Source organism: Persicobacter psychrovividus, assembly GCF_036492425.1.
Lineage (GTDB): Bacteria > Bacteroidota > Bacteroidia > Cytophagales > Cyclobacteriaceae > Persicobacter > Persicobacter psychrovividus.
Genome location: NZ_AP025293.1, coordinates 807,399 through 922,741, shown reverse-complemented (window position 1 = coordinate 922,741; position 115,343 = coordinate 807,399). Strand labels below are relative to the sequence as shown.

Here is a 115,343-nt window from a genome sequence, read left to right as displayed (position 1 = left end):
CTCAATATAATAGCCTTCAGTACGGCTTCCCAACAGCTCATTACCGATATCAAAAATCTGATCGGTACCCGTCAGCCAGCCGTGAGTATACAAACCAAAAAGGGTGAAATTCCCAATGTTATGTGCCCCTACCAAGGTAACCAAACCGAGTTGCGCATCGAGTTTATCCCCATTTTCAAAGGTATAGCCACGAGACACATCGCCATAATAACCCGCCAGGGAAATTAAACTGCGGTCCTCATGCCCATAAGACAGCTTCCCATTAAAAGCCATCCCTTCGGGCCACTCTGTCCAGGAAGTATAGCGGCCATCACGAATCCATGTTCCAGAGGTAAACTGACTGCCGTCCATCCCTTTGGTAACCCCAAACTGGTATTCAGAATCGGCGATTGGGCTACCGTAAATCAGGAATCCCTGCTCGAGCCACTGCGAAGGGATAATGGTACGCTCCACTTCAGGTCGATTCACAGAATAGAAACCGATAGGCTCTTCATTCACATTTACCCAACCCAGACTCAGCGGGTAATTACCTACCCTTAAATTAAAACTATGGTGAAAAAGGAAATCCAGGGAAGCCTCCAGATTATACTCGAAGTGGTCTTTTCCCTGAAAAAAACCATCCTGCAAATATTCTATCTGCAACTCACTCATAAAGATGATTTTATCGGAAAAACGATACCCAAAGTATGTCCCCAAACGATATAGATTTGTATAATACTGCTCAATCTCTTTATCTCCTTTGTTGGGAATATCAAACTGATACCCCACCGCGTTCATCTCCCCAAAACCACTGATGGTAAAGCGGCGATCGGCGGTAAAAATTTTAGAGGAAGCATTGGCAAAGCCCGACTGCTTGATGTATTTCAGCTCAGAAATCACACTGTTATTCCCTTCAACGGCAAGGGTGTCCGAAACGGATTGCGCAAAAACAGGCGCACAAAGAAGCATCAATGCTCCTAAGATAAAATTTTTCATATTTTACTGCTACTTGATATAAACTAAAGGTGTGCTTGTGCACAAAAAAACCGATGGTTATATCAAGCGAGCGGTGGCGGGGTCAGCGGAGAGGTGGATAATCCCTGATAAATGGACAAATAAAAGATAATGTCCTCGGTAGAGAGCATGCGTCCATTAAAATCAGGCACGGCGACCTTTTGCATGTACAGGGCCTTTACCACACTAACGTGCTGCTTTTCATCCTGCCCTTCTGGGGCATCATCGAACGTCCAGTCTGCATTAATGGAGGTGAGAAGCAATTCCAAAAAGGACTCAATCTCATTGTCCATACTGGCACTTCCACGCCCGAGCAAAGTATCATCAACATTCACACTGTTGTTCAGCAAAACCATCACCATAACGATGGTGAGGCCCTGTTGTGCGATATGTCTTAGGTATGATAGCATGGACTACAAATTTGGTATAAATAATTATAAATGTCAAATGAAAAAAAGCCACCCTGAGGTGGCTCTAAACATCTATCAATACAATTACTAATTGTCTAATTAATAAGGAGACACTGTTGGAACGATATAATACTTTCCGTCAGCAGGAAGGTTTACAGGCTCATCGTCCTCATCTCCACCAGCAGGGGAAACTTCCAGTTCACCTTCAATTTGGAATGCTTTCATGTCGCCAAGGTCAAGAAACTCTCCACCCAAAGTGATCGGCATTTCAACTTCGTCGTCTTTAGGGGTTTTCCCTCCAATCACAAGTATACCAGCGTATTGTCCTTCTTCAATCTGGCTCTCAATATTTATAGAAGAAGGAATCACTTCCCCTAACAGCTCGCCAAGTTCACCTGATTCAGTAACTTCAAATACTGATGATGACTGACTTACAAATGCTGATTCAAATGCACGTTGTGTAGCATCACGGTCCCAAGGAGTTACCTCGTCATTATCGCTACACGACATTAAACCTGCTACTAAAACCATTAAAATTGCGAAAAACTTGTTCATGTTGTTATTAATTTTTGTTACCACATTGTTTTCAATGATAGTAGTGTTGAAGCTCTAACTAAACCACATCTGATATTTTTCGCAATCCACATCCGCAGTGGTGAGGGAGAAAATAACATGAAGGCCAAAAACTGCCTTGAGCAGCTTGCAAGGCTGATTATTAACAAAAGAACGGGCGAAAATTAATGATAAAAAACTAAAATATAGACTGTTATGGAGCATTCAGTAATCGTTTTGGGATATAAAAAAGCCCCAAACCAAGAGGTCTGGGGCAGTAATATTGGTGACTCAATCGCTTAAATGCTTTTGATCGCTTTGGTGATGTCCTCGGCAGAAGCGCGATTTCTGTAATTTGGATCGAACTGGCGATAAACCACTTTACCGTCCTGCCCAACAACGAAGGTTGCTGGCACTGGCAGCAGGGCTTTATCGGCCGCATTCTTTTCTGCAATGTCAATACTTAACATCTTATCTACTTTCTCCTGATAGCCGTCGGTGACTTCAAAACCGACCTTATAATCGTTCACAACCTGTTGCGCCTCTCCAACAATCGGAAAAGAAGCCTCTACTTTGTTTGCGATTTTCTGCACTTCAGAACGCTTCTCTGGCGAAACGACCAATACCTGACCACCTGCTTCGGTGATCATGGCGATATTATTCTGCAACGACTTCAGTTCCCGATTACAAACCGGACACCAGTAACCACGATAGAAAACCACCGCTACAGGGCCTTGTTTCAGCATTGAATTCAAAGAAACCTGCTTGCCATGCTGATCCACCCCCGAAATGTCTGGTGCGGCATCGCCAACCTGTAAGCCCTCACCCAAGGTTCCTGATTTCACACCGTATTTGGTAAAATCCTGCTTTGACTGGGCATATACAGTCGAAGAAAATAGGGTGATCAGTAATAATAAAATGAAATTTTTCATGGTAGTTCTGTCTGTTTGGATTTTTATAATGACCAAACCTAAAGAATATCAGAGAAGAAAAATGTCATGATAAAGACCAAAGCCCTGAACTATTGCTGCCCGACGGGTGCTTTGGGAATGACCTCGGCTTCTTGCTCGGGAATGCGGATTTTCTGTGCAAAATAAAGCGAGACCAAGCTTAATACCGCCGCGGCGATGAATGGAATTTGCCAGTCAATCAACCATAGCGCGCCACCCACCACGGGAATCACCACTGCCGTCAGGTGGTTAATCGTAAAGGCCATACCCATTGATGGGGCAATGTCCTGCGGGTCGGCCGTCTTTTGAAAGAACGTTTTAATGGCAATGGAAAAATTAAAGAAGATATGATCAAAAATATAAAGCCCAGCCACAATCCATCTGTTTTCCAGAAAAGCATAAGCCAGAAAGATGATGAACAGCGAAGCGTATTCCATTGAAAGGATTTTTCGCTCCCCAAACTTGTTGATTCCTTTGGCAATTAAAGGATTGAAGAAATAGGCGATAATGTTATTGAGCACAAACAGCACAGTGATTTCCTGAATACTGAAATCGTACTTTTTTACCAGCAGAAAAACCGCAAAAACCACAAAAATTTGTCGGCGGGCACCACTGAGTAAATTCAACACATAAAAAAGCCAGTACTTTTTCCTAAGAATCATTTTTTTATGCTGCGCAGGAAGGGAGTTGTCAACGGGATTTTTCAACAGCGCCCAAATGGCAATGCCCACTGCGGCCAAACCAATAATTAAATACTGATTCTTGAAGGTCAGAAAGCTGGCGGTAATAAAAATCCCCAGCCCGACAGCAATATTGGAAATGGCAGAAATTGACCGAATACGCGCAAATACCACAGGCGCCTGAAGGCGGTCGAAATACTGCAAGGTCAGGGACTGGTTGGTGGTTTCAAAATAATGAAAGCCTACTGACATGATCAGTGTGGTTGCCGCCAGCCCAAAATAGGAAGGGAAAAAACCCGTCAGCAACACGCCAAGTCCAAGGGTAAGAATCGAGTAAGCAGAAAGGCGGTGTTCCTTAAAAATCAACAGCAGGTACACCACCAAAAGGCTCAGAAAGCCTGGAATTTCGCGAACAGACTGAATAAAGCCAACATTAAAACCGTTCAGCCCTATTTCATCTACAGCAAAATTATTAAAAAGCGTTCTCCATCCCTGAAAGGCAATGGCCGAGGCAATCGAGAGTAGCAATAAATACCGGTACATCGGTACTTTGCGAATAGCGTCAATCTGAAATTTATTCATAGTATTTGAAGATCAGCGACAAAATTACTCATTTTGCCGTATTTATTCACGATATCAGCAGGTTTCATCAAGGAATTTTCAACATATCGACCCATCGACTGCGAAAATCTCAATGTCGTCTGTAAACCTGTATGAGTGGTACGCCCCCGTAAATCCGACCTGATTTTTTTATTTCGTCAATCTGAGATCACTTTTCATTATTTTTTCAGAAGGGTTTCGCATATAAATAGCAGGGATTATTTACGGGTTGCGTCGCTAAGCTGTCGAATATTTTTGTGCCTATCGGTACGGACGTTGCATGCAACTTCCCTACGGCGGTAGAAATCATGTTTTTAATTGGAATGATGGCGTATTTTCAACAGGCCACTTCAAAACTTTAAAAAAGAGTGCCCTTAGCTACCATCACAACAATAAACCTTCGATATTTACCTCAAACAATAGAATCACATGGAAAATATCGTAAACGTTGCTGTTCAGGTACTGCCTTCAGCAAAAGACATCCACCCTTATACCTTGGTAGATGCCGGCATTGAAGCCATTCAAAATTCAGGCTTGACCTATGAGGTTTGTCCTTTTGAGACCGTTATCGAAGGGCCTTATGATGAAGTAATGGCATTGGTAAAGCAAGTGCAACAAGCTTGTTATGCGGCAGGAGCCGAGCAAATCATCACTAACATCAAAATTCAGACCCGCAGATCGGCTGATGTATCGATTGAGGATAAAATTGGCAAATACCGTAAATAGGATATTTGCTTCAGCGGGCTTGCTGAAATGACAGGAAGCCTGCTTCATAATATCAGTATATGATATTTAAAAATTAAAATCTCAATACTTCATATTCATAAGCATCGAATAAACAAACAAAAAATAGAGATATCTTAACACTAAGAAGGCAACTTAGTTATCCCAACAGAACCTAACTGGGAGCTCAAATGATAAAAATAACTACTGTCCGAATTGCCTTTTCTCTATTGCTGATCACCCTCATTACCCATTGTTTATCAGCACAATCCTGCCTGATTGAAATTCACAGGGAAGACAATATCAAAAACAAGCTTCTCGGTTCCACTTACAGCTCCAACTCATTTGCCATCACCAATTTGTCGGCTGATAACCAAAACATCAGCAGTGTGCGCATCGACCTCTCCACCGCATTGGTTCAAGGGATGGTTTTCGACCCTGCAGGAAAAGCAGGAGACCTTGTTGCCAAAGATTTCACCAACGACGACCCTGCAAACCAAGCGGGAGTTCAGGATGCCTCCTTTGCAAATGGCAGCGATGAAGACGGCTACCTTGTCATGACGGTCAATTACAATAATTTTGAACCCCAGGAAAGCAGTTTCTTTTCTGTGGATGTCGATCCACGAAGCATTAAAGGTTTGCCTGCCCCCGGCCCGAACGATACCGGAAGTGTTTCAGGCATGGAACTTATCGGGGCTACCGTTACGGTTATGTATAGCGACGGCAGCAGCCAGATGGCTAAGTTGGCAGCGCGCAAAAACACCCTTGCAGGTGCATGGGCAAAGTTACCGATAAGCCCCCAGCAGGCTGTTACCATTGGACTTAACAACGACCCGAGCAGTCCGGTAACCCGTTTCAGCAGTGCACAAACCATCAGTATCGCCGGCACTCCCAATGCAAAATATGAACTGACCATTTTACAGGGAGGCCAATATCAGCCTGCCAATACCAATCTTCCTTTCGCTGCTTACGAAGCCAATACGATCATTGCCGTGAACCAATTTTTCGGCACCCTTAGCAATGGAAACGTCGCCATTGAGGTCGATCTATTTCCTGAGAACGATAACGAAGGCTTCTTTTTCATCATGGCGACACTTGTGGATCAGGACGGACAGCCCCTGAAGAGCTCAAACCCTCTCATCGTTAAAATTGATGAAAATGTGGAGGATGACGATCAGGATGGCGACGGCATTACCGATGATATCGACACCTGCCCAGACGCTCCCAACCCAGACCAGCAAATCCCGATATGGTATGTAGACAAGGACAATGATGGCTATGGAGTGGACGACCCTGCCACCAACCTGCAGGATTGCATCGCCCCAGTTGGCTATGTGGCGCGGGCTGGAGATTGCGATGATCAGCAGGTGAATATCAATCCTGAACAGTTGGAAATTGCCGACAATATCGACAATAATTGTGATGGACAGGTGGACGAAGGTTTTCCCGACACGGATAACGATGGCATTATTGACGAACTTGACAATTGTCCCGATCAGCCCAACCCCGACCAAATACTGACCACCTACTATTTGGACAATGATGAGGACGGCTTCGGAAATACTGACGACTTTATTACCTCTTGCACTCCTTTGGAGGGCTATGTGGAATTGGCTGGAGACTGTAATGACAACGATGAGACCATCTTTCCGCAGGCACCTGAAAAGGCGGATAATATCGACAATAATTGCGATGGACAGATTGATGAAGGTTTTCCCGATACGGATAACGATGGCATTATTGATGCCCTGGACAATTGTCCGGAAACCCCCAATCCCGATCAGCAATTTATCACCTTTTTTGCGGATCAGGATAAAGATGGTTTCGGTGACCCCAACAACACAATACAGGATTGCCTCAAACCGTTGGGTTTTGTAGAAAATAGTGATGACTGTGATGATAGCGACCCCAATACCTTCCCTTTTGCCGAGGAACTTCCTGACGGGAAAGACAATAATTGTGATGGGCAGATTGATGAAGGTTTCAGCAATGATATGGACAACGACGGCATCAGCGATGAGCTCGATAACTGCCCAACTGTGCCGAACCCCGATCAAATCATTCCTGTCTGGTATGCTGATGCCGATAATGATGGCTTTGGAGATCCAAATGAAGCCGTGGCAGATTGCCAGCAGCCCACGGGTTTTGTTGCCAACAATCAAGACTGTGACGACCAAAATCCGCAGATTAACCCGAATGCGACGGAAATTGCAGACAACATTGACAATAATTGTGATGGGCAGATTGATGAAGGCATGACCATTGACGGCGACAACGACGGCATCAGCGATGAGCTCGATAACTGCCCAACTGTACCAAACCCCGATCAAATTATTCCTGTATGGTATGCCGATGCCGATAATGATGGCTTTGGAGATCCAAATGAAGCCGTGGCAGATTGCCAGCAGCCCACGGGTTTTGTCGACAACAATCAGGACTGTGACGACCAAAATCCGCAGATTAACCCGAATGCGACGGAAATTGCCGACAACATTGACAATAACTGTGATGGGCGAATTGATGAGGGTGTGGTTAACATCAACCCAACAATTACTGCAATAAAATTAATTGAAGATGATCGGGTTACGGAAGTAAAAATCCTTAACACCACCGACACCCTCACCCTTGATTCCTTTATCAATGATTTTCTGAAATTTGAAAGTGCGCAAACCGACAGCGTCAGCATTGAGGTGGATGGTGAAGTTCTGACGGTCGTAGCAGCGAACGAACTGATCAGGCTCTCCGATATTATCTTTGAAGACAAGTCGAATTATGTCATAGAATTCACCCCATTTTCATTCAATGGCCAACAGCAAGTTATTGGCCTGGAGCGCACGATTAATTTGTTCATCGGGCCGGGTGCCGGAGCACCAAACACACCACTATCGGGCGGAACAAACAGCCAGCTTCCGCCATTCACATTTGAGGCAGATGGGCAGCAGTGGAACTTAAAGGTACTCAAAGAGGGGCAGTTGCTGATCGCCAATACGCTTGGTCAGCTTATCCTTCAGACGAAAGCCACCGCAGGCATGCGCTATGAGTTGAGTGCTTTACAGCAACAAACCATTATTGTTAAATGGACGCACCTGAGCCAACAATATCAGAAAACGGTCAGAAAAGTGGAGTAAGCACTACCATTGATTACATGAACCCATGCAAGTAGGTGAGCAGGTCGGCTTCTTCCGACAGGTTCAGCTTCTTGCGCAAGCGGTGTCGGGCCACTTTTACACTGTTCAGGGAAATACCCAAAGTGGTGGCGATATCCTTGGAGGAAAGGTCCAGTCGATAGAGGTAACAGAGGCGAAGATTGTAGTCTGTAAGGTCGGGGTGTTGGCTTTTCAGGTTATGCACAAAATCCTGATGCACCTCGGCAAAAAGGGCGTTAAAGGTCTTCCAGTCCTGCTCCATCTCCAGGCTGGCATCAATTTTATGCAACACGCCTTTAATGTCAGTCGCTTTAGACTGATCTTTTTTCACCATGACCTCCAAATCTGATTTCACCCGTTTGAGCAGCTCATTTTTAGCGATGGTATTCAGCGTATGGGCCGTTAATTCCCGTTCCCGAAAATACAGCCTTTCAGAAAATTGCGCTTTCAATAATTCATGATTTTCGCGCTCGGCTTTCTCCAAAGCACTGTTTTGCGACTGAAGGCGCTCCTTCTGTGCCTGTAAAGCGCGGGTGCGTTCCGCCACTTTGGAATTAAGCACCGTTTGCTGATGTTGCCAGTTTTTCTCTTTGATCCGCCACGCCAAAGCAATCATCATCATGATGCCCAAAAGAACCAGCACTTTAAAATAGATGGTTTCGTAGTAGCGCGGTTCAAGGTCGATATTAAGGGTTCTGCTGCCGACCATCTGATCGGGTGCATTGATCAAATAAGCCTGCAGGTGAAACTCATGCGCTCCCGAAGGGTAATCGGTGAACGTTACCCGCCGCTGCTGACCGATGTCCACCCACTGATCTTTGGACTCCCCCACCCGATACCGAAAACCAATGTTTCGGGTATTTCCATAATCGAGGCAGGCAAAGTTTACTGTAAATGAATTTTCACCCGCCGACAAACGAACCTCATCATTCTTCTCCCCTTCCTGAATAAATACGGCACGATTTTCCGGCACATTCTCTATCAATTCAAATTTTGTGAAGCGCACAGGTGCTGCAGGGCTGTCCAATTCTACCGCATCAGGGTTGAAAAACACCAGCCCTTCGGTATTTCCGAAGGTTATCGTACCATCTTCCAAACAAACGCCCGCACCATAATTAAAATTCCCGAGGCTCAGGTCATGAGGGATATTAAAAAAACGGACTTGCTGATTGCGAGGATCAAAACAGTGAATCCCCACATTGGAGGACATCCATACCTGCTGATCTTGCCCCGCCACCATTGAAAAAATTTGCAAATTACGCAGCGACTCCACCGGCTCGAACTTCTCGGTAGAACGATCGAAACGGAAAACCCCTCCGCCAAAAGTTCCTACCCAAATATTCAAATGATCATCTTCAAGAATACTCATCACGCCAAGGGTACGTTCCATTTGTACTGAAATCGGGTAATTATAAAATCGCTGTTCTTTTTTGGAAAACCTGCTCAGGCCACCAAAAGAACCCACCCATAAATCCCCGCGAACGTCCTGCATCAGCGCACGGACATCATTATCGCCCAGGCTCTTGTCATCATTTTCCTGGTGCGTATATTTTTCCGTCCGTCGGCCATCTAAAGACCGAAAGAATAAGCCTTTGGAGGTTCCCATCCACATGCCATCGCCCGACAAATCCGCCTTCAGCGCCCATACATTATGTTCAATAAGAAGGTGCGAATAGTTTTGTGGCTTGTTTCGTTGCCCGTTCCACAGGTAGGCACCTTTCCCATAACTTCCCACCCATATATTCCCCTGCTGATCTCTTTCAAGGGAGAGAATATGCCTTGAAAAGTCGGGCAGTTGCTGATTGGAAATATTACCGCTGAGGGTGTTATAGACATTCAGCCCCCCGCCATCAGTGCCCAAAAGCCATTGGTCTCCCATTTTCAGCACCGACCGAACACTACTGTGCGTCAGTCCTTTGGAAAAATGAAGGCCATAGGTTACCTGCTTAAATGGCTGATAAGGATCGTGCATAAATATGCCTTTACCGTAAACACCAAGCCAAATCCGCCCCTGATTATCAGCATAAATAGCCGTAATGGTTGAATAACGGATGGGCGTTTCGGTGGCGTCAATGGTATGGATGGCGGCTTTTTCCGATTTCAAATCCAGAAATTGCAAACCCTGATTTTCAGTCCCAATCCATAAGCCCTGCTGGTGGTCGGTGGCAAGGCTCACCACCTGATTGGCATTCAGGCCGTTTTCTGTAGTGTAATGCGCCACGACCTCATGAGTCTTTTCAGCCAGTTTCCAAAGGCCTCCGCTATAAGTTCCGATCCACAGATTATTCTGCTGATCTACGGCAAAAGTTCTGATAATTTGTGACTGATCGAAAGTACTGACAGGTTCAAAGTGTGGGCGATTTCCGGCTTTACAAAAAAGGCCGCTATTGGTTCCAAGCCAAATGTTACCTGCATGGTCTTCTATTAAACTATTACAAACAACGCCTGGCAGGTAAGTCTTAAAAACCCCTTGTTCCCTCACCCATAAGCCTTGATCTGATGTCCCCACCCATAAATTATTTGCCTGATCTAAACACAAAGCACGGACATCCGCCCGTTCGAGTACATCGCCGCCCATGGCTTCGAAGCGGTTGTTTTCCGGCTGATAAGAATTCAGTCCCGCAAGTGTGCCTACCCAGATTACTCCATTGTCTTCTTCCACCATCGCCCGCACACCATGAAAAACCAAGGCATGAGGATCGCCCTGCTGCGGACGAAAAGGCGTGAAATTAGCGCCATCAAATTTATTTAAACCTTCTTCGGTACCCATCCACATAAAACCCTGCCGATTCTGCAGAATACAAAAAACATCGTTTTGGGAAAGCCCCTCCCCCTTTCCCCATCGGATCAGATTCTTTTGGTCGCTCTGAGCAAATGAACAGCCAAAATTGAACGTCCAAAAGCATACAAAAAAGCATACAAAAACAGGGAATTGCCGAGAGAAGAAAAATGCCATAGGGAACTGTCAGCTAAGTGGTGGTTGAGATATTGTAAAAATATTACTTATTATAATTAAGATATGAAAAAATAATTCAACCACCCAATGTACCCCTAAAAAATAGCCCTATTTGGCTATGAAGAGCGAAATAAAAGTCTGTGTACCCCCTATTGTTACACGTCAGAAAAGGCGTACCCCCTATTGTACCATCAATAAATTAGGGCATTCAGGGCGAAACTCCTACTTTCAAGTATAGACAATAGTTCATTACTGAATGAAGGGTCAAACACACATTACCACATTACACACATTTTATTGGGGGAGTGAGCAAACTCCCCAAAATTTTTCTTTTTCAACTGCACAAATGCCGCCGAGCAGACATCTGTTTTGGTGATTTATTACTTTATTGTAATTGGTTGAAAAATTTATACTATGGCTACTGTAAAGTTAAATATGGGCAAGATTGACCGGATCGTCCGGGGAATTATTGCCACCATTATGATATTCTTGTACCTGGGCAATATCATTACAGGGAATTTGGGCACACTGCTGTTGGTAGGCGCCGGTTTGTTGGTCGCGAACAGCTTGAGCGGAAAATGCTATTTCTATAGCCTGATGGGCTGGAATAGTTGCCAGACCACAGAAACTGCGGCGCCAAGAAAGGATGTATTGAAACAAAAAAAACCCTAACAGGTCGTTAGGGTCTCACACACTTACTTAAATTACCACATGAATTGCATGACAAATGTGTTCATGCAAAATTTCATACCCTTAATATAGTACAATTATATTAATTTAATTCACCTTTAAGGTAAAAATAACAAGTAAGTCCCCTATTTTTTCCATTCAACTTGTAGTTTAGGCTTTTCGATAGGTTGTTACCGTATTTTCCACCGACTATCGAGAGCAATGGACAGTCTCTAAATTCAGCGGTCAAGCAATTGAACAACCGCTGTCTTTATCTCTCATTTAGCCATTATTTAGGTTCGTTGATTGATATCCCACAGAAAAATTAAACGCCTAAAATTAAGGTTGAGGTAACAAAATATTCAACCGCTCAGTGCGCACTTTATCATTACCGATGATTAAAAAATCACTTTCTGTTTGATGGAGGCAGCATCCAGGAAAAGTGTGTGCTCTTTACAGGTTGTCGCATTAATCAAAAAAAACAGCCCGAAGGCTGCTTTTCAATTTATCGTTATTTTTTTATTGTGATCAGGAGAAATCATCCATATTGATGTTCAAAGGATTTAAAAGAAACTCCCAGCCATTCAGGTTCGGCTGATAGTTTGTATAAGGGTGCTCAACTTCAAAATAGGAAGCGACTTCCTCATAATCCCCTGAGAAGTCCGGATCTACTAAACCATCATCGAAAAATTTCTTCACCTGCGGTAAGGCATCCTTCATGTTCAGATCTGTGGCAAGACCAATGAGGCCAGAATTCAGGTAACCATCGCATAGTTGGGAATCATCCTTGGCATCGTAAAGCTTGTTAAGCAAGCGCAATACCCAGGCCTCCACTTCAGTTCTTTCAATATGCCCGTGGAAAACCTGAAAAGCAACCATCGGAATCATGAAGCTTTTGACCATTCCACCGATACCAGGCGTCATCAGAAACTCCTCCAACTTTTCGAGGTCCAATCCCTTGCAAAGTGCGGCATAACGTTTAACAAAATGCGGCAAGGCATCACCAAAATAGAAGTAGATGAAATCATAATCCTGCATCGCGATCAGCGGGAAATATGGCCAAACGCCTTCATATCGCAAATCAGTCAGCATGGTAATTGCCCGTGCGACCATATCTTGCTCGTCAATTTTTTGAAAATGCTCAAACCTCACAAAACCATCCTCTATAAGGCGTATCAGGTCTTGAATCAGTAATTCCCGATCCAGTGCCATCACTGCTTTCCACTCCTGCTCATCCATTTCCTCGAGGCGATAAAACTGCTTCATCTGTTCTGGGAAATTGAAAGTAGGTTCCTGATCTGTTTGTGGCCAACGCTCAAAATGGTGGTGCACATGTGGAAACGACGGGTGCTCATGATCATGGGCAGGAGTTGCTTCGCCTAAAAGTCGGGCGATTTCCATGGTGGTGGGCTCGTCAGGCAAAATTCGGTGCATATCCTCATAAAGTTGCTCCAAACGTTGCGTTTGTTCGGTCAGGAAGAAATACTGCGCGACGGTCATGTAGTAGCCAGCCACTTCCTGAATATGGAATTTATCGCGATCAGGGTACAAAGCATCAAGCTCCAGTTTTTCACCCAGCAAATAGGTTACATCCTCATAAAAATCCTCCGCAAAGTCGCCATTTACCAACGCTACACGTCCAAAAAGATAATCAGGGAAGCGATCGAACAGCAGCTCATTGACCTCCTTTGCCTTTTCCATCTCGCCCTGCATATTATAAGCACTTGCAAGGTAGTTGTAAGATTGCGGATAGGCAGGGTGTGCCTTTATAAATTTTCTAAGCTTATTGATTACCCGATCCAGTTTCTTAATGCCGTTCAGGGAGTTCATTTCAGCATAAAGCGCTTCAAGCTGTTCTGAAATGGCATCAGGCATTTCAAAAAGCGATATTGGGTCAAAGGTTATTTTCTCAGAGCTAATCATATTGTATCAATCATTTTAACAAAGATACCAACAATAATGAACGAAAAAAAGGAGGCTCGAACAGCCTCCTCTTAATAATTCAATAAAATCAGTCGTGCCTGAGTTTTTCAGGCTTTCCAATTATTTTTTCTGTTGTAAGTACATATTCCCCAGCAAAGCGCGGTTTACCTCCACATTCATGTTTTCGTTATGTGGTGTAAAATCGAGTGACAGGTGATTTGTCCCCTTCTTCAACTGCACTTCAATAATGTTGGTCTGCCCTACACTTGCCCATTCGTCGGTTCCGCGCTGCGCCATCACAATTGGCGAAATCTCCTGCCCATTGATGGATAGCGTACGGGTGGCACATTTATTATCAGTGTTCCAAGGGCCTGAGCCATTGGCGTAATCAAACCAGATAAAATATTTCCCTGCCTGAGGTGCCTTAACAGCCCATTTAAGGTGTGTATTTCGCTTTTTCGTCAGGTCGATCATCTGTGGTAATGCCTTGCTGATTGCCTGCTTTCTATCACGGGCATAGCTGCGCATTTTGTAAACTGTCAGCTGTTTTTCATTGCTCAACACAGGTTCCGACAAGAAAGATGCAAAGCCCTTGCTGTCAATCGCCCGCACGGTGTATTCTTTCATATGCTGATCAGTCGCCACTGAAGTTTCGGTGGTTTTTCCCTGAGATTTTCCGTCAATGAACACCTCGTAGGATTTCGCTCCCTTCACAGGAGCCCATGAAAATTTACCTGCTTTGATCTGCGCATCAGGCTTTGGTAAATGGTAATGATTTTCCACCACGTTAATTTGCTGCTTAGGCAGTGCGTTGTTGGCCATCACGATTTCTACCGTATGGTTTCCTGTGCCACTCAAATCAATATCGTGGGCTTCCGAAGGCTTGCCATCAACTTTAAATGATTTGATCTGATTGCCATAACCACTGATGGAAATATCAAAAGACATTTTGCGAAGTTTGAAGTTTTTCAGCTTCATGTTATTGGCAAAAGACTGCGGGATGAACGGGTGGAACATCAGCTTCCCTTCAGGAGAAACCTGCATACCGAACAACAATTTATAAACCATACCCAGGTTACCTGCCACAGACCAAAGCTGACGGTCGGAATTGAGGGTGGTAATAAAGTCTCCGTCATTGGCAACCATATTCTCTTTGTTGGTCAGGAATAAAGCTGCAGCACGGTAAATATCTGCCAAACCATGTTCTACGGCCTGTTCATTACCCGCTTTAGCGGCGGCAAGGTTCCAGAACGACTGCACAAAAGGCCAGATACCATCATTGTGGTAAGGGGTCATGTCAGGAATTTGTGGATAAACACATGGCACGCCGTAAACCACCTGAGGGGTATTGGCAATGACATCCTGCGCGCGTTGCCCATCAGCAATACCGAACAATACGGTGAAAGCCTCGCCGAGAGCTTCAGATTTTTCTGAGGCAATTCGGTGGCGTCTTCCGTAAAGGTACTGACCGTAATATTTCTGATTTTCCAGCCAGAAATGCTTATTAATCGCATCTTTCAGCACTTTGGCATCTTTGGTGAAAGTCGCTTGATCGTCCGTTTTTTTCAACACCCCTGCCATGTCAGCAAGAATCTGATAGGCACGATAATGCGCCGCATTTGTCCCGAGGTTCAAAGAGTGGTAAATATCCACATTGTCCATCCATCGAGGGTAGGTTTGCACCCTCCAGTCGAGGAAGGAAGACTCCCCACGCATGAGGTTTGTGTTTTTATCAAGAATGATATGGCGGTCATCTTCTACCGAATTCTTGATCACATTGTAGGCATAATTCAGCCACTGCTGATCGCCAGAAACCGCATAAATTTCCCAGGCTGCCATCGACCATACCACACGGTCGGATGACACTGGCCAAGCACCACCAGAACCTGTATCCTGAATAATACGGCCACGTTTCACTTTCTTTCTGAGGGAAGTTTTGGCACGTTCTACATCGGCCATTCCCATTCCCAAAGTAATGGCATAGCTGACGTCACGCGTCCAGACACCATCCCATTTGGCGCCTGTTCTGAAGGTACCGTCTGGCTCAGAAAGCAACACTGTTTCCTCCAAAGCCATATCGTAAAGGCTTTTCAGGATTGGTAATTCCGTTTCGAGTTGCGGGTAATTAGAAATATCTTTAGACAGTTTCCATTCCGTTTTTACATAGCGGTCTGGGTGACGGAAATTCATCGTCAGGTCAATCGTATAAATATGGTCACCATCAGGGTCTTTCATTTCAAACCCTCTGTTCCCGAGGTTCACATAATCGTCGTTCAAAGGGAAAGAGTTTCCAGCAATGAATACCCCTTTAAAATCTTCTTTGTAAATCTTCTCTCCCTGAGCATCAACATAGTATCCCTGCTTTGCAAAAGCATCGAATACGGGCTTCATGTTCAACTGATAAGTTACTTTGGTATCTGGCTCCAGCTTTTCCTTCACACCAGCATCTTTGGCAGTATACAGCTGACCAAAGGTGATCATGGGGGCGTCAAAATGGCCATTGGCATCAGGGCGAACAACCACTTGATGAAATTGTCCGTAAGGAAGCTCGTCATTTTTCAGATTGATACTGAAACGCACATTGACCGTACGCATATAGTTTTCATTCTGCGGACTGAGATAGTCCGTGGTCATTTGGTCAGTTCCAACAACTTTGGCGGTGTACTTTCCCTGTGTTACTTTAGTAGGGTAAACCGAAAAGGTGTCGTTAGAATAAATCGCCTGATCTTGGGGGGCTTTACTGTTACAGGCCATCATGGCAAAAAACAGCAATCCGATCGCACATTTTTTCATAACTATAATTGTGTATATTACTTTTCTGCTTTCAAATCTTTATTTCCTGAAAAGATAATAAAATTGTAAAATTGAACGTCAATTACCATCCCTAATTAACGATTAGTTTAATCGTAATCGGTTGCATAAAAAAATCCTCCCAGAATTTACTGAGAGGATTTAATGGAAAATAAATATTTATACCTCTGTTTATTGATCAATAATAATAAACTGAGCACGGCGGTTTTTAGCTCGGCCATCGTCCGTATCGTTGGTGGCAATTGGCTGGGTGTAGCTCATTCCCTTAATACGAATATTGCCGCGTGGCACGCCCGCTTCCACGAGCCTGTCGCGGGCAGCAAGTGCGCGCTCTGTCCCCACAAATTTATTGATGTCTTCATCGCCTATGGTACAGGTATGGCCGAGAATCAGAATTTTTGTATTCGGGTACTTCGCCATAATTTCTGCTATACGCTGGAGCTTTTTATCAGAATCTTCGGTCAGGTCAAACTTCCCGAGTGCAAAGCGTAGTTTTGTATTTTCAATCTCATTGCGCAAATCTTCCTCCATACGCTCCTGATTAACATCCACAATACTTGGTGGCTGCTCCTGCTCCTGTACCTTCATCTTTCTTGAAGGAATGGTGCTTGGCTTCACATGCTGAAGGGTTGCTGGTGCAACATACGGTGCTTTGTCTGCTCCAAGGGCGCGCTGTGCCCGCATATGTCCGAAATGGAAAGAAGCCCCAAACTCAATAGCGTTGTTAGCGCCCAATTGTCCACCGACCTTGCTTCCTGTAGGAATATCATAAGAAATACCGAGTGAAAGGTTCTGGAAATAAACCTGCATCGCAATCACCATGGCCTGGTCAAATCGATAGTAACTCGACAGGGCAACACTTGGCTGGTGGATCATATCAGGTTCATAGGCGAGCTTCAAACCTGCCTCATAGGTATTGGAGTTGGTCTGAATTACCGCACGACCCATAGGACGAAGTGCGAGATGGTCAAATTTGGCGACCTTCACTTCTCCTGAAAGGACATAAGACTGTGTGCCAGAGGTGCGTTCATCCTGAATGAAATTCCTGGAATTTACGGCATCATACATGGCCACGCCAAAAGTACCGTTAATACGTCCCGCATCATCAAACCACATCCAGTTCATTCCTACATTAATATTGAACTGATCATTTTTTGTAAAGTCAAGATTCTCCCCCAAATCTGCCGAAGGGTCAAAATTACCCATAATCCACTGCGCATCGGTGGTTAGGCGGGTCCAGTCAATTCGCAGGAAAGAGTAGCTTCCCTGCATTCCAACACCGATTTGGTGATTACGGGCAATAGGCAAATTATAGTTGAACCCTGCCATGGCCTGGGTATTGGTAAAAGCGCCAGCGGTACCACTTCGGAAATCAGACACCGAACCTGAAACCGCACCAAAACGTCGCTTGTGCTTGCTATCGTATAATGGATGTGAATAACCTGCCATGGTGTTTTTCAGTCCGAAGCCACTACCGAGGGTCGTGTTTCGGTAATGAATCAACAGTCGGTCGAAATTCTCCTGACCTACTGCCGCAGGGTTGGTGTAATACGGCACATAGTCGTGTTGAGAAAGGAATGTATTCTGAGCCTTCAGATCCCCTAAAACAAAAAAGGAAAATAGCAGAAGGGCAAATTTTATAAAATGAGTCTTCATGGTCAAGATTGTTTTTAGCGGATAAGAGAGATATTACCTAATTTTTTGCCGTCAAGCTCTATCGGGCTGCCGTCAGACAGTTTCCCAGACACCTGCCAAACATAATTTCCTTGTGGTTGCTCCGTTCCCTGATACTTACCATCCCAGCCAATCTCCGTCGCCTGACCAACATCGGTGGTTTCAAAGACAATCACTCCTCGGGCATTATAAACCCGAAGATGAATTTCCGCAACGCCTCGACCCCGAAGTCGGAACACGTCATTGGAGCCATCTCCGTTAGGCGTGAAAACTGTAGGCACAAACAAGCCTCCAGGCCCTTCAACCGTCAGGATGCCATCTTCAAGCGTGATATCGTAATTGTCCAAAATCAGGGCATCACCATTGGCACTCACTTCAATAGGGTAAGTTCCTGGTTCCGTATTTGGTGTTACTGAAGTGGTATAATCAGCAGTAATGTTGTCATTATTCTTTATTCCTTCAATGTCACCATCAAGCGTTGGAACTTCCATTCCCTGCGTCATTTGTTTATCATTTGCCGTCAGTAAAAGCGGCGCAGGAGTAACTTCAAGCTCCCCACCATTATAGACAATTTCATAGTTTGCAGCGCTGCCTCCACTGATATTGATCGGGTAAAGCCCTACCGAAGCCGTTTCATCAACTGCTGTGGAAATCTGTATTGCTGGCTGAATAACGCTTTCGTCCTCGCCATTCACAAATCCTGAGATCGTGTAATCCAGTACTGGATTCGGGTCGCCATAGATCTTGGTTTTATTATTGGCCTGTACCGTAAGAGCGGCTTTGGTAACCGTTACCTTGGTAGTTGTGGTTACTGTAAACTCACCATCATTCAGCGAGATTGTCATGATTGTTTCACCGACATTCAGCAGATTCAAGGTCAGGAACTCGCCACTCAAACTTCCATCTGCAATTCCTGCAGGGGAGAAAGACACCGAATAGCTCAGCACGCTGCCATCAGCAGGGCCGTCAGGGTCGATAATATAAGCCTTCAAATCTATCAGGCTCATCACCTGACCATAAACACCAACAATAGGCGCTGGTGCAGGCACCACTACAACCGGCGATTTATTTACTCGGTTTACATTAATGATAATATCTGTCTCAGGCCCAGAAAGCCCCGCATCATTACCTGAAATCAACGTGCCTTTGAGGGTTACTTTTCCAGTACCGACAAAGTCTGCATCTGGCACAAAGTAAAAACCATTTGCCGCCTGGGCTTTGGTTACAAAATTATTGACTTGCACCTCTGTTCCTGAAGGGTCGTAAAGTTTTCCGTTTTCAATCGCCACGACCTGATAGCCTGCCACCTGCTGATCATCCGATGCCTGAGGCATCACCTGAAACACGGGTGACTGCCCATCCTGATCGGTTTCTACAGGATTCGGTGTAACATTCGCCTCGAGATTAATCTTGGCATCTACCAACACGCCTGCCGTAGAAGAAATGTTGTTCAGTGTCAGGTCTGCGGGGTTGCCATGCGTATCTACAATCCCTCCACCATTCAGAACAAGATCTATCACTTGTACCGCCGTCATTTCCTCATCGTTCACCATAACGGTGTATTCAAAGGTGAGTACATTGGTGCCGTTTCCTGATTTATATTCCGCAGCAATATTGCCTGTTTCCAATAGTAAATTCAGTAATGGCGTACCAGAAACCGTCATTACCTGGTCGAAGCTGACAGTGAAACTCATTGTTTCTCCAAGCAAATAAGTTTTGGCAGCAGGAACATCCACCAATGTTACCATTGGGCTCTGATCGTCATCGATAATATTGACTACCGTACTTTCATGACTGCCCAATGTTGCGTTGCTTATTTCAGCAAGGGTCAGCACGGCCGAGCGATCACCATCTACCATTTGGTTATCGATAGGTAAAAAGCTGATCGTTACTTCTGTACTACCGGCAGGAATCACCATTTCGGTGCCTGCTACTGGCGTAAGGGTATAATCCGTTGCGGGAGCATCACCAGAAAGCTGTATCTTGAAACGGGTTGCCTGAGTTGATGCCGCTGAAAGCATCACCTTGACATCAACCGCTGCACCAGCATTTTCTGCCACAGACAAATTGGCTCTTTCCATGCTGATTTGCGGTGGCACAAATTCTTTTACATTGATGATAATTTCTGTATCCGGACCGGATAATCCGCTATCGTTACCGGCAATTAAAGTCCCCTGAATGGTTACTTTTCCTGAACCGAAAAATCCACTGTCAGGCATAAAATATAAACCATTTGCTGCCTGAGCTCGGGAAATATAAGTTCCCGCCGCCACTTCAGCGCCAGAAGCTAAGAACAGTTTACCACTTGCCACTCCTTTCACCTTGTAACCTTTGGTCTGGGCGTCGTCACTGGCCTGAGGACCAACGATAAATACAGGAGATTGAACATCCTCATCGGCTTCCACAGGGTTCGGTGTTACGGCAGCTGTCAAATTAATTTTCGCATCGATTTTCACTCCTGCTGTCGACGGCACATTGTTGAGCGTCAGGTCAGCATCGTTACCAAAAGCATCCTGAAGGCTTCCGCCATTCAATACCAGATCGATCAGGCTCAGGCCGTTCAAATCTTCATCATTTACCTGAACAGTATATGCAAAGGTAATTGCGGAAGTACCCGTACCCGACTGATAGGCTGCGGCTACATTGCCCGATTCTACCGCCAGATTAAGTAATGGACTCCCTGTTACGGTGATGTCTTTATCAAAATTAAGCGTAAAGGTGAGTGTTTCCCCAAGCAAATAGGTTTTTGAGGCAGGAACATCTACCGAGACAATTTCTGGACGCTGATCATCATCGATGATCGTTACGACAGTATTGTCCTCTGTGCTTAAATTAGCATTCAACACCTCGGTTAAGGTCAGGATCGCTGTACGATTGCCGTCCACTTTATTATTATCCGTTGGTGTAAATTGAATGGTCGTTTCTTTTGCCCCAATAGGGATCACCACCTCTATCCCTTCCTTTGGCACGAGGGTATAATCTGAAGTTGGAGCCGTTCCGCTGGTCTGAATTTTAAACTTTGTTTCTTTACCGGAGATCACCGATAAAACGACCTTCACCTCAATGGGTGCTCCAGCATTTTCCTGAACCGACATATTGGCATTTTCCATGCTGAGCGTAGGCACTACTGACTGATCAATGATCGAAAACTCCGAACTTGAAGGGCTTCCAACGGCGCCATTGGTTACCGAGGTAATCGTGGTAATGACCGTTTCATTTGGTTCAAAGACATCGTCAGAAATAGCGTTATAAGTTACCGTTGCAGTTAACTCACCTGCGGGAATGGTAACACTGCTGGCACTGACTGAATAATCAACATCTTTTGTCGCCGTACCTGTAAACCCTAAATTTACCGTTACCGATTGATCTGCAGGCGTGGCAAGGGTAATCGTAGATATGGCCTGTCCGCCATCTTCGTTAATGGCCAAAGGCGCAGTAACAATGCTTGCCTGCGCTAAAATTGCAGGAACGATTGTCAGGGTATAAGGAGCTGACACCGCTGAAATGTTACCGGCTAAATCTTCTGCGGTATAGGTAATCTCATGAACACCTTCGGTCATTCCGGATGGCGTAAATAAAAAGGAAGTTTGAGGAACAGGAATTGTCAGTGCGCCAATATCACCGTTAATACTGCTTGAAAAGCGAACAATACTATTGGTTTCTGAACTCCCGACCAGTCTACCATTTTTATTGGAGGTAATATGGTCTCCCAAGTCGCCAGTATCATCAGCAGGGTCGTTGTTTAAAACTGCTGCGATCGGTGCTGAAGGTGCTTGACGGTCAATAACCATATTGGTAACACCTACAGATGCCACCGGACCATTTCCGGCAATATCAACGGCAAGTGCTTTGAGGGTATAGTTACCTTCCGGAAGACCTGCCACATCAAAAGCATAATTTCCTGTGGTGAATTTAACTGGCCCTACGGTACGGTTTTCCTCACCACTGATTTCAATGGTTACATAGGATGGATTCTCCGTCGTTCCGATGATTTTAACCGTTTGCGCATTCGTTACCATATCGGAATCACTACGGCCGGTATCAGTATCCGCAGACAACACAGGGTTGCTTGGTACTGCGGGTGGTGTTGAGTCTATGGTAAATGAAATTGCCTGAGTTGGGTTGGAGGTATTTCCTGCCGGGTCGGTCGCCGTAGCAGTAATACTGTAGGTGGCATCAGCTTCGCCATTAAAATCCAGCGTTACCACATATTTTCCTGCCGCATCTACTACTGCGCTACCTGTTATAGACACGCCGCCATTTACTGCAGTAAGCGTAACCGTGCTGCCCTGCTCTGCGGTCCCTTCAAATCTTACCGTTTTTTTGCTTGTTATATTATCTCCTTGATCCCCGGTATCGTCATCGGCCACCAACTGAGGCTGCGATGGAACAGGAGGAGGAGTGGTATCTATTTTAAAATTAAAAGTTGGTGAAGCGGAAGAAACGTTCCCGGCTTTATCGGTAAGGGAGGCAGTTACACTATAATTACCATCTGCAAGCTGACTTCCTACCTGTACAAGGTAATCATCCAATCCACTGACAGATTCTGTTCTTTTATCAAGAGTTACTGTTGACACCGTAGCCCCGCCCTTCGTAAACACGAAGGTCATTAGACCAGAAGCCTCTCCAGAAGTTTCAAAGTAAGGCTGTGTTATAGCGGTAACACTACCGATATCATTCCCTGAAGCGTCCTGCATCACAATAGCCGTTGGATCAACAGGTGCTGTAGTGTCAATATTGATGGTTTCTTTTATCGACCGAACACTTTCATTACCAGCACCATCCGAAACCGTACAGAAAACCTCAAAAGAACCATCACCAAGTTCCCCCCCGATAATATCGCCTAAATTGACTGCATAGTAATCTTTTACAGGGACCTCCGCAAAGGTTTTTGTTTGTCCTCCCGGCAGCGGTTTATAACTCACTTTAATATAGAAAAAAGTACCTATTTCGGTGACGCCTCTAAACTCCATTTTAGGTTTAGCCACATTGGAGAAATTATCGTCAGGATTGAAGCCCGTGTTCGAATCCTGCGCCAGCGCTACCGTCCACGGGTCTGGTTGTACGGTATCGACAAATAAATCATAGGTCTGAGAATTACCAATGACGTTATCTCCATTATCATATACGGTAAGCTTTAACTCATAAGAACCGTCAGGCAAAGGATCTCCGGGATTCCCCCCCAAAGGATAAAGCTTAAATGTTTCATCGACCATAGCACTGGTGAGTGGGAAATTGTCCAATTCTGTTCCGTCGATAAAAATAGCACCCTTAACGGCAGCAGCCAGGCTGGTCTTTACCTTCACCTCTGGTTGATTAACATTGGTCGCACCGCTATCGTTGCCCGTTTCGTGGGCATCAATAAGTTCAATGTTTGCCGCCGTACTGGAAGCAATAATCAAGAAATCAGCAAAGATACGGTTGTACAGCAGGGTGTCCATCGCTGCGTGCTCTTCACTAAGATTGGTAGGCCCAAAGTTGCTATACTGTAAAGGCTTGTTATAGGCTTTGTCAGAAGCTAAAGAAGTTGAAGTTGCAGAAGTTATTACGTTCAGCATCAAGAACAGCATCAGGATCTGGATAGGTAGTTTATCCTTCATTTGAGTCAATATTGGTTGATGTTTTGTTTTCTGATAAAAGGCAAAAGCTAAGAAAGGCGAACCCTTCCCCACTCCCAAAATCTATATTTTTTCCAAATTTAATCTAATGCCTTTTCAAATTATACTATATATCCACCAAAAAAGACGACTTTTAAAACAATAAGCCTCCATAAATTACCCGCATTCAACCTGCATTTGGTACATAAAAACATTATTTCATCTATCATATTTAAAATATAACAAATTCAATCCACCCTGAAAACACCCCCATAAAAGACTAATACAGTGGCTATTAACCTAAAAGACGGAGGATTAACAAAAAAGCTATACACGTCGGGTTACCGCCAATAATGTAAATAAAAGTTAATTTTTTATTAAAAACTTACATCATACCCTGCCTTACAAAACGGTTACCATTCACTATTCAAACATACGAATTGCGGTTTTCAGAATTTTTAGGTTCTGCACCAATAAGGTAACGATCGTTTTAGGTACAATTCATTACAGCCCCCCCTTCCTTGAACCCATTTTACAAATTACGATGACGCTCTTACATAAACACCCCTCGGTAAGCACTTCAACCTTCGCAATATTTTTTGACTTCCGCCCCTGTAATAATTGCCCACTGAAGCTTAACCCAATAGAATAATAAAACAATCATTAATAAAGCAAATCACAGCAAAGCCTGAATAACAACACCTCCCACAGCTCCCAATACACCAACAACTTACCACCCTATCTCCTGCTTCAAACCAACCAGCTAAACCACTAAATAATTTAAAGGAAACACTGCTTGTCTGTCAAATTTCAAGTCTGTTATTTGTATGTAATAAATTAGAATTACTAAATTGCGAAATATCGCAGCCCCAAAGGCTGCCTAAACTTATTGACAAAAAAATATCAAGGTATAAAATGGGAAGAGCATTTGAATTCCGGAAGGCGAGAAAAATGAAGCGTTGGGCACATATGTCCAAGACTTTCACTAAAATCGGTCGTGAGATCACTATCGCAGTAAAAGAAAGTGGCCCGGATCCAGACAGCAACTCTCGCCTTAGAGCAATTCTCCAAAACGCAAAAGCGGAGAATATGCCAAAAGACAATATCGAGCGCGCTATTAAAAAAGCTTCCTCAAAAGATACCTCTGACTATAAAGAGGCTTTATTTGAAGGCTATGCGCCTCATGGTATCGCTATCCTTATCGAGACTGCTACAGATAACAATAAAAGAACGGTGGCCAACATTCGTTCTTATTTCAATAAATGCAACGGTAGCCTGGGAACGTCAGGTTCTGTAGAATTTATGTTTGACCACACTTGTAACTTCCGCCTGAAAAATCCGGGAGATATCGATGTGGAGGAATTAGAACTTGAATTGATTGACTTTGGCGCCGAAGAAGTATTTGTGGACGGCGATGAAGATGACATTATGGTATATGGCGAATTCGCCAGCTACGGTGGTCTTCAGAAAGAACTTGAAGCACGTGGCATGGAAATTCTTTCTTCAGGATTCGAACGTATCCCACAGGTAACCAAGGAACTTAGCGAAGAAGACGCTGCCGATGTGGAAAAATTATTGGCGAAAATTGAAGAAGACGACGACGTTTTGAACGTTTTCCATTCTATGGCTTAATATAGTCCGATTTTCAGAAAAAGGCATTGCTAAAAACAGCAATGCCTTTTTTTTGGCCAAAAAACACCAAAGTGAAACAAGCTTTTAATAGGTACTTATTGTACTTTTATCACTTAAAGCCCCAACTCATTAATAATTTGATAGCATATTGGTGATTTAACCAAAAGAAAACGTACCTTTGCACTCCAATACCGGGTTGCGGGTACAAATCTTGAAATTTTTAGGCAGGATTATTGCAGCAGCCCCTACAATAATATAAAACAATATATGCAGAATTTTCAAGAAACAGGGCTTCGGAATGAACTTTTGGATGCCATCACGGAAATGGGTTTCGAAACACCTTCTCCGATTCAATCCAAAACCATTCCTCATATCCTGTCAACGGATCAGGATTTAGTAGCCTTGGCGCAGACCGGAACGGGTAAAACTGCGGCTTTTGGATTGCCAATTCTTCACCGAATTGATCCAAAATCGAAAAATGCTCAGTTATTGATTCTTTCTCCTACTCGCGAACTATGTATTCAGATCGCTACGGAAATGGAACGATTCCTGAAGTATATGGGAGACGTTAAAGTAGTTTCAGTTTATGGTGGTGCACCAATCGACTCTCAAATCAGAGCGATCAAACGTGGAGCTCAAGTTATCGTTGGTACGCCTGGACGTACAATTGACTTACTTAACCGACGTGTTCTCAACTTCTCTAATATCAACTGGTTGGTATTGGATGAGGCTGATGAAATGCTGAACATGGGTTTCAAGGAAGACTTGAACACCATCCTTTCTTCTACATCTGACGAACGTCAGACATTGTTGTTCTCTGCAACAATGCCGAAAGAGATCCAAAACATCGCAGACAACTACATGACCAACCCATTGACTATCAAAATGGGAAAAAGAAATGTAGCTTCAGATGACGTAAAGCACTTTTATTATTTGGTTCACGGAAGTGACCGCTATGAGACTATCAAGCGTGTTGCGGATATGAACCCAGATATTTACGGGATTATCTTCTCAAGAACTCGTGCAGAGGCTAAAGACATTGCAGAAAAATTGCAAGCTGACGGCTACAACGCAGATGCTCTTCATGGAGAACTATCTCAAGGACAGCGTGATCAGGTAATGAACCGCTTCCGTAACAAACAACTTAAATTGTTGGTTGCAACCGATGTTGCTGCCCGTGGGTTGGATGTTAATGAATTGACACACGTTATTAACTATAATCTTCCTGATGATAGCGAAGTATATGTACACCGTTCTGGTCGTACAGGTCGCGCAGGAAACAAGGGGATTTCAGTAGCGATCGTTTCAAACCGTGATGTGAACCGTATCAAAGATATCGAGCGTTTCATTGGTAAGAAATTCGAAAAGCAATTGGTTCCTGGTGGTGATGAAGTTTGTAAAGCCCGTCTTTTCAGCTTAATGTCACGTGTTGAAAATGTAGACATCAACGAAGAACAAATCGCTCCTTTCATGGAAGAAATCACAGCACAATTTGCTGAGATGAGCCGTGAAGAGTTGATCAAACACTTTGTTTCTGTTGAATTCAACCAAATCCTTTCTTATTACAAAAACGCCCGTGACCTGAACATTCAGGAGCGCAAGCAACGCGATCGTCGTGATAAGGAAAACAGCAAGTTTACGCGTTTCTACATCAACTTAGGTGAAGAAAACGAAGGCTTCAATAAATTAAAAATGATCGGTATGATCAATGACAACTTGCCGAAACGCAAAGTTGAAATTGGTAAAATCGACATCCTTCAGAAATTCTCTTTCTTTGAAGTAGATTCCAATTACGAAAACGACGTTTTGGATGCCTTCAGCAACCTTAACTTCGGCGAAAGCAAAGTATTGGTAGAGAAGAAAAAAGGCAAAGAACGCAGTGGTGGTTTCAAAGGAAACCGTCGTGGCGGCAGTGGCGGAGGATTCCGTGGCAATCGTCGTAGTGGCGGTGGCGGAGGAGGCTCTTACCCACGCAATGGCGAAGGCAGAAAACCAAGATATAGAGGATAGAGATTATCCAACATAAAATATTCTACAAAAGTCACACTTTCACAGGTGTGACTTTTTTGTTTTTAGTACATCGGGCAAAATAATAGTTACAACATAAGGGCTGCGGCATAAGTCATAAAAACAAATGGACCCCTACTATGAACATACACGACATCATTCTAAAAGCAGAAGAGCAATTATATTTTGAAGGATTTAAAAAGGTCGGTGCTTTTAAAGAATGTGATTATAAAATGTACCTCGCCCACTATATCATCAATGAAATTGAACGATATGATGACAAAGATCATTTACGCATTTGGACCAACAGCCGAATTAAAGACAATGGCAAAGACCCGCTGGATATTGTTATTGCTGATATAAAACAGGATAGGATTATTGCAGTGATCAACGTCAAGACCTGGTTCAAAGAATTGGACTGGATAGAAAGGATCTATCATTTGTGTAAAGACGGTGACCCTTCGATTCAAAGGTATTTCATCTCCTACCACTCCCCCGATCATAAATTACGGGTGCAGACTTTTAAAGAAAGCATGCAAATGAAATATCCCCAATTGCACTTTCTTCCACGAGCCTTCAAAGAAGACATTTTTTACAATCATCAGGTCGCTGAATTTTACAGAAAAAAATTCAGCACCAAATAAAACACCTACCGTTAACAACTCCACCCAGCATGAAAAACAATCTTATTTTGCAGGTCATCCTTGGTGAAGACACCAACTTTTCCTTTGAACACCGAGGGGTCAATGGGCTATTTATTTTTGGCTTGTTCATTGCTGTTTCCATGACCGTCGTGAACTTCACCTTCGGCCAACCCCTGATCGTCAAATTGCTCTATCTTACCCTCACCTTGGGCATTGGACTGATTTATTACTTTTCAAGGGTGAGAAAAAAATATGATGTGCCCCTGCTATTTTTCATATTGATCACCTATACCGTGCTAAGTGTGATCTGGTTCAGCACAGGAGGAGTTACCGGGTCCTCCGCCTTTGGAATGGTCTTTATTTTTATCAGTTTTCTGCATTTCATCCCCGAAACTTACAGGAACATTTTCATGAAACTGGTCATTATTAATTTTATTCTGTTATGGACATTACAGGAGCTTTACCCGCACTGGCTTCACCCCATTAGTGATGCAGAAAAAAAAATCAGAGTGATGATCAGCTTCGTTACAGGCTTTACTTTTTCAGGCATGACCTCCATACTTTTCAAGGCCCAAAGCAAAAAACGGGAAGAGCAGCTTTTCAATAAGAAAAATCAACTCGAACGGTACCAAAGTCAAATTCAAAACCTCGTAGATTCCGTTGGGGAAGAATTCTATATGTTTTCACGCGATGCCAATAACCAGCTGACCTTTAGCAGTAATAGTCCATCGCATATATTTGGTGAAGAGGTCAATATATTCAATGTTCAGCAATTTCTCGATCAGCATGTATTCCCCTTTTCCATTGTGGAGAACAATCAGAAAAGACATGTTTACGATGTGGCTATCCGTCGTGATGATAAAAAATTGCAGTGGGTAAGAATTACTGAATTTCAGATTTTTCAGCACGGACAATTGATCGGCATTGATGCCATTGTGCAGGATATTACAAAGCGCAAGCAACTCAACTCTCAACTTAACTCTGCCCTGAACAGAGAAAAACAGCTCGGGAAATTGAAATCACAGTTTACCGCCATGGTGAGTCACCAGTTTAAAACACCAATGACCATCATTAAAAGTACCACCCAATTACTCCAAACAATGGAAGAGGGTGAAATGACGATTTCAGAAAGTACCAAACAATGGCGACTCAGCAAATACGATCGGGTCTATTCAGCCATTGACTCTTTGACCGACATGGTGAACAGTATTTTGGTCTTTAATAAAAGTGAGGCAGGGAAAATTGCCTTCAACCCCGAAAACACCGACTTGATTCCCCTACTCCAGGAACTTATCGAAGAGTATGAAACGGTGGATCCGGAGCACCGAAAGATTTCAGTCACTACCAATGTTATTGGTGAAGTCAATTGGACCTTTGACCGTAATTTGATGAAACAGGTATTCTCTAACTTATTGTCAAATGCCCTGAAATATTCGGCCAATGCACCTGCGCCCCTCGTGAAGATTGAAAAAGACGAACAGTTGCGCATCAGTATCCGAGATTTTGGTATCGGTATTCCCGAAGAACAAAGAGGCAATCTTTTCCAGCCATTCTTCAGGGCAAATAATACCCATCAAATCAAAGGGACTGGGGTTGGTTTGGCTTTGGTACATGAGCTGATTAAGATCCATAATGGCAAAATACGCGTCTCTTTTCATAAAAATGAAGGGACAGAATTCATCATTATTCTGCCGAATGACCAGCAAAAGTCTGCACGTGATGAGTCGCCCACGACGCTGATCGAAATTGCTTAATTCACATCATCATACTTGTTTTTCGACTACATTTTGAGGATAAGCAAATATTAACCGCAAAATTATTTTAAAATGACATTAAGTCACGAAATCAACCAACAGTCGTTGTATTTATCACCAAATCACGGATGAAGGCGTTAATTTTTAACAAAATGTCAAAATTCGAGTGATTCATAACAAATCACGCTAATTTTTCGCCCAAAAGCCGAAATATCAACAGATTCGGAGAAGAGCTAAAATATCATTATACGATAATAAAAATATCTAAAAACACATGATCATAAAATAAAATAATCAAATATTTAAAATACTATTATGTTAATGCATTTCTAATATTATGATAATAAACACGAAACAAGTCCGTATCTATAATTATTGAAGTAACAGAACAGCCCTGATGACCTACTGAGGAAATATTTTTTTCAAGGCAACATTTTTTCTAAACTCAGATTAAAAATATCCTTGACTTTACCAAAAAACACCTCTGAGAGTCAATTAAAGGCCATTTATAGACTAATCTCAGCCATAAAAACCCATCCCATTTTTTACTATATATTAATCGGGTATTCAAATAGCGAAAATTAAGGCATTTTATTTGTAACATCTTTCAAAGACAACTACTAACGACGCAAAGAAAATGCAAAAAGGTTTACAACTGATGCTGGCGTTAATGTTCATGGTATTGACTTCATCCATGACTTACGCTCAAACAATTCTGAAAGGTAAAATCCTTGAAGATGGAACACATGACCCAGTTATTGGGGCGAACGTTTTATTAGATCACACCACACAGGGAACGATCACCTCTATCGACGGTTCGTTTACTTTGAAAACTGACAAAACAGGCCCTCAAACCGTGGACGTCTCTTTTGTTGGTATGGAAACACAACAAATCCCAGTAACGCTTAATGGAACAACTCAAGATTTGGGTACAATCCTCCTCAAAGGTGATGCCGTAGGTCTTCAGGAAGTTCAGGTTTTTGCATCGGTGGCCACTGATCGTAAAACTCCCGTTGCCGTAGCGACGATTAAGGCAAAAGCTTTACAGGAGAAATTGGGTACGCAGGAATTTCCTGAAGTGCTGAAATCTACTCCTGGTGTTTATGCAACCAAACAAGGTGGTGGATTCGGTGACTCCCGTATCTCTTTGCGTGGTTTTGGTTCAGAAAACATTGCCGTTTTGATTAACGGTATGCCTGTGAACGACATGGAAAATGGTCGAGTTTACTGGTCGAACTGGGCAGGTCTTTCAGACGTAACCCGCAGCATGCAGGTACAGCGCGGTCTGGGTGCTTCTAAATTGGCCATTCCATCTATGGGGGGTACAATTAACATTTTAACTCAGGCAACAGACGCCAAACAAGGTGGTAGCTTTTTTGTGGGAGTAGGTAATGATGGTTTCTCTAAGGAATCTGTAACACTTTCAACAGGTCAAATGGATAACGGCTGGGCAGTGTCTTTCTCTGGCGCGCATACCAAAGGTAACGGTTATGTTGATGCGACTCAATTCGAGGGTTGGTCATACTTCCTGAACGTTTCTAAGCAGTGGACTCCAAACCACATGATGTCTTTCAACGTATTCGGCGCAAGCCAAGAGCACGGGCAGCGTTCTACTCGTCTGAGCCTTGAAGATATTTATAATAATGGCCGTCGTTACAATGCTGACTGGGGTGTTTACAATGGTCATGTATTGAACTCTAAATCGAACTCTTACTCGAAACCAGTATTCTCTTTGAATGATTACTGGACGATCAACGATAAATTGCAGTTATCAACCGTATTGTATGCTTCATTCGGCCGTGGTGGCGGAGTTGCAGGTTACGGTAAAGATGCTTACTTCAATAACTACCGTTTGCCAAACTCACACATCGATTTTGATGCTTTGGCACAAGAAAACAATGATGCTGCTGATGGCAAGCCTGCTGGCGAATCTACAACCATCATGGCCAATGCCATCAACTCACACAACTGGTACGGTGGTGTTTCTACATTGACTGCTAATCTGTCTCCTGCTTTGACCCTGACTTCAGGGGTAGATTTGAGAGCTTACACAGGATTCCACACCAAAGAAGTTACTGATCTGATGGGTGGTGATTATATGATTGACCGCAATTTTGATGTCAATGACCCTAATAAAATCGCTCGTGTAGGTGATGAAGTAGGTTTCAAAAACGACTCTCACGTACTATGGCAATCATTGTTCTCTCAGTTGGAATACTCTAAGGATAATCTTTCTGCTTTCGTTTCTGGCTACGGATCGAACATCATGTACAAGCGTAAAGATTACTTCAACTATACTGAAGGAAACCAAGAAACAGACTATGTTTCATTCCAGACTTACGGAATTAAAGGTGGGGTAAACTATAACTTCAATGCACACCATAATGTGTTTGTAAACGCAGGTTACTTGCAACGCCCTCCATTCATGAACGCTGTTTTCATGAACTACAAAAACGATATTAACAAAGGTGCTGTAAACGAAAAAATCATCACTATTGAAGGTGGTTACGGTTACCGTTCAGCAAAATTTGCAGGTAATGCAAATGCTTATATCACCAAATGGCAAGATAAAGCCATGACACGTACTTTGTTCGGTGAAGCACAAGACGGTGGTGACCTGTTCGCCAATATTACGGGCTTGTCAGCACTTCACGAAGGAGTTGAGTTTGACTTTGAATACCGTCCATCGAAATTATTGACCATCAAAGGTTCTGGTTCGATCAACAACTGGTACTGGATTGATGACGTGAACGCCACGTTCTACGACCAAAACCAACAACCTGTTGGTGGTGAAAAAGCCTTGTCTGTAAAAGACCTTAAAGTAGGTAATGCTGCACAAACTACGGGTGCTTTGGGTGTACGTTACGAAGTGTTGCCTAAACTGAGAATCGGTTTGGAAGGCACCTACTTTGGCAACATCTACGCCGACTACGATCCTTCAAAACGTGATTTTGATGCTGAACACCCAGAAACTGCTGACCGTGAGCAATCATGGAAAATGCCGAACTACTTCTTGTTGGACTTCAATGTGAACTACGGGTTCAAAATCGGTAAATTTGACGCCACTATCTTCGGTAACCTGAACAATATCTTGGATACCGATTACATCGCTGATGCACGTGACGGAAACGACCACAACTGGCAAAGTGCTTTGGCATACCCTACGGTAGGTCGCACCTGGTCATTGGGTATGAAAGTTAAATTTTAATCACAAGATTGATCTCAAGGGGGAGCCTGCGCTTCCCCATAAAAATACAGAAAGATGAAAAATTCTTATATCTATTTCCTATTCGCTTTGGTTTTGGGAGCATCTGCTTGTAACCCAATGAAAGACATTCATGATGAATTGGATCAGAAACTGACTCAAAACGATGATTGGTATCGTTTTATCAGTGGAAAAACTTTGGTGGCAGATGCTGAATACACAAAAGACGCCCCTTACACTTTGGCCGATGCCGATTATGCGTTATCGTCAAAAGAAAGCATCAAAAAATATAAAAACTTCGGTAAAGACAGCCTTTCTTTCGAGGAGAATGTAACGGAGGTTTTAGGAAATAAATACATGGCCAAAGCCGGTGAAACAATGTTCGTGACCTATAACACTTACATCGACCACCATAAAAGTGCTGACACCACCATGGTTACTTTTGATGTGACCAACACCAAATGGTTGGCCGTTCCAAGTTTCAACTTCGCACCTACTGCTAAAGTTGACAAAGCGACCGCCTATACCCTAACGGCGGATGATTACGCCATGGTAGGTGAAAATCCAAAATATGGCAGCTTTACCCTGAGCCATTACAAAACAGCAGAAGAAGTTTACGCCAAACTGTACGTGGTTTTAAAAGCGCACTTCATGGTAAACATGAAAGAAGGCCAGGTATTTGAGGTAACCTACAAGACTTACAATAAACATTCAGATATTAAAGTTGAAACGCCACTTTATGTAAAAGTAACTCTTTAATCTGATTCAGTTTAAAAATATTCTAAGCGGTTGTTCTTTGAGCAACCGCTTTTTTTGCTTCATCACAAAGAATTCCCATCCATTTTTTAAAAGTTCAAATAATTAAATTGTATTGATTTTTTTTATCATTATTTTGATTTAAATTCAATCTAAAAGAATTCACCATCGCTGATAAACAACTGAAAATGAAATGAAAGCATCCCTGTATTTTTTCTTTCCCCTCATTTTTCTATCTCTGGTTGGAGCTACACAACTTTGCGAAGCGTCTTCTGCACCTAATAATACGCCTATTAAAGGCGTGCAAGCAGCCCAAACTCCCCTGAGCAAACAATACGATGCATTAAAAAAGTTAGGCTTAAGCCAAACATCAAAAAAAGTTTACTTGGATCAAGACGGCAATGTCACTTCATTGCATTTAAATGGTACAGGCCTTACCGAACTCCCTCCAGAAATCCGCTACCTCACGTCTATAGTTTACTTAGAATTATCAAACAACCAACTCACATCGCTACCTGTAGAAATTGGATATTTAACCAACCTCATGGAGTTAGATATTTCGAGGAATAAACTGATAAAAATCCCGACGACCATCGGTAATTTAAAAAAGTTGAAACACCTTGACTTAGACCAAAACAACTTGGCTTTGCTCCCTGATGAATTTGGTCATTTACCGAATCTTGAATATTTAAAAATCTCCTACAATAAATTAATCAAACTACCCAACACCATAGACGGATGGGAAAGCCTTAAAAAACTTTATATTGAGGGTAACCAGTTAATGAGGTTGCCCAACGAATTTAGTGAACTGAAACAGCTTCAAACACTGATTGCATATAACAATCAATTAGTAGAACTACCCAAGAATTTTGGAAAACTGAAGGCATTGAAGGCGATCTTAATGCATAACAACGCCTTGAGTTCCCTTCCAAAAAGCTTTTCTCAACTCGAATCCCTTGAACAACTCAATTTACATGAGAATAACATCACAGAGTTGCCCAAAGCTATCGGCGACTTGAAGAACCTTTTGAACTTAGTCCTAAATGATAATCAATTAAAAAGGCTACCCAACTCCATAGGAAATTTATCCCAATTAGTAAACTTAGAGATACAGCGCAATCAACTTAGCGAACTTCCAGAAACAATAGGTGGACTTACAAATTTAAAAGTCTTGTACCTACCCGATAACGACATTGAATACCTACCTGCATCAGTAGCCGAAATGAGAAGCCTGTATATTGTCATTCTGAACAATAATAAGATTCGGGATATAAGCCCACTCAATGGTCACTATCGGATAATTCGAGAACTGAATTTATCGAACAATAATCTTTCGGAATTACCTGCCTTTTTCGGAAAACACACCTCCTTGGAAGAATTGAACCTCTCCAAAAACAGCATCACCAAACTACCTGATTCTTTTTCCGATTTGGAAGATCTTCGGATCCTGAATTTGGAGAATAATCTAATAACCCAATTACCAGAAAATTTCGGAAATCTTGGTGCTTTGACGACCCTCAAATTACGAGAGAATAACCTCAAGATACTTCCAGAGTCCATCGGTAACTTGAGGGAATTAAAAACGCTTAATTTGGACGATAACCAATTGAACAATCTTCCTACTTCCATCGGACAACTGTCGCAACTTAAGTATCTCCGCCTGAATGACAATAACCTAACCGAACTCCCAGAGACCATCGTCAACTTATCAAGCTTGGTTGAATTGAGGGTCTCCAGAAATAAATTGACAGGATTACCTAAAGGGTTTGATAAAATTGGCAGTTCATCACTAACCGTTTATTTATCTGTCAATCCCCTTTCGCAGTTTGCTCAGGTTTTAGCTGATCAATATAGAAATATACACTTCAGCTGGCAAATCCCAAAATAGCCAAATGTATTATGAAAGCAACCCATTATTTACTTGCCTTAACAACCCTGCTCCTTGGCCTTGCCTACTCTTTCCCTTACACGGCTACCGCAGATAACGGCTCAAGGATTACCGATATCTACTCGAACATTTCATCAGCCAACAACCTGACGAAAGCGGATACGGCAAATCCCGTCAACTATCAGCTCGCGATCATTGAAGCTTTGGGTGTCAGCAAAGAAAATGAGGAGGTACTATTTGACAAAGAAGGCAATGTGATTGAACTTGACCTTTCCTGCAAAGGCTTTGATCGTCTTCCTGAGCAAATCACTCACCTCAAACACCTTAGAAAATTGAACTTAACAAGCAACAGCTTAGAAAATTTGCCTGCTTATTTTTCACACTTGAATCAACTGACAAATCTGAATCTATCCAACAACAGTTTTGAACAGTTCCCTGAACCATTGAAGCAATTAAAAGGCTTAAGATCCTTAGATTTATCCTTCAATAAGCTGAGGCAACTACCCTCCAGTGTAGGAAGCTTGGATCAATTGACCAACCTGAATTTGAAAGGAAATTTCTTTGAGGAGTTTTCGAAGGGTATCGGAAAGTTCAAAAATTTACAGTCATTGGATTTAAGGGATAATTTCCTGAACAGCCTTCCTCCAGCATTTTTCAAGCTCAAGAATCTACAAGTACTTGACCTGAGCTACAATTACATTAACACCTTACCAAAGAACATCAAAAAGTTGAAAGGCCTTGTAAGCTTTACTTACATTGGGCGGAAAGAAACCTCCATTTACCCAGAAAATACGGCTATATACCAGCAAGAATTTGTGTGGGGCGTTGACGACTTCTCTACTGAAGCTATTCCGATGGAAGAATGGGGAAGCCCAGACATCATTGATGGGAAAGAAATCAAAGAACCCTATCAGGGACTTGACGCCCTGCCCTCTTCATTTGGCGAGCTGAGTAACTTAAAACATCTAAACTTATCAAGAAACAATTTAACCACCATCCCAGCGACATTAGGGGATCTAAGTCAATTGATCTTCCTTGATTTATCGGGAAATAATATTGAAAACATCACAAATAACATTGTCGAGCTCAAAAGCATCACCGATATCAACCTATCTTACAATAGCTTGACGCACCTACCGCAGAATATTGGGGGTTTAACGAAACTCACAACACTTCTCCTGCAAGGCAATAAACTTGAGGAAATACCTGCAAGCATCTCAAGGTTAAAGAACCTCACGCAATTAAATCTGTTTTCCAACCAACTAACAGATCTTCCCGAGAACCTTTTTGATTTGGGACGAAATAAACCTGAAAAATGCCTTATCAATATCAATAACAATAAGATCACTTTGCCCAAGAAGCAACTACAAAGTAAGTATGCCAATATTGATTTTGATTTCCTATATTGATTTAGCACTAATAATTGCTTACAAAAAAACAGGAGCATTTGATGATAAACCATAACCACTAATCATAAAAACTCACGGCACCAATCCCTGCTCCTCCCACTGGTCCCCCTTCAACACATACTTCGCCCGCCGATGCCCTTCCCTGTTGAGTAACAGCACATCCATCGCCTCGGGAATGATTTCATAAACCGCCAAATGAATCTGCTCCCCCTGCTGCTTATCCTGATCATTTTCCAAGTTACTTGATGGTGCTGCATTGGCGGTGTAATCCCCCAATCGTCCCGAACTTTTGATATTGGACAAAGCCTTCTGATATTGCGATTGCTCCTCGGTGAGACGCAAAACCATGGCGCGAAATCGAATTTGCAATTGCTTTTTGGAATGATAGAACAATACGCCCACCTGCGGGTGCTCAGCCATCTGATGAACTTTCGGGCTGCGCGCATCAGTATAAAAGCACAAGCGAAAATCATCCCCCACTCCACGACAAACCACCGTCCGAAGCTCGGGCAGCTGACTTTCTTTATCAAAGGTGGACAAGACCATATAACGGAACGGATGACGCGAAACGACCTTGGATTTGATCAACTCATTTTTGGCAAGGGACAACAGGGATTCTTCGGGCATAACGTTATTTTTTTCTTAACAACGTTTTGTTGGAGGGTATAGGGCATGTAGAGGCGTTCGGAAGAACGACTGACTTTGATTCAAGCGTACCGCTTGGACCAAAATACAGATAGAATTAGTTTAAGCGGGACGCTTGAACTAATAATAATTAGACGTTAAAAATAACGTCTCTACATTTCACTTCACTCCAAACATAAATTGATGGAGGCGTTCTGCCGAACGTCTCTACACAACCATCACCCACTAACCTTCGCGGCAAGATCAAATCCCATGGCCAATAATTTATCATAGGGAATCACTTCCAGCTCATCAAAATACTGGTAATCCTCCACCATTTCCGCAAATCGATTGACAATCTGCTGACGGTAGGAAAGGTCAAAGTTCATCAGGCAGGCTTCAATCAGCAGGTCATAAAATGCCATCGTTCTTACCTCAGAAATATCCTTCAGATGACGATGACGATACACCTGCATATTATGGGCAATATTGATCAGGTCATAATCTGTCCCCTGCTGAAAAATCTCAACAAATGGCTTCAGGATCAGCACCTGAATATTTCTGCCATGCTTGTCCCTTCTTGCAGGGAAGCGTTTATGAAAGATCTCCTCCACGCCTTCCATCGCATAATTCGCCGCACCGGGGTGGTTTACAATCCAGTCAAGCTGTGCATAATAAAAATAGACCAGCCATTTGGCCTGATCCACCGCATGCAAAAAAGCATACTGCTCCACCTGCATCACTTCTTCACAAATACTGAGTGCCTCGGTTTGCGCACGTTTTTTCAAGGCCAAATCTGTCAATAAAAATTGCACATCGAAGCGATTATAAGCCTTGTATTCTGTCAGCTCCAAACTCCACTTTGCATATCCAATCGCTTCCTCAACCTTACGCAAAGAGCGATAATATTGTGCATGATGAAAATACAATCGCAACAAACGAATATTGGAAAACACAAAAGACTCATTTTTGAACAACTCTTCAAGGTCATCTATCCGAGCGCCATATTCATCAAACCGATTGTTGACATAAGCCCGCATCGCCTGAAGGTAGTACAAAATCAACCGAATAAAAGGATTATCGTACTGCGCCGCAATTTCCTCAGCCCGCGCCACACAGTCCTCACACAAGTTGAGCATATCCTTCGTTTTGTGTGTGGAAAACTTCACCTTACTGTCGAGTAGTTGCTCCATGCCTTCTATTTCCTGCAAAAGCATATACTGCTGCATTTTGGATTGCAGTAAACTGATCACCTCCTGGCATTTATCGGGAAAGCCCTGCATAGAATACATTTCCCGCAATTTCAGCAACACCTGCACTTCTGTACCCAAAAGGCTGTATTTTTCAGCTTTGGCCAGGGTTTTCCGCAAAATTTTATCTGCATTATGAAATACATTACGGTCGAGAAATCGGCTCGCCACCACCAGTTGCGCCGTTAATTCTGCCTGAATATCAAGATAGTTCACCCGCTCCTGCTTCTGCAAACTGTTGAGGATAAAAACCTCTGCCAGCTTTTGACTCAGGTTACGCTTCAGCATCAGGTACCGCTTATCTGACGGCTTGGTTTTATAAAGGATCTTGGCCGCAGTTTGGTCATCGACCTTTTCGTGGACCACCAAATCATACAGCTTCCGCATTTTGGTCCGCTTGGGCAAAGAAAGCTCCAGGTTTTTCTGACTGCCCTCCGTCAGTACATATGCATATTCTGCAATTAAATCCATTTTTTCACTGAGCTGAAATAAGTAATAATACCAAACTTAGCGCGTGTTAGCAACTAAAAATCAATGACGAGCATTTAGCATACCTCGGCATTAATGAGGGGTTATTTTAAGGAAATAACCTCGCTATTGCTGAAAAGTAATTCAAAACCAATTTCAATCATCTGAATCTGCCGTGAGGTGGTCAGCTACTCAACACGCTTTTAGGGAAAATTAGAGGAATTGATTTAATATGACAAATTAACTGCCTGATTAATCCGATATCTTGGCAAGATATAGACCACAAAATAAATTCTACCCCTTTGAAAAGTTAAAGCGTCTATATTTTCAGTCTGCCCAATGGGTAATTTACATTCCTGTAAACTATCGCAAGCCTCCCGATCGTGATCAATTATGTACCCAATTTGTTTGTCACAAGACGGAGTCTCGCGACAGGGAGTCGTGTGGATTCAAACCACTTTTTCAATGCTTGTTCTCGCGACAGGGAATCGTGTGGATTTAGACTGTTTTTTCAATGCTGTGAGCCTTGCGCGTCAGTCAAATGTAGAATTGGAGAAGGCGAATACAAAGCGACAGAAAGTGGTTTACTCACCCTTAAACTATCGCGAGAGTCTCTCTCGTGATCAATTATGTACCCAATTTGTTTGTCTCAAGACGGAGTCTCGCGACAGAGAATCGTGTGGATTTAGAATGCTTTTTCAATGATGTGAGCCTTGCGTATCAGCCAAATGTAGAATTGGAGAAGGCGAATACAAAGCGACAGAAAGTTGTTTAATCACCCTTAAACTATCGCGAGAGTCTCTCTCGTGATCAATTATGTACCCAATTTGTTTGTCACAAGACGGAGTCTCGCGACAGAGAACCGTGTGGATTTAAAATGCTTTTTCAATGATGTGAACCTTGCGTATCAGCCAAATGTTGAATTGGAGAAGGCGAATACAAAGCCACAGAAAGTTGTTTAATCACCCTTAAACTATCGCAAGCCTCCCGATCGTGATCAATTATGTACCCGATTTGTTTGTCACAAGACGGAGTCTCGCGACAGAGAACCGTGTTGATTTAAACTGCTTTTTCAATGATGTGAGCCTTGCGTATCAGCCAAATGTAGAATTGGAGAAGGCGAATACTAAGCGACAGGAAGTTGTTTAATCAGCCCTAAACTATCGCGAGAGTCTCTCTCGTGATCAATTATGTACCCAATTTGTTTGTCACAAGACGGAGTCTCGCGACAGAGAACCGTGTTGATTTAAACTGCTTTTTCAATGATGTGAGCCTTGCGTATCAGCCAAATGTAGAATTGGAGAAGGCCAATACAAAGCGACAGAAAGTTGTTTCGAGCGCTGTAAACACTGTACCGGAATTATTTTTAGTCCTATCTAAATTTATTTTACTATGTGGTAAATATTTTTTATTGAGTAAGCTAATTAATGAAAGGGATTAACATTTATTTCATTTCGCATTCTATTAATCGCTGATAATCATCACCTTCAAACCTTTATATTGCTCCCAAATACTAACGACCTCAAGCATATGGCTCAGCAATCATTACAAGAAGTACACAGCAGTGTCGTCACCGACAACAAAAAAAATACCTTCAGAAAACTCCTCAGTTTTATGGGGCCCGCTTTTGTAATCAGTGTCGGCTATATGGATCCTGGCAATTGGGCCACCGACCTTGAAGGCGGCAGCCACTTTGGGTATCAGCTGCTGTGGGTTTTACTGATGTCAAACCTGATGGCCCTACTGCTACAGATGCTCAGTGCCCGCCTTGGCGTTGTGAAACAGCGAGATCTTGCTCAGGCTTCCCGAGAAAGCTACCCACCGTTTGTGAATACTATACTGTATATATTTGCTGAAATCGCCATTGCGGCCTGCGACCTTGCCGAAGTGATTGGTATGGCCATTGGCCTGCACCTGTTGTTTGGCATTCCGATGCTTTATGGGGTTTGTCTGACCATTTTTGACACCTTCCTGTTGCTATTTCTAATGAACAGGGGCATCAAAAAAATGGAGGCATTCATCATTGGCCTGATTGCTATCATCGGAGGAGCATTTATTCTTGAAATGATCTTCTCTCACCCTCAAATCGGGGCATTGTCAAGAGGCTTCATCCCTAAAATTGTAGATACCGATGCGCTGTACATTGCCATAGGCATCATTGGCGCCACCGTAATGCCTCACAACTTATACCTGCACTCCTCACTGGTGCAAACCCGACAAATAGAAAGTACACCAAAAAGCATTCGACAAGCCCTGAAGTTCAACTTTATAGATTCAGCCATCGCATTGAACCTCGCCTTCTTTGTCAATGCCGCTTTGCTGATCCTTGCCGCTGCCGCCTTCCACAGTCGTGGATATTTTCAGGTGACAGAAATTCAGGACGCTTATCAATTACTCAGCCCATTGCTCGGCACCAAATGGGCAAGTGTCCTTTTTGCTGTTGCCCTGATTGCCGCAGGACAAAGCTCAACAATTACAGGAACTATCGCTGGGCAGATCATTATGGAAGGTCATCTGCATGTAAAAATGAAGCCATGGATTCGACGCCTGATCACCAGAGCGCTCGCCATTGTACCTGCCTTTGGCTGTATTGTGTATTTTGGTGAAAACAGTACAGGGAAATTACTGATTTTGAGTCAGGTGGTACTGAGTTTGCAGTTGGGTTTTGCCATTATTCCATTGATTCATTTCGTTTCCGACAAATACAAGATGGGGGAATTTGTCATTGGTCCATGGTTAAAGATAGGTGCATGGTTCATCGCAGCGATCATCATTGCCCTCAATATTAAACTCGTAATTGCAGAACTGATCAAGTGGATTAATCAAATGCATCCTGCTATACTGAGCGAGTTTTTCGCCATAGGCGTGGCAGCCTCGGCGGGGGTTTTACTACTTTACCTTATTGTTCATCCACTATTGCGTATCAGGCAAAAGGCCTAAAACCACAAAGAGCTGCCAGGCAAAACCCAGCAGCTCTTTATGGCACAATCTTCAACGATTAGATGAACATTGCTTTATTTTTTGATATTTGGCAATATTTAGACTCTTCGGCTCTTAAAGAACCGTCTTCAGTAACCCAACAAACGAACTCTTTAGATTCGCTTTTTCGGATATGATCAACAGTAATAACCGTACCTGAAGTCAAGATCACCTCATCTCCAGCTTTTATCTTGCTATTTCTTGTCTGACTCAAAACTTGAGTCTCGTTATTGGTTGGTGCTATCAATGACATAATTAAAAAAAAACTGACTTGTTGAAAAATAATTTTTCCACTCTCACATTGTAAGAATAGACAGATACTGTATTCAAAAATTAGTGAAAAAAATCCTAAATACCGCCTTTTCACACCAAATAATGAAGGTTTTTTATATATTTTTATATCTAAAAATTACATGAGCAACAATAGCTATATTTACATATGACTTTTATCATGTTTTAATTCATTTACATGAATTGCATCTAATCGAATATGAGAATTGTATTATTTATCTCCGTATAAAAGCTTCCATATTCGAACAAAGAAAGCAATTCCTGCCAAGGCTAAGCCCACTACAAAGCCAACCCAAATACCTACGGGCCCCATCCCAAAAGTAAATGCACAAATGTAACTCACGGGAATCCCGATGATCAGGTAACAAACAGCGGCGATCAACATGGGCACTTTCACATCAGCCATACCCCTCAAAATGCCCAGGCAAACCACCTGAAGCCCATCGAAGAGCTGAAATATTGCGGCAACGATCAGCAAAATTGCAGCCTGATTTACCACAGCCACATCAGGGGTAAAGATCAATGGCAACTGATATCTCAGTACATAAAAACCAATACAACTCAGTCCCATAAAAAACAATACCAAATGCATCGCAGAGAAAGAAGCCATTCTTAATCCGTAATCATTTTTTTCACCAATCTGATAGCTCACCCGAATTGTGGTAGCCTGTGCCACACCGTTGGAAATCATGAAGGTCATACTCCCCAAACCAAGCGCTACCTGATGCGCTGCCAGCGGCACATCACCGATCCAACCCATCATCACTGCACCGATGGCAAAAATAGACACTTCAAGCACCAGCTGAAAAGCTATCGGCAGGCCGATGGTCAGTAATTTCTTGATCTCATGCCAGGCCACATGCACCTCAGGGGTTTTGACGAAATACCCGCGATAGGCTTTAATATTTTTCAATCCATAATAAAGGAGAAAAGGCATCAGTATCCGAGCGATCAGTGTCGCTATACCCGCACCATTCAAGCCGAGCGCTGGCGCACCCCAATGCCCAAAGATCAATACCCAGTTCAACAGAATATTCAGCAAGTTACTGGCAACGGTCGCAATCATGGCCATCATCGTATTACCAAGCCCTTCACCGATTTGCTTCAGCACCATGAAGCCCATGAACGGGATCAAGGAAACAGCTAATATCCGGAAATAAGGAATGGCGAGTTCCACCACTTTTTCGGGCTGCCCCAAAAATGGCATCAGTAAACTCCCCAAATAGCATAGCATCGCCAGGAAAAGTGCGGACGCCGTGCCCAGCACCCAGGAATTTTTTATGATTCGACTGATGGCAGACCGATCACTCGCACCAATGGCATGACCAATCATGGGGGTAATGGCAAAGGAGATTCCCATCCCAAATACCAGAATAATGGTAAACACACTGTTGGCAAAAGAGGCCGAGGCCAACTCCTGCGTTCCAACACGGCCAACCATGGCGTTATCCACCAACGACACCACCACCTGCCCCGCCTGGGTCATTACCAGCGGCAGCGCCAAAGTCATTAGTCTTCTATAATATGGATAATATTTTTGCAGCATTACTTATAAAAAAGTGTTCATATAAAATAAGGGCGCAAAGATCGTAAAACCCGCTGAATAAGCACTACACATCCACAAATATATCTTTTGCTCCACAGCTACTCCACTTGCTCATCTTCCCATTCCAGCAAATCAGTATACCATTTGGCCATGGCTTGCATGGTCTCGTTAATCAGCGACTCATGCCCTTCGGTGCCCTTGAGCTTATCGTACATTTCTACTGCACCAACAAACACCAACTGCTTTGTGGTCACAAAATTTCCCCCAACATTAAAGTGGGCTTTCAGCGCTTCCAGACTTTCCAGCCCTTTTGCGGTCGGGGCGAGTTCATAGGCACGTGCCAACAGCTTTGGCTTTTGTGTACAAAGAATGAACGTTCCCAATCCCTCCTGACGAGGCTCCTCTACAACCATAAATTGAGGTAATGATAATTGACCATTTTCTGACGACATTCCTGAAGACGTTAAAGGATGATATAAAACTATTTTTGTACTTTGTAGGGCAATAATACAACTAAGCCGATATTTTTAGACTTTTTTGTATCGAATTTGAAAATGTAACCCAAATGTTGATCAAATCTACTCACAAAAAATTAGCTCAACACTATCTTCATGACTGATCCTTTAAATTTTTTATCCAAGATGAATAGATCTCAACTACGGTATTTTTTATCGTCCATCTCCTTGGCTGCGCTGCTATTTTCAAGCGGCTGTCAGCAACTGCCGAGTCATCAGAAAGCAACAACTGCCCCATTGGTAAGCCAGGTAAATCCTATGATTGGTACCGGCGGACACGGTCATACTTTCCCTGGCGCAACAACACCCCACGGTATGGTTCAGCTAAGCCCTGACACAGGCATAGAGGGCTGGGACTGGTGCTCAGGATATCACTATTCCGACAGCAGTATTATGGGTTTTTCACATACCCATCTGAGTGGTACAGGCGGTGGCGATTATGGCGATATTATGCTGATGCCCTTCACTGGAAAAAACCTTTGGGAAGCAGGAACCAAAGCACAACCTGACGCAGGTTACCGTTCACGTTTCAGTCATGAGGACGAACACGCAGAAGCTGGCTATTATGAGGTCAAGCTTAAAGACCATCACATTGATGTTGCCCTGACGGCAACAGCCCGCACGGGTTTTCACCAATACACCTTCCCTGCGGGGGCGGAAAGAAAAGTGATCCTTGATTTGGTACATGGAGTGGGCGACAACCCAAGAGCGTTAACGCTCAAGATCAATTCAGATCATCAGGTGGTAGGCTTGCGCCGTTCGCAAGGTTGGGCACAGGATCAGTATGTGTATTTTGTGCTGGAATTCAATCAGCCCTTCACCCACTTCCTGACCAACGATGGAAAAAACATTGGAGAACAAAAGCAAATTGAAGGGAAATACGCCAAAGCCATTTTTGAGTTCAGCCCTTCAGACAAACCCCTATTGGCCAAAGTAGCGCTCTCTCAGGTAAGTATTGAAGGAGCCATGAAAAACCTTTCCGCAGAAAACAACGGATGGGATTTCAATGCGGTGAAAAATCAAAGTCAGCAGCAGTGGCAGGATGCCCTTGCACGCACAACGGTAAAAGGTGGCAGTGAAGACCAAAAAAACATCTTTTATACCGCCGCTTACCACACCATGATGCACCCCAATATTGCCATGGATGTGGACGGCCAATATCGAGGCATGGACAAGAAGATCTATACCGCCAAAGATTATACCCACTACACTTTATTCTCCCTGTGGGATACCTTCCGCGCCGCGCACCCCTGGTACGCCCTTACGGAACCTTCCCGCAATACGGATTTTGTAAAATCAATGATCAGTAAATATGACCACAGCGGTGCCTTACCGATCTGGGAACTTGCCAGCAACGAAACGGGCACCATGATCGGCTACCATGCCGTACCTGTTATTGCTGATGAAATTCTGAAAGGCAATACTGCCATTGATGCTGAAAAGGCTTTTGAGGCCATGAAAGCTGCTGCCATGAAAACCGACCGCGGACTGAAATATGTACAATCGTTGGGCTATATTCCTTATGATAAAGAACCCAACTCGGTGTCGAAAACCGTGGAGTACGCCTACGATGACTGGTGTATCGCACAGGTGGCCAAAAAACTCGGAAAAATGGACGATTACCAGACCTTCACAAAACGCGCGCTGAACTATCAAAATCTTTTTGATGCCTCCACAGGTTTTATCCGTGGGCGTAACGAAGCAGGCGTTTGGGTAAAAGACTTTAACCCTATGGCCATCAGCTTACTTGGCTCTGGCGAATATACCGAAGGTAATGCATGGCATTATACCTTTTTTGCTCCACAAGACATCAATGGCCTGATCAAACTTTATGGCGGTGCCCAGAAGTTTGAAGATAAACTGGACCGGATGTGGACGCAGGAAGCGGTAAATGACAATGAACATGCCCATGACGTTACTGGCCTGATCGGGCAATATGCCCATGGCAATGAGCCCAGCCACCACGTAGCTTATCTGTACAATTTTGTCGATGCCTCATCAAAAACACAATTCTGGGTGCGTAAAATCATGGCCGAGCAATACAGCAATCAGGCAGATGGCCTTTCTGGCAACGAAGATTGCGGACAGATGTCGGCCTGGTACAATTTATCAGCCATGGGGCTTTACCCTGTAAACCCAGCCAGCGGGCGATTCATTATCGGTTCGCCAGTTTTTGAAGAAGCCAACATCAAGCTGGAAAATGGCAAGTCCTTTACCGTAGTAGCCAAGCATAACAGTGCAAAAAATGTTTACATTCAATCGGCAAAACTGAACGGCAAACCTTACCGTAGGTCGTACATCGATTACGCTACCATTACCGCAGGCGGTACACTGACTTTCGAAATGGGCGATCAGGCTGCTGACTGGTTCAATGAGGCGCCAAAAAGCGATATCGTTCATGACTATGAAGGTACTTTAACGCGCAGCAACACTTTATTTATGCCACATACCCGCTCAGATCAGCGGATTTTCGCATCGGAACTGAAAGTAGAACTGAACAGTTTTGTTGATGGGGCCACGATTTATTATACCCTTGATGGCAGTGAACCGACCATTCATTCCAAAAAGTACCAATTGCCCATTCACCTGACCGCAACAACGGTTCTGAAGGCTAAATGTGTCAAAGACCAATGGGCGGACAGCCCAGTGATGACGGCTCATTTTTCTAAAGCATTTTACCATGAAAAAGACCGACAGTTCCCGAGATTGACACTGAAAAACCCACCGACCAGCAAAACTTACAACCCTGGCCATTGGGCACTTCTGGATGGCACCTATGCCTCCGATAATTTGCGAGATGGCAAATGGAGTGGTTTTAGTGGGCATCAGCTTGAGGCTACCATTGATTTGGGGGCCGTTCAAAATGTTGGAAAAGTGAACACTAACTTTTTACTGAACACCTCCTCATGGGTGTTCCTCCCAAAAAGCTATAAGGTGCTTTATGCTGACGATGGCAAAAACTGGAAACTTGCAGGCACACAAAGCCTGCCTGTACCTTCAGCACATCAGCCGATCGGCAAACATCTTTTCAGCATAAATGTAGAACAACAGACCCGATACATCCGCGTGATTGCAGAAACCGCGGGCAAACTGCCAGAGTGGCACCCAGGTTTTGGGAATGAAAGCTGGTTGTTCGCTGATGAAATTGTGATCGAGTCTCAGGGACTGATGAAATAAAATACCGCATTCGCTTATACACCAAAAGCTCCTTTATACAAAGGAGCTTTTTTTGGTCTTCCCTTCTGTGGGAAGCAGTATATTATAGAAAACTTCTTGGGGGCTTAATCTTTGCTGAACATCAAAAATCCGTCATGCATCGCCTCCATGAAATCACTCATTTCTTGTTGCCAGTCCATATACCATATCAAGGACAATAGAACGATCAGCCAGAGGATTCCTTTATTTTTCTGTATTAACTTTAAAACCATAATATCTAAAAATAACAGTTTGATATTAGTTTTCCATTATAAAAGATGATTTTTGATACAACTATGAGCAAACTTTATTCTAACATATCCTCTCCCAGTGTTTTATAAATTAATCGGATAAGGTTATCAGCCTCTCGATTACTCAGCTCCTCGGCCTGATAAAATAGCACCTCGCCTGATTTGTCAAGAAAAATGACGGCAAACTCGTTGTCCACCTCGCCAAGATTCCAGGCAGATTTCACGATATGCGAAGGGTCAGTATAAATTTTCACCTGCTGATCTTCATATTTTCTCTCCTCCCTGCGGATACCCATCCGTACCAGGTTATTGGGGTAAAAACGGGCATCCTTCAAATTCACAATTCCATAGCTCAGGAAATTCTCCCTGTCATTGAAGCGCTCGGTTTTCATCTGCTCAATAAAGTAACTGTTGCGTTTCGGCACCTCGGGGTCAGAGTAAAACAGCAACAAATATTGCTCTCCAAAACCGGGAAGCATCACCGGGGCATCTTTGGAATCACGAATTTCTACATTTGCAACCACATCGCCTGTTTGCAATGTGGACTTTATCGGTTCATTAGGGTGGGCCGCATAAACATTTCGTGCCACCACCATCAACATCAGAATAATAAGCATTTTACCGCTTTTCAAATTAAAGTTCATATCCCCAACGTTTAAAATATTTCGACCATCTGCTGCTTACCTTATCAAGGGTATTCTGAGCATAGTTATATTGATTCTTTTTGTAACCTGAGTGCGCATCCACATATTGCTGAAATTCCGCCGACACTTTTTCGAAATCACCCAGGTCCAGCTTTTGGTAAATCTGCTCAAGCATCCCCATATTGTCCTTTTCGAGATCCTCAAAACGGATCTCCACCAGATTGCCTTCAGGAATCAGTGCTTTTTGTGCTTCATACTGATCATACATTTTGGCATAAATCGACAGGATATTTTCTTCCATTTCCTCCTTGCTGATGTCCTGAAACTTCAGCGGTTCGATCGTCGCCATAAAGAACTTGACCGTCGATTCAAAAACCGTATATGGGTTACGGGCAATATGAATAAACTTGGCATTGGGGTAAAGTTCCAGCAGCGCCTTGATGCGTGATGTATGCGGTGGATTTTTTGAAATAAACCGCTCACCATTAGTATTGATCATGGCCTTGCGCACAAGCTGATCGTACTGAATTTTCCACTCCTGATAGTCCGCAATGTCGATCCCTTTGAACAAAAGATAACGATCTGCATATTCCTGCATGTTCTGCGGGAAATACCAAAAGTTGTAAAAGCTGTGCGGACACATATTCCCCAGGGCAAATTCCTCTTCCTGCGGGAAGTTCACATTAAGCTCCACATTGTCTGTTGCCCTTTTCTTGGGCATGGCCATGTTCATAAAGCTTTTCATCAGCCATTGGCCCGAAAGTAAAGCGTTGGGAAACACCCCCTGATAGGTGGTAACGTAACCAAACTGCGGATCCTGACACATCAGGTTGTGCAAATGCGTGGTGCCGCTCCGCCAGTGGCCCAAAATAAAAACAGGAGCTTTATGAAATTTCACCGCCTCAATTTGCTCGGCATTTCGGATAGCCTCAAGTTTAGCAATAGGGCTCGTCAGGCGGCTTACCACCTTGGTTCCTGCCAACCTTGTTTTGTAATCCGAGGCAATTGACCTTCCCGCAACCACCCGTGAAAGGTTTGCCGGAGTACTTCCTGCTAATGCTGAAATTGCGGGCAATTTAAATTCGTTACTCATGTTCTTGTATCTTGATGATGTTTACAATTACATAAGTGCAATTCAAACCGTTTTACCTCATTCGACGCCTGACTTTATTACAAATTTTATTCTAATCACATCTTAAATCATTCATTCACAACACGCTCATTCATAAAAAAAGGCCAGCACCCATAAAAGCACCAGCCTAATTCATTTAATCTCCATCTAATTTCAGGTCATCAATCATCAGTGATGACCTATTTCACGGCCTCCAATAAAAGTTGATTACCTTCAAAAAGCATCAGCGAATCGCCTGTTGCCCAAAAATGATCTGCCTTATTCAGCGCATCCATCATCATTTGCTCCTGCTTCATCTGTCCCTCACAAAATTTGCGGGTTCCAGCAAGTGGTCCCATTTTAAGCTGAAGGCCATCCATGATTTCCGCCTGCCCAAAAAAGCGGTTACAGCCAGAAAACCCACTGACTTTCCCTTCCTTGAACTCAAGGGTCAGGGCGGCTGCAGAAGGCATCTGTTCCCCAGCTATTTTGGTCACTTGCCAGGCACTTCCTTCGAGCGTTTTAGCCACAGCAATCTCCTTACTGCTTCTAAGAATATACCGAAGGCTGCTACCATCAGCTGGCGGATTTGGCACCTGTTCCACCGCCACGGTTAACTGATAGGCCTTGCCTTCCTGAAAATCAAACCCCTCGATTCCACTGTAAAACAGGCTGAAGTCCGCAGTGTCTTTCTGCACAACCATACACTCCCGTTCACTGACTCCCATACACGCAACCTGAAAGGGGGCCACTTTCAAATTGATGATGTTTTCCTCCAGCGCCTCTTTACTGCTTTTACAGGAAAAACTGAACAGGGAAATCGCTAATATTAAAAGACCATTTTTAAGCATATTACATCATTTATGTTGAAGTATCATTAAATATTGAAAAGCACTATTGTACTGCGGCAGGCTCAAGCAGTCGGTCACCTGTATCCTGAACAATTTTCTTTCTGTACTCCTCCGAATACGGTTTATTCTTTGGAGAAACAGGCATCAGGCCTGAAGGGTTATATTTGAACTTCCCATTTTCCTCCACTTTAATATTTCCATCGAGGTATTTTACCCATAGGTATTTTTCAAGCTCACGCCACTGCTCAACCATTTTATTAGCATTATCCACTGAAAAGTCAGTAACAAACTCAATGGCGTCAGCAGGGTTTTCCTGATAAAGTTCTTTTGCCGCCACATCAATCGCTTTTACAGTACGAATGTATTTCGCCTCAAGCGTGGTCTGCTTTTTTCGAATATCCTTAATAATTTCATCATAACGCATATAAGCCAGGTTGGTCACCCGATTGAATACCCAAAAAGCAGCATCGTCGGAGTAGGTCAACATATCGCCATTGCCATTTGCAAAAGACGACGGTACCTGAGTCGCCGCACTGTAAATTGGGGTGTAGCAAGTCGAATAGGTATCATCAACACCGAACCATAAAATCCCTCCGAGGGCATCGGGCATCCAGTCTCGGCATTGCGCAACAAAAGAAAAACCTGTTTGCTGCGTAGAAATCGCCCGTTCATTGAAATACGTCTTCCCTTCCGATTCCCAAGTGAGCGGACGCCAACGATACGGACAGGCCGACGGCCCCGCTCCAACATCTTTGGTCATATCCATCGGCGTGCCTTCATAATGGTCACGCATTAATTCCATGGCATCTTTCACCGTCAGTTGATGATCTGGCTTGACATATAAAGGCATCCGCTTTTTTGTCAGATCTCCCATGGCATAGGCCTCATATTTTTTACCAAAAGTTGGATTTACTCGGTTGAAAATACTCCATGCCCGCGCATCACAAAAGCGCACCGCACCAAAATCAAGGGGAGCATAAGCTGCCGAAAAATCAAAATGCTTGTCTTTGCCTTCGAAGAATTTTTGCGCACGGGCAAATGACACGACATCTGATGAATAGCGGAAATTCTCCGGCTCATTAAAATTGATCTTTGTGATTCGCGCCTGATTGGCATGCGCCGAAATATAGCCGTCTGGAATACGTTGTGCCACCCAAACAGCGCCTTTTTCCACCGTTCCTTTGGAAATCATTTCAAGTACCCATACTTCATTTTTATCGGCAATGGAAAAGGACTCCCCACTCGAGTAATACCCATATTTTTCCACCAGGTCGGTCATTACCGTGATAGCTTCCTGTGCCGTTTTTGCCCGCTGAAGCGTGATATAAATCAACGAACCGTAATCCATAATCCCCTTTGGGTCACGCAAGGATTTTCTCCCCCCGAAAGTGGTTTCTGCAATGGCCAGCTGATGCTCATTCATGTTACCAGTAACATTATAAGTATGCGCCACTTGAGGAATTTCCCCCAATATTTTACCTGTGTCCCATTCCCGCACCTGAAGCATGGTTCCCGCAGGGTGATCCGCCGCAGGCCAATGGTACAGCTCCCCATATAAAACATGGGAATCGGCCGCATAGGTAATCATCGTGGAGCCATCCTTGGAAGCTCCTTTACTAATCAATAGGTTGGTGCAGGCTTCTGCACTCATCTGCCCAAAAACCAACAATACCATGGTTAGGGCAATTAAGCGTTTCTTCATCATAAACTATAATTTTCAAAAAATCCCCCAATTATAACGGGGGTGGCAATTTAACCAAACCCCCAATAAAATATAATGAAATCGAAACATCAATTTTACTTTACACGTAAAGTAATGAAAATAGAAAACAGGGATCATGAGCATTGAAAAAGAGATAAAATCAAAAAAATTCAGAAGCCAAAAGATGAAGGCCATGCTGAATGTGATTTTCACCGCCAATTGGTGGAATGCACACACGGCCGAGGAACTGAAACCCTTCGACCTGACCATTTCTCAGTTCAATGTATTGCGGATATTGCGAGGGTCAATGCCTGACAGCCTTCCTGTGCAGGAAATTAAAGCTCGGATGCTCGACAAAACCCCTAACATGACCCGCCTCCTTGGAACTTTGGAGAAAAAAGAGATGATTGAGCGGCTGCAATGCGCAGATGACCGACGCATATTTCATATCAATATTTCAGAAAAAGGCCTGAAAACCCTGGGGAAAATAGATGTAAAAATGAAACGCTCTGATCAGCGCATCAACATTACAGAAGAGGAAGCCATCTTACTCTCCGATTTATTAGACAAAGTGAGAAGCTGACAAGCGTCAAACTTATACTGACCTTTTAAACGACCTCACCCTGCCCAATCACCTGACTTTCATCCTCATGGGCAGCACCCTCATCGGCATCCAATTCCTCTCTTAACCGATAAGGCATCACCAAAGCAAAAGATGTTCCTACGCCAAGCCTACTGCTGACAAAAATTTCCCCCTGGTTCATTTCTACAAAATGCTTGACAAAAGCCAACCCAATGCCTGTTCCTTTATGGTTTTCCGCATTCTTCGCCCGAAAAAAGGGGGTAAACAGATGGCCTATTTCTTCCTGCGATATGCCTATACCACGATCACAGACATAAATCGTGTAGGACTCCTCATGAAAGAACAAAAACACCTCTACAGTCGAATCCTCATCGGAGTATTTCATGGCATTATTGATCAGGTTGCCGAATATATGTTTGAAAAGGTAGCGATCCACAGGCACGAGTTTCGGTTGCCCAATACAGGTGAAAAGCAGGGAGCGTTCAGGATAAATTTTCTTTTGCTGATCGATCACCTTGGTTACCAATTCCACCATATCTAATTCATTAATTTGTAGTCGCATCTCCCCCGCTTCAATTTTCCCAAAGTCAAGCAGACGCTCCATAATGGCCGTCAGCCCCACGACTGACTCCTGAACCTGTGATATTTTCGCAGAGCCCATCCGCATAAAATCGCGCCTTGAACCTGCTGAAGCATAGAGCTTCAGTAGCTCTGTTGCACTGTGAATGGTCGTCAGTGGTGTTCTAAACTGATGTGATACCATCGAAATAAACTCACTTTTCATTTTATTCAACTCCAGCTCTTTGGCCAAAGCTACCCGCAGCCCTTCCTCTTGTTTGCGCAGGGGTGTAATATCCTGAACAATCAGGTTGAGGGTACCCTGAATTTGCTGATGGATAATCTTGAAATATCTCTTTTTCGTGCCCAGCACCACCTCCTCTTCCTGTTGCGCTACCACTTGCCCATCCAATAATTTAACGGCTGAAAATCCCAGCACCATTTGCTTGATCTGTTCGACGGTCTGATTTGGAAAATGATAGTGAATGGAATCGCTGATATAACTGACCACCGTTTGCCCTCGCTTTTTCATTAAAGATACCAAAAAGGAATCCTGCTCCAGCGCTTGCAGCAGGTGTTGCTGAAAGACATAATTATCCGCAAGCTGTTGCCGCTTGGCATGTTCGGCCTTCCTCAGCGAAACAAGGCAGGCGGAAGTAACAATAAAAACAGTAACGAACTGCCCAAAACGTATTTCATCTACATGGTCAGGAACCACCACAGGTACCACTTCCATCGAACGTACCACACCAATAATGACCACCATCAGGAGGCTCGCAAACAAATAAGGCCACTGCCATTGATGTTTGACAACACTGAAGTTCATCACCTGAGAAACAATAAAAAGAAAAGGGAAAGTACCCTGCATGCCGCCAAGGAAAACCCATTCACTGATTCCCAAATTGATTTGAATAAAAAACAGGGCGATCAGGGCGAGTCCAAACCGCTTCAGCCGTCGATTAAAATAAAGCACCAACATTGAAAGTGGCACGTTTAGAATCATGGCATAGCGCATGGGAAAAGGCAATCCGAGGGATTCAAAAAACATTACATTGGAAGTCGAAAGAAGCAACAAAACACTGCCAATAATATTCAGCATTCGCTCTTCATAACTTACCTCTGGTGAGATGCCAAGAAGCATGGATATTTCCCGCCACAAATTTTTGGTTCTGGTCATTCGAAAAAAGTTATATCGTCTACTTTTTTACGAAATAAAACCTGCAAGTTTGTCCTTTTTTAAAGAATACTGCCCGAAGGTTGGCAAGTGCCTTAAAGTGCTTGTGGAAGGGGAAAAATAATGGGTATTGAGGAATTTTTGGGCAAAAAAATAAGGGTGATACCCCTTAAAATTCAAATACCGCAAATATAATATTTGCGGTGAGTAAATAATGTAAAAAAAAATATTGGTTACTTATTCGATAACCAACGGTTTGCTAAAATGTTAGCAGTTTCTGATGCGAAAAAATCATACATCTGAGCTTCAGAAGAAGATTCATCCATAGATCTGAATTCTTCGGCGGTATCCTCTAATTCACGGATTGTCTGGATAACTCTCATGTCCTCTGGTGTAGCATTCACCTCTCTCAAATCAAACGCTCTATTGTTCAATACTACAATCATAATAATAAAATTTAAATTAAAATATTTTTTATACGCACTAACTTTGTTCCATGACATAAAATACTGATTTCCGAAGAAATTAGTTGCATTTAGTCAATTAAAATATGATTAAATTATAATATTTGTGGGAACCCACTTGTTAGACCTTCGCTCTGCATTGATCAGAGTTGATTTTCAGAGCAAAAGGCCTGCAATGTACGGCGAATTTATATTCTACACAACACCTTTAAGTATTATTTTGGTTTCCTCGGAAAAATACCCCACCTTTTAACATGAAAAAATCTTCCACTACAAGTAAAAATCTGGCCTTAGTGCTGTTGCTGCTCATGATTTGCCTGTTTATCGGTTCCCTGTTTGCGCAACGATATTCCCCCGCATGGGCTTGGGTAAAAGCCTTCGCCGAAGCAGGGACGGTGGGTGCACTTGCCGACTGGTTTGCCGTGGTGGCATTATTCCGTTACCCTATGGGCATCCCTTTTCCGCATACGAACATCATCGAGAATAAACGCCTGACCATCGCCGAGGGGCTAAGCACTTTTGTGGTGGAAAATTTTCTTACAGAGGAAATCATCAGGCAGGAAACGGCGCAACTCAACCTGATCGACCGCCTGTACCATTGGGCACAATCTGAAAAAGAAGTTCATAAAATCAGCCAGCTCATCAGTAAAAACTTACCCCGAATTGTGGGGCAGATAGATCATGAGCTTGCCGACATTTTCCTGTATAAAAATATTGAAAAGGCGGTGCTCCATTGGGATGTTCGCCAGTTTATCACCGACCTTCTGGCCTTTCAGAAGAAGCAAAACCGACACCACCTATTGGCGCAACAGGTCATTAAACTGGTGAGTGAAAACCGACAGATGATTTTTAATCAGTTATATGAGGAGCTTGGCAAAACAACCAGCTTTCTGGAGATTATCGTGTTGGAAGCCTCAAAGAACAGGGCTCGGGATAAATTTTATAAATTTTTAGATGATATCGACAAGGATTACCATTCCATGCTGGGAGATTGGACGGATCGGCAAACGGATACCCTTTTGGAGAAATTAGGAAATGATCCCCAATGGCAATCACAAATCGACACCTACCGAAAGGAGCTGATTAACAGTGAGCAATTCCACCAAATGAGCCGAAAGCTGTGGTCAGAAAATAAGGATAAACTTATTGCCATTCTTGTTCAAAAAGAGGGGCAAATTGCGGACTATCTCAATACGATCATCAAAAATACCATCACGGAAACTTACCAGGATCAGGAACTCAAGGAAAACCTGAATCAGAAAGTTCAGGAGAGCATTTCGGACTGGGTTATTGGCCAACGGACGAAAATTTCGGGCATTATTGAAACCACCGTACGGGAGTGGAAGGACCTGTCGCCAAGACTCGAACAGGAGGTTGGTGCAGACCTTCAATACATTCGCATCAACGGTACGCTGATTGGTGGATTGATCGGCCTGTTGCTCTTTGCCATTGAGCAGCTCATCGGTTAAAACCACCTCGACCATCGTGGCATTTGCCCACAATGTTAGCCATGCCAAAACCTTCAACTATCGGCTGATATATATCCGCAGATTAAAAGGCTTTTCCAAATGAACACGCAATGATGATCAGTGCTTTTATTAATAGACTACACAATTAGATGTTTTCAGAGGCTATTTTAAGCCGCTTACCAAATCCATTTTCATAAGTCCATTAACCTGTGCGCCCTATTCAGGATCAGCTCCACAAAAGGACGTCCCCTCGGGCCTTCAAATCATAAAAAAGCCACCATGAAAAATTCGTGGTGGCTTTTTTGTTTTTAATATTTCTGCTGATCGTTTATTGCACGGCAAAGAAATCAAGATTTTCGACTCCAGCAGCCCAAAGGAGCTGTGCCTTATCTTTTTCCAGGGTAACTTCGAGCTTCAGCAACTTTTGGTTGGCTTCCAAAAGCTGACTCTCTCGGGTATTGACCAAAAACAGGGAACTTTCCCCCGCATTGAACATCTGCTGTTCACCATTAAGCATGGTAGAATAGTTAATCACCATACTCCGCTGAATGTCGAGCAATTGCGCGGTATTCACCAACTGATTATAGAGCGTAAGCACCTCCGTGTTAATTTCTTTCTCCCGATGCACCCGGTCAAAATCCACCTGCTCCATTTTAATCTTGGTCATTTTCAGCTTGGCCCGTTCCTTCCGCAGAAAAATCGGAATGCTGAAATCAAAGCCCCACTTGTAGTTATTATTGAAAACCGCATCGCCTTTACTGTTCGATAAACTGAGCTGCTCATTAATCAGGTTATAATTCACGTTCAGCTCAGGCTTTAACGACTCTACGGCCCAGCGTTTATCCAAAATCAGTTGCCGAGCTTTGGCGTCAAGCTTCACCAGATCGGGGTGAGAAATACTGGCCATTTCAATCAGTTTGGCTAAAAAAGCTTCCGACTGATAGCCCCCCATCAGGTCCTCGTAAACGGGATAAAGTGAGCCCTCAATTTGCAAGGGGTTCATTTCTGCATCCCACAAATAATTGGAAATCACCAAGGAGGCATTAACAAAACCAATTTCAGCCTCCCGCAAGGTAACACTACGATTTTGGTAGTTGATCAGTGCCTGTACCGAATCGATAGGCGCCTCTTCCCCGTTGAGTACATTCTCTCGAACGGCCTCAAAACGATCTCCTGCCAGCTCATAGATTTCTTCTGCCACCTGAAAATTACGGTAAGCCATATACCACTGCCAATAATCCTTGGCAGCAGAAAGCAACACTTTGTTGATCATCTTCAGGCGGTCGGCCTCTGCCATTTGCTGACCGATCTGCGCTTTTCGCAACGTCAGTCGTCGGGCATCCATAATGAGTCCCTTACCAATAGGCACCGAAACGCCAGCGTACATCAACCCCTGATCGGGCACATAATGTTCGGGGTTCACATTAATCCCCGAGGCACTTTCGTAACCCGCCTTAAAGTCCACCCCCACCCAGGTAGGCACAGAAATATAGCCATCAAATAACTGATAGTAATTTTTACTTTCAAAAACCTTCTGCTTCAGTTTGGCTTGCGCCTTAGGGTCAAAGCTCCCTCGGGCATATCGGATTTCCTCCTGCGCCAGGGGGCTTAAAAATTGCGCCTGCTTTACCAGCGGATGATGATCAAGAATAATCTGATAAAACTCATCCAGACTGAAAGCCTTTCCATCTTCCTCCACTCGCATGGAATCCACGGAAATATTTTGCGCCTGCAAGCTGTTAGCGCCTTCAAGCACCAAAACCATCACTAAACAGGCACAAAAAATCATTTTCCATCGCCTCATTTCTTACCTCCTTCTTTTACTGATGACGTCGCTGAAACAGGCATTTGTGGTGGGAAGCCATTAAACTGACGCCACAACTCATACCAAACAGGAACTTCATCAAGCATTGCCCAGCCATTGGCACCAGAACCAATCCTGAGGATGGAAGGCCACGGCTGATCGTTCGGGTCAGGCTTCACCAAAATACGGTATTTACCCCCCTGTGAATCTACATAATCAATCACTTCTACCACACCGCCGAAAGTACCGATAGAGGCTTCAGGCCAACCACTGAACTGCAAGGCAGGCCAGCCATCGAACTGAATACGCACTTTGGCACCTGCCCTAAGCAGGCTGACATCCATGGCTTTTACATAAAGCTCCACCGCCAGATCCGAGCTTGCAGGCAGGATCGTTACCACCGAAGAACCTTCTTTGATGGTTTCACCAATACCCGCAATAAGTGCCTTGACGATGTAACCATCCTGCGGTGCTTTAATAAAATACTGATCTTTACGAATCCGAAGGTTGGCATACTCATTTTCCATTTTCGCCAAAGAACCCTCCGATTCAAAAAGGTCGGAGCGGGTTGCTCCCAGGTCCGATTCCGCTTTCGATATCTTGTCGAGGTATTCCGCCTGAATGGCATTCACCTCTACCTTCAAACTCAGCATCTCGTTTTTGGTCGCCAGAAATTTATTCTCTTTGGCCACCATTTTTGCTGAACTTTCCTGAAGTTTAAGCTTTCGCGACTCCAGATCGGTCAGGGATTTCAGCCCCTGTTCATATAATTTCAGCTGACGGTCAAATTGCTTCTGCGCAACATCGTAATTGATCTGCTCCACTTCATACTCAATACTATCAGACTCAAACTTCAGCACCATTTGTTGCTGCTTGATTTTCACCTGCTCCAGTTTCAAAGACAAAGCACTTTTCAGGGCGGCAATTTGCTTTTCCAGTGCAATAACCTTGTTGGCCTTCGCCCCCAGACTGTTCTCCTTGGCCTCGAGCTGTTGTTTGGTTCTTGGCAGCAATTCCGGATCGAAAAATTTATCTTTAATCTCAGAGATCACCATCAGGGTATCTCCCTCGTGTACATACTGACCTTCCCGTACCCGCCACGATTCAATACGACCGGCAATAGTGGTTTGCACATTTTGCGGGCGGTTTGAAGGGTGAAAAGCCGTTACCCGACCATAACCTTTAATATTCTGCTGCCAGGGCACGAACATGATCAGAAACAGCAAAGCCAGGATCCCCACCAGCCATTTGGCCAGGATTTTTCCATATTGAGGTGTAACAAGCGTTTTCAGGGTCTGCAGTCGGTGTTCTTCCGCCTGCGAATACATTCTATTTTTTGAAACGTTCAACATTTGGTAGCGAAATTATAGGGTGACGATATCTTTGTAGATTTCCGTTTGCGACACCGAGGCGGTCGGTCCATCAAGGATCAGTTTTCCTTCCTTCAAAATCAGGATGCGTTCGCAAAGGGCATGAACTTTGGGCTTGTCAGACAAAATGATCAAAGTCCATGGGCGCTCTTTGGCCGTCAGGTAGGCCAAAATATGCTTTTGGTCGTCATTGCTTAAAGCCGACAAGTTATCGTTGAGCAATAACAACTGCGGTGCTTTAACGATACATCTGGCAATCAATATTTTCAGGGCCGTAGAAGTGGACAACCCTTGTCCGCCAGCAACAAGCGGCGTATTCAAACCAGCCTCCATCATATTGATTTCACGATCCAGGCGCACGGTTTTTACGGCGTCCATCAGATCGTGATAATCTACATTGGATTTACCGACCGAGATATTATCATAGATCGACCCTTCGAAAATTTCCGTCTCACTCAGGTTCATGGAAATATGGTCATGGAAACTCACCAAATCCACATCGCGTGAATTCAGCCCATTATAGACCATCGCGCCCTGAAAGTTATCATAGACCCCGGCAATCAGGCTCATGAGGGTGTTTTTCCCTGAATTGCTGTAACCCGTAATGGCGACGCGCTCCCCAGCCTCAATATCAAGCGTAAAATCCTTAATACCGAAGCGGCTTGTTTTTTCATAAGCATAAGAAACCTCAAGCATCTCCAGGCGCATACCAATATTATTTTTTGGCTGACGTTCCACTTTCACTCCTCCTTGTCGTTCGAGCGGGATATCCATCACGTGACCAATTTTATCAACGGCTACAAGAATATCATATACGGCATCCAAATAGGCGATAATTTTCTCTACTGAGTTGATGACCAGAACAATGATAATCTCTGAAGCCACAAACTGCCCGAGGCTAATCTGGCGATCAATCACCAACAAAGAACCGATCACTAAAACACCGCCAACAACCAGCATTTTAAAAAGGACAATAAAGCCATACTGGCCCATCAATACTCGGAAATGCTTTGCTCGGTGGGTCAAGTAAGATTCCACCGCAATATCAGTACGCTTCACGGGGTAATAGGTGGTTCCCGACATTTTGAAGGCCGTCAGCGATCGGGCAAGCTCTTCAAGCCAATACACCACCCGATATTTATCTTTGGAAGTTTTTATCGCCCACTTCATTCCGTTTTTACCTGTCTGCAATACAAACCAGCCAATGAAAAGGAAGAGGAAGATGCCAAAAAAGACAAAAAACTGATGGTAAAATGATAACAGGATCAGCCCGAAGAAAATTTGCAACAGCGCCCCCGACATATCAATCAGCAGTTTGGGTAACGACTTCTGAATGGTCAGTACGTCAAAGAAACGGTTCATCAGCTCTGGAGCATGATCTCCGCGGATGGCTTCAAGTTTAAACCTCGGTACACGCAGGGCAAAATCGTATGCCGCCTTGGCAAAAATCCGCCGCTGCAAAATCTCCACCATATAGTGTTGCATAATTTGCAGTCCGCCAGTAAGCAAAACGCCAATGAGCACGAAGGCGATCAGGAAAATGACCGTCGTAAAGAGTACGCCAGAGGAAATCAGCGAGATAATCGCTTGCGTCCCCAAGGGCAGGGTCAGCCCAATGAGTCCGATCACGATCGCATATATAAAAATATAGGCAATCTCTTTTTTCTCTACCGTCAGCAGGCGCACCAGTCTTTGGTAGGGAGTCAGGTGTTCATGGTTGTCAGAGGCATCCTCCACCGCACCTGGTGACTGATTCTTGAAAACCATTAGAAAAAGCACATCGCCTTTTTCAAATCGGGTCAGTTCGGTCAGGGCGGAAATCGGCACTTCCTCCTCTCCGCCAGAACGTACTGCAATAGCTTCTAATTTGTTCTTTTGTTGATGTAAAAGTACAGGGGTAAGTCCCCCTTCGAGCATCGCAAAGACCAGCATGGGGTTCTCCAGCTCTTTACAATAGTTTAACAAGGATTCTTCGCTTGTCTCGTTCCGAAGAACCAACAAATCATTCACTCCCATTATCTTGCTCAGATCATTACAGAAGTTGCGCACCTCTGAGTAATGAGCTGTACTCCCTGCTAAATCCAATTTCTCCACTGCTCGCTGATCGTAAGCAAGACCAGATCGTTCGGCCAGTAATTCCGCCGTACGAAAAAGTTGTAATTGATTCATAAAAAAGTTTGTCCTCGTTGATGGTTAAATTGTTTTATGGTAGCATAAATTTAAGGCAAAAAGTAGGATTATCTAAACTACCACCTAAATAAGAGTGTAAAAAACACGACAATTCCGCAGTTAAATGCGCTTATTCATCTGACTTTTATAATTCGGGGAGCTGCTTTCAACCCCATAATTCAACCCTCCCCATTTTGTTCTATTTTTATTTTAACCAAGGCCGTTTAAAATTGAACATATCCCCCTGAAAATGTGTTATTGAAGCATATATTTCAAACATATGCTGCATGACAAAAAACTACACGCCTTTTCTCCTCATCGGAATTATCCTATTATTTGCCTGCGACAGGAATCCCCGTCAAATGACATTCCAAAATAGCATGATTTCGGAAACCCCCGAAGTATCAGCCACTTACTTGGTAACCATCACTGGCCAATGGACCAAAGATAACTTCCCAGACCACTATCCGGCCCATCCTGCGTTCAGTAATTTCGTAGGCATGACCCACCCTTCGACGGTACAGCTATACCGTATGCAAAAAGAAACGCCGAATGGGCTCAGTGAATTTATTGTAAATAACGATGCCAAGAAGCTTCAGCGACATATCAAATCTTTAATTAATGCAGGAAATGCTGGCGAGCTGATTTACTCCCCCGCCCTGGATTCTGGCAACGCTTCTGTATCGTTCAACCTGACGGTAGATGAAACCAACAGCCTGGTGTCCGTCTTGGGAAGCATCTCTCCAAGCCCCGACTGGTTTGTCGGCTTACGCAATATTTCGTTGCTGAAAGATGGCTATTTTGTCTCAAACCTCACATTGAATATGAACTCCTACGATGCGGGGCTGAACGGTGGGCAGAGCTTTGGTGACGATGAAATGGAAATGCGGGAAAAAGGGCATATTGTTCCGCTGTCAGGTTTCCCTTTCAGTGCTTCTGATGAGCAGACGCCAGTATTGGCAAAAATCACCTTCACAAAAAAATGATCCTGCATCTCAATTTATCTGAGAGTATGTTGTATTGAGCTATTAAGATTAATAGATAATTCACTATTTTAGCGACTTCTATATTTTGTTCAAAAACTATGTTTGCAGTCGTTTATTATTTGATATTGATTCCTGTTTCTCTTTTACCGAACAGGTTGCAATATTTTCTTTCAGACCTTATTTATTTAATCATCCGATATATTGTTCCCTATCGCCGAAAGATTGTCCTTGACAACATCCGCCGGTCATTTCCTGAGAAAAGTGAGCAGGAGGTCAACAAAATCGCCAATCAGTTTTATGCCCATTTCTGCGACCTGATCATTGAAAGCATCGATTTGTTCACCATCACCGAAAAACAAATAAGACAACGCTTTCAGGCGGGAGACATCGAGGCACTGAACACCCTTTATGAGAAGAACAAAAGTGTGGTTTTTGCTTCAGGCCATTATAATAACTGGGAAATTGCCGCTACTGCCATTCCCCTGCTGCTCAAACACAAAGTCGATGGGCTTTACGCTCCGCTGTCGAATAAATTCCTCGATCAGAAATTCCTGAAGAGCAGGCAACATTTCGGTTTAAAAATGTTCCCGAAAAAGCAGGTCAAGGCGATGTTTGAGTCCCATAAAGGGCAACCGACCGTCAGTGGTTTTGGTGCCGACCAATGTCCACCCTATCACACTCGTCAGGCATATTTCACAAAATTCCTGAACCAAGACACGCCCGTGATGTTCGGTACCGAGAAATATGCCAAAGAATATGATCATGCCGTTTGTTATATGCACGTTCGTAAGCTCAAAAGAGGGCACTATATTTTTGATGCAGAGCTGATCTGCGAAGATGCTCAGGCGACACCTTACGGAGAGATTACCGAAAAACATACCCGAATGCTTGAAAAAGATATTTTGGCCAATCCTCAATATTGGCTCTGGACGCACAAGCGATGGAAGCTGACCAGGGAGCGGGTAGAAGAAAATGCCCGACAATACGAAGCGGAACAACAAGCCAGTTAACCGTTTTTGAATTTTTGCTGATGATTGCTGATGATTGCAACTGATGGTTCGAGAATAACCATTACGTGGCGGGGCCCTCTCAACAACACGGGTAAGGCCACCCAACTTTGGGGATTTAATGCTGCTGAACAATAATTGATGAGGCTATATTTTCCACTGACGAAATGCCACGACCTGTAAAAACACCCTGATTTTTTTAGGGTCTACAGATGATCCGTTCTGTATTCAAAGGTTGCTGCACTTATCCCCGCTCGAGAATCAACTATTGGCTCAAGGTATAAATCGTGCACACTGTATTTTTTAATCCTTGCCCACGCCTGAGGCAACACTGCCAATACCAAATCGGGTAATTCCATACCGAAATTAATTTGCAGGTAAAAAGATCAGAAAATGATAAAGATAAAAAAAGGCACCCCTCATGACGAAGGGTGCCTTTATTATATGCACTTAGCTTATTGCGGTGTATCAACCAGTGTTACGGTTGGCTCCAGCAATTGCGTTAATTGTCAATAACAATTCTTCCAAGGTCTTTTCAGACTTCTCATCGGCACCATCAAGTTTCTCACCACGCCATTTCTTCAGCAAAACAATTTGCTTGCGGTGCAGATCGTTCATGATCGATGCACGAAGGCGGTTAGAGTAGTAGTGTCCTTTACGACGGTCCTGAATTTTACGATCCAACAAGTCGGCCAAAATCGACTTTGTTTTCTCATACTCACCCGTGAATCTGTCAAGGAAAGACTTGCGGATTTTATCATCCTGCACCAAAGAAGCATAAGCTTCCATCATGCTGCGGTCGGTTGCGGCAATAGAAGTATCAACGTTGGTCAATACGTAGCGCAAGAATGGATCCGTAGAAATCGCCTTCTTGAATTTGGCATATTCCTTAGGCTCATTTTGCTTCAATTGCTCCATTGTTGTTCCCAAACCAAACCATGAGGTCATGTGGTAACGTGATTGCGACCAAGAGAATACCCATGGAATAGCACGCAAATCGTTCAACGTTTTTGCTCCTGTACGGCGCGAAGGACGAGAACCAATTTTACTGCTTTCAATCACATCAATTGGCGTTGCAGAACGGAAATAATCAATAAATCCTTCCCCATGCAACAAAGCCGTATATGGTTTCTTTGCCTCTTCAGACAAACGTGCCAACAATGGCTCCAATGGGTGCGCTAATTTTTGCTTTTTCGAGAAACGATCCATGATCGTTTTGCTCATTGTGCTTGCCAGCAACACTTCCATATTATAAGAAGCATTCACTTTGTTGGCATATTTCAACTCAATGGTTTCTCCTTGCTCTGTCAGGCGGACATGTCCATCTACAGAACCATGAGGAAGTGCATCTACAAAGTAATGCGTTGGTCCCGCACCACGAGAAATTGAACCTCCTTTACCATGGAAAAATTCGATCTGAACACCATTTTCTGCACCTACCTCAGCAAGCAAATGCTGTGCCTGGAAGATGTTCCACTGGCTGGCCAAAATACCACCATCTTTGTTCGAATCTGAGTAACCTACCATCACCATCTGCAACGGACGGTTCGCCTCGTTGAGTTTTTGATGATAAGCCAAAGAACGTTTTGTAAATGGGTGATTCAAGAAGCCCTGAAGAATTTTTGGCCCTTCCGCCAAATCTTCGATGGTTTCCAAAAGTGGCGCTACTGGCACTTCACAAACCACTTCGCCATTCACCTTACGCGTCAATCCTGCTTCACGAGCCAAGACGAATACGGTCAATAGATCGGATACCGAACGGGTCATGGAAATGATGAATGAACCGATACCCTTGTGGCCATATTTTGTAATATGGTTAGAGATTACGGTGTAAGCATCGATTACCGCACGGGCGTGTGGTCCAAGCTCAGCGTTACCTGTTGCAAACGGACGGTTGCTTTCCAATTCTTTGTTCAAGAATGCCAAACGACCTTCCTCATTTGCTGACAAATAAGCTTCAGCATCCAAACCTGCAGACTCCATCAATTCAGCCAAGGCTTTTTCATGGAATTCTGAGTTCTGACGAACATCAACACGAGCCAAGTGGAAACCGAAAATATCTACCATACGAAGTACTTCAAATACCTCCTGGTAGGCAATTCCTTTTGCCCCGTACTCTACCAATCCTTGCTGAAGGATCTCTAAATCCGCCAACAATTCTGACGCTTTTTTGTAAGACCCTTTTGACTCATGGTAAGCCACTGCGTGGCCACGCTGAAGATCAACAGGCAATTTCGCCATACACAAGTTCATGTACTGACGGAAAACTTCGCCTTGGTTACGCTCAAAATATTCTTTTCCTGCAGGGCCAACCTCAAGGATCATTTCCTGCATACGCTTGCGCATTTCCCAAGTTGCCTGCTCAAAATCCATGGCAAAACTCAGGTGCTTCAGCAACTTCACCATACGGCGACGAAGCACAACAAATGCATTCAAGCGCAATTGCTCCAAAGCATAAGCAGTAACCTCAGCAGTTACCAATGGGTGACCATCACGGTCGCCACCTACCCAGTTACCAAACTTAAGTTGTGGCCAACGGCGGTAATCCTCCAGAGAACTTGCACTAAAGCCCGATGCTTCCCATGCCTGACGCATGCGGTTGTCCATAATCGGCACTACCTCAGGGAATACATTGGTCATATAATAAAGGATATTACTCAACTCAGACTTTACATCTGGTTTTTCGCGGTAAATTTCCCCTGTTTTCCATAGGCGATACAACGCCAATTTAATTTCATTACGGATCTCCTGTTGCTCAAACTTGGAGAACATATTGTTCTCACGCTTTACCAACAAAAGATACAATTCACGGTGATGCTCAAGAACAGTATGTCTTTTCGCCTCCGTTGGGTGAGCTGTTAATACAGGCTCAACACAAATATCTGAAAGATGCTCCAAAATATCATCTTCAGTGATATTGGCGCCTTTCAGTTTTTCGAAGTTACTCGCCCACAAGCCGTTTACGCCTGCAAGAGATTCGTTCTCAATCTGACGACGATTTTGCACCGCACCGTTCACCTCTACCATATTCACTAAGTTGAAAATGATAGAATACAACTGTACGTGCTGGTTCTGGAATTTCTTTTCGTTAAATGGTGGAACATCGTTGATCCACGGAATTTGATTGGCAATCTCGGACTCTCCGTTTTCGATTAAAACCTCTTTAAGGGCTTCTAATAAAAACGAAAGGTCATCATAAGACTTTCCAAGTTTTTGTCTGACTTCATCAAGCACACTCACCGCCTTCATAAACTGAATACAAGTTATTGTTGAAAATTAGTTCTTCAAAGATAGTACAATCCATTAAGCATACCCCCCCTTAAGATCATTAAAAAAATTATCATAAAGGTGACACTCCTCATATAGATTATAGCTGAAAAGTAATAGAAAATGATTGTTTAACAAACCCCACACTGCAATCAGCTTTGATGATTAACAAGTAAACCATCTAACTATTTTACAATAGATCATCAAATCGTTGCATTACGACTCAAGTCTATCGATCAACATAATTGCCAACAAATGCCCACTATTCCAAGCATTTTCACATTAAAATCATGTTTTCCTTACCAAACGCCTCCAAAAATAGCTTGAATAATTAAAATCCCATACAATAAACCATTTATATAGGCGATAATAACAAAAAGATAACACGGCTGTTATTTCTTCAAAAAAAACAATCACATGGCGATTTCAGACAAACACACCCTATAATTTAATGTTTAAACCCTATCAATCCTCTGAAAGATAGGACAAAAACCGCGAGTGTCCGCTTGGAAAAGGCCTGCGGAATACTTGCCGCCAAAGTCAGGGGGCAAGTCATTTAAAAGGCCTGAAAAAGGAATGATTTCTGAATTTATTGCTAAAAAAATGAACAGGTGTTCAGCAAAAGGCAAAATAACCCCTTCATGCCGCGTGCATATTTTGTGCAAAAGGGCATGTAAAAATTAAAAATGAAGATGATCAAGGTTCAGTATTATGTGCGGCAGCGCATTGAGCTCTTTTATCCGCCGAAATAAGCGATGAAATACTGTGCCATTTGTGAGGCGTGCTGCAAATCCTCTTCTGATTTCATATCAGCTTGATCCATGGTTGCGCAAACGAATACTTTAAAGAGTGCATCCACGATCTGCCCTGTTTTGGCCTGAATATCCTCCATATCCTCCATACCATCGATACTATAAACAATCGTTTTCAGCTTATTATTCGCCAGCAGGATCATGGTATTCCCAAAAGTAAAGGCGGTATCAGGGTTTGAAATGGGAAACAATGCGCAAATTGCCATCTTCCGCATCTGCTCATATAGAGCGATCAAATGCACTTCAAAATCCCGTGCACCAAACAACAATTGCCTGATGTTCAATTCAACCGTTTCCAGTATCACCTGACCATTATCTCCAAAGGAGCGCAACAGCTGCTCCCGCAATAAACTGAGGGCATCATTCATTCCTCCCTCCAGCATATCCAAGCTATTGTATTCCTGGCATCCCATGATTATTCTCTCCCCGCTTGTCATCGTTAAAACGACCCTATTAAATTATTAAATTTCTAAAGCACTCAAAAAAAACAACTCCTTGATTGCTATCTTCGCAAAGCACTAAAACTATATTGCAAACAGCAGACCAAAAATGGAATTTGGTGCTAATTTTGATGATAAAGAGAATAATTAAATTCAATGGCTTTCCTTTTCCCTCCGTGCGTAAAAATCCCTCTGAGAGGCTGTACGCGCGTGTTGTAAAACGAGAAGCCCGATAAGCATCATTTTTACTTTATTTAATATCACAAAATTAGTCTTTTGAAAAACCTACTCAAAGTTTGCACCCTGTGCCTGTTGTTGGTCATTGGAAGTATCAGCAGCACTTTTGCCTGGAGCAAGCAAGGGCACATGGTCATTGCCTCCCTGTGCTGGCAACAACTATCCCCTTCCACTCAAAAAAAAGTATCCATCATTCTGAACCATCACCCCAACCATGCAGAATGGAAAAAATGGTTCGACCAATATGGTGCAGGCATACCTGAAGATGAATTTATGTTCATGTGCGCCTCCAAGTGGCCTGATGATATCAAGATGAAAAATTTCCCCTACCAAGGGACCACCAACAGTTTTTGGCACTACACCAATGGCCGTGTGGATTTCATTCATGGTCATGATGCCCATTACCGTCCTAAAAAAGGGAAAGACATTTATAATGGCATTGAATATGCCAAAAAACAGGTGCATTCGAGCAACCTTAACGACAAAGCCATTGCCGTTTGCTGGATGTCGCACCTGGTAGAGGATATTCACCAGCCTTTGCATGCCGCAAGTAACTATCAGGGGCCGTTTGCACAAAGCGCCAGTGGCGATAAAGGCGGCAATGATTTTTACATTAAAACCAAGGCGACCAATAAGACATCCTACCGTTTGCATTCCTACTGGGACCAGCTATTAGGCCGAAGTCAAAATCAGCAAAAGGCCATTCAGACCGCCCTGAAAATCAAAAAAGATATGGAAGGCCAACGCCCATCAGGTAATATGAACCCTGTGCAGTGGCAAACAGAAAGTTTCAATTGCGCCGTGAAATACGCCTACTGGAACAATCAACTGCCTGCAAGCAGAACTGCCGAAGGTGCAGCAGTGCTTCCCGTGGATTATGGCAAGACGGCCAAAAAAGTTGCTTATCAGCGCGCTTATGCTGCAGCAAACCGTTTGGCGATATGGCTGAAGCAAAATATCGACGAAGCCAACATGTAATGTCGCTGGTTTTCGCCTAAAAATGACCTTTAAAAAGTAGGGCTGCGGCACAATGGTCAATGGATCATTTACCACCAAATTTCAATACTTCACATCGGTATAAAACCCAAAGCTAATACAGAACGACTCTTCAGCATATGAGGTAGGAAAGGCCGTTTCGTAACAGACATGTGTGAATTAGGTGTAGTAAATACAAGCATCATTGTGCAACAGCTCTAAATAGGCCATCAATTCGGTCGATTTTCGATGGTCGAAGGGTTGAACCCACTCCAGTGCGTTTGATGCTCTTATGTCCGTTAGAAAAATAGACAGGTCATTTTTTTAATGAATGCCCCCTTTACAGCATCACCCCTCCACGACATCATCCACCTCAAACCAATCCAAATTACGCTCCTGCTCATTGAAATGCATTCCGATCAAAATGATTTTTCGACCATCATTTAAATAGGGCGCATAGTATTTTTGCTGATGGATTTGCTGAATCGCTTCCCCCTGCTCTTTGCCTTTAGGCTTTGGCGCATTCACCTTAAATTCGACCACATAGATGTGTGTTGGTGTTTCCATGACCATATCAATACGTCCTTTGGAGGTGGATTCTTCAGTACGGCATTTAAGCCCAAGCCCGGCCAAAAAGCTAAACATCACTGAGGCGTAGTAGCCTTCATATTTTTGGATGTTGCTTTGCACGTAGTTGTTGAATGGAATAGCTGAAAACATGGCCCGAACACTTGCTTCAAATCGGGTCAAATCATTTTTGTATAAACTTCTTATGGCGTCATTTCTTTTCAGCAATCGGTTGGATTCCACAGCCGTCAGGCTTACCAGAAAAAGCATGTTTAATGTCATTTGAACCTCTCGGTTTGGAGTGCTGAGCACATAGCTTTTCCCACCGTAAGGTTCTTGAATCACCTTAGTAATGGTCAAATAGCCCGCCTGCCAAAGTAAAGAAGCCAAGTTCAGATTGGTCAATGAAAACTGTTTCAGCTCTTGGGCTGAAAGCTCGAGGTTATCAAGCTCATAGGTCTCATACACACCCTTCTCGAACATTTTAACCAAAAAATTAGGCTGTCCCGAATCCCACCAATAGTTATCAAAGTCTGCTTTTTTCTTCAGGAACAATAAGATATCAAAAGGATTGTATACCTTGTCGCCAAGGTAGTTATAGCCATTATACCAAGCCTTCACCTCCTCCATATCAACATCATCAAAATAGCTCCCAAAACAGGTTTCCAATTCATTTTGGGTAAAACCACAAATAGATGCGTATTGACCGTCAAGGGTAATATCTTCAAAATTATTTGCCCCACTGAACAGTCCAACACCCGTGAATTTGGTAATGCCTGTCATGAAGCAGAACCGAATATATTGATCCGACGCTTTGATCGCCGAATAAAAACCCCGCAAAACATCTAAAGATTTAGCCGCTAATTGATCATCACTGGACAGGGTATCCTGCACGGGTTTGTCGTATTCGTCGATGAGGATTACAATTTTGCTTTCATATTTTTGGTGTAATTTTTCGATCAATTCACCAAATTTGGGCCCCAAACCATTTTGTTTTAGGTCTTCGAATGGAATGTTATGCTTTAGGCAGGTTCTTAATAATGAATTCCCAAGTTGATCTTTTACTGACTCAAGATTCTCATAATTGATTCCACTCAGATCAATCCGAATCACAGGATAACTTTGCGACCAATCCCATTTATCATGAATATAAAGCCCCTCAAACAGCTCCTGCTTTCCTTCAAAAAGCGCTTCAAAGGTGGAGCAAAGCATGGATTTTCCGAAACGACGGGGACGTGACAAAAAGTAATAACCATAACTTTTGGCCATTTCAAAAACGTACTCCGTTTTATCAACATAAAGAAAATCCTGATTAGGTTCTCTAAGTTTCTCAAATGTCTGTACACCGATCGGTAATGCTTGTCTTTTGCTCATGGGGTAATCCATTTTTACATTCAAGTTTAAAGATACAGATTTTTTGGGAAATGTAATGAATCTGCTTTATCCGAAACAAGGAGGCCTGCCGTGGCTGGCACGCACTAAAAACAGACTCGAAATTTACACCACACTCACAAATAAACATTGGTATTTATTTGTGTCACCACCCTTTTTTTCGCCCTAATCTCTCCCATAATCCCTGCTGTTTTAATGGTGCAACGGCATGCTGATGATACACATAACATTGACAGCATATTGGATCCTATCTCACATATAAAGTTTGAACTTCACTTAAAATCAAGGAAATATTGCTTTTCTAACTTCGACATACAAACATTAACCAACATCAACTGACAACAATTATGTTGAAGAGAATCTACTTATTGACAATCGCTGCGGCGATGAGCTTCTGTGCATGCGAAGGACCTATGGGCCCTGCAGGAACTAACGGAATCGATGGTGAAAACGGAGTCGATGGCACCGACGGCATTGATGGTAGCGATGGTGCAGACGCACCGATGGCCATTCAATTCGAAAACTTTTCTAAAACCCCAGCACTCATCATGGCCAAAGAAGGCTTCACCGATGTGGAGGTTTACTCCCTGCTCTCGAGTGAAGACAAATTTATCAACAGCCCTGCCTTCACCTTTGGCGGATCGGCTGATGGCCTCGGCTTGGCACCTATGACCGACGGCTACGCTTTGTTGATTAACAATGAAGACAATTACGCCGTTTCAAGAATCATCCTTGACGACACCTTCAAACCTATTCAGGGGGAGTACATCCTGAATTCAGATGGTTCTGGTACCCGCCGCTGCTCTGCCACTATGGCCACCCTTCAGGAGCATGGCTTCGGCCCTTTGTTTCTGACGGCTGGAGAAAGTGGTGTAGAATCGCAGGTGCAAGGCATCGATCCTTTTGCTAATGCCGCAGATGCCAACATTGCAAAACACCTGCCTGCCCTGGGCCGATGGAATGCCGAAAATGCCGTGCCATTACCTGCGAGTGCTTACGATGAAACCATTATTTTGATTGGAGACGATGATTCCAGACAGCATGGTGGACAATTGGCCATGTATCGTTCCGAATCTGTTGGCGACCTGAGCACAGGGTCGGTTTATGTGCTTAAAAGAACAGATGAAAACATGAACGAGCGTCAGATGGTCGTTGGGCAAAGCTACCCTGTGGTTTTTGCTGAAATTGAAAATGCCGAAACTAATACAGGCGCACAGAATAACCAAGCTTCCACCGACCTCAAAGCCATTCCTTTCGGAAGAGTAGAAGATATTGACTACAACAAAGGCAATGGTAAAGAAATTTATTTCAACGTTACGGGGCAGGGAAATGGAGGAGACAACAGCGACAACAGCCGTTCGGTTTATGGTCGCGTTTACAAACTGATGCTCTCAGAAGACAACCCGCTTGAAGGTACATTGGAAGTGATTTTGGATGGTGACGACAGAGACAGTAATGCGGGCACTTTTCAAAACCCCGACAATATTTGCGTCGGCACCAACTTCCTTTATGTGCAGGAAGATCCCAACAAATATGGCAATGAAACCCATGACGCCTACATTTATCAGTACAACCTGACCACCAAAGAGCTGAAAATTGCATTTGAGCTGGATCATGGTCGTAACGATGCCGATAAAACCGATGCCAACTGGTTCAATGGGCCCTCCTCGGCCTTTGGTGCCTGGGAGTATGGTGGCATGATCTCTATTTCCGATCAAATCGGAATCGATGATGTTTTCCTTTTGGCCATTCAGCCACACACCTGGAAGGAAGAAAGATTTAAAGGTGTTGACGGTGGTTCGGGAAGGCCAAATGAAATGCAAGGAAGTCAAATACTGATCCTCAAAGGATTACCTCAATAGCCCCCATTTCTATCCTGTTGTTTAAGGAGTTTCCAGCTTTTGGAGGCTCCTTTTCACGCCTTGTTCCACCAAAGGCGATCGCTTCAGGCCGCCATTAACCGTGTGTTTAAACTTGAAATTCGCAACGGAAACTTGGCGTATTGCAGAAGTGATTTAAAACACGCGCTACGACAAATTATTTTCTCAAAGACCATTGCAGCAAACAAAAATTGCTGAGGCAACCCCAACTGCAATAGTCGCTTGCTCTTTATGCCCATGAAAAAGTTATTCTTTCTCCTTCTGCTACCTGTAATGGCCTGCCAGACTCTCCCCGAGATGGCGACGATCAACCAACAGCAAGCCGACCATTTTCTGAACAAAGTTCATGCGCTGCAACAAAGCCCCATGCAACAAGACAGCCTGCAATCCCGCTTTTTTGAAGCACGCCTCGCTTTCAAATCTTTTGAACTTTGGCCCAATTATTATCTGCCCGAGGCGGTAAAAAAAGTCAATGGCCCTGTGCTACCCAAAGTGGATGAGCATGATGCCAACCGAAAAACCTTACACCCCACTGGCTTTCAGGTCGTCGAGGAATACCTGTTTCCTTTTCATCCTGCCGACAGCAGTATCGTCCGGGAAAAAATAAACGAGCTGTACAGTTACGCCCAAGGCCTGTGCCGTCAGGCAAAGTACATTCAATTTACCGAAGCACATTTTTTTCAGGCTTTTCGAGAGCAAATCCTCACTTATACCGCCCTTGGCCTGAGTAATTTCGACAGCCCTGTGGCCAAGCACAGCCATCAGGAAATGATCGCCAGCCTCGAAGGCGTTAAGCCGTACCTCCATCACTTTCACTTACAGAGCACTACCATCTACTACATCAATGCACTGCAAAGAGCCCTGCGTATTGACGGCTACAGTTCCTACCACCTGATCAAAAAATATTTCATCCCTTTGGAGCGTTCGCTAAATAACCTGCGCAAAACCAACCAAGTCAAAGCATTGTCATTTAATCAAATGATGCCACCATGGGAACAAAGCCTTTTCAAACTTCAGCAATTCAACCCGCACTACTTTTCGCTTCATCCTTTGAAAAGGAAAATCCCGGCAAGTGCCGAGCTTGGGGAGCAGCTCTTCTTTGACCCACAGCTTTCAGGCAACGGACAAAGAAGTTGCGCCAGCTGCCATCAAACCAACCATGCATTTGCCAGCACAAAGGCGAGAGATCTCGCCATCGGTCAACAAAAACCATTGCCCCGAAATACCCCTTCACTGAACTACGCCGCCTTTCAGTCCTTACAGTTTTGGGATGGCCGAGCAGGCAAACTTGAAGACCAAATCCGCCAGGTGATCAGCAATCCAGAAGAGATGAACAGTTCACTCGCCATGGTTTCCGAGAAGCTCAACACCCAAGCCAGTTATCAAAAATATTTTGAAGAGGCATTCGGCCCCACCCCTTCAATTTCCCCCTTGCAAATCCAAACGGCTTTGGCAGACTATATTCGTTCCATTCCCGTAGGTCAAAGTGCTTTCGACCAAATGCTTTTCAGCAAGCTCCCCGATAATCCACAGGTTGCACACGGCTTCGACCTTTTCATGGGCAAGGCCCAATGCGGCACCTGCCATTTCTTCCCCCTATTTAACGGAACCGTGCCGCCCCATTTTACGGAAACAGAAACCGAGGTGCTGGGCATTACGGCTACTGAAAATTTCAGGGAACCCACCCTCGACCCTGATGCTGGAAAGTACCACCTCTATCAGGCCGACCTCCACCTGTTTGCCTTTAAAACCCCAACGGTTCGCAACAGTGCACTGACGGCCCCCTATATGCATAATGGCGCCTTCAGCAGTTTGGAAAAAGTCCTTGAATTTTATGATGCAGGCGGTGGCGCAGGTTTGGGGCTCAACATTCCACATCAAACCCTGCCTGCAGATTCATTACACCTGAGTCAAAATGAAAAAGACGCCTTAATCGCTTTTTTAGCGGCCCTCAACGATCAGCCTGCTGAACAGCAAGGGCTCATTCCTTTTGTAACGATGGAAGCAGAACAAGACTAAAAATTGGCTGCATTGCCGATTGAAGCTACGCCCTTCAGTTTGCCCAGCCATGGAGGCGATGATTCGCCGGATAGCAAATCGTGATCAGGTATTCCTGCCCCTGTAGGCTGATGGCCCGATACTGACCAAAATTCTTGAATTCCATTGTCGTCTGCTCGTTTTTCTGCGCCAGTTGTACGGTTTCGAGCAGGGTAAAAGGCACCATCAGGCCTGTGCCCAGACATTTGGAAAGGGCTTCTTTTGCTGACCATAACAACAGGTGGCTATGGGGAATATTCAATAGGCAGCATTGCTGTTTTTCCTGATAGGTAAGTTGTGTTTCAATGGCCTGAATGCGCTCCTCGGGCTGGGAAATATATTCCATATCTACCGCCATGGGGTGGCTTCGGGGAAATAGCAAGACCATAACCTGATCTGCAGAATGGGTGATGGAGCAGGAATAATCCAGCAGCTCGGGATGCTTTAAAATAGGCTGTTCGAAGGTGCCCTTGCTGATGGTTACTTCCGCCATGGGAATATTGAAAATGCGTGTGGCGATGGTTTTGAGCAAAAACCTTCCGAGCCGGAAAGTGGCCTGTCGGTTTGCAGGCAATTGCTGAGCTATTGCGTGTTCTTCCGAACTGAGATAATCATCCTCCTTTGGCTGGTCTGACAGTGCGCCCCGAAGACAATAGGCTGTCGCTTCCACACGTCCCTGCTGGTTACTTAATTGTAGTTGCTGAATTTGATTCATCTTCAAAAACAGAAACCGACAGCAAAGCCGTCGGTTTCATTTATTGGTTCAAAAATTAATAACTGTTACACCAATTCCTTGATCAGGGCATTGTGTACTTTGCCCATGATGAAGTCCTTGTTTCTTGACAAGAACCAGTGGTCACCGTGGAGTACATTCAGCTCAAAATCACCATCGGTATGGTTGGCCCAAGGGCGCATTTCTTCAGGCATCACGACTTCGTCTTCCTCTGCCGCAAAAGCGGTAATCGGCCACTCGAAGTTCTGTTTGTCCTGATAGTCATAACCCATGATCAGCTCCATATCCTTACGCATGATCGGCAGGATCTGGCGCACGAAATTCTCATCGTCAATATAGGACATCAAGCCCATCAGTTTAGCTTCCGAGTTGGTTTCATCGGCAGTCTGATGGATGGTGTCACGCTCATTTCTCCAGGTAGGCGTCAGGTGAGCAGAGATGGTTCCCGACACAAAGAAGTGCTGAGGTTTCAAACCATGACGCTCCCGCAGACGGTGCTGCAATTCGTAGGCAATAATACCTCCGAAGCTATGTCCGTAGAAAGCGAACGGCTTATCCAATAGCGGCAAAATTTGCGCCTCAATGGCATCAATCACATCGAAGAAAGCGGTCAGGTTGGCTTCATCCTTACGGTTTTCACGGCCAGGCAACTGCACTGCATATACATCAATTTCTTCCTTCATTTCATAAAGGAACTGATTGTACATTGACGCTCCAGCCCCTACAGGGTGGAAACAGAACAATCGCAACTGCGCATCGTCCTGACGCTTGCGGTGTACAAACCACTTGTCGCCCAGCACCTCAAGATCATCCGCCTCTTCAATACCAGAGATGTCCGTAGAAATTTCCGGCACTTTAGCTTCCGTAGCAGCCTCTTTCTCAAAACCTGCGAGCAAATCGTCAGCAAGGTCAACGAGCGAAGGCCCTTTGGCGATTTTCATCAGTGGGTAATTCACTTCAAGCTTTTGGGAAATCCAGTTACGCACCTGATTCAGCATCAGCGAATCCAGTCCCATTTTGGAGATTGGCGTCGGGATGTCGATTTTTTCAGGAGAAGTTCCAAGGATTTTTGCCAGCGCATGCTGTAACTGTTCCTGAAGGAAAGTAGCCTGATCGGCTTCGGCCGTGGCCAACACCTGATCTTTCAACGATCCACCGGCATTGCCACCTTCACCACCTGCGGCGTTCATCAGGTCGGCAAAACGGTTGTCGGTTGCCAGCTGCGGGAAGAAATCACGGAAACGACGGAAGTCCAGGTTGGCCACCATTCGCTGCGTGCTTCTTTGCAGGATAATCTTGGAGAAGGTTTCACGGATTTGTTTCAGCGTAAGCATCGTCCATCCCTGCGCCTCAAGTACATCGATCACCTGTCCGCCATCTTTTGACATTCCGGCATATTGCCCCAAAACGCCAAGGTTCACGGCATTTCCTGCCAAACCAATAGACTGTCGGTACGTCGCCAGACGGTCGAGGAAGTTATTGGCAGAAGAATAGTTGGCCTGTCCGGGCAAGCCGAAAACTGCCGAAATAGAAGAGAAAGAAAGGAAGAAATCCATCTCGTGGCCGAGGGTGGCTTTGTGCAGTGCCCATGCGCCCATAGCCTTCGGATTGTAAACGCGCATAAAGCGGTCGGCATCGAGGTTCGGCATGGTACAATCGTCCAACACCGCGGCAGAATGAATCAAACCTTTGATTGGCAATGCCACTTCAGCAAAAATACCTTTCAGTGCTACCTCATCGGTAATGTCCACTTTTGGTGTGCTGACCTTTACGCCAAGCGACTCCATATAGCTGATCACCTGACGGTCATAATCAGACTTTGCCCCAGAGCGAGAAAGCAATACCAATGCTCCGGCACCATTTTCAGCCATCCATTTTGCAACTTCAAGACCAAAGCCGGAAGCTCCACCAGACACCACATAGGCGGCCTGCTGATCGAATTTCAGTTCGTGGGCAGGCATTACCGCAACGGCTTCTTCCTGCATATTTACCACTACTTTACCAATATGGCCTACTTTACTCAAATACTTGAGGGCTTTGCCTGCTTCCGATACCGGGAAGACCTCCAAAGGATGCCCGGCTACTTTTTCCGTCGCAAACAGGTCGGTCACCTCAGCATAAAGGCGTTTGGCCAATTTAGGCTTCTGCGCCATCAGGCGGTCAAGGTCAACCACATGGAAAGAAATATTTTCACCGAAACGCTTCAATGGCAATTTGCTGTTGCCATAGATGTCGGCTTTACCCACTTCCACAAAAGTACCGAAAGGTGCCAGGCATTTGAAAGACTGCGTGATGGCTTTTCCGGTCAGGGAGTTAAGGATAATATCCACCCCATGGCCGTTGGTGTCTGCCATAATTTCATCAGCAAAAGCCAGCGTACGCGAGTTGTAAACATGCTTGATGCCCAGTTCACGCAAATACTGACGCTTCTCCTCACTACCTGCGGTAGCATAAATTTCAGCGCCCGCCAATTGTGCCAGCTGAATGGCCGCAATGCCGAGTCCACCCGTAGCGGCATGGATCAACACCTTGTCCCCTTCTTCCATATGTGCAAGATGGTTCAAGCCATAATGTGCCGTCAGGAATACCACCGATAAACTGGAGGCCAATTCATGACTGATATTGGCAGGTTTTTTCACCACACAGTGGGCAGGGGCTGTGGTTTGTCCGGCCAAACAATGTGCCGCCCAGGCAATCACTTCATCTCCAACCTTCACATGGCTTACGCCTTCACCAACTGCGGTAACAATACCTGAACACTCCAAACCAAGGGCTGCGCCAGCAACACCTCCGGCAACGGCTTCTTCGGAAAGAATACCCATTCCGTTGACAACATCCTTGAAGTTAAGGCCTGCCGCACGGACCGCAATTTGTACCTGTTGCGCTTCAGGTTCATGCGCCTCAAAAGCCCGCAAAGCAAGGCTGTCCAGCATGCCGTTCTCCTGAACTTCTGCACGGTAGGCACTGCCGCTTGCTGCCATCGGCATTGTTGCGCGGGCATCTGCCGTCTCAGGGTTTACAGGTGTCAGGCGTCTCAGGAACACTTCCTGCTGACGGAAAGCAAATTCTGTTTCTTCTGTTTTTTCCTCCTGAGGGGTTGTTACTGCAAGTGCAAGATTTTCAAGCTCCTGTACCGAAGCGTCTGCACTCAGGTCAGCAATACGTACCGGCAACATTGGGAATTCATTTTTGGAAACCCTTCCGATTCCGTAAACTGCGGCCTGCGCCAAAGCGATCGACTGATCGGCCTCGGTTACTTTTTCCGCTCCTTTAGTTACCAGCCAGGTCTTGCAGGTAAGGTCCTGCCCACCAAGGGTACGCAACAAATTGAGGGTCCCCATGCAGAAATGCTCCTGCGTTTCACTCCATTGGTCGATGGTCGCATTCACATCGACCTGCAATGATGTTGGCCACATATAAATCAGGTGGTCCACTGCGCCTGTTTGTTTCAGCAACAAAGCATACTCATCCTTTTCCAGTGGGTTGAGGATAAACTCCTGCGCGCCCATTTGCATGAATGCTGAACCTTGCTTGACCGTGGTTACCGAAGCACCATTGGCTTTCAGCTTGGCAATCACCGTGTCGGCCAGTCCTTCTGCATCTGCAAATACCACATAGTGGCCTTCTGCTGTTGCCGTTGGGTTCACAAATGCTGCCTCAGGTGCCGTCCACTGATACTCAAAACATGGCTTGTAATTTTCATTTTTACTCTCCCCACGAGATCCTTCAATGTACTTCCCTTCAAAGCCCTGAATTTCAGCCACCAATGTACCGTCGGCATTGAACACCTGAAAATCACCACACAGGTAAGCTTCGGTACAAACCGAAATTTTCACATGCGTGAACACTTTTTTGTCGGGCTTGGCAAACACCTTGAAGCGGTCGATCCCTACCGGAAGGTAGATTCCGCGCTTGGCATCCTGCTCATTTTTCTTGCCTGCAAAAATGGTATGCAAACAGGCATCAAGCACCGCCGGATGAACATTATAGCGGTTTGCGCCATATTCAATATCATCATGGAGGGTAACTTCAGAAAGCACCTCGCCTTTGGTGGTCCATAAGCCGGTAATGGCACGGAAAGTGTCGCCATAAAGCAGGCCTGCACTTTTCAGCTCATTGTACATCGGAACAATCGGCATACGGCGGTTGATGCGCTCACGAATCGCATTCAGGTCGCCAGGCTCACTGATGAACTTGTCGCCCAAAGCATTGATTTTACCACGTGAATGCTGAATCCATTCCGCATCTTCCTGGCTACGTGCTTTGGTAGAAATGACGTAGTCGCCTTCGAGAGAAGAAATTTCCAGTCGGACGTGTGGCATTTCACCATCATCTGGCAAGAAGAGGGCGTTTTCAAAACGTACATCTTCAAGGAAGCCGAAGTCGTCACCAAAAGAAGCCTGCCCTGCGGCGGTGGCAATCTCGAGGTGCCCGGTACCTGGGAAGATAATCACATCGTCCACCTGATGATCGAGGATATAAGGCTCTTCATTTTTGTCAAGCTGAACATCCCAGATATAGTTTCCTTTGTCAACATTGGAGTCCACGACCCCATTCAGCATCGGGTGAATTTTTGTCCCTGTTCTTTTGGCAATATGCTCCTCGGTTTCAAACCAGAAACGCTCCTTTTGCCAAGGGTAAGTCGGCAATTCAATGATTTGAGAAGCTGCCGGACAGGCCTTTGCCCAGTCCACTTTATAGTTCAGGGTATACAGCAGGCCGAGGTTCTGCATGAAAATCTGCTTTTCCGCTTCTTTTCTGCGGATAGATGCCAAGAGGGCGCCTTCCACATTGGCCGCTTTGAGCAAATCGATCGCACCAGTAGCCAAAACAGGATGAGGTGCAATTTCAATGAAAGTATTGAAGCCGTCATTGATCATCGCGCTTACCGCATCGGTAAAATACACGGACTCACGAACGTTGGCATACCAGTATTCAGAGATCAGGTGTGTACCATCTTCCTGTTTTCCGGTAACGGTTGAGTAAAGGCTGATTTGGGCTTTTTCCGGCGCGATATGTTTGAGGTCGGCAATCAGCTCGTCCTTCAGTGGTTCCATATGATGCGAGTGGAACGGCACGTTCACACGCAGGAATCGGTGGAAAATATCCCGGGCATCAAGGCGTGCGGCAATCTCTTCAAGCGGTTCAACATCTCCTGAGAAAGTCAGCATTGCCGGCCCGTTAATGGCAGCAATAGAGACGCGGTCCTCAACCCCTTTAATTTCTTTGCGGGCTTCTTCGAGTGTCAGGGCTGCGGCAAGCATTTTTCCTTTGTCCGTAGCTTTATCTTGCCCACGTGAACGATTGAAAATCACATCCACCGCCTGCTCCAAAGTCAGGGCGCCGGAAGTATAAGCGGCAGCCACTTCACCAATAGAGTGGCCTACAACGCCCTCAGGAGTTACCCCAACGGCTTTCCACATTTCCATCAGACCAATCTGAACCGCCATAATTGCCGGCTGAGCGATGCGGGTTTCAGAAATTCGAGAATCTTCTTCCGACTTCATCAATTCCTCCATCAGCGACCAGTCTGCCAAATTGGAAAGGATGGCATCAATGCGCTCAATCACTTTACGGAAGATCGGCTCAGACTGAATCAGCTGACGCCCCATACCGAACCACTGTGGGCCCTGTCCGGAGAAAATGAAACCGACTTTCGGGGAAATTTCCGAATTTTCCGCAGTGACCATCCCCACACGGCTTTCGTCGTTGAGGTAGGCATTCAATGCTTCCAGCAATTCTTCTTTAGAAGCCACAGCGATGGTCAGGCGGTGCTTGAGGTTCGAGCGGTGCTTACCAAGGTTGTAACAGATGTCCTGCAAAGAGGCGTCGCTTTCGTTCAGGAAGGCAATCTGCTGCTCGACGGTAGCCTTCAAGCCTCCTTTGGTTTGTGCTGAAACTGCAAACAGGGCCACATCAGCAACAACCGTTTCGGCTGCTGTTCTTTGGATGTCCTGCTGAGGATCAAAACCTTCGAGTACCGCATGGGCATTGGTTCCACCGGCTCCGAAGGAGTTAATCCCTCCCACAATTTTTTCTGATGGCCAAGGCGTCAGTTCCGTTGGCACCTTCAATTTCCACTCCTCGAACTTGATGCCTGGGTTGGGGTTATTGAAATGCAAGTTCTGAGGAATCTGCCTGTTCTTGATCGCCAGGGCGAGCTTGATGATCCCGGCAATACCTGCCGCGGCCTCCAGGTGCCCCATATTCGATTTTACAGACCCGATCAGCAACGGCTTGTCTGCCGCACGGTTTTCCGCGAAAACCTGCCCGAAAGCACTGGTTTCAATAGGGTCACCTACTTTGGTTCCTGTACCGTGTGCCTCCACATAAGCGACAGTCGAAGGATCTACACCGGCGTTTTTATAGGCCTGACGCAACATCGCTGCCTGAGCGTCTGGATTTGGAACCGTGAAACCGTCTTCGGTAAAACCATCGGAATTGACAGAGGTCCCTTTGATGGTGGCATATACATCGTCGCCGTCGGCAATAGCCTGCGACAAAGGTTTCAGCATAATTACACCTACACCTTCAGAGCGCACATAACCGTTTCCGCTCGCATCGAAAGATTTACAGTACCCATCCGGACAAAGGAAATGTCCTTTCGACATCATCAAAGAGGATTCCGGACGAATCATCAGGTTGACACCACCCGCAAGGGCGTACTCGGATTCGCCATTCCAAATCGCATTACAGGCCAGGTGTACCCCAACCAAAGAGGAAGAACAGGCAGTATCCAAAGTAACCGAAGGGCCTTTGAGGTCATATTGCCATGATAAGCGGTTGGCGATAGAGGTCAGGGAAACCCCCATTGGCACGTGTGGGCTCACGTGATTTCGTTGTGCCTGTGAGGCCTGAATATCCCAGTAGTCATTCATGAAAACCCCCATGAATACCGCGGTATTGGAACCTTTGAAGTCTTCAAGCTTGGTTCCTGAATCCTCCATGGCTGCGTAAGAGGCTTCCAATAACAGGCGCTGCTGTGGGTCAATACGTTCGGCGGTTTTAGGGAAAATATTGAAAAATTCAGCATCGAACTGGTCAATATCCTTGATAAAACCTCCTTTTTTTTGCTTAATCTTACCTGCCTTATCGGGGTTTGGATCGTAGTATTCTTCAATACTCCAGCGGTCAGCAGGCACATCAGTTATGCCGTTAAATCCTGCTTTCAGCGCCGCCCAAAATTCTTTGGGAGAGTTGACTTCACCAGGAAATCGGCAACCAATACCCACGATAGCTATTGGCTCTTTAGATTTTTGATTTGTTGTCATCAATAGATGAAATTAGTAAAATAAATAGGATTAGTTGGGTTGATATACAATTACACAACCGAATTAAAGAATGTAAAGTTATTTATTAAATTGATAATAAATGACATAAAAAACAGGAAATAAGCCCAAAATAGCCGATTTTATTGGAAACATAAGATGGACAGGAAGTTAGGGAGTTGAAGAAAAATAGTTTGATTCCATAACCATCCTAATGATTAAAATAAAAATTGGAATCATTATAATCAGGATTAAATATTCATATAACAACAACAAATACAGCACATTAAACTTAAATATTTTAATGTACAACATCAACCAATAATACAGGCTAATACCGCTAAATCATATCGTTCAACCGCAAAAAATACATCAGGTTGAAGTGAACAAAAAGAAGTGAAAAAACCGAAAATTCTTACATTATAGACCAATCACCATGCTGCGACTCAAAATAGTTTCATTTTTTTTAATATTAATGCCATAAACCCCCTCCTGAAATCCTCGAATCCCACCGAAAGCCAAAAGAGGGAAAATTTGATTATCTTGGGCTTCTTTAATTTTCAGCACAACCTTACAACAGATGCAAAATAGTCCTTTCATTACCAATGATGCGATCGTCTTTGGGATCCTTATGAGCGCACTCGCCTTGGTATTTACCACATCAAAAAGTCAGCATACTTTCTGGAAAAGGTTTTACACCATTTTCCCAGCCTTATTAATGTGCTATTTAATCCCTTCATTATTAAGCACCTTCCATGTGATTTCCCCTACACATTCCAACTTATACAGCATGGCGAAAAATTACCTTTTGCCTGCAAGTTTGATTTTAATGACCCTGAGTATTGATCTAAAAAACATCATCCGCCTGGGCTCCAAGAGTATTGTCATGTTTTTAACTGGAACCGTTGGGATTGTGATTGGTGGCCCATTGGCCATTTTGCTTGTGGCCCATATCTCCCCTGAAACGGTTGGAGGCGTGGGGGCTCAGCAGGTTTGGCGCGGACTGGCGACCATTGCAGGAAGCTGGATCGGTGGTGGTGCCAATCAAACGGCCATGCTGGAGATTTACCAGTACGACCAAAGCCTGTATGCAGGGATGGTCGCGGTGGATATTCTTGTAGCCAATGTATGGATGGCCATTTTGCTGTTTTGCATCGGCAAGTCAGCAAAAATTGACCGATGGCTTAAAGCAGACAATTCGGCCATTGATGCGCTCAAGGAAACGGTTCAGCAATTTCAGTCGAGTGTTACCAAGGTACCCACCTTCAATGACCTGATGATTATGGCCGGCTTCACTTTTGGACTCGTCGGGCTGAGTCATTTTTTGGCAGGTGAGCTGTCCGCTTATTTCAAAAGTATCCTCAACAATGATGCGGCCGTCTTATGCAGTGCCTTTTTCTGGCTTGTCCTGCTGAGCACCAGCCTGGGAATTTTGGCCTCTTTTACCCCTGCAAAAAAAATGGAAGGAGTGGGTGCTTCTAAATTCGGCAGTATTTGTATTTACATACTGGTGGCGACTATCGGCATGAAGATGGATGTAACGCATACCCTCAGTAATCCGGGGCTTTTCATCATTGGCCTGATCTGGATGGGCATTCATGTAGGACTGATGTTTTTGGTCGCCAAATTAATCCGTGCCCCTTTCTTTTTCCTTGCGGTGGGCAGTAAAGCCAATGTAGGCGGAGCGGCTTCTGCACCGGTGGTCGCTGGGGCTTTTCACCCTTCTCTTGCTCCTGTGGGCGTGCTTTTGGCTATTTTAGGTTATGCCCTTGGTACTTATGGTGCGATGCTATGTGCTTACCTGATGAGTATATCTTCATAGAAGATAATAAAAAATAATCAATATGTTTATATTCAATAAATAAATATCATATTTTAGCAAATGCAAAATCACATTATTTAACTTCAACCTATATTAATGAAAAAATTTATTGCATTGGCGCTAACCTCCTGTGGCTTTGGATTCAGCTCATGTTCCACCGAACAGGCTCCTATGGTCCATCCACCAATGAATCGTGACTTTCCTGTGGAACTGAATATCAGCATTGAGGGGATCAATCAGTCACCTGATACCCTTGAAATTCCAAGCCATTGGAGTACCCGAACGGAGTATCATCTTGCTGGGGATTTGATCTTCAACCAACAGGGGTATGATCAGGTGCAGACGCTCACTAAAAGCCATATGAGTGAATTTCAGGGCATCAAGCTTTTGTTTCAGTCACCGGCATCTACTTTTTCCCTGCAAAATATCTCCGCAGAAATCAATGGTCAGTTTGTTCAGGAACTGAATGCTTACGATCAGCCGAACTTCAGACTTTTCAGCATTTCTTCAATCAACGAACTGCTTTCAGAGCCCACTCCTTTCACCGCTAAAATGGGCACCACAACGACTATTGCCCAGACGGTCAATATCATGAGCGAGACATCGGAAATCGTGGCAGAAGACTGGGGCACCGTGGAAGGTCGCTTGGCAAAATTCACAGAAGGGACGCTGTATCCTTTCGATGGAGCGGATACGCATGCTGAGATTGCGATGGTCAACCAGCAAGCTTACCTAAAGCTTTCCATTGATGAAAATGGGGCGTCAGGTCAGTCTTTTGACATTCAAACTTCGTCAAATACCGATTCATGGACGTTCCTCGAGCGCATTACCCTGAAGGCTAAGCCTGGTTTCAGTCATTACCATCGCTTCTCCGATGCGACCCTGCAGATGATTCAGGACCTGCAACGCCAGGGGCGAACGATAAGAATTACCCATCCGGATTTTAAGCAGGAAATGACCTTTCCGACAGTTACGGGAGCTTAAATTAGGACGATAAATAAAGTGACTGGCGGTGGTTGGTGTTCGACGAACTATCATCAGTCACTTTTGATACTGTAAACATCAGTATTGAAAAGTGCAGCCCCGAGTGGGGAAACATCAGAACATGGCCTTTTGATAATGGTGCACCGTGAAGCGCTTCTTTTCCTGCAGGGTATCGTAGACCAGTTGTTCAAAGCCGATATTGCTGAAAAGCCAAAAAATAAGCACTTCCTGCCTGCGAGATTTTTTCTGAAGTCGTGCGCGGGTTTGCAAATATGCAGCAGCGGAATAATCGACATTGTACATCACCAGTGCGTCCGCGGAGGACAAATCCACTCCCTCCTTAATACTGCTCACCTGCCCAATGAAATAGCGGAATTTTCCGGACTTAAAGGCCTCCACATCCTCCGTATAATTTTTCAGTTTGTCGATCAGCAACAAGCGTTCTCCCTTGAATTTATAAACGATAGCGAGTCGTTCAAATTGCTTAAATTCCCGCTTGATGAACCGCACTTTGGTATCATCAATTAAAAATGAATCCTGCTCCAGGTCTGGAATAATCGTGCCTCCACTGAGCTGATGCACCTTATTCATGATCACATTTGGCGCCTCGGCCATAATTTCCTGCCCATTGATGATCACCGGTTTTCCGGTACGGAGATTTTTCGCATGCCGAACCGTTGCGGGCTTCATTTTCACTTCCATGAAATTTTCTGAAACCGGACATTCAAAGCCCGCTTCTTCCTGTGTGAAAGAAAGCATAAAAGGGTCGGTAACCGACTTGATCGCCTCCACATTTGCTTTGTCGTATTTGTTGATCACCCGACCACCGATCCGCTGGGTGTACACCTCCACATACTGCTGTGCCCAGCTGTAAAAACTGGGAAATTTGGCAAATGGGTTGTGTGGCAAAACCTGCAACTGATGGTAAAGCTGACTCCAGGTTTCAGGGCTTGGTGTTCCCGATAAAAATAAGACGTATTTCGCCTGCTGACAAATCTCTCGCACTTGCCCCTGCCGAATACTTGGCTTGGGGAAAGCCCCAATGTTATGCGCCTCATCCACCACCACAAGGTCATATTCAGGCGCCAATTTTTTGACCTGCTCATAGTTGGTCACCAACAGGCTAAAAGTTGGCCGGTAGCTGGACGAATAAGCATCAAAATCACTTTCAATACTCGGTATAGCTTTCTTCTTGGTAATGAACAACACACGACTGGCTCCCAGGAGGTCCGCCGTCCGAAGGGCCGTCAGGGTTTTGCCGGTTCGCACCTCAAAACACAAATAAGCATGCTGATGGGTTTTCACCGTTTGGAAGGCTTTCTGTGCATTGGATTCCTGATAGTCATATAAGTTCATGGCAGCCGTTTTCAATAATGGAATTGATCGAAGAAACGATAAATATATTGAAAATTAACCACAAATAATGCTATTTGAGGCACTAAAAGGTATAGCCGACAGTCGCCATCAGCGGGCTGCAAATCGACGTACCAACATTCACAGCAATATGGGCTTCGGGAAAGCTTGCAGTAAGTTCACCACCGAGGTCAAACTTATGGGTTACATCCCCATAAAAATAGGTTTCATAACCGCCATCGTCGTAATATATTTCCCGGTCCATGCACCAGCCAATCGTTGGGGTGATAAAAAGCTGAACGACGTCGTTCCCGATCGTAGGGATGGCATAGCCAAGGAAAAAACCCATCGAGTTGTAGTAGCCTGAGAAGTAATTGCTGTCGGTAATGACTTCATTGTATTCGCGGCCCGCAGTGCCACTAAAACTGACCGCCAAACTGAATTTGAAATTTTCGAGCATAAACCCGAGCCCCAGCGCCCCTACGGTATGTCCGCCTTCCTGTGCAAAGGTACGAAAGCCGATATCCATCATCGAAAGGGGGCGATGTTCAAAAGTGATCGGTTTCTTGACCGGCTCATAGGTGGTACTATGGTAGCTTGCTTCTGCGCCCGTATCGAAAGTCTGCGCCCATGCATTCATCTCGAAGATGAAAAATAATATGAATAATAATCCTATTTTTCTCATAACATTTTTATCAAATATAACAGGCACAAAAATACCAAAAAAGATGCAATGGAGATGCACTAAAAAAAAGTCAGCCGATACCGACTGACTTTCTTTTCAATTTATATGATCGTTTTGGCAAATTACTTAATCCCCAATTTCTTTTTCAATTTTTTAGGAACAGCATTTTTATTCATCATGATGTCCATTGTTTTATATTTGAAATAAGGCTCAGATGCGAAGAAATATCCATCCACATCGTTGGCATTACCCCAGGAGTTTTTCACCAAGAAGTATTTTTTACCATTCTGATCTTTCACCAAGCCGGTCAAATGCATTCCGTGGTCATCAGTGGTTTCGTAATTATCATAAGCCTCCTGACGCATTTCCTGCGTAATTTTCATTTCTGGCTGAGGCGTATCGAAAGCACTTGATGATTTCTTCGCGCCAGCATCAGAGAAGTTCTTATTGTCATTTCCTGATTTTTTGATGCTGATTCCTTCTGCAGGAACAATCGCCAAACCATCACGGTAAGAGAATCCTTTTTCAGAAACGTCAGCAGCCCAACCGATAGAATAACCATTTTCGATGGCCGTTTCCGCCAATTCCGTCATTTCATCCATTGGCAAATTGTACATCGAAGCCTCTTCCCAGTTGTCCTCTACCTGTAAGATAAATGGCTCGTAAAATGGGTGATGTGTGTAAGAAGAAAACGACACATAATCCTTCGCATTCAGCTTCAAGGACGCATAATAAGATTTAGGCGTATATTCTTTTCCCTCGTAAGTGAATTTTGCTGGCATTTTACCGAAGTATGCATCCAATACCCCATTCACAGCATCTTTCCATGCTGGAGAAATTTTGTGACTTGGATTTTTGATGACCGCATCGAGAATGCCCTTGATCACCGCTTCAATTTCACCGTGGTTACGAACCGTCTGTCCAGGGATGATTCCCTCATAAACAGATTCTGGAACGATGCCCACTTTATCCATAATTGATGGAATATCCTGCAAAGCACCACCCTCACCGAAGTTCGCTTTTCCGTGCATACGTACATAACGTTCCGCTTTCATGAAATAGGCGTTACGCACGATCCACATTTCTGAAAGGTTAACCTCTTTACCTGTAATGCGCTTCACTTCGCTATTCATGAAAGACATCGCCGAAAAAGACCAACAAGTACCTGTACGCATCTGGTTCTTCACGGAACCGCCCTCAAGGTTTTTGATGGTTGTGAACTGGTATCCACCATCTTTTTTATTGGTTGCAATATCCTGTGCATGTGCACTGATCGAAACTGCTGAGCCCAAGGCTACAGTAGCTAAAGCATTTTTCAAAAATCTTTTCATAAATATAGGTAAGTTCCACAGGGGCCATTCGGTATTTTCTTCTGATATATGATTTAACCACCTATAAAAAATATTTATTTGGTGATAAAATCATACAAAATGAAAGGTCATACGAACCACCTCCCTATCATCAATTAATAGTTGCGAATATAAAGGTTATGGCCACATTAGCGAAAAATGCGCCCCCCAATTCTGTTGTTTTTTAAACACTTCGTCGGATTATAACCAAATACTAATCTGCAATCACTACCCTAAATATTTTACAAATAGTATTCCAAGTTTAAAGAATGAAATAGAAAATGCCCCGATTTTTAATTTGAAAGTTTTTTAAAGGCTCAAAATTTCCCCCTTCAGGCCCTTATCCTTATATTATGCTGAATAATCTTTTTAATTGTCGGAAATCTATCAACTGACATTTTTTTAACAGAACAATGTATAAGCAACCCTTCTCAACGACTCGGGCACTTTGGCTATGCCTCATGCTGGCCCTGCTGTTCCCCAACCTTGCCCATTCCAATGAACGTGGCGAGATGTATTACCTCAAGGTAACGCCCACAGCAAAAGACTGGACCTATGCGACCAATGAAGAAATCGTTTTTCATGTGGAAGCCAAAAAGTTTGGGCAGCCGATCAGTGCGCTACAAGTCCGCTATGAAATTGGGCAGGAACTAATGACCCCAAGCCAAAAGGGTGAGGTACAACTGACCAACGGAACGGCCACGATCAAAGGGTTCAAGGCTAAGAAGCCGGGCTTTTATACCTGCCGGATATTCACCACAATTGATGGGAAGGAAAAGACCGTTTATGCTACTGCGGGGGTGGCCCCAGAGAAAATTAAAGCGGTTACCAAGATGCCCAAGGATTTTGATGCCTTTTGGCAAAAAGCCCGTGAGGAACAGTTGGATATTCCTCTGGAGCCGATAATCACCTTGCAGGCGGAAGAATGCACCTCGGATTACGACGTGTATCATGTCAGTTTTCAGAACATGAAAAAAGGGAATTCATGGCGTGGAGTTTCACGGGTTTATGGAATGCTATCAGTCCCTAAAAAAGCAGGGCAATACCCCGCAGTTTTGGAAGTTCCCGGAGCAGGTGTACGTGCCTACCACGCCAACAGCAACGCCAAGCGTGGGGCCATTTTCCTGACCATCGGTATCCATGGTATTCCGGTGAATGTGCGTGATGATGCTTTTTATAAAGGACTGGCTACAGGTGCGCTTTCCGGCTATTTTAACTATCAGCTTGAAAGCAAGGATGACTATTATTACAAGCGCGTTTACCTCGGGTGCGTTCGTGCCATCGATTTTATTGAACAACTGCCCAAATATAATGGTGAAGACCTGCTGGTAACCGGAGGATCGCAAGGTGGGGCGCTCTCGATCGTTACCGCAGGCCTGGATCAGCGGGTGAAATACCTTGCGCCACTGTTCCCCGCTTTGTGTGATATGGCTGCTTATACCAAAGGGCAAACCGGTGGATGGCCACATATGTTCAGGGATTTTGACGCCTCGGTGAAACCAAACTGGGTAGAAAACATTGCCTATTTTGATGTGGTGAACTTTGCCCGAAAACTCACCGCCAAAGGCTTCTACTCCTGGGGTTTCAACGATAACGTTTGTCCGCCAACCTCCATGTATGCCGCCTACAATGAAATTACCGCTCCAAAAGAGCTGACCCTCTTTCAGGATACCGGCCACTGGACCTATGCCGAACAGGCGGCCATGCGTTATAACTGGATTTTTGAACAGTTCAAAAATGCCCACCAAGGCAGCAAGTAACAGCAGCCCAGCCTGAGTGCTATACAAACCAAAATCCCCCACCGTTTTTATACAAAAGCGATGGGGGATTTTTTTTGAGAGAATAGCGGCGCTATTTTTTATAAATAATTTAAACCCAAGCCCGGTCATCCCAATTTGCAGTAGGGTTCTAAGCTTTTAAACACGCGTTATGGTGTGAATTAAAATAATGAGTTCAATATTTTAGAACTGTACGGACACTGTGCACAATGTCCGTACAGGGATGATCGCTCTTTTATGGAAGGCACAATCCCACTGGTACAACCCCAGATTATTGCACGATTTTATATTTCGCAAATCCAAAATCACTTGGGGGCTGTCGCACAACCATGATTGCAATTTACTCATCCTCAATTAGCTATGGAATGAATTCCATGGACAGTTGCGCCCTCAAGATAAAGTATGCGTTATTTACGGATTGCTGCGCTCCTTCTCCAAAATCACAACCATAAGCCGCCTTCTGAAACGCCTCTACTATAGGTGCTCCTCAAATAATTTGAAAATCCTTTTGTACTCATCGGTCCAGCTGTTAGCCTCACGGAAGCCATGTGGTTCAATGGGGTAAAGTGCCATCTGCCAGTTTTCCTTGCCCAGCTCAATCAGCTTTTGATTCAGTCGGACAACATCCTGAAACTGCACATTATCGTCCTCCATGCCATGCAAAATTAACAACGGCCCCTGAAGCCCGTCCGCAAAATAAATCGGTGAGCTGTCATAATAAGCCTTTGGATCCTGTGCGGGCGTATTTAAAATATTGCTGGTGTAACCATGGTTATAATGTGCCCAGTCAGTAACCGAACGAATCGCTGCACCCGCATCAAATAGCGCAGGGGCATTGAACATGGCCATCAGTGTCATGAAACCTCCATAAGAACCACCGTAAATCCCCACCTTCTCAATGCCATAATTTTGCTTCAGCCACTTCACGGCATCCTCATGGTCAGTAAGGTCTTTACCACCCATATGACGATAAATTCCAGTACGCCAGTCGCGGCCATAACCCGCACTTCCACGGTAATCAATATGGAAAACAGTGTACCCCTGATCGGCCAAAAAATTATGGAACATATACTCCCGAAAATAGGCACTCCACCACGAATGTACATTTTGCAAATAGCCCGCACCATGCACAAAAATTACCGCCTTATTATTCGGCTCCTCAGGGCGGAACATTCTTCCGTAAACCTGCTGACCATCCCTTGCCTCAAATGTTTTGAGCGCTGGCATCCGCCATTCAAAAGCCTCAAATGCTGGCGTTGTCGAATGTGTAATGGCCACCATCGCTGATTTTGCCGTAGCAGGCTTCAGCATCAGTTCCCAGGGTTTGTTGGCCGTAGAGAAACGCAGTGCAAGCATTTTTTCATCAGGGGAAACCGTAAAAGAATAACCGCCTGATTGCTGTGTAAGGGGCTCCATTTTCCCGCCCTTCACCGACATGCGATAGACGTGCTGCTCCATAGGCGTTTTCTTATTCGACAACAGGAAGAAGGCCTCTTTATCCTGGGTAAGTTCCGCTTCAAGAATTTCAAAATCCCCTTTGGTGAGCGCCTTTATTTTTTTGGTCGTTACGTTCACGGTGTACAAATGAGAATAGCCCGTTTTTTCCGACTGAAACCACACCTGCTCATCATCAATCCAGCCTAAGGCTCCGCGACTCCCATTCCAACTGCTAATATTCGGCCCACCGACCCAGGCATCATCATGCTGACGATCCAATAACGATAAAGTACCATTCTGAAGGTCAAGGCTCATCAGCCAACGGTCTTTATTATCCGCCGAACGAATCACGACTACCGCCTGTTTTCCGTCTGAAGAGAATACAGGTTCATGAATCATCACCTCGCGCTCTTTTTCACCTTCAGCCTGCCATTCCTGACCTGCTTGCAGATAATTTTTAAGGTACTGCGGGCGGTCTTTTATCCCCTCGATGGTAGCGGTATTAATCTCCACCACGGTATCTTCCTCCACATGGTACAAATAAGATCGGTAAGTCGGTTGCTTATCGCCAACTTTAGAACGGTAGCTACCATACTCCACATATCCCGAAGCAGTTACCCACTTGGGCATTTTTGTTTTAGTCGCTTTGGCAGGGGTATAAGTTGTATAGAAAATAATCTTTGCATCCTTTGATGCCTTCACGGTGTATAAAGATGCCCCACCGAAGTAAATGGGCTTCAGCGCCTGCACACTTGTGGCTTTCAGGTGCGCTTCTTTACCTTTCTTACGCTGATCCCATGCGCTCAAAATCTCAAATTCACGCAGCTGATCCTCTTTCAGCCATTTTTTCTGTGCCGATATTTTCTTTGTCTTGGGATCCGTTCCCGAACGAAAATCTGTTAATTGACGAAGCGCAAAAGGCTGTTGCTCCAACAGGTATAGATTTCCATTCTGCGTGAAGGTCAGTCCCTGATCCACCCATGCCAAAGAACCCGACCGCTGTGTGCTCTGATAAGCCAACTGTCCTTTATTACTGTCCTGACGCACCAAATAGATATTCCCCTGCCACAGATAAGCGCCCTGTGAGCGTTCCGCATTCCAGACGATATTGCGGGGAATATATGGATAATCCGATTCAGGAACTTCCATCGTATTTTTTGTTTCGAGATCATAACGGTAAAGCGATGCATAAGCGTTATCATCTTTCTTTCGATGATAGTAAACTGCCCGTCCATCGATCGACCAAAATGCGCCATCGGGCAAATGTCCCACGAAAGCATCCCCTTGCATCAGGGTAGCAATGTCGAGCTTCGGAGTGGTGGTCTGTGCATTGACCTCACTAAAAAAAGTACAAAAAAGAAGCAAGATAATTGCTCTTCTAAAAATCTTCATAACAATATTAGGTTGATATTTTTGGCAATTTAAGGCAAAATATCTACATATTGATCATGTGCCTGAATTACCTCAAAGGGACGCTCAGAAGCAAAGCTTAACTACCATGAAAAAATATTTAACCCACGGGGCGGGTCTGTTCCTGCTCATTTTGCTATTGATATCACTGGCAAGCTACCTGATCGGTCATATGCTCGAAAGCCAGATTAAGGAGCAGCTCAAGCAAATTACCATCGCTAAAGATGCGGACAACTATAAAATTGACCTTGCTTCCTTCGATATTCACTGGTCGGAAGTAATGGCCGATGCTTCGGGGATCAGTATTCAGCCGAAATTTTCCTCTGATAAGTCACAGCTATTCGGCAATATAGATCGTGTTCAGGTGAAAATAGGCTGGGGTTTCTGGCGGGCATTTTTTGGGGAAGTCCACCTCGAAAATATGCAGTTCGACAAGCCTGAGCTGACTTTTTACCACCGAAACCAAGCACAAACCAACACTCCTGAGCGCATCAATGTCATTGCCCAGTTACAGGAAAATGTTTCTTCAGTAGGCTTACAGAATTTCAGCATCAAAGATGGGAAAATCACCATTATTGATGTCGATAAAAAGGACTCTACCCTGTTTTTTTCCACCATGCTGAATCTCCGGTTTGAAGGACTCAGCACGACACTCGACCAGAATAAGCTGAAAGTACATTGCGATTCCGTCGGCTTTCAGTATCGGCATTTCCAGCTATTGCTACAAAAAGCCAACTACCTGCTGACGGCAAAAAATATTGAGCTGAACAGCGAAGGCACGAATTTCCAGCTGGACTCCCTTCAGCTTTCCTCCACCATTTCCGTGCAGGAGAGAAGTCGCCTGCTCGGCCACCAAACCGATCAGCTTAATGTTCACGTGGCACATGCCACTGGAAAATATTTGGATTTCGATGCCTTTCTTTCTTCATCCCTTTTGCATTTGGGACTGATGGAAATCGACTCTGCCCACCTGACCCTGAAGCGCGATAAAAATTTCCCGGAAAACAAACGCACGAAAGTCAGCCCGCTGAAAGCACTGGCACGCTCAGAATTTCAATTTATTTTGGACACCCTGAAAGTGGCCCACAGTAAGATTGATTACCTGGAAAAAGATCCCAAATCGGACCACTATGGCAACGTCGATCTTGATGCGGTAAACATGACCTTGTACGGCTTGGCCAATCCCGCGCAAACCGCCTCGCTCAAAGGGGAATTCAGTACAAAATTCTACCAGATTGCCCCGCTACAAATGTCTTTTTCAATGCCCTATCAGCCCGAGCAATTATTAATGACCGCAGACATCAAAGTCGGTGGTTTTCCGATTAAAATTTTTGACGCCTTTTGCTCCCCCGCCCTCGGGGTGGAATTTCCCAAAGGGGAAGTCATCGCCTCCACCATTCACCTCGAACTGGGCAGAAATATCGGTCGTGGCAATATGGGCCTCTATTATAAAGACCTGAAAATAAAACTGGTGAACCCGAATACTGAGTCGCAAAATTTCGGTAAAAAAGCAGGCTCCTGGCTTGCCAACCACCTGCTGCTCAAGAACCACAATTACCGCAAAAAGGAGCATCGTAACTACCCCTTGTATTACGAGCGTCAGTTCAATAAATCCATCATTGCCTATACCGTAAAAACCATCTTCAGTGGCTTGGCGCCTACTTTTACAGGTATCGACATCACGAAACACAAGCGGAAGAAAGCGCATAAAAAACCTTCAAAACACAAACGGGAAGCACATCAGCAGCATCAGAAATAAGGCTGCTGCACCATTTCCCTGAACCGATGACCATTCAAATGCTCAAAACGGACATTCACAATGTTCTTCTTTTCTGATCGATAATTATTACTGATATTTAAAACGGGTATCTGTGCAGGTACCTGAAAACATCAATCGATTATGAAGCATATTTTTTTAGGGCTGATCCTGCTCTTTAGTGCATCCTTTGCGGGTGCGCAGGATACAGAAAAATGGGACATCAATGACCCGCAGCGGTCGCTAAAGACCGTTAAGTTTACCACCAACGAGGGCACCTGGATGAGTGTGGATGTTTCTCCTGATGGCCAGACACTGGTTTTTGACTTGCTGGGAGATATTTACACCATGCCGATTGGTGGGGGAAAAGCCAAAAAATTACGTGGTGGTATGGCATGGGAATGTCAGCCAAGATTCTCCCCCGACGGTCAGTATATTTCCTTCACGTCCGACCTCGGTGGTGGCGACAATATCTGGACCCTCCGCCTTGCTGATGGGCAGGCTACGCAAATTACCAAGGAAGATTTTCGACTGCTCAACAATGCCAACTGGACCCCCGACGGCCAGTACCTGGTTGCACGAAAGCACTTTACCCATACCCGTTCCCTGGGTGCAGGCGCGATCTGGATGTACCATATTGGCGGTGGAAGCGGCACGGAACTGGTTCCTGCAAAAAATGAACAGCAGGACATTAACGAGCCGATGGTCAGTCCTGATGGGCGCTATGTTTACTATGTAGAGGATATGTACGAAGGGGGGTATTTCCAATACAACAAGGATCCCAACAAAGTCATTTACGCCATTAAAAGATATGACCGACAGGAAGGAAAAACGGAAACGGTCATTCATACCAACGGTGGAGCCATGCGCCCGCAGCTGAACCGAAAAGGCGATCAGCTGGCATATATCCGCAGGGTTCGTAATGAAAGCGTGCTGTATATTTTTGATTTGAAAACGGGATTATCACGCCCTGTTTTCCGTAAACTGACCAAAGATCAGTCGGAAGCATGGGCGATCTTCGGTCCATTCACGGGCTACAACTGGACCCCCGACGATCAGGACATCATCATCTACGGAGAAGGAAAACTGCATCGGGTAAACACCCAAACTGGGCAGTCGGTCATCATTCCTTTTGAAGCAGAAATTGAACAACAGGTCGCCACTGCCTTACGCTTTAAGCATCAGGTGGCTCCTGAACAATTCACGGCCAAAGCCATTCGCCATTTAACCACCAGCCCCGATGGAAAAAAAATATACTTCCATGCCGTGGGCCATTTATACGAGCAAAATGCTGAAGGCGGAAAAGCCCAAAGACTTTTTAATGACCAGCACCATTTTGAATATGAGCCGCAGGTTTCTCCCGATGGCAGATACCTCGTGTATGTCAGCTGGTCGGATGCTGAAAAAGGAAAAATATGGAAATATGACCTGAAAAAGCGCCAAAAAACAGCCTTTGATCTCCCGAAGGGAATGTACCGTGAACCGCAGTTCAGCCCCGATGGGAAAATGCTTGTTTTCCGTAAAGAAGCGGGGAACAATCAGCAAGGTGCCGCCTACACCACCGAGGCAGGAATTTACCTGATGCCCTCGACTGGTGGAACAGCAAAACGCATCAGTAAAGAAGGTGCATTTGCACGGTTCGATGCCACAGGAACGCGGGTATTCTATCAGACAGGGGGCTATTATTTTGGTGCCCTGAAGAAGGCGTATCACAGTGTAAACCTTGAAGGGCTGGACAAAAAAACGCACTTCACATCAAAATACACCAACACTTTTGTGCCGAGTCCCGACAATAAATATATCGCATTTACGGAGCTGTACAAGGTCTATATTGCCCCTTTCCCACAAACGGGGCAACCTCAGGAACTTTCTGCAACCAATAAATATATGCCGATCCGACAGGTGGCAAAAGATGCTGGGTACAACTTGCATTGGAGTGCCGATGGTCAGCAACTGAAATGGACATTGGGCGAAACGGTTTACGAAGTCGCACTGAAAGACTGCTTCACTTTTGTGGCGGCTGCGCCAGATTCCCTGCCTGAGCCTGTAAAAACAGGGCGACAGATTGACCTGAAAATCAACAGCGACTTACCCAAAGGTAAACTCGCACTGACCAATGCGCGGATTATCACAGGTAACCAGCAGGATGAGGTGATTGAGAAGGGTCATATTCTTGTTGAAAATAACCACATTACGGCTATTGGTGCCGATATTGAGATTCCTGAAGGTACAGAAACGATCGACCTTGCAGGCAAAACAGTGATGGCAGGAATGGTCGATGCCCATGCGCACCTTGGTTCATTCAGACTCGGGATGAGTGCACAGCAAAACTGGCCATATTATACCAATCTCGCTTTTGGCGTAACCACAGCACACGACCCCTCCGCCAATTCAGAAATGATTTTCAATCAGGCGGAAATGGTGCGCGCTGGAGAAATGGTAGGCCCACGGGTGTACTCCACGGGCAACATCCTTTATGGTGCCGATGGCGATTTCAAGGCACATATTCAAAACCTTGACGACGCCCGATTTGCCATCAAAAGGAGTAAAGCATGGGGGGCAACTTCGGTAAAAAGTTACAATCAGCCGCGCCGTGAGCAAAGGCAAATGGTGTTGAAGGCCGCTGAAGAAATGGAGATAATGGTAGTGCCTGAGGGTGGTTCGACTTTTTTCCATAACATGACCATGGTGATGGATGGACATACGGGCATTGAGCACAATATCCCTGTGGCTCCACTTTATAAGGATGTGATCGAGTTTTGGAAAAACACCGAAGTGGGCTATACCCCTACACTGATTGTCAATTACGGCGGGCTTAATGGGGAGTATTACTGGTATCAGGAAAGTGAGGTATGGAAGAACGAGCACCTGATGACTTTCACGCCAAGATCGGTGATTGACCCACGGGCGATCCACCGAACAATGGCGCCGCAGGAGGATTATGATCACGGCTATATTCTGACCTCCGAAAGTGCCCATAAACTTCAGGAAGCAGGCGTAAAAGTGAATATGGGTGCCCACGGACAGATTCAGGGTATTGGTGCCCATTGGGAAATGTGGATGCTTCAGCAAGGGGGCATGAGTAATTTGGAAGCCATCAAAAGTGCGACCATTCAGCCTGCGCATTACCTTGGCCTCGACGACGATATTGGCTCGCTTGAAAAAGGGAAGCTCGCCGACCTGATCATCCTTTCCGCCAACCCGCTGGAGAACATCCGCAACAGTGAAAAGGTGGAAAAAGTCATGATCAACGGGCGACTTTACGATGCCAAAACCATGCACGAAATTGGCCTTCACCCCAAACAGCGGGCGCCATTTTACTGGGAACAACAGCAGCCTGAAGGCCTTGACCTCCCACATGAAAACAGCGAAACCCACGGCCATTGCTCTTGCGGTTTGTAAGCTGAGCGAATAAATACTGAGGAGAGCAATCCCGTGATCAATACATAAATTTGAATAAAAAAGGGCGGTGGATCAACTCGAATAAAAGAGTTGTCCACCGCCCTTTGCGTTAGCGCTGGCGAAGAGATTTGCCATACATTTCTGCGACCCTGTTGTCCACAGAGTAACGGAATTTGTGGGACGATCTCCCCCATTGCCATTGAGGGTGTATTGAAATCCCCTGCTTAAAATTTCAGGTCAAGCCCTAACATATAGTTGGCCGTTGCCTGAGGGTAATAGTACGCCGTAGTACCCCAGACAGCCCCATTGGCTACATACTCCGCATTGAAAATATTATTTATATTAGCCCGAAGCGTTACTTCGCGCATCCATGCTGGCTTGAAAGTGTAAGAGGTCTGAAGGTTATTCAACAAATAAGCATCAAGAGTCAGCGCCTCATTTTCTGTATTGGTCAAATACTGCTTGCCAACAAACTGGGTGATCCAGCCAATACGGAAACCTGATACAGGCGTAAATACTAACTGAGAATTGATAATGGTCGCAGGCGAGAAAGAGGTCGTCGTTTTACCATAATTCACCAAAACTGTTTCCTCATTTTCATTTTGTTCCGATTGCTGATAGTCACGGTTTTTGTTCTCCGAGAATGTCATCGCCAACTCCCAGTTGAACCAATCCGCTGGGGTAAGTTTCCCCGTCAGTTCGATACCCGAACGGTAGCTGCTTCCTGAGTTAGTACGGATAAATGCACCCACATCATTTTGCTCGCCCGTCAAGACAAACTGATTGATGTAGTTCATATAGTAATAATTTGCTTCCCCCTGAAAAATCCCTTCACGGAAACGAACACCCATCTCAAGGTTTTGCAGGCTTTCTGCCTCAGGTGTTTCCGAAGAATCTCCTTCGAGAAAATCATCACGCAATGGCTCACGGTTAGAAATGGCAAAGGAAGCGTAAGCCTGTAAGTCTGCATTAACCTGATAGGTCGCCCCTACCTTAGGGTTCACAAAATTGAAGACATGCTGCCCCTCGATGGTCGAGCTGGCATCTTTGAATAATCCATAGTAGGAGTAATTGATGTATCGGTATTGCACATCGCCAAACAAAGATAATTTCGTAGTCGCCTGATAGTCTGCCTTCAGGAAAATATTGGCATCATCTTTTACCGCCTTGTTGTCATAATAACGCTGATCGGGACTGGCTCCCTGTGTATTTTGCATCCAGTGTAGCTCGCCAAAGTGCAAGCCTTCATAACGGTTTGCTCCTCCACCGAGGGTCAGGTTTAATTGATTGTTGGCCTGATAATGGAGGTTAAACACCACACCGTAGAAATCATTGTCCAGCCATTTTCGGGTAATAATGTCCGTAGTTTCCCCTGCAGGAGCCGTCAGCCCATACTCCGCATAATCCTGATTTTGGTTATACTCTTGATAATACCCCTGCCCTTTGGTGTAGTGCAGTGCGGTATTAAATCCTAATCGGTTGCCATCATAGGCATAATGCAATTGATAGTGTGTTTGCTGGTAGTTGTCGGTTTGGTCATCATAAAAACCGGTAACATTCCAGTTTTCATCATACAACGCACCCGCTGGGTTGAAGGTACGGTCATTTTCCAGCGTTTCCTGATCCACGCCATACCAAGCCTGGTAGGTTCTTTCCTTTCCTGAAAAAGTAATAAATTTCAGCAAATGGTGATTGTAGTTATATGTTCCCTGAACAAAGTACGACTGCAAATCAGAACTTGCGCGGTCGATATAGCCATCAGATTTCAAATTCGACAAACGCATATCGAGCTTAAAGCGATTGTTGATCAACCCCGTTCCCAGCTTGATGGTATTTTTCAGGGTATTGAAAGACCCAAAGCTGTTATTGATTTCACCGTAAGGTTCATCGTTGGATTCATCGGTCTGAATATTGACCGACGCACCGAAAGCAGCCCCTCCATTGGAAGAAGTACCTACCCCACGCTGAATTTGAATGCTCTGTACCGAAGAAGCAAAGTCGGGCATGTTAACCCAGAATACGCCCTGCGATTCCGCATCATTTAAAGGGATACCATTGACCGTTACATTGATTTTGGACTGATCATTTCCACGGATACGCATGGAAGTATAACCTACGCCAGCCCCTGCATCGGAAGTCACCACTGCCGAAGGGCTCATGCCCATCAGGTAGGTGAGATCCTGTCCTAAATTGGCATGCTCAAGGGTTTTCTTTTCAATCTCCGCAAAGGTGGTTGGGGTGGTGTTTGTCGCCCGAGACCCACGCACAATAATCCCTTCCAAGGCTTTAGAAGTGGATTCCAGTGTAAAGTTCTTTTCGGTATTTTCCTTTAGCGAAAGCTTCAGTTGCTGATCTTTATAGCCTATAAAAGAAAGGGTTACCGCATAATCCCCAGGTTGAAGGCTCAGGCTAAATTGCCCATTAAGATCGGTGGCCTGCCCTGCCTGCTGTGGGCCATCCACGCGTACACTTGCACCGATAAGTGCCTGTTGATCCTTATCGAGCACTTTGCCCTTGAATAAAATCTGTGCATTGGCGCCCCATTGCAAACCCATAAAAAGGGTCAAAAGTAACAGTAATTGTTTGTTCATAAGATTGATTTTGGCGGGGCGCACCGTCCAAATATCGCAAAGCGATTGACCTCTACTTCCTACGCAGGCATTATCCTGTTCAGGTATTCTTCATTGAAGAAGGGTATGATCTCAGCCCGTTATTTTTAAGGCACCCCTGTTAATTGTTGGCACAAATATAGAACAAGGAAGCTGAAAAAATAACCTCAGGTGATAATTTTAACTTATATCTTTATTGTTTTACTCAATTCAGGTGACGCAAGGCGGTTCAACATCAAACGGATCAGCACAGCCTTTCTTACTGCATAATTTCAGCAATGGCCTGTTGCACGGCGGCAACCCTGTCCTCGAGCTCCCCTTCCACCAGCAAAAAATCGCCGTAATGCTGCTTGACCTCCTTCATGTACAAATCCATGAAAAACTGTCGGTCTACATCGTCAGGGTATTCCCGCTGTGGGTCGTACGCCCAGGGAATGTCATTTTTGCAGAGAATCACCAGGTCGTACCGACGATCGGACAACGCCTGGGTAATCCACGGATCCACCCGCTGATATTTATGCAATGCCCATACCTTCATGACCTCCATGCCCGTGTCGGAAATTACCATATCGGCCCCACTCGCCACTGCTTCCGCTTCGGAGGCGATTTGCCCCTGAGCGATTTTCACCAAATCCGACTCCTGATAAGGGCGGTCAAGCTGATCGATATAAGCTCTTGCGTATTCACGCACCCAGATCGCCCCTTGCATCGTTTTCGCCAAATGCTCGCAAAGGGTGCTTTTTCCTGCCGACTCGGGCCCAGTTACCAACACTTTGATCATGACAATCCTACGCTTATTTTTTCTGCCGATTCGGCCTTCGATTTCAGGTATTCTTTACGCCACGAAATAAAACCGTAGATGGTCATGATGGTGTAAAATACAAACAATCCAGAGGTCAGTTCAAGCCCTTTAATGGCATACATATAAACACTGATCCCGTCGATGACCGTCCAGTAGAGCCAGTTGCTGAGGATTTTACGGGTTCCCATAACGGTGGCGATCACACCAAATACCGAAGTAAAGGAATCTACATAAGGCAAAAATGCCGAGGTATGTGTTTCCAGGTAACTGCCGATCAGGTACACCAGCACCGCACCAGCACTCAGGGTAAACAGGTGTTCTTTTACCCCCCAGTCAATAACGGGAACAGCATCTTCAGCTTCCTGATTGCCATATTTCCAGTGGTACCAACCGTAAATTGTGGTTCCAATATAAAAAATCTGCAAGCCTGTTTCTGCAAAAAGATGGGCTTCAAAGCAAATATACAGGTACAGTAAAACGGAAGCCATCGCAAAATACCAACAGGATAATTTCTGTTTGGCTGCAAGGATGACGTAAATGACACTTGTCAGGACGGCGAAGAATTCAATAACACTCATGCTACAAAAGTGTGGCAATTATTTTAAATAATGAATAGATATCTAATCAAATCGCAATAAAAGCCACGGTATAGCCGCTGAGGTGGTGGATTTCCCCAGAACCAAAATGTTCAAAGTGTTCAAAGCGATCCAACACCCCACCTATTGTTTTCAGCATTCGCTTAAAGCTTCGCGTCTTGTTCCCATAAAATTTTTCGGCCTTCCTGGGCGCTCTTTCTCGCCATATCAAGAATCTTGCAGGTCAATACATTATTCTCGGTGCTATAAAGCGCAAATTCCTCGGCCGTGATCTCCTTCCGTCGTACTGCCGCAAAGTGGCTGAACGGATTGATCATCTGATTTTTTTCAAAAGTGTGCTGTTCGGTTTTTCGCGGACGACGTTCCCGCTCATTGACCGTCAGGGCATCAACGGCGTGCAGTTCAGAATCGCGACGGTAAACCATCATCTCTTTTCGGTTTATTGGCCAGTTCCATGAAGCCTGAATCACGGCCTGAACTGTTCCATAATCAAGCACAATCAGGGCATCATCATCCACTTCAGGGTAAGATTCCTGCTGATAGTTTCTTGTTTCGGCATAAACCGAAAGTGGTGCTTGGCCATTCATCATCCAAGACATGATATTGGCGCCATAGCAACCAAAATCAACCACCGCCCCACCGCCATTACGGGTCGGGCTGTTCAAAATTTCGAGAAAAGGTTTGCTGAGATTCAGTTTTGCAGGCCCATGATGTCCATAGTTCATCACAAACTTGAAGGGCGCATCTTCAGGGTTTTGCGCCAGCTGTTCCTTCACAAAATAGGTTGAAGGATACCAGGAAGTTTCGTAATTGGTGTACAGCAAAATACCATGTTTCTGCGCCTTTTCCTGCATTCGCAAAGCAGATTTGTAATTGGTCGCCAGTGGTTTTTCCACCATGACATCCACGCCCTTGGGCGCGAAAAAGTCCACCACGGCCTCATGTTCCGAAGGGGCATTAAAGGCGCAAACGGCATCTGGTTTTTGAGCGTCATACATGGCTTGCATGCTCGGGTAAATCAGCGCTGTATCAATATTATATTTTTCACAAAGTTGGCGCGCAAAAGGGCGGTTGCTTTCCACAAAACCCACAAATTTCACCTCTTCCTGCTTCCCCATGGTTTTCAAAACCCATACGATATGCCCGTGGCTCATCCCTACTACACCCATTCTGAGTTGTTCAGCAACGGCATTAAACACCTGCCCTACACATAGCATGGCGGTTAATAAAAAATACTTCAACATAAAAAATCTGATTTTTTATGGAAGATACATTCTTTATTCAAAAGATTGAAACCTGAGCCAAACTATTGCCAAAGCTGCTACCTCAGGAACTTCACCTCGAATCAATGGTGCGCCACGCTGTTAGGGTGAACCTCCTAAGAGGATAGTTTCCCCTGATAATCGAACAACTGCCCCGCGGAATGGTCTTGCTTTGCACCAGTAACCGACGCCAGGCAATTCACCTCATGCCTATATTTCAGCACCCCAAGCAGAGCGAAAATCAGGGCTTCTTTTTGCTCAATAATTTCTTCCCCCGGAATAATAAGGGTGGTTCCTTCTGCCCAAAAGGCGATCCTTTCGAGGAAATACTGATTGAAAGCGCCTCCACCTGTAACCAGGCATTTACCTTTTTGCTTTGCTGAAAAATGACCGAGACACCGACCAATCTGATAGGCAGCATGCTCCACGGCCGTTGCAAGCTGATCGTTGGTTTTCCCGATGGTTTCCAGCCGAGGGATAACTTCCGAAAACACCCATTCTTTCCCCAACGATTTCACCCCAAATTTCTCAAAGAAGGGCAAAGCATTCAGCGCCTCGAAAACCGCCTGATCGACCTGACCACTACGGGCAATTTTACCTTCCTCGTCAAAATCAAGCCCGAGGGATTTTACAAAATAATTCAGCGGCATATTGGCCACCCCAATATCAAAAGCCTTCCGCACGCCATCTTCTTCCAGGGATATATTCGCAATACCACCAAGGTTCAGGCAAAAATCATAATCTGCAAACAACAGCCGATCGCCGATAGGAACCAACGGAGCGCCCTGCCCACCAAGGGCAACATCTGCGGTGCGGAAATCGCAGAAAACAGGCACGCCCGAAACAGCATTTATCTGAGCACCATGGCCGAGTTGTGTGGTGAGGTAATGCGCTGAAGGCTGATGAAAAACGGTATGCCCATGGCTGGCAATAAAATCCACCTGCAATTGGTGTTTACTGATAAAGGCCTTGACTTGCTCGCCAAAATAACGCCCCAATGCGACATCCAGCAGGGCATAGCCCAAAGCATTGCCTGCTTCCACTGCCGAGAGCTTCAACCGCCATTCGGCAGAATAAGGAATGCTTTCTGAACACTGAAGTTCGAACTGCCACCGTCCATTTTCATCTACTGAAAGATGGACATAACACAAATCCAAACCGTCGAGACTTGTGCCCGACATCATGCCAATCACTTTATATTTCATCCTTTGAATTTAAGGTAAGAAAGATTTTGAAGTGCTGTAAACCCTCCTATTCAGGGCATATTCTTGCAAATTCAAATCCTGAAAATGGACTGAAAGCCTCCCGAATCGTATTTTTCAGGGCAAAACTTCCGCCACTTAAAAATAGCGACCGCTTTCGTGTTCTACACCATAAGGGACAAAAAAAATCATGCACAAAATACGCTTAGCATATCCTGTGCATGATTTTCCGCCCTTTTCAATTTCAAAAAGGGCTGTTAATTATAAAGAGCGTAATTTTGACTGCTCCAATACAGGCTTCAAATGTTCAAGCATGGCTTCTTTTGCCCCTTCAACATCTTGCGCCACAATAAAATCAAAAATCTTGCGGTGAACTTCTACCGCATCTGCTTTTGTGGAAGCTGTACACACTTCTTCTTTACTGAAATATTCAAGGATATCTGGCATAATCACCATGAGCAAAGATTTCAAAGAAGAATTCTGTGCGGCATCAGCAATCGCCAAATGGAACATGAAATCGGAATCCAAACCAGTTTGATTTTCCTTCACCGCCTTTTCATAAGCCAACATGGCCGCCTCAATATGCGCCAAATCTTCTTGCGTACGACGCGCAGCAGCAAGCCCTGTAGCTTCTACCTCAAGGAAAGTTCTGGTTTCTACCAAAGAGTAGAAGTCGTGCCCTTCAAGATCCAGAATGTTGGAAATCAACCCTTGCATGGCAGTAATTCCCATGCCAGCAACTACGGTTCCACTTTGTGGCTGCGTTTTTAAAATGCCGTAAAACTCCAGCTTTTTTATGGCCTCACGAACATGACCGCGCCCTACGCCAAAAGATTCACTCAATTTACGTTCAGGCGGCAAGACATCTCCCGCTTTTAATGTTCCTGAATTGATCAATTCACGGATTTGCTTAATTATTATATCTGAAGGTTTATCAACCTTAATTGCTTCAAAATTCATTTTCGTCATCTGATATTAATCCAACAAAACTGTAACCAAAAACCGTTACAGCAGCTCTTAAGTTTAAAAAAAGCCCTTATTAGGTAAGTATGAAGGGAAATCGAAAGATTATTACAAAAATAAGTAATAATCGACACAATCCCACTGTTTAATACAATTTATATTTAAAGTTAATGTGTAAGGATAAGTACGGTATTCCTCGGGGAATCCATGCCATTATTTTGATCTTTGGGCACCAAAATTTATTTTCAGGCATCTGCCAACTCACAGAAAACCATATAACTTTCATTAAATATCCACACCAATATTCAACAGTATATCTAAACTCCCAACTCAATTAATTTCAGTTTGTCACTTTTAATTGCTGACATAACCAACTGAATCCTTTTGTTCTTTGTTCGGCCGACCATTTGTGCCGTTGAGGCTGATCAATGAATAATGCTTTTGGTGCGGTAATACTATTATAGGTCGCGTAGGCAGTTGTTGGAGGAACAACATTGTCATTATAACCCCAAGAGTACCAACCTGGGTGTTTCAGTATTTTCGCAAAATTAATGACATCAAAATATTGTGCTGTTTTCAACCATTGCGGATGTTCTTCCACATTGTAATTGGCGAAATAATGCGGCCAGCCTCCTGCTCGTCCGTGCAAATAACCTGTCCAGTCTGTAAGTGCAGGAAAGTACACCAGCTGCGCATTTACCCGAGGGTCGAGTGCTGCGGTAACAATGCTGAGGCCTCCACCTTGCGACCCACCCATTACACCAACATGCTGCCCATCGAACTGGGGCAAGGTGTAGATAAAATCGATGGCACGAACGCAGCCCAAATAAACCCTTTTGTAATAATATTCCTCGGGAGTGTCGAGCCCCTCCATGCGGTAATTACCAAGCCCAGCATCCCGCAAAGCCACAAATAGGCTATCAGGAGCCGTTTGGGGAATCCCGTGAATTCCTATTTTCAGGATAATCACCCCCTGTTTGGCACGGCTGTCTTTGCCTTGTTTTTTTACCCCTGCCCCAGGGCAATTTAAAATGGCGGGGTATTTCCCTGCTTTTGCAGGCACCGTGAGCGTCCCATAGATTCGGCTGTAAGCCCGCCCGTACTTCTGCCTGATATTCTGAAAGCTGACACTGTAAACATTATAATCTTTGGTACACTGGGCAGTTAATTTCTGCATTTGTGGGTCAATAGGCACCTTGGCCAACTCCTTCAGCTGATGCGCCCAAAAGGCACTGAAGTCGTCAGGAAATATTTCTGTTGCTCGCAATTCGGCCACCGCCACACCAGCAGTACCCCAAGAGTCCACTTTTTGGCCATCAACCTGCACCGAAGCAAAGCACCTCAGAAAGCCTGGCTTTGTGCCTTTTACCCCCTGAATAATCGCTACGCCCTTTTTCAGCTTAATATCTCCTTCTTTAATGACCGCCATTTTTTCAGGCTTAATCTGAAAATGAACTTTCAGGCTTTGCTTCAATGGCGAGCCATCTTGCAATACCTCGACCTTATAAAAAATGGGCTCTCCTTTTTCATACAGCCAGCCTTGTTTTGTTGGAGTAACAACCACTTTAATTTTAGCGGCCGCAAGGGCTGAAAAAGAAATGGCGAATAATAATATAGTGGTTAAAGTACGTATTTTGTTCATCATACTATACATTTTTTAATATTAAATTAATCTTAAAAGCCCTATTGATCTGTTCGAAATGGTTGTAGGGGAAGGTGGGCATTATTATAAAAATTACCTGCTTGCGCGCTTGAAAAACAATAACGAACAGCGACAGGATGCTCTACCAAGTCTGAGGATAAACTCAGGCTCCGATCTTTATTGAAAACCACTTTGGCAGGATAAAAATGTCGGTCTTTTCCCGCAATCGAAAAACCATCGGTGGATCCGCCAAAAGTTGACAATCCATAACGTGCATTTTGAAAAAAAAGCTTCAGAACATGTTCGCCATCCTTCTTTATTTTATCCAATTTTGGACTTTTGCACTGTAAACCCTCAAATCCATACTGATGAACCAGCGCCCAATAGGCTAACCGCTGCCCTACGGCCTGTTTTTTCCGAGGGTGAATATGTGCTTTTTCTCCCAGATCAGTCGTTACCACCATACCCGTATTTTTTACCGTTTCCGCCACCTGAGCCTGCGCCTCACGCAGAAAACCAGCATTCGCCTTTAAGTATCCATATGGGGCAATCTGCACAAAGTAAAAGGGCATTTCAGGCATTTCCCATTGCTGGCGGTAGTCCTGAATCAGTGTGGAAAAGCAGGAGGCATAACGACTGGGGGCAGTAACATCACTTTCTCCCTGATACCACAACATTCCTTTGATGGTAAAACCTTCAAAAGGATGAATCATGCTATTGTAGAGTACCGTCGGCCATTTTCTTTGCTTTTTCAGATCGTCGGACTGGAATTTTTGAGGAGCTGATGGCAATTGCAGCTGCTGACGGGCACTTTCACTTAACCAGGCCGCAATCGGACTGCCCCCTACCGAGGATTGTATAATTCCGATCGGGACATTTAACGCCTCACTTAATTGCTGGGCGAAAAAATAAGCAACGGCACTAAAGTCAGGGCTGTTCTTGGTGTTGGAAATGAACCATTTGCCCGCTGCGGTTGCCTTCGGCGATAATGCGGCGGATTTTTCTTGCTGAAAATAACGTATCAGATACTTGCTCGATTTTAGAATGGCCGAATTGGCTCCTTCCACGGGTTGGTTGCTATAACCTTTGAGCGGCATATACATATTCGATTGGCCCGAGCAAAACCAAACCTCCCCGATTAAAATATCTTTCAATAAAATTTTTGTACTCCCTTTGATGGACAAGCTGAACGGCCCGCCCGCAGCTGGTGTTGAAATGGTGGTACTCCATCGGCCATGTTCATCGGCCACGGTTTTAGATTTGGCTCCCCAGCTTCCCTTTAAAAAAATGGTGGAATACGGACAATCCCATCCCCAAACTTTTGCCTGCGACTTTTGCTGAAAAATCATGTGGCTACTAAAAAATGCAGGCAACTTCACCTGTGCAATGCTTGAACTTATGGAAAAAAAACATAACAGCAGGCTTAAAATAAAATAACGACTCATGGAAAAAAAATAAAAATGCATCCCACTAAAAAATGGGATGCATTTAAACTATTGATCTGTTTAAATACTAAAACAAGATCGAGACTATTGATTTATCAATCAATCTGATTTTCTTCCTTATCTATTGAAAAACAACTCTCTGTGCTTCTGACTGCCCATTGGCGTCGATCGCTTTCAGGATATACAAGCCCGAAGGCATTTCCAATGAAACTGATGAGTCGTGAGTAGTTGTTTGCTTTTGAACAGCGCCTGTTATGCTAATCACCTGATAGCTGAAAGGTGCCTGCCCATTGAATACTACTTTCATCGCGCCCATTGCTGGGTTTGGATAAGCTTTGATCAGCTTTTTATTCAACAGACCATCATTTGAAAGTGGGTTGGATGTTGTGGTTACCGAAAGAATTTCAGAATCCTCAGAAAGGTAACCCATACCATCTTCAGCAACTACCTTCAATTCGTAAGTTGTGCCTGCGTACAGATTGGTGAGTGCATAAGAGAACGTTTCACCATTCAGATCAGCGATATACTGAAAATCTGTTTCACCTGCTCGGCGGATATAAACATAATAGCCTGTAATACCATTCAATGAATTTGATGGGCGCCAGTTCAATGTAAATGATGTTGTTGTTACCGAAGTGGCATTCAAATCTTCCACCTTCGATGGACGGTCAGTAACTTCATCATCCTTATCTCTTGTGGTTACTTCCAAAGCTTCAGAACGATCTGACTCATTTCCTGCAGCATCAAAAGCGCTAACTTCGAAAGTGTATTTTGTCGAAGTGCTCAAACCACTCACTTTGTAGGAAGTCGCATTCATGGTTTGCAACAAGATGCCATCCAAATACAGGTTGTAGCCCAACACGCCTACATTATCCGTAGAAGCCGTCCAGCTTAGAGCAACGTTTGTACCCTGAATATCAATGGCCTGAAGATCCTGAGGAACCGTTGGCGCATCGAAGTCTGGCTGGCTTTCCGTAGAAACACCTGCAAGTCTTGTTGGCAAAGAGAAACAAACTTCTGTTTTTGAACTTCCTTTTCTGAACAGGTGACCGATAGATACGGTAACTGTTTTTGGGCTCGCCAAATGGCTGTAAGGAATTTTGATAAATGGCTCAGAAATCGTTACCTCATCCTGCCCTTCTACACGCACCTTGTAAGTGAAATTTGGGGCGTTATAACCTTCACCGAAAAGGTTCATGTCGTGATCATACAATAAGTATTGTAGCACCGCCTCATCCCAGGCAACCGTTACCGATTCGCCATCATTCTCCTGAACAAAAGCACGTGGCTTGTTAATAATCGGCACATAATCCTGTGTTCTTGTGAACATCAATTTGGCGATTTTAATATCTGGATATGCTTTGAAGATCTCAATGGTATTCAACTGACCATCTTTAGCGATTTTCTGAACATTGTAACCAATCTGTACCCACTGCCATTTTCCTACCGACTCCGCTGATACACGGGAGCCAAATGCAGCACCGTAACTTCCTTCTGCTCGAGCATCTGAACAAATACCGTTCAAGTCCGCGTAAACCTTACCTGAGTTTGTTGCGCCCTGCTGGATCAATGCCCAAATATAACGGCTTGATGAAGCATCCACATTTGACAGGTTGTAAGTTACACTTGGAGATTCCGCTCTGTCAGCAGAAACTTTATTGGCATTTGTAGTGGTATCCGTATTGGCCAAATAGATATAGCGACCTACTTCGTCGTCAGCACCTACCAACCATTTTTCACCTTCGAAAGTACCTGTTCCAGCATTGTTCATATCGAAATCAGTTGCATTCCAAGAGTAGATCAAATCATCATCAGGATTGATAATAATTCCTGTTCCACCACCTGGGTTCTCACCGCCTTCAGCAGTTGTTACTTTAATCTCAGCTGACTTTTCAGACTCATTTCCTGCCGCATCATAAGCACGAACAGTGAAAGCATATGCTGTCTCTGCAGTCAAATCAGATACAGTGATCTCATTTGTTGTCGCTTTAGTAGCCAAATCTTTACCATCCTGGTCGATGATATAACCAACAACACCGATATTATCCGTAGAAGCGGTCCAAGTCAATTTCACTGAAGTAGCAGTTACATCAGATGACGCCAAATCAGTTGGTTGAGTTGGTGCTTCATTGTCTTCGTCACCACCTGGCTGAGAGTTTTTGTCGATAGTGATAGTTGTTGGAAGGGAGTAGGTATTCATATCTGAAGAAGAGTTCTTTCTGAACATGTGCCCCGCTTCAACAGAAATTTCCTGCGGAGTTTCCAAATCACTTACTGGAATTTGAATTCTATTTACAGGGATACTATCATTAAGTACTTCACCTCCCATTGTTACCTGATAGAAGAATGATTTATCCGTGAAGATATTCTCATTGAAATCATATAGTTCAGCAGTAAGCCCTGGCTCATCCCAACCGATGGTTACGTTAGTGCCGTCATTAGCGGTAACACGAGGAGTTACCTGATTAATAATCAAATTGATGGATTGTGTAGGCGTGAAAGCAATCTTGGCAATTTTGATGTTTGGACGCGCTTTGAACAATTCAATCACGTTTACACCGTCTTTTACCACACTGCTATTGGCTTGGTTATTCAACAAAATCCATTGCCATTGCCCTTTAACATCATCAGAAATTCTTGATTTAGCTGCCGTACTTCCGTACTCTCCAGGAGCCCGTTTGTCCAAATCAAGATCATTCATATTCACCCAAACACGACCGGCATCTTTAGCTCCTTCATTAACCAAAGCCCAAACAAAACCTGTTTTTGCTTCAGCCATTTGAATTTGATAAACCAATGAAGGTGAATCATAGCGTGCTGAAGAAGTTTCATTACGGTTATCAGAATCAGTATTCTCCAAGTACATGTATTTTCCAAAAGTAGCATCTGTACCTACTTTCCACATCTCGCCATCAGCTGCAGCTGCTTTGTTTTCAAAAAACTCAGTAGCCTGGAACATATAAACGCCATTGGCATCTGCTTCGTGAGGAATATCGGTTTGGTCATCACCTGTATCAGGAACTTCTGGGGTTTCGCTGCCGTCTTCTGCAGGAGTATTTACATCAAACTCGTAAGAGGCAACATTCGAGTAAGTCATGTATAGTTTTGAGCTCGACACACGATTAGGATGCGCTAATTCAATCGTAAGAGTGTGTTTATCGGAACCTAAAACAGACTTATCAAAAGAGTAAGAATTTTCTGAATAAGGGTTTTCAAATTCTTGATACTCCTTACTGTCTACTGTACTACTTGTTACATCTCCTCCAGTCAATACCTCTCCATCTAAAGTAATTCTGTATGCTGGAGTAAAAGCTAATGCTGTATTGTTATCTAACTGCATCACCTGCCCAGTCACTGAAGCCTCCGACCAGGAAATCGTCATTTGATCAGCGGTATTGCTTGTTACTTTCACCTCTGCAGGCTGATCCAAAATCATATTGTTCAATTCTGCATCTGCCAAAGCAACCTGAGCCACCTTGATATCTGGACGGAATTTGTAGATCTCAAGCGTGTTATTTCCTGTTTGCAGAATATCTTTAAGATTGTTACCTACGCGGATCCACTGCCAGTTATCACCAAAGTCCACACGTGGGCGAATTTCAGCAAACTCTGTATCTGTTCTTTTATCGATACACTTACCATTTACACCGACAAAAAGGCGTCCATCATCTTTGCTCGGCGCATTGACTAACATCCAAACGTAATAAGATTGTACCTCATCCAAGTTGAAGTTATAATGCATAGAAGCGCCATAATCAGCACCAGAAGGGTTTTTAGTTTTATCTTCTAATCTATCTCCTCCAACTTCAATATAGTGTCCTGTTGGCGAAGAAGCATCATCGAAAATTTGCCACTCAGGGTCAGAAGCATAAGCACCTGATCCGGCTACCGAAGTCGCTCCTTCATGCATATTAATGATGATATTCCCATCGGCATCAACATGCCCTTGCGCCATTGCGCTCACCGTCATACACACGAGCAGTGCGAATACGGTAAATATTTTGTATAAACCTTTCATATAAAAAAATCAGCTAATAATAAGTTATCATTAATAAGTTTCTTTCAATTCAATTGATTTGACCGACACCTCACCATAGGCATCAATGGGTTCGTCCTTGTCATACTCGCTCTTGAATTCACTCAGGAATATGGAGGATTGAGTATAACAGCCGACTTTGAAATAGCCTGTCTTGTCTTCGGATTCCCATTCTTTTTCGAAGGTTCTTCCGTTTTCAAGACTTCGGATTTTACAATTGATGTAACCACCGTTTACATACACCTCCACCTCGATCAGGTCGCCGAGTTGGTAGGGGATGTTGGTTTCTGCCCGGTTGTTTTCATTCCAGATGATGTGCAGCCCGTGGTTTCTTTCCGAATACTGAACGCGCAAGGGTTCATCATTCGGCCCATGAATTTGCACCATACATACCTCCGGTTTTACCACCGGCAAATGCGTTACGCGCAACTGCGTTTTGAGGTATTGTTCTTTGTAAACCGACCAGTAGTTATCTCCGCCACCTACACGCTGACGCAATTCTGAACGTGGATATTTGGAGCCGCTGGTGGTGGCCCCTGCGCAATGTCCCCTGAAGATTACTTCGCCTTGTTGAACAGAGAAATACGGGCTGTAATCGAAATCTGTCAGGGCATTGTCCTTGATTTCCCAAGGAGAAGTATTGCGGCTGTCCACATTGGATGCATATCGGCTATCGTTCCCATTTTTGTCCACAGGAAGGGTAATTTTCCATTGGGTCAAAGAAGGAATGATGTCGGTTGGATATTTGGCATCTTCGGGCACTTCAACTTCCGAAGCATAGTCAATCGAAAAATCATCAAATCGGCCAGTGGCTTCATGGTAGCGGATGCCGATCGTTACATGGGTTTGTTCGTTCACCTGAAAATCCAAATCCAAGGGCTCGTAATTGCTGTTACCACCTGCTGGTGTTTCAGCCGTTAATTCCTCCGATGTTTCATCCAGCTTGACAAACAACTGCCCCGCACCTTTGACATACACTCGCAAGCGGTATGCTTCATTCGGAAAAACCCCAATTTTTTGCTGAAGGCTACCGTCAGCATACTGAGCATCGAATTTTGCGGCATTGCTTCCACTATGAAAGTCCTTGTCAGAATTATTGACAGTTCCTTCCTTCTCCCAATCCACAAAATTTTTTATTTCAAATCCTGCGTTGAGAATCACCATTTCTGGTAATTGTTCCTCAGGGGGCGTGGTTTCTCCACCGTCCTGATC

The 115,343-nt window shown here is 44.4% G+C and carries 70 protein-coding genes and 1 pseudogene (2 of these 71 cut by a window edge); 25 read left to right on the top strand and 46 right to left on the bottom strand.

The genetic code is table 11. The annotated features are described in order from the left end of the window. The 5 genes from AABK40_RS16885 to AABK40_RS16865 form a co-directional block, all read right to left on the bottom strand. Window positions 1–975, bottom strand: the 5' portion of a protein-coding gene (locus AABK40_RS16885) for a hypothetical protein (protein WP_332921909.1). Its footprint begins 309 nt before the window's first position; the window shows 975 of its 1,284 coding nt (coding positions 1–975); it begins with the start codon at window positions 973–975; its stop codon lies off the left edge, out of view. Window positions 976–1,037: 62 nt separating this feature from the next. Beyond that, entirely contained in the window at window positions 1,038–1,403 is a 366-nt protein-coding gene (locus tag AABK40_RS16880; protein WP_332921908.1) for a hypothetical protein, read from the bottom strand. A gap of 99 nt (window positions 1,404–1,502) precedes the next feature. Then, window positions 1,503–1,958, bottom strand: a complete 456-nt coding sequence (locus AABK40_RS16875) for a hypothetical protein (protein WP_332921907.1) — start codon at window positions 1,956–1,958, stop codon at window positions 1,503–1,505. Window positions 1,959–2,254: 296 nt separating this feature from the next. Then, on the bottom strand, window positions 2,255–2,887 hold the full coding sequence (locus tag AABK40_RS16870; protein WP_338398247.1) for a peroxiredoxin-like family protein: 633 nt from the start codon (window positions 2,885–2,887) through the stop codon (window positions 2,255–2,257). Between the two features lie 89 nt (window positions 2,888–2,976). Beyond that, entirely contained in the window at window positions 2,977–4,167 is a 1,191-nt protein-coding gene (locus tag AABK40_RS16865; protein ID WP_338398246.1) for an MFS transporter, read from the bottom strand. 447 nt (window positions 4,168–4,614) lie between these two features. On the opposite strand from AABK40_RS16865, the gene AABK40_RS16860 reads away from it, so the two are divergent. After that, entirely contained in the window at window positions 4,615–4,911 is a 297-nt protein-coding gene (locus AABK40_RS16860; protein ID WP_332921903.1) for a thiamine-binding protein, read from the top strand. A gap of 188 nt (window positions 4,912–5,099) precedes the next feature. Beyond that, on the top strand, window positions 5,100–8,036 hold the full coding sequence (locus AABK40_RS16855) for a MopE-related protein (RefSeq protein WP_338398245.1): 2,937 nt from the start codon (window positions 5,100–5,102) through the stop codon (window positions 8,034–8,036). Between the two features lie 13 nt (window positions 8,037–8,049). Here the strand turns inward: AABK40_RS16855 and AABK40_RS16850 are convergent, their stop codons facing one another. Beyond that, complete coding sequence (locus AABK40_RS16850; protein ID WP_338398244.1) at window positions 8,050–11,010, bottom strand: two-component regulator propeller domain-containing protein; 2,961 nt, start codon at window positions 11,008–11,010, stop codon at window positions 8,050–8,052. 414 nt (window positions 11,011–11,424) lie between these two features. On the opposite strand from AABK40_RS16850, the gene AABK40_RS16845 reads away from it, so the two are divergent. Next, a complete protein-coding gene (locus AABK40_RS16845; protein ID WP_338398243.1) occupies window positions 11,425–11,682 on the top strand; it encodes a YgaP family membrane protein in 258 nt (85 codons plus the stop codon). A 525-nt stretch (window positions 11,683–12,207) separates the two neighbouring features. Here the strand turns inward: AABK40_RS16845 and AABK40_RS16840 are convergent. The 4 genes from AABK40_RS16840 to AABK40_RS16825 form a co-directional block, all read right to left on the bottom strand. After that, the gene (locus tag AABK40_RS16840) at window positions 12,208–13,602 is read right to left on the bottom strand and encodes a hypothetical protein (protein WP_338398242.1); all 1,395 of its coding nucleotides are present in this window, start codon (window positions 13,600–13,602) and stop codon (window positions 12,208–12,210) included. A 120-nt stretch (window positions 13,603–13,722) separates the two neighbouring features. After that, window positions 13,723–16,395: an alpha-L-rhamnosidase-related protein gene (locus AABK40_RS16835; protein ID WP_338398241.1), complete on the bottom strand. Its 2,673-nt coding sequence runs from the start codon at window positions 16,393–16,395 to the stop codon at window positions 13,723–13,725. Between the two features lie 189 nt (window positions 16,396–16,584). After that, window positions 16,585–18,069: a PorP/SprF family type IX secretion system membrane protein gene (locus AABK40_RS16830; protein ID WP_332921897.1), complete on the bottom strand. Its 1,485-nt coding sequence runs from the start codon at window positions 18,067–18,069 to the stop codon at window positions 16,585–16,587. A gap of 14 nt (window positions 18,070–18,083) precedes the next feature. Further along, a complete protein-coding gene (locus AABK40_RS16825) occupies window positions 18,084–23,687 on the bottom strand; it encodes an Ig-like domain-containing protein (RefSeq protein WP_338398240.1) in 5,604 nt (1,867 codons plus the stop codon). Window positions 23,688–24,599: 912 nt separating this feature from the next. Here AABK40_RS16825 and AABK40_RS16820 point away from each other — a divergent pair. From AABK40_RS16820 to AABK40_RS16785, 8 genes are all read left to right on the top strand, one after another. Further along, window positions 24,600–25,316, top strand: coding sequence for a YebC/PmpR family DNA-binding transcriptional regulator (locus AABK40_RS16820; RefSeq protein ID WP_332921895.1), 717 nt, complete (start codon window positions 24,600–24,602; stop codon window positions 25,314–25,316). Between the two features lie 267 nt (window positions 25,317–25,583). Beyond that, window positions 25,584–27,326 (top strand): DEAD/DEAH box helicase, encoded by a 1,743-nt coding sequence (locus AABK40_RS16815; protein ID WP_332921894.1) that lies wholly within the window; start codon window positions 25,584–25,586, stop codon window positions 27,324–27,326. 137 nt (window positions 27,327–27,463) lie between these two features. After that, the gene (locus tag AABK40_RS16810; RefSeq protein ID WP_332921893.1) at window positions 27,464–27,967 is read left to right on the top strand and encodes a hypothetical protein; all 504 of its coding nucleotides are present in this window, start codon (window positions 27,464–27,466) and stop codon (window positions 27,965–27,967) included. A 29-nt stretch (window positions 27,968–27,996) separates the two neighbouring features. Further along, window positions 27,997–29,721 (top strand): PAS domain-containing sensor histidine kinase, encoded by a 1,725-nt coding sequence (locus tag AABK40_RS16805; protein ID WP_338398239.1) that lies wholly within the window; start codon window positions 27,997–27,999, stop codon window positions 29,719–29,721. A gap of 637 nt (window positions 29,722–30,358) precedes the next feature. After that, complete coding sequence (locus AABK40_RS16800) at window positions 30,359–32,929, top strand: TonB-dependent receptor (RefSeq protein ID WP_338398238.1); 2,571 nt, start codon at window positions 30,359–30,361, stop codon at window positions 32,927–32,929. A 54-nt stretch (window positions 32,930–32,983) separates the two neighbouring features. Further along, the gene (locus tag AABK40_RS16795; protein WP_338398237.1) at window positions 32,984–33,685 is read left to right on the top strand and encodes a hypothetical protein; all 702 of its coding nucleotides are present in this window, start codon (window positions 32,984–32,986) and stop codon (window positions 33,683–33,685) included. 190 nt (window positions 33,686–33,875) lie between these two features. Next, window positions 33,876–35,570, top strand: a complete 1,695-nt coding sequence (locus AABK40_RS16790; RefSeq protein WP_338398236.1) for a leucine-rich repeat domain-containing protein — start codon at window positions 33,876–33,878, stop codon at window positions 35,568–35,570. Between the two features lie 11 nt (window positions 35,571–35,581). Beyond that, a complete protein-coding gene (locus AABK40_RS16785) occupies window positions 35,582–36,979 on the top strand; it encodes a leucine-rich repeat domain-containing protein (protein WP_338398235.1) in 1,398 nt (465 codons plus the stop codon). Window positions 36,980–37,051: 72 nt separating this feature from the next. Here AABK40_RS16785 and AABK40_RS16780 read toward each other — a convergent pair whose 3' ends face one another. Next, window positions 37,052–37,606, bottom strand: a complete 555-nt coding sequence (locus AABK40_RS16780; RefSeq protein ID WP_338398234.1) for a pyridoxamine 5'-phosphate oxidase family protein — start codon at window positions 37,604–37,606, stop codon at window positions 37,052–37,054. A gap of 236 nt (window positions 37,607–37,842) precedes the next feature. Continuing rightward, window positions 37,843–39,324, bottom strand: a complete 1,482-nt coding sequence (locus tag AABK40_RS16775) for a hypothetical protein (RefSeq protein WP_338398233.1) — start codon at window positions 39,322–39,324, stop codon at window positions 37,843–37,845. A 1,527-nt stretch (window positions 39,325–40,851) separates the two neighbouring features. Here AABK40_RS16775 and AABK40_RS16770 point away from each other — a divergent pair. Beyond that, a pseudogene (locus tag AABK40_RS16770) lies at window positions 40,852–42,243 on the top strand (Nramp family divalent metal transporter); the annotation flags it as partial. A 76-nt stretch (window positions 42,244–42,319) separates the two neighbouring features. Here the strand turns inward: AABK40_RS16770 and AABK40_RS16765 are convergent. From AABK40_RS16765 to AABK40_RS16755, 3 genes are all read right to left on the bottom strand, one after another. Further along, window positions 42,320–42,553, bottom strand: coding sequence for a hypothetical protein (locus AABK40_RS16765; RefSeq protein WP_332922496.1), 234 nt, complete (start codon window positions 42,551–42,553; stop codon window positions 42,320–42,322). Between the two features lie 249 nt (window positions 42,554–42,802). Then, window positions 42,803–44,137, bottom strand: coding sequence for an MATE family efflux transporter (locus AABK40_RS16760; protein WP_332922495.1), 1,335 nt, complete (start codon window positions 44,135–44,137; stop codon window positions 42,803–42,805). A gap of 98 nt (window positions 44,138–44,235) precedes the next feature. After that, complete coding sequence (locus tag AABK40_RS16755; protein ID WP_338398232.1) at window positions 44,236–44,589, bottom strand: hypothetical protein; 354 nt, start codon at window positions 44,587–44,589, stop codon at window positions 44,236–44,238. A gap of 189 nt (window positions 44,590–44,778) precedes the next feature. On the opposite strand from AABK40_RS16755, the gene AABK40_RS16750 reads away from it, so the two are divergent. After that, window positions 44,779–47,829, top strand: coding sequence for a GH92 family glycosyl hydrolase (locus AABK40_RS16750; RefSeq protein WP_338398231.1), 3,051 nt, complete (start codon window positions 44,779–44,781; stop codon window positions 47,827–47,829). A 104-nt stretch (window positions 47,830–47,933) separates the two neighbouring features. Here the strand turns inward: AABK40_RS16750 and AABK40_RS16745 are convergent, their stop codons facing one another. The 5 genes from AABK40_RS16745 to AABK40_RS16725 all read right to left on the bottom strand — a co-directional run bounded on the left by AABK40_RS16745 (window position 47,934) and on the right by AABK40_RS16725 (window position 52,406). Further along, window positions 47,934–48,080 (bottom strand): hypothetical protein, encoded by a 147-nt coding sequence (locus AABK40_RS16745; RefSeq protein ID WP_332922492.1) that lies wholly within the window; start codon window positions 48,078–48,080, stop codon window positions 47,934–47,936. Between the two features lie 74 nt (window positions 48,081–48,154). Next, a complete protein-coding gene (locus tag AABK40_RS16740) occupies window positions 48,155–48,742 on the bottom strand; it encodes a YtfJ family protein (RefSeq protein ID WP_338398230.1) in 588 nt (195 codons plus the stop codon). Continuing rightward, window positions 48,732–49,835 carry a sulfotransferase family protein gene (locus tag AABK40_RS16735; RefSeq protein ID WP_332922490.1) on the bottom strand — a complete coding sequence of 368 codons (1,104 nt, stop codon included), beginning with the start codon at window positions 49,833–49,835 and terminating at the stop codon, window positions 48,732–48,734. Before AABK40_RS16735 ends, AABK40_RS16740 begins: the two co-directional genes overlap by 11 nt. Window positions 49,836–50,053: 218 nt before the next feature. Next, window positions 50,054–50,704 (bottom strand): META domain-containing protein, encoded by a 651-nt coding sequence (locus tag AABK40_RS16730; protein ID WP_338398229.1) that lies wholly within the window; start codon window positions 50,702–50,704, stop codon window positions 50,054–50,056. Window positions 50,705–50,747: 43 nt separating this feature from the next. Further along, window positions 50,748–52,406 carry a dipeptidase gene (locus AABK40_RS16725; protein ID WP_338398604.1) on the bottom strand — a complete coding sequence of 553 codons (1,659 nt, stop codon included), beginning with the start codon at window positions 52,404–52,406 and terminating at the stop codon, window positions 50,748–50,750. A gap of 136 nt (window positions 52,407–52,542) precedes the next feature. Here AABK40_RS16725 and AABK40_RS16720 point away from each other — a divergent pair, with 136 nt between their 5' ends. Continuing rightward, a complete protein-coding gene (locus AABK40_RS16720) occupies window positions 52,543–52,989 on the top strand; it encodes a MarR family winged helix-turn-helix transcriptional regulator (protein WP_338398228.1) in 447 nt (148 codons plus the stop codon). Between the two features lie 25 nt (window positions 52,990–53,014). Here the strand turns inward: AABK40_RS16720 and AABK40_RS16715 are convergent, their stop codons facing one another. Together AABK40_RS16715 and AABK40_RS16710 are read right to left on the bottom strand one after the other, a co-directional pair. Continuing rightward, complete coding sequence (locus AABK40_RS16715) at window positions 53,015–54,724, bottom strand: sensor histidine kinase (protein WP_338398227.1); 1,710 nt, start codon at window positions 54,722–54,724, stop codon at window positions 53,015–53,017. 230 nt (window positions 54,725–54,954) lie between these two features. Beyond that, a complete protein-coding gene (locus AABK40_RS16710; RefSeq protein ID WP_332922485.1) occupies window positions 54,955–55,224 on the bottom strand; it encodes a hypothetical protein in 270 nt (89 codons plus the stop codon). A 215-nt stretch (window positions 55,225–55,439) separates the two neighbouring features. Between AABK40_RS16710 and AABK40_RS16705 the strand changes: the two genes are divergently transcribed. Then, window positions 55,440–56,654: a DUF445 domain-containing protein gene (locus tag AABK40_RS16705; protein WP_338398226.1), complete on the top strand. Its 1,215-nt coding sequence runs from the start codon at window positions 55,440–55,442 to the stop codon at window positions 56,652–56,654. Window positions 56,655–56,982: 328 nt separating this feature from the next. Here the strand turns inward: AABK40_RS16705 and AABK40_RS16700 are convergent, their stop codons facing one another. From AABK40_RS16700 to AABK40_RS16690, 3 genes are read right to left on the bottom strand one after another with little or no spacing between them, the layout of a single operon-like run. Further along, on the bottom strand, window positions 56,983–58,458 hold the full coding sequence (locus AABK40_RS16700; RefSeq protein ID WP_332922483.1) for a TolC family protein: 1,476 nt from the start codon (window positions 58,456–58,458) through the stop codon (window positions 56,983–56,985). Next, entirely contained in the window at window positions 58,455–59,810 is a 1,356-nt protein-coding gene (locus tag AABK40_RS16695; protein WP_332922482.1) for an HlyD family secretion protein, read from the bottom strand. The genes AABK40_RS16700 and AABK40_RS16695 overlap by 4 nt, the downstream gene beginning before the upstream one ends. Window positions 59,811–59,822: 12 nt before the next feature. Then, a complete protein-coding gene (locus tag AABK40_RS16690) occupies window positions 59,823–61,997 on the bottom strand; it encodes a peptidase domain-containing ABC transporter (RefSeq protein WP_338398225.1) in 2,175 nt (724 codons plus the stop codon). Between the two features lie 287 nt (window positions 61,998–62,284). Here AABK40_RS16690 and AABK40_RS16685 point away from each other — a divergent pair, with 287 nt between their 5' ends. Both AABK40_RS16685 and AABK40_RS16680 read left to right on the top strand, forming a co-directional pair. Then, the gene (locus AABK40_RS16685) at window positions 62,285–62,983 is read left to right on the top strand and encodes a spondin domain-containing protein (protein ID WP_338398224.1); all 699 of its coding nucleotides are present in this window, start codon (window positions 62,285–62,287) and stop codon (window positions 62,981–62,983) included. Between the two features lie 98 nt (window positions 62,984–63,081). Then, entirely contained in the window at window positions 63,082–63,993 is a 912-nt protein-coding gene (locus AABK40_RS16680) for a lysophospholipid acyltransferase family protein (protein ID WP_332922479.1), read from the top strand. Window positions 63,994–64,196: 203 nt separating this feature from the next. On the opposite strand, the gene AABK40_RS16675 is transcribed toward AABK40_RS16680, so the two are convergent. From AABK40_RS16675 to AABK40_RS16665, 3 genes are all read right to left on the bottom strand, one after another. After that, the gene (locus AABK40_RS16675; protein ID WP_338398223.1) at window positions 64,197–64,349 is read right to left on the bottom strand and encodes a hypothetical protein; all 153 of its coding nucleotides are present in this window, start codon (window positions 64,347–64,349) and stop codon (window positions 64,197–64,199) included. A 109-nt stretch (window positions 64,350–64,458) separates the two neighbouring features. Continuing rightward, on the bottom strand, window positions 64,459–67,239 hold the full coding sequence (locus AABK40_RS16670) for a phosphoenolpyruvate carboxylase (protein WP_332922478.1): 2,781 nt from the start codon (window positions 67,237–67,239) through the stop codon (window positions 64,459–64,461). A gap of 754 nt (window positions 67,240–67,993) precedes the next feature. Further along, window positions 67,994–68,482, bottom strand: a complete 489-nt coding sequence (locus AABK40_RS16665) for a hypothetical protein (protein WP_338398222.1) — start codon at window positions 68,480–68,482, stop codon at window positions 67,994–67,996. Between the two features lie 303 nt (window positions 68,483–68,785). Between AABK40_RS16665 and AABK40_RS16660 the strand changes: the two genes are divergently transcribed. Then, entirely contained in the window at window positions 68,786–69,724 is a 939-nt protein-coding gene (locus tag AABK40_RS16660) for a S1/P1 nuclease (RefSeq protein WP_338398221.1), read from the top strand. Between the two features lie 345 nt (window positions 69,725–70,069). Here AABK40_RS16660 and AABK40_RS16655 read toward each other — a convergent pair whose 3' ends face one another. Then, window positions 70,070–71,662 carry an ATP-binding protein gene (locus tag AABK40_RS16655; RefSeq protein WP_338398220.1) on the bottom strand — a complete coding sequence of 531 codons (1,593 nt, stop codon included), beginning with the start codon at window positions 71,660–71,662 and terminating at the stop codon, window positions 70,070–70,072. 365 nt (window positions 71,663–72,027) lie between these two features. Between AABK40_RS16655 and AABK40_RS16650 the strand changes: the two genes are divergently transcribed. After that, a complete protein-coding gene (locus AABK40_RS16650) occupies window positions 72,028–73,542 on the top strand; it encodes a PhoX family protein (RefSeq protein ID WP_338398219.1) in 1,515 nt (504 codons plus the stop codon). A gap of 255 nt (window positions 73,543–73,797) precedes the next feature. Beyond that, the gene (locus AABK40_RS16645; RefSeq protein WP_338398218.1) at window positions 73,798–75,579 is read left to right on the top strand and encodes a cytochrome-c peroxidase; all 1,782 of its coding nucleotides are present in this window, start codon (window positions 73,798–73,800) and stop codon (window positions 75,577–75,579) included. A 34-nt stretch (window positions 75,580–75,613) separates the two neighbouring features. Here AABK40_RS16645 and AABK40_RS16640 read toward each other — a convergent pair whose 3' ends face one another. From AABK40_RS16640 to AABK40_RS16630, 3 genes are all read right to left on the bottom strand, one after another. Next, window positions 75,614–76,312: a 4'-phosphopantetheinyl transferase family protein gene (locus AABK40_RS16640; protein WP_338398217.1), complete on the bottom strand. Its 699-nt coding sequence runs from the start codon at window positions 76,310–76,312 to the stop codon at window positions 75,614–75,616. 65 nt (window positions 76,313–76,377) lie between these two features. Further along, a complete protein-coding gene (locus AABK40_RS16635) occupies window positions 76,378–83,601 on the bottom strand; it encodes an SDR family NAD(P)-dependent oxidoreductase (protein WP_338398216.1) in 7,224 nt (2,407 codons plus the stop codon). Between the two features lie 417 nt (window positions 83,602–84,018). Continuing rightward, complete coding sequence (locus tag AABK40_RS16630) at window positions 84,019–84,198, bottom strand: hypothetical protein (protein ID WP_338398609.1); 180 nt, start codon at window positions 84,196–84,198, stop codon at window positions 84,019–84,021. Here AABK40_RS16630 and AABK40_RS16625 point away from each other — a divergent pair. Then, the gene (locus tag AABK40_RS16625) at window positions 84,179–85,420 is read left to right on the top strand and encodes a DUF819 family protein (RefSeq protein WP_338398215.1); all 1,242 of its coding nucleotides are present in this window, start codon (window positions 84,179–84,181) and stop codon (window positions 85,418–85,420) included. The two genes, AABK40_RS16630 and AABK40_RS16625, sit on opposite strands and share 20 nt — an antisense overlap. A gap of 96 nt (window positions 85,421–85,516) precedes the next feature. Next, a complete protein-coding gene (locus AABK40_RS16620) occupies window positions 85,517–86,404 on the top strand; it encodes a hypothetical protein (protein WP_338398214.1) in 888 nt (295 codons plus the stop codon). A 114-nt stretch (window positions 86,405–86,518) separates the two neighbouring features. Here AABK40_RS16620 and AABK40_RS16615 read toward each other — a convergent pair whose 3' ends face one another. The 3 genes from AABK40_RS16615 to AABK40_RS16605 form a co-directional block, all read right to left on the bottom strand. Continuing rightward, entirely contained in the window at window positions 86,519–87,760 is a 1,242-nt protein-coding gene (locus tag AABK40_RS16615; protein WP_338398213.1) for an SNF2-related protein, read from the bottom strand. A gap of 82 nt (window positions 87,761–87,842) precedes the next feature. Next, on the bottom strand, window positions 87,843–88,442 hold the full coding sequence (locus AABK40_RS16610) for a hypothetical protein (protein ID WP_338398212.1): 600 nt from the start codon (window positions 88,440–88,442) through the stop codon (window positions 87,843–87,845). A 122-nt stretch (window positions 88,443–88,564) separates the two neighbouring features. Beyond that, entirely contained in the window at window positions 88,565–89,773 is a 1,209-nt protein-coding gene (locus AABK40_RS16605) for a C1 family peptidase (RefSeq protein ID WP_332922466.1), read from the bottom strand. Between the two features lie 431 nt (window positions 89,774–90,204). Between AABK40_RS16605 and AABK40_RS16600 the strand changes: the two genes are divergently transcribed. Then, window positions 90,205–91,551, top strand: coding sequence for an acetylxylan esterase (locus AABK40_RS16600; protein WP_338398211.1), 1,347 nt, complete (start codon window positions 90,205–90,207; stop codon window positions 91,549–91,551). Window positions 91,552–92,043: 492 nt separating this feature from the next. Here AABK40_RS16600 and AABK40_RS16595 read toward each other — a convergent pair whose 3' ends face one another. Beyond that, window positions 92,044–94,398, bottom strand: a complete 2,355-nt coding sequence (locus AABK40_RS16595) for a S9 family peptidase (RefSeq protein ID WP_338398210.1) — start codon at window positions 94,396–94,398, stop codon at window positions 92,044–92,046. Window positions 94,399–94,504: 106 nt separating this feature from the next. On the opposite strand from AABK40_RS16595, the gene AABK40_RS16590 reads away from it, so the two are divergent. Continuing rightward, window positions 94,505–96,175: a hypothetical protein gene (locus AABK40_RS16590; protein ID WP_338398209.1), complete on the top strand. Its 1,671-nt coding sequence runs from the start codon at window positions 94,505–94,507 to the stop codon at window positions 96,173–96,175. A 141-nt stretch (window positions 96,176–96,316) separates the two neighbouring features. Continuing rightward, on the top strand, window positions 96,317–99,574 hold the full coding sequence (locus AABK40_RS16585) for an amidohydrolase family protein (RefSeq protein WP_338398208.1): 3,258 nt from the start codon (window positions 96,317–96,319) through the stop codon (window positions 99,572–99,574). 224 nt (window positions 99,575–99,798) lie between these two features. Here the strand turns inward: AABK40_RS16585 and AABK40_RS16580 are convergent, their stop codons facing one another. From AABK40_RS16580 to AABK40_RS16535, 10 genes are all read right to left on the bottom strand, one after another. Next, entirely contained in the window at window positions 99,799–102,165 is a 2,367-nt protein-coding gene (locus AABK40_RS16580) for a TonB-dependent receptor (protein ID WP_338398207.1), read from the bottom strand. 277 nt (window positions 102,166–102,442) lie between these two features. Next, a complete protein-coding gene (locus AABK40_RS16575) occupies window positions 102,443–102,964 on the bottom strand; it encodes an AAA family ATPase (RefSeq protein WP_338398206.1) in 522 nt (173 codons plus the stop codon). Next, window positions 102,961–103,563 carry a nicotinamide riboside transporter PnuC gene (pnuC, locus tag AABK40_RS16570; RefSeq protein WP_338398205.1) on the bottom strand — a complete coding sequence of 201 codons (603 nt, stop codon included), beginning with the start codon at window positions 103,561–103,563 and terminating at the stop codon, window positions 102,961–102,963. Before pnuC ends, AABK40_RS16575 begins: the two co-directional genes overlap by 4 nt. 161 nt (window positions 103,564–103,724) lie before the next feature. Beyond that, entirely contained in the window at window positions 103,725–104,825 is a 1,101-nt protein-coding gene (locus AABK40_RS16565) for a Gfo/Idh/MocA family protein (protein ID WP_338398204.1), read from the bottom strand. Window positions 104,826–104,959: 134 nt separating this feature from the next. Then, a complete protein-coding gene (locus tag AABK40_RS16560; protein ID WP_332921990.1) occupies window positions 104,960–106,048 on the bottom strand; it encodes an anhydro-N-acetylmuramic acid kinase in 1,089 nt (362 codons plus the stop codon). A gap of 258 nt (window positions 106,049–106,306) precedes the next feature. Next, window positions 106,307–107,005, bottom strand: coding sequence for a FadR/GntR family transcriptional regulator (locus tag AABK40_RS16555; RefSeq protein ID WP_338398203.1), 699 nt, complete (start codon window positions 107,003–107,005; stop codon window positions 106,307–106,309). 343 nt (window positions 107,006–107,348) lie between these two features. Further along, a complete protein-coding gene (locus AABK40_RS16550; RefSeq protein ID WP_338398202.1) occupies window positions 107,349–108,653 on the bottom strand; it encodes an acetylxylan esterase in 1,305 nt (434 codons plus the stop codon). Window positions 108,654–108,691: 38 nt separating this feature from the next. Then, the gene (locus AABK40_RS16545; protein WP_338398201.1) at window positions 108,692–110,095 is read right to left on the bottom strand and encodes a sialate O-acetylesterase; all 1,404 of its coding nucleotides are present in this window, start codon (window positions 110,093–110,095) and stop codon (window positions 108,692–108,694) included. 121 nt (window positions 110,096–110,216) lie between these two features. Then, window positions 110,217–114,113, bottom strand: a complete 3,897-nt coding sequence (locus AABK40_RS16540; protein WP_338398200.1) for a fibronectin type III domain-containing protein — start codon at window positions 114,111–114,113, stop codon at window positions 110,217–110,219. A 30-nt stretch (window positions 114,114–114,143) separates the two neighbouring features. Beyond that, window positions 114,144–115,343, bottom strand: the 3' portion of a protein-coding gene (locus AABK40_RS16535) for a polysaccharide lyase family 7 protein (protein WP_338398199.1). 156 nt of this gene lie beyond the right edge of the window; only the last 1,200 of its 1,356 coding nucleotides appear in the window; its start codon lies off the right edge, out of view; its stop codon occupies window positions 114,144–114,146.

Coding starts and splice junctions, on each gene's coding strand:
- AABK40_RS16670 (WP_332922478.1), bottom strand. CDS start 67,239: ATGAAGGCGGTGAGTGTGCTTGATGAAGTCAGACAAAAACTTGGAAAG.
- AABK40_RS16755 (WP_338398232.1), bottom strand. CDS start 44,589: ATGTCGTCAGAAAATGGTCAATTATCATTACCTCAATTTATGGTTGTA.
- AABK40_RS16690 (WP_338398225.1), bottom strand. CDS start 61,997: ATGAATCAATTACAACTTTTTCGTACGGCGGAATTACTGGCCGAACGA.
- AABK40_RS16750 (WP_338398231.1), top strand. CDS start 44,779: ATGAATAGATCTCAACTACGGTATTTTTTATCGTCCATCTCCTTGGCT.
- AABK40_RS16585 (WP_338398208.1), top strand. CDS start 96,317: ATGAAGCATATTTTTTTAGGGCTGATCCTGCTCTTTAGTGCATCCTTT.
- AABK40_RS16830 (WP_332921897.1), bottom strand. CDS start 18,069: ATGAAGACTCATTTTATAAAATTTGCCCTTCTGCTATTTTCCTTTTTT.
- AABK40_RS16540 (WP_338398200.1), bottom strand. CDS start 114,113: ATGAAAGGTTTATACAAAATATTTACCGTATTCGCACTGCTCGTGTGT.
- AABK40_RS16850 (WP_338398244.1), bottom strand. CDS start 11,010: ATGGCATTTTTCTTCTCTCGGCAATTCCCTGTTTTTGTATGCTTTTTT.
- AABK40_RS16645 (WP_338398218.1), top strand. CDS start 73,798: ATGAAAAAGTTATTCTTTCTCCTTCTGCTACCTGTAATGGCCTGCCAG.
- AABK40_RS16610 (WP_338398212.1), bottom strand. CDS start 88,442: ATGAGAAAAATAGGATTATTATTCATATTATTTTTCATCTTCGAGATG.
- AABK40_RS16705 (WP_338398226.1), top strand. CDS start 55,440: ATGAAAAAATCTTCCACTACAAGTAAAAATCTGGCCTTAGTGCTGTTG.
- AABK40_RS16745 (WP_332922492.1), bottom strand. CDS start 48,080: ATGGTTTTAAAGTTAATACAGAAAAATAAAGGAATCCTCTGGCTGATC.
- AABK40_RS16860 (WP_332921903.1), top strand. CDS start 4,615: ATGGAAAATATCGTAAACGTTGCTGTTCAGGTACTGCCTTCAGCAAAA.
- AABK40_RS16815 (WP_332921894.1), top strand. CDS start 25,584: ATGCAGAATTTTCAAGAAACAGGGCTTCGGAATGAACTTTTGGATGCC.
- AABK40_RS16855 (WP_338398245.1), top strand. CDS start 5,100: ATGATAAAAATAACTACTGTCCGAATTGCCTTTTCTCTATTGCTGATC.
- AABK40_RS16715 (WP_338398227.1), bottom strand. CDS start 54,724: ATGACCAGAACCAAAAATTTGTGGCGGGAAATATCCATGCTTCTTGGC.
- AABK40_RS16785 (WP_338398235.1), top strand. CDS start 35,582: ATGAAAGCAACCCATTATTTACTTGCCTTAACAACCCTGCTCCTTGGC.
- AABK40_RS16635 (WP_338398216.1), bottom strand. CDS start 83,601: ATGACAACAAATCAAAAATCTAAAGAGCCAATAGCTATCGTGGGTATT.
- AABK40_RS16835 (WP_338398241.1), bottom strand. CDS start 16,395: ATGAAAAAATGTGCGATCGGATTGCTGTTTTTTGCCATGATGGCCTGT.
- AABK40_RS16630 (WP_338398609.1), bottom strand. CDS start 84,198: ATGAAAGGACTATTTTGCATCTGTTGTAAGGTTGTGCTGAAAATTAAA.
- AABK40_RS16685 (WP_338398224.1), top strand. CDS start 62,285: ATGACAAAAAACTACACGCCTTTTCTCCTCATCGGAATTATCCTATTA.
- AABK40_RS16575 (WP_338398206.1), bottom strand. CDS start 102,964: ATGATCAAAGTGTTGGTAACTGGGCCCGAGTCGGCAGGAAAAAGCACC.
- AABK40_RS16625 (WP_338398215.1), top strand. CDS start 84,179: ATGCAAAATAGTCCTTTCATTACCAATGATGCGATCGTCTTTGGGATC.
- AABK40_RS16840 (WP_338398242.1), bottom strand. CDS start 13,602: ATGATTAGCTCTGAGAAAATAACCTTTGACCCAATATCGCTTTTTGAA.
- AABK40_RS16800 (WP_338398238.1), top strand. CDS start 30,359: ATGCAAAAAGGTTTACAACTGATGCTGGCGTTAATGTTCATGGTATTG.
- AABK40_RS16720 (WP_338398228.1), top strand. CDS start 52,543: ATGAGCATTGAAAAAGAGATAAAATCAAAAAAATTCAGAAGCCAAAAG.
- AABK40_RS16550 (WP_338398202.1), bottom strand. CDS start 108,653: ATGATGAACAAAATACGTACTTTAACCACTATATTATTATTCGCCATT.
- AABK40_RS16735 (WP_332922490.1), bottom strand. CDS start 49,835: ATGAGTAACGAATTTAAATTGCCCGCAATTTCAGCATTAGCAGGAAGT.
- AABK40_RS16725 (WP_338398604.1), bottom strand. CDS start 52,406: ATGAAGAAACGCTTAATTGCCCTAACCATGGTATTGTTGGTTTTTGGG.
- AABK40_RS16595 (WP_338398210.1), bottom strand. CDS start 94,398: ATGAAGATTTTTAGAAGAGCAATTATCTTGCTTCTTTTTTGTACTTTT.
- AABK40_RS16605 (WP_332922466.1), bottom strand. CDS start 89,773: ATGAAAAGATTTTTGAAAAATGCTTTAGCTACTGTAGCCTTGGGCTCA.
- AABK40_RS16680 (WP_332922479.1), top strand. CDS start 63,082: ATGTTTGCAGTCGTTTATTATTTGATATTGATTCCTGTTTCTCTTTTA.
- AABK40_RS16545 (WP_338398201.1), bottom strand. CDS start 110,095: ATGAGTCGTTATTTTATTTTAAGCCTGCTGTTATGTTTTTTTTCCATA.
- AABK40_RS16875 (WP_332921907.1), bottom strand. CDS start 1,958: ATGAACAAGTTTTTCGCAATTTTAATGGTTTTAGTAGCAGGTTTAATG.
- AABK40_RS16580 (WP_338398207.1), bottom strand. CDS start 102,165: ATGAACAAACAATTACTGTTACTTTTGACCCTTTTTATGGGTTTGCAA.
- AABK40_RS16805 (WP_338398239.1), top strand. CDS start 27,997: ATGAAAAACAATCTTATTTTGCAGGTCATCCTTGGTGAAGACACCAAC.
- AABK40_RS16760 (WP_332922495.1), bottom strand. CDS start 44,137: ATGCTGCAAAAATATTATCCATATTATAGAAGACTAATGACTTTGGCG.
- pnuC (WP_338398205.1), bottom strand. CDS start 103,563: ATGAGTGTTATTGAATTCTTCGCCGTCCTGACAAGTGTCATTTACGTC.
- AABK40_RS16590 (WP_338398209.1), top strand. CDS start 94,505: ATGAAAAAATATTTAACCCACGGGGCGGGTCTGTTCCTGCTCATTTTG.
- AABK40_RS16810 (WP_332921893.1), top strand. CDS start 27,464: ATGAACATACACGACATCATTCTAAAAGCAGAAGAGCAATTATATTTT.
- AABK40_RS16615 (WP_338398213.1), bottom strand. CDS start 87,760: ATGAACTTATATGACTATCAGGAATCCAATGCACAGAAAGCCTTCCAA.
- AABK40_RS16740 (WP_338398230.1), bottom strand. CDS start 48,742: ATGAACTTTAATTTGAAAAGCGGTAAAATGCTTATTATTCTGATGTTG.
- AABK40_RS16710 (WP_332922485.1), bottom strand. CDS start 55,224: ATGTCATGGAACAAAGTTAGTGCGTATAAAAAATATTTTAATTTAAAT.
- AABK40_RS16870 (WP_338398247.1), bottom strand. CDS start 2,887: ATGAAAAATTTCATTTTATTATTACTGATCACCCTATTTTCTTCGACT.
- AABK40_RS16665 (WP_338398222.1), bottom strand. CDS start 68,482: ATGGGATGCCAGGAATACAATAGCTTGGATATGCTGGAGGGAGGAATG.
- AABK40_RS16555 (WP_338398203.1), bottom strand. CDS start 107,005: ATGAATTTTGAAGCAATTAAGGTTGATAAACCTTCAGATATAATAATT.
- AABK40_RS16825 (WP_338398240.1), bottom strand. CDS start 23,687: ATGAAGGATAAACTACCTATCCAGATCCTGATGCTGTTCTTGATGCTG.
- AABK40_RS16845 (WP_338398243.1), top strand. CDS start 11,425: ATGGCTACTGTAAAGTTAAATATGGGCAAGATTGACCGGATCGTCCGG.
- AABK40_RS16675 (WP_338398223.1), bottom strand. CDS start 64,349: ATGGAATTACCCGATTTGGTATTGGCAGTGTTGCCTCAGGCGTGGGCA.
- AABK40_RS16700 (WP_332922483.1), bottom strand. CDS start 58,458: ATGAGGCGATGGAAAATGATTTTTTGTGCCTGTTTAGTGATGGTTTTG.
- AABK40_RS16790 (WP_338398236.1), top strand. CDS start 33,876: ATGAAAGCATCCCTGTATTTTTTCTTTCCCCTCATTTTTCTATCTCTG.
- AABK40_RS16655 (WP_338398220.1), bottom strand. CDS start 71,662: ATGAGCAAAAGACAAGCATTACCGATCGGTGTACAGACATTTGAGAAA.
- AABK40_RS16695 (WP_332922482.1), bottom strand. CDS start 59,810: ATGTTGAACGTTTCAAAAAATAGAATGTATTCGCAGGCGGAAGAACAC.
- AABK40_RS16650 (WP_338398219.1), top strand. CDS start 72,028: ATGTTGAAGAGAATCTACTTATTGACAATCGCTGCGGCGATGAGCTTC.
- AABK40_RS16775 (WP_338398233.1), bottom strand. CDS start 39,324: ATGGATTTAATTGCAGAATATGCATATGTACTGACGGAGGGCAGTCAG.
- AABK40_RS16730 (WP_338398229.1), bottom strand. CDS start 50,704: ATGCTTAAAAATGGTCTTTTAATATTAGCGATTTCCCTGTTCAGTTTT.
- AABK40_RS16780 (WP_338398234.1), bottom strand. CDS start 37,606: ATGCCCGAAGAATCCCTGTTGTCCCTTGCCAAAAATGAGTTGATCAAA.
- AABK40_RS16820 (WP_332921895.1), top strand. CDS start 24,600: ATGGGAAGAGCATTTGAATTCCGGAAGGCGAGAAAAATGAAGCGTTGG.
- AABK40_RS16640 (WP_338398217.1), bottom strand. CDS start 76,312: ATGAATCAAATTCAGCAACTACAATTAAGTAACCAGCAGGGACGTGTG.
- AABK40_RS16765 (WP_332922496.1), bottom strand. CDS start 42,553: ATGTCATTGATAGCACCAACCAATAACGAGACTCAAGTTTTGAGTCAG.
- AABK40_RS16880 (WP_332921908.1), bottom strand. CDS start 1,403: ATGCTATCATACCTAAGACATATCGCACAACAGGGCCTCACCATCGTT.
- AABK40_RS16565 (WP_338398204.1), bottom strand. CDS start 104,825: ATGTTGAAGTATTTTTTATTAACCGCCATGCTATGTGTAGGGCAGGTG.
- AABK40_RS16620 (WP_338398214.1), top strand. CDS start 85,517: ATGAAAAAATTTATTGCATTGGCGCTAACCTCCTGTGGCTTTGGATTC.
- AABK40_RS16865 (WP_338398246.1), bottom strand. CDS start 4,167: ATGAATAAATTTCAGATTGACGCTATTCGCAAAGTACCGATGTACCGG.
- AABK40_RS16560 (WP_332921990.1), bottom strand. CDS start 106,048: ATGAAATATAAAGTGATTGGCATGATGTCGGGCACAAGTCTCGACGGT.
- AABK40_RS16600 (WP_338398211.1), top strand. CDS start 90,205: ATGTATAAGCAACCCTTCTCAACGACTCGGGCACTTTGGCTATGCCTC.
- AABK40_RS16795 (WP_338398237.1), top strand. CDS start 32,984: ATGAAAAATTCTTATATCTATTTCCTATTCGCTTTGGTTTTGGGAGCA.